This window comes from Geothermobacter hydrogeniphilus (genome assembly GCF_002898515.1).
Classification (GTDB): Bacteria; Desulfobacterota; Desulfuromonadia; order Desulfuromonadales; family Geothermobacteraceae; genus Geothermobacter_A.
In genome coordinates, this window is sequence record NZ_PPFX01000001.1 from 112,208 (window position 1) to 214,846 (window position 102,639).

General features: G+C 60.4%; 97 protein-coding genes and 1 riboswitch (1 of these 98 running past the window's edge). Of the genes, 60 read left to right on the forward strand and 37 right to left on the reverse strand.

All coding sequences use genetic code 11. The features are described from left to right. The 4 genes from serA to C2E25_RS00555 all read right to left on the reverse strand — a co-directional run. On the reverse strand, positions 1–586 hold the 5' end (the start) of the coding sequence (gene serA / locus C2E25_RS00545; RefSeq protein ID WP_103113864.1) for a phosphoglycerate dehydrogenase. 989 nt of this gene lie to the left of the window's left edge; 586 of the gene's 1,575 nt are visible here — the first part of the coding sequence; its start codon is at positions 584–586; its stop codon lies beyond the left edge, outside the window. Between the two features lie 167 nt (positions 587–753). Beyond that, complete coding sequence (locus tag C2E25_RS00550) at positions 754–957, reverse strand: cold-shock protein (RefSeq protein ID WP_103113865.1); 204 nt, start codon at positions 955–957, stop codon at positions 754–756. A gap of 407 nt (positions 958–1,364) precedes the next feature. Next, positions 1,365–1,526, reverse strand: a complete 162-nt coding sequence (locus C2E25_RS17415; RefSeq protein ID WP_158247071.1) for a hypothetical protein — start codon at positions 1,524–1,526, stop codon at positions 1,365–1,367. Between the two features lie 70 nt (positions 1,527–1,596). Continuing rightward, on the reverse strand, positions 1,597–3,105 hold the full coding sequence (locus C2E25_RS00555; protein ID WP_103113866.1) for a leucyl aminopeptidase: 1,509 nt from the start codon (positions 3,103–3,105) through the stop codon (positions 1,597–1,599). A 300-nt stretch (positions 3,106–3,405) separates the two neighbouring features. Between C2E25_RS00555 and C2E25_RS00560 the strand changes: the two genes are divergently transcribed. Further along, positions 3,406–4,275, forward strand: a complete 870-nt coding sequence (locus C2E25_RS00560; RefSeq protein WP_146032868.1) for an MSCRAMM family protein — start codon at positions 3,406–3,408, stop codon at positions 4,273–4,275. 364 nt (positions 4,276–4,639) lie between these two features. Here C2E25_RS00560 and C2E25_RS00565 read toward each other — a convergent pair whose 3' ends face one another. From C2E25_RS00565 to C2E25_RS00575, 3 genes are all read right to left on the reverse strand, one after another. Further along, positions 4,640–5,083, reverse strand: a complete 444-nt coding sequence (locus tag C2E25_RS00565; protein WP_103113868.1) for a tetratricopeptide repeat protein — start codon at positions 5,081–5,083, stop codon at positions 4,640–4,642. Positions 5,084–5,310: 227 nt separating this feature from the next. Then, positions 5,311–5,928 (reverse strand): hydroxyacylglutathione hydrolase family protein, encoded by a 618-nt coding sequence (locus tag C2E25_RS00570; protein WP_103113869.1) that lies wholly within the window; start codon positions 5,926–5,928, stop codon positions 5,311–5,313. A 2-nt stretch (positions 5,929–5,930) separates the two neighbouring features. Beyond that, on the reverse strand, positions 5,931–6,152 hold the full coding sequence (locus tag C2E25_RS00575) for a hypothetical protein (RefSeq protein WP_103113870.1): 222 nt from the start codon (positions 6,150–6,152) through the stop codon (positions 5,931–5,933). A gap of 352 nt (positions 6,153–6,504) precedes the next feature. On the opposite strand from C2E25_RS00575, the gene dapF reads away from it, so the two are divergent. The 7 genes from dapF to C2E25_RS00610 all read left to right on the forward strand — a co-directional run bounded on the left by dapF (position 6,505) and on the right by C2E25_RS00610 (position 10,842). Then, entirely contained in the window at positions 6,505–7,341 is an 837-nt protein-coding gene (gene dapF / locus C2E25_RS00580) for a diaminopimelate epimerase (protein ID WP_103113871.1), read from the forward strand. After that, positions 7,338–7,754 carry an HIT family protein gene (locus tag C2E25_RS00585; protein ID WP_103113872.1) on the forward strand — a complete coding sequence of 139 codons (417 nt, stop codon included), beginning with the start codon at positions 7,338–7,340 and terminating at the stop codon, positions 7,752–7,754. Before dapF ends, C2E25_RS00585 begins: the two co-directional genes overlap by 4 nt. Before the next feature lie 3 nt (positions 7,755–7,757). Then, the gene (locus C2E25_RS00590; RefSeq protein WP_103113873.1) at positions 7,758–8,399 is read left to right on the forward strand and encodes a pyrimidine 5'-nucleotidase; all 642 of its coding nucleotides are present in this window, start codon (positions 7,758–7,760) and stop codon (positions 8,397–8,399) included. A gap of 18 nt (positions 8,400–8,417) precedes the next feature. After that, positions 8,418–9,272: a deoxyribonuclease IV gene (locus C2E25_RS00595; RefSeq protein WP_332882120.1), complete on the forward strand. Its 855-nt coding sequence runs from the start codon at positions 8,418–8,420 to the stop codon at positions 9,270–9,272. 85 nt (positions 9,273–9,357) lie between these two features. Then, positions 9,358–9,807 carry a D-aminoacyl-tRNA deacylase gene (dtd, locus tag C2E25_RS00600; RefSeq protein WP_103113875.1) on the forward strand — a complete coding sequence of 150 codons (450 nt, stop codon included), beginning with the start codon at positions 9,358–9,360 and terminating at the stop codon, positions 9,805–9,807. After that, positions 9,807–10,310 carry a ribosome biogenesis factor YjgA gene (gene yjgA / locus C2E25_RS00605; RefSeq protein WP_103113876.1) on the forward strand — a complete coding sequence of 168 codons (504 nt, stop codon included), beginning with the start codon at positions 9,807–9,809 and terminating at the stop codon, positions 10,308–10,310. The genes dtd and yjgA overlap by 1 nt, the downstream gene beginning before the upstream one ends. Before the next feature lie 43 nt (positions 10,311–10,353). Then, complete coding sequence (locus C2E25_RS00610) at positions 10,354–10,842, forward strand: hypothetical protein (RefSeq protein ID WP_103113877.1); 489 nt, start codon at positions 10,354–10,356, stop codon at positions 10,840–10,842. Between the two features lie 71 nt (positions 10,843–10,913). Here the strand turns inward: C2E25_RS00610 and trxA are convergent, their stop codons facing one another. After that, on the reverse strand, positions 10,914–11,243 hold the full coding sequence (trxA, locus tag C2E25_RS00615; protein WP_103113878.1) for a thioredoxin TrxA: 330 nt from the start codon (positions 11,241–11,243) through the stop codon (positions 10,914–10,916). 282 nt (positions 11,244–11,525) lie between these two features. Between trxA and C2E25_RS00620 the strand changes: the two genes are divergently transcribed. The 9 genes from C2E25_RS00620 to C2E25_RS00660 all read left to right on the forward strand — a co-directional run bounded on the left by C2E25_RS00620 (position 11,526) and on the right by C2E25_RS00660 (position 20,696). Next, the gene (locus C2E25_RS00620; protein ID WP_158247072.1) at positions 11,526–12,101 is read left to right on the forward strand and encodes an SIS domain-containing protein; all 576 of its coding nucleotides are present in this window, start codon (positions 11,526–11,528) and stop codon (positions 12,099–12,101) included. Positions 12,102–12,105: 4 nt separating this feature from the next. Continuing rightward, on the forward strand, positions 12,106–12,774 hold the full coding sequence (locus C2E25_RS00625) for a precorrin-2 dehydrogenase/sirohydrochlorin ferrochelatase family protein (RefSeq protein WP_158247073.1): 669 nt from the start codon (positions 12,106–12,108) through the stop codon (positions 12,772–12,774). A 2-nt stretch (positions 12,775–12,776) separates the two neighbouring features. Further along, positions 12,777–13,607, forward strand: coding sequence for a c-type cytochrome biogenesis protein CcsB (ccsB, locus tag C2E25_RS00630; protein WP_199177342.1), 831 nt, complete (start codon positions 12,777–12,779; stop codon positions 13,605–13,607). A gap of 16 nt (positions 13,608–13,623) precedes the next feature. Beyond that, entirely contained in the window at positions 13,624–14,979 is a 1,356-nt protein-coding gene (gene hemA / locus C2E25_RS00635; protein ID WP_103113882.1) for a glutamyl-tRNA reductase, read from the forward strand. Between the two features lie 5 nt (positions 14,980–14,984). Next, a complete protein-coding gene (gene hemC / locus C2E25_RS00640) occupies positions 14,985–15,947 on the forward strand; it encodes a hydroxymethylbilane synthase (RefSeq protein ID WP_103113883.1) in 963 nt (320 codons plus the stop codon). 10 nt (positions 15,948–15,957) lie between these two features. Then, a complete protein-coding gene (cobA, locus tag C2E25_RS00645) occupies positions 15,958–17,499 on the forward strand; it encodes a uroporphyrinogen-III C-methyltransferase (protein WP_103113884.1) in 1,542 nt (513 codons plus the stop codon). Positions 17,500–17,589: 90 nt separating this feature from the next. Beyond that, positions 17,590–18,564, forward strand: a complete 975-nt coding sequence (gene hemB, locus C2E25_RS00650; protein ID WP_103113885.1) for a porphobilinogen synthase — start codon at positions 17,590–17,592, stop codon at positions 18,562–18,564. Between the two features lie 146 nt (positions 18,565–18,710). Next, positions 18,711–19,388, forward strand: coding sequence for a DUF2270 domain-containing protein (locus C2E25_RS00655; RefSeq protein WP_103113886.1), 678 nt, complete (start codon positions 18,711–18,713; stop codon positions 19,386–19,388). A 21-nt stretch (positions 19,389–19,409) separates the two neighbouring features. Then, positions 19,410–20,696 carry a M16 family metallopeptidase gene (locus C2E25_RS00660; RefSeq protein WP_103113887.1) on the forward strand — a complete coding sequence of 429 codons (1,287 nt, stop codon included), beginning with the start codon at positions 19,410–19,412 and terminating at the stop codon, positions 20,694–20,696. An 85-nt stretch (positions 20,697–20,781) separates the two neighbouring features. Here the strand turns inward: C2E25_RS00660 and C2E25_RS00665 are convergent, their stop codons facing one another. Continuing rightward, on the reverse strand, positions 20,782–22,086 hold the full coding sequence (locus tag C2E25_RS00665; protein WP_103113888.1) for a pyridoxal phosphate-dependent aminotransferase: 1,305 nt from the start codon (positions 22,084–22,086) through the stop codon (positions 20,782–20,784). Positions 22,087–22,457: 371 nt separating this feature from the next. Here C2E25_RS00665 and C2E25_RS00670 point away from each other — a divergent pair, with 371 nt between their 5' ends. Beyond that, positions 22,458–23,126, forward strand: a complete 669-nt coding sequence (locus C2E25_RS00670; protein WP_103113889.1) for a hypothetical protein — start codon at positions 22,458–22,460, stop codon at positions 23,124–23,126. 37 nt (positions 23,127–23,163) lie between these two features. On the opposite strand, the gene C2E25_RS00675 is transcribed toward C2E25_RS00670, so the two are convergent. The 5 genes from C2E25_RS00675 to C2E25_RS00700 all read right to left on the reverse strand — a co-directional run bounded on the left by C2E25_RS00675 (position 23,164) and on the right by C2E25_RS00700 (position 29,134). Next, complete coding sequence (locus C2E25_RS00675) at positions 23,164–23,835, reverse strand: TIGR04211 family SH3 domain-containing protein (protein WP_146032869.1); 672 nt, start codon at positions 23,833–23,835, stop codon at positions 23,164–23,166. A gap of 215 nt (positions 23,836–24,050) precedes the next feature. Next, the gene (locus tag C2E25_RS00680) at positions 24,051–26,255 is read right to left on the reverse strand and encodes a carboxy terminal-processing peptidase (RefSeq protein ID WP_103113891.1); all 2,205 of its coding nucleotides are present in this window, start codon (positions 26,253–26,255) and stop codon (positions 24,051–24,053) included. 167 nt (positions 26,256–26,422) lie between these two features. After that, positions 26,423–27,481 (reverse strand): hypothetical protein, encoded by a 1,059-nt coding sequence (locus C2E25_RS00685; RefSeq protein ID WP_103113892.1) that lies wholly within the window; start codon positions 27,479–27,481, stop codon positions 26,423–26,425. Between the two features lie 754 nt (positions 27,482–28,235). Beyond that, positions 28,236–28,850 carry a PolC-type DNA polymerase III gene (locus C2E25_RS00695; protein ID WP_103113894.1) on the reverse strand — a complete coding sequence of 205 codons (615 nt, stop codon included), beginning with the start codon at positions 28,848–28,850 and terminating at the stop codon, positions 28,236–28,238. Beyond that, on the reverse strand, positions 28,844–29,134 hold the full coding sequence (locus C2E25_RS00700; protein ID WP_158247074.1) for a Dabb family protein: 291 nt from the start codon (positions 29,132–29,134) through the stop codon (positions 28,844–28,846). The genes C2E25_RS00695 and C2E25_RS00700 overlap by 7 nt, the downstream gene beginning before the upstream one ends. Positions 29,135–29,372: 238 nt before the next feature. Here C2E25_RS00700 and C2E25_RS00705 point away from each other — a divergent pair, with 238 nt between their 5' ends. The 3 genes from C2E25_RS00705 to C2E25_RS00715 are packed head-to-tail and all read left to right on the forward strand — an operon-like array spanning position 29,373 to position 33,057. Then, positions 29,373–30,479: a DUF1611 domain-containing protein gene (locus tag C2E25_RS00705; protein WP_103113896.1), complete on the forward strand. Its 1,107-nt coding sequence runs from the start codon at positions 29,373–29,375 to the stop codon at positions 30,477–30,479. Further along, entirely contained in the window at positions 30,476–32,197 is a 1,722-nt protein-coding gene (locus tag C2E25_RS00710; RefSeq protein WP_103113897.1) for an ABC transporter ATP-binding protein, read from the forward strand. The genes C2E25_RS00705 and C2E25_RS00710 overlap by 4 nt, the downstream gene beginning before the upstream one ends. A 56-nt stretch (positions 32,198–32,253) precedes the next feature. Next, positions 32,254–33,057, forward strand: a complete 804-nt coding sequence (locus C2E25_RS00715; RefSeq protein WP_146032871.1) for a hypothetical protein — start codon at positions 32,254–32,256, stop codon at positions 33,055–33,057. A gap of 6 nt (positions 33,058–33,063) precedes the next feature. On the opposite strand, the gene C2E25_RS00720 is transcribed toward C2E25_RS00715, so the two are convergent. The 8 genes from C2E25_RS00720 to C2E25_RS00755 all read right to left on the reverse strand — a co-directional run bounded on the left by C2E25_RS00720 (position 33,064) and on the right by C2E25_RS00755 (position 43,254). Next, positions 33,064–33,483, reverse strand: a complete 420-nt coding sequence (locus C2E25_RS00720) for a hypothetical protein (RefSeq protein WP_103113899.1) — start codon at positions 33,481–33,483, stop codon at positions 33,064–33,066. Between the two features lie 157 nt (positions 33,484–33,640). Next, complete coding sequence (locus C2E25_RS00725; RefSeq protein WP_103113900.1) at positions 33,641–34,084, reverse strand: hypothetical protein; 444 nt, start codon at positions 34,082–34,084, stop codon at positions 33,641–33,643. A 141-nt stretch (positions 34,085–34,225) separates the two neighbouring features. Further along, complete coding sequence (locus tag C2E25_RS00730) at positions 34,226–36,748, reverse strand: helicase C-terminal domain-containing protein (RefSeq protein ID WP_103113901.1); 2,523 nt, start codon at positions 36,746–36,748, stop codon at positions 34,226–34,228. A 677-nt stretch (positions 36,749–37,425) separates the two neighbouring features. Then, positions 37,426–38,883, reverse strand: coding sequence for a DegQ family serine endoprotease (locus C2E25_RS00735; RefSeq protein ID WP_103113902.1), 1,458 nt, complete (start codon positions 38,881–38,883; stop codon positions 37,426–37,428). A gap of 20 nt (positions 38,884–38,903) precedes the next feature. Beyond that, entirely contained in the window at positions 38,904–39,314 is a 411-nt protein-coding gene (locus tag C2E25_RS00740; protein ID WP_158247075.1) for a response regulator, read from the reverse strand. A 141-nt stretch (positions 39,315–39,455) separates the two neighbouring features. Then, on the reverse strand, positions 39,456–40,817 hold the full coding sequence (locus C2E25_RS00745; RefSeq protein ID WP_199177338.1) for a sigma-54-dependent transcriptional regulator: 1,362 nt from the start codon (positions 40,815–40,817) through the stop codon (positions 39,456–39,458). Beyond that, positions 40,814–42,271, reverse strand: a complete 1,458-nt coding sequence (locus C2E25_RS00750) for a sensor histidine kinase (RefSeq protein ID WP_103113904.1) — start codon at positions 42,269–42,271, stop codon at positions 40,814–40,816. The genes C2E25_RS00745 and C2E25_RS00750 overlap by 4 nt, the downstream gene beginning before the upstream one ends. Positions 42,272–42,357: 86 nt before the next feature. Then, positions 42,358–43,254: a complex I NDUFA9 subunit family protein gene (locus C2E25_RS00755; protein ID WP_103113905.1), complete on the reverse strand. Its 897-nt coding sequence runs from the start codon at positions 43,252–43,254 to the stop codon at positions 42,358–42,360. Between the two features lie 338 nt (positions 43,255–43,592). Here C2E25_RS00755 and C2E25_RS00760 point away from each other — a divergent pair, with 338 nt between their 5' ends. From C2E25_RS00760 to C2E25_RS00865, 22 genes are all read left to right on the forward strand, one after another. Continuing rightward, positions 43,593–44,711 carry a hydrogenase small subunit gene (locus C2E25_RS00760; RefSeq protein WP_103113906.1) on the forward strand — a complete coding sequence of 373 codons (1,119 nt, stop codon included), beginning with the start codon at positions 43,593–43,595 and terminating at the stop codon, positions 44,709–44,711. A 4-nt stretch (positions 44,712–44,715) separates the two neighbouring features. Then, positions 44,716–46,428: a nickel-dependent hydrogenase large subunit gene (locus tag C2E25_RS00765; protein WP_103113907.1), complete on the forward strand. Its 1,713-nt coding sequence runs from the start codon at positions 44,716–44,718 to the stop codon at positions 46,426–46,428. Between the two features lie 15 nt (positions 46,429–46,443). Then, positions 46,444–47,097, forward strand: a complete 654-nt coding sequence (gene cybH / locus C2E25_RS00770; RefSeq protein WP_103113908.1) for a Ni/Fe-hydrogenase, b-type cytochrome subunit — start codon at positions 46,444–46,446, stop codon at positions 47,095–47,097. After that, positions 47,097–47,573: a HyaD/HybD family hydrogenase maturation endopeptidase gene (locus C2E25_RS00775; protein WP_103113909.1), complete on the forward strand. Its 477-nt coding sequence runs from the start codon at positions 47,097–47,099 to the stop codon at positions 47,571–47,573. The genes cybH and C2E25_RS00775 overlap by 1 nt, the downstream gene beginning before the upstream one ends. An 89-nt stretch (positions 47,574–47,662) precedes the next feature. After that, positions 47,663–48,094, forward strand: coding sequence for a c-type cytochrome (locus C2E25_RS00780; RefSeq protein WP_103113910.1), 432 nt, complete (start codon positions 47,663–47,665; stop codon positions 48,092–48,094). Positions 48,095–48,392: 298 nt separating this feature from the next. Continuing rightward, positions 48,393–49,982, forward strand: coding sequence for a phosphoenolpyruvate carboxykinase (ATP) (gene pckA, locus C2E25_RS00785; RefSeq protein WP_103113911.1), 1,590 nt, complete (start codon positions 48,393–48,395; stop codon positions 49,980–49,982). 293 nt (positions 49,983–50,275) lie between these two features. Then, positions 50,276–52,612, forward strand: a complete 2,337-nt coding sequence (gene lon / locus C2E25_RS00790) for an endopeptidase La (RefSeq protein WP_103113912.1) — start codon at positions 50,276–50,278, stop codon at positions 52,610–52,612. Continuing rightward, positions 52,602–53,579, forward strand: coding sequence for a thiamine-phosphate kinase (gene thiL, locus C2E25_RS00795; RefSeq protein WP_103113913.1), 978 nt, complete (start codon positions 52,602–52,604; stop codon positions 53,577–53,579). The genes lon and thiL overlap by 11 nt, the downstream gene beginning before the upstream one ends. 126 nt (positions 53,580–53,705) lie before the next feature. Then, positions 53,706–54,557 (forward strand): CheR family methyltransferase, encoded by an 852-nt coding sequence (locus tag C2E25_RS00800; RefSeq protein WP_103113914.1) that lies wholly within the window; start codon positions 53,706–53,708, stop codon positions 54,555–54,557. Between the two features lie 56 nt (positions 54,558–54,613). Further along, the gene (locus tag C2E25_RS00805; protein WP_103113915.1) at positions 54,614–55,885 is read left to right on the forward strand and encodes a methyl-accepting chemotaxis protein; all 1,272 of its coding nucleotides are present in this window, start codon (positions 54,614–54,616) and stop codon (positions 55,883–55,885) included. 6 nt (positions 55,886–55,891) lie between these two features. Continuing rightward, positions 55,892–56,308: a chemotaxis protein CheW gene (locus C2E25_RS00810; protein WP_103113916.1), complete on the forward strand. Its 417-nt coding sequence runs from the start codon at positions 55,892–55,894 to the stop codon at positions 56,306–56,308. A 19-nt stretch (positions 56,309–56,327) separates the two neighbouring features. Further along, positions 56,328–56,696, forward strand: a complete 369-nt coding sequence (locus C2E25_RS00815) for a response regulator (RefSeq protein WP_103113917.1) — start codon at positions 56,328–56,330, stop codon at positions 56,694–56,696. A 45-nt stretch (positions 56,697–56,741) separates the two neighbouring features. Beyond that, positions 56,742–58,613 (forward strand): chemotaxis protein CheA, encoded by a 1,872-nt coding sequence (locus C2E25_RS00820; RefSeq protein WP_103113918.1) that lies wholly within the window; start codon positions 56,742–56,744, stop codon positions 58,611–58,613. A 20-nt stretch (positions 58,614–58,633) separates the two neighbouring features. Next, positions 58,634–59,248: a chemotaxis protein CheC gene (locus C2E25_RS00825; protein WP_103113919.1), complete on the forward strand. Its 615-nt coding sequence runs from the start codon at positions 58,634–58,636 to the stop codon at positions 59,246–59,248. After that, positions 59,245–59,730 (forward strand): chemotaxis protein CheD, encoded by a 486-nt coding sequence (locus tag C2E25_RS00830; RefSeq protein WP_103113920.1) that lies wholly within the window; start codon positions 59,245–59,247, stop codon positions 59,728–59,730. Before C2E25_RS00825 ends, C2E25_RS00830 begins: the two co-directional genes overlap by 4 nt. A gap of 42 nt (positions 59,731–59,772) precedes the next feature. Next, positions 59,773–60,543, forward strand: coding sequence for a LolA family protein (locus C2E25_RS00835; RefSeq protein ID WP_103113921.1), 771 nt, complete (start codon positions 59,773–59,775; stop codon positions 60,541–60,543). 847 nt (positions 60,544–61,390) lie between these two features. After that, positions 61,391–61,876 (forward strand): YajQ family cyclic di-GMP-binding protein, encoded by a 486-nt coding sequence (locus C2E25_RS00840; RefSeq protein WP_103113958.1) that lies wholly within the window; start codon positions 61,391–61,393, stop codon positions 61,874–61,876. A 90-nt stretch (positions 61,877–61,966) separates the two neighbouring features. Continuing rightward, positions 61,967–63,307, forward strand: a complete 1,341-nt coding sequence (gene rimO, locus C2E25_RS00845) for a 30S ribosomal protein S12 methylthiotransferase RimO (RefSeq protein WP_103113922.1) — start codon at positions 61,967–61,969, stop codon at positions 63,305–63,307. After that, positions 63,285–64,316 carry an FAD:protein FMN transferase gene (locus C2E25_RS00850; protein WP_103113923.1) on the forward strand — a complete coding sequence of 344 codons (1,032 nt, stop codon included), beginning with the start codon at positions 63,285–63,287 and terminating at the stop codon, positions 64,314–64,316. The genes rimO and C2E25_RS00850 overlap by 23 nt, the downstream gene beginning before the upstream one ends. Beyond that, a complete protein-coding gene (locus C2E25_RS00855) occupies positions 64,307–64,702 on the forward strand; it encodes a NusG domain II-containing protein (protein ID WP_103113924.1) in 396 nt (131 codons plus the stop codon). The genes C2E25_RS00850 and C2E25_RS00855 overlap by 10 nt, the downstream gene beginning before the upstream one ends. After that, positions 64,683–65,273 (forward strand): Gx transporter family protein, encoded by a 591-nt coding sequence (locus tag C2E25_RS00860; protein ID WP_103113925.1) that lies wholly within the window; start codon positions 64,683–64,685, stop codon positions 65,271–65,273. Before C2E25_RS00855 ends, C2E25_RS00860 begins: the two co-directional genes overlap by 20 nt. Before the next feature lie 58 nt (positions 65,274–65,331). Continuing rightward, positions 65,332–65,826 carry a hypothetical protein gene (locus C2E25_RS00865; RefSeq protein ID WP_103113926.1) on the forward strand — a complete coding sequence of 165 codons (495 nt, stop codon included), beginning with the start codon at positions 65,332–65,334 and terminating at the stop codon, positions 65,824–65,826. Here C2E25_RS00865 and hslO read toward each other — a convergent pair. Continuing rightward, positions 65,784–66,656, reverse strand: coding sequence for an Hsp33 family molecular chaperone HslO (hslO, locus tag C2E25_RS00870; protein ID WP_103113927.1), 873 nt, complete (start codon positions 66,654–66,656; stop codon positions 65,784–65,786). The genes C2E25_RS00865 and hslO overlap by 43 nt on opposite strands. Positions 66,657–66,738: 82 nt before the next feature. Between hslO and C2E25_RS00875 the strand changes: the two genes are divergently transcribed. The 4 genes from C2E25_RS00875 to C2E25_RS00890 all read left to right on the forward strand — a co-directional run bounded on the left by C2E25_RS00875 (position 66,739) and on the right by C2E25_RS00890 (position 72,028). Beyond that, a complete protein-coding gene (locus tag C2E25_RS00875) occupies positions 66,739–68,334 on the forward strand; it encodes a DUF445 family protein (RefSeq protein WP_103113928.1) in 1,596 nt (531 codons plus the stop codon). A gap of 205 nt (positions 68,335–68,539) precedes the next feature. Further along, the gene (locus C2E25_RS00880) at positions 68,540–69,565 is read left to right on the forward strand and encodes an AI-2E family transporter (RefSeq protein WP_103113929.1); all 1,026 of its coding nucleotides are present in this window, start codon (positions 68,540–68,542) and stop codon (positions 69,563–69,565) included. A gap of 671 nt (positions 69,566–70,236) precedes the next feature. After that, positions 70,237–71,031, forward strand: coding sequence for a hypothetical protein (locus C2E25_RS00885; RefSeq protein WP_146032872.1), 795 nt, complete (start codon positions 70,237–70,239; stop codon positions 71,029–71,031). Beyond that, positions 71,024–72,028 (forward strand): c-type cytochrome, encoded by a 1,005-nt coding sequence (locus C2E25_RS00890; protein ID WP_103113931.1) that lies wholly within the window; start codon positions 71,024–71,026, stop codon positions 72,026–72,028. The genes C2E25_RS00885 and C2E25_RS00890 overlap by 8 nt, the downstream gene beginning before the upstream one ends. 590 nt (positions 72,029–72,618) lie before the next feature. Here the strand turns inward: C2E25_RS00890 and C2E25_RS00895 are convergent. Beyond that, on the reverse strand, positions 72,619–73,524 hold the full coding sequence (locus C2E25_RS00895; RefSeq protein WP_103113932.1) for an ATP-binding protein: 906 nt from the start codon (positions 73,522–73,524) through the stop codon (positions 72,619–72,621). A 264-nt stretch (positions 73,525–73,788) separates the two neighbouring features. Here C2E25_RS00895 and C2E25_RS00900 point away from each other — a divergent pair, with 264 nt between their 5' ends. Beyond that, positions 73,789–74,496 (forward strand): response regulator, encoded by a 708-nt coding sequence (locus tag C2E25_RS00900; RefSeq protein ID WP_103113933.1) that lies wholly within the window; start codon positions 73,789–73,791, stop codon positions 74,494–74,496. Positions 74,497–74,854: 358 nt separating this feature from the next. On the opposite strand, the gene C2E25_RS00905 is transcribed toward C2E25_RS00900, so the two are convergent. Next, positions 74,855–75,985 (reverse strand): IS630 family transposase, encoded by a 1,131-nt coding sequence (locus tag C2E25_RS00905; RefSeq protein WP_103113934.1) that lies wholly within the window; start codon positions 75,983–75,985, stop codon positions 74,855–74,857. A gap of 236 nt (positions 75,986–76,221) precedes the next feature. Here C2E25_RS00905 and C2E25_RS17230 point away from each other — a divergent pair, with 236 nt between their 5' ends. Together C2E25_RS17230 and C2E25_RS00910 are read left to right on the forward strand one after the other, a co-directional pair. Beyond that, entirely contained in the window at positions 76,222–76,638 is a 417-nt protein-coding gene (locus tag C2E25_RS17230; RefSeq protein ID WP_146032873.1) for a hypothetical protein, read from the forward strand. Between the two features lie 152 nt (positions 76,639–76,790). Further along, on the forward strand, positions 76,791–77,432 hold the full coding sequence (locus C2E25_RS00910; protein ID WP_199177339.1) for a DUF4136 domain-containing protein: 642 nt from the start codon (positions 76,791–76,793) through the stop codon (positions 77,430–77,432). A 114-nt stretch (positions 77,433–77,546) separates the two neighbouring features. Here C2E25_RS00910 and C2E25_RS00915 read toward each other — a convergent pair whose 3' ends face one another. Continuing rightward, positions 77,547–78,788, reverse strand: a complete 1,242-nt coding sequence (locus C2E25_RS00915; RefSeq protein WP_103113935.1) for an ATP-binding protein — start codon at positions 78,786–78,788, stop codon at positions 77,547–77,549. Positions 78,789–79,339: 551 nt separating this feature from the next. On the opposite strand from C2E25_RS00915, the gene C2E25_RS00920 reads away from it, so the two are divergent. Together C2E25_RS00920 and C2E25_RS00925 are read left to right on the forward strand one after the other, a co-directional pair. Next, a complete protein-coding gene (locus C2E25_RS00920) occupies positions 79,340–79,759 on the forward strand; it encodes a hypothetical protein (protein ID WP_103113936.1) in 420 nt (139 codons plus the stop codon). A 221-nt stretch (positions 79,760–79,980) separates the two neighbouring features. Further along, positions 79,981–80,649: a transposase gene (locus C2E25_RS00925; RefSeq protein ID WP_103113937.1), complete on the forward strand. Its 669-nt coding sequence runs from the start codon at positions 79,981–79,983 to the stop codon at positions 80,647–80,649. 127 nt (positions 80,650–80,776) lie between these two features. On the opposite strand, the gene C2E25_RS00930 is transcribed toward C2E25_RS00925, so the two are convergent. The 3 genes from C2E25_RS00930 to C2E25_RS00940 all read right to left on the reverse strand — a co-directional run bounded on the left by C2E25_RS00930 (position 80,777) and on the right by C2E25_RS00940 (position 86,040). After that, positions 80,777–81,898: an RtcB family protein gene (locus C2E25_RS00930; RefSeq protein ID WP_103113938.1), complete on the reverse strand. Its 1,122-nt coding sequence runs from the start codon at positions 81,896–81,898 to the stop codon at positions 80,777–80,779. 496 nt (positions 81,899–82,394) lie between these two features. Then, positions 82,395–84,380, reverse strand: a complete 1,986-nt coding sequence (tkt, locus tag C2E25_RS00935; protein WP_103113939.1) for a transketolase — start codon at positions 84,378–84,380, stop codon at positions 82,395–82,397. Between the two features lie 295 nt (positions 84,381–84,675). Next, positions 84,676–86,040: a glutamate--cysteine ligase gene (locus C2E25_RS00940; protein WP_103113940.1), complete on the reverse strand. Its 1,365-nt coding sequence runs from the start codon at positions 86,038–86,040 to the stop codon at positions 84,676–84,678. A gap of 134 nt (positions 86,041–86,174) precedes the next feature. Here C2E25_RS00940 and C2E25_RS00945 point away from each other — a divergent pair, with 134 nt between their 5' ends. Then, entirely contained in the window at positions 86,175–86,840 is a 666-nt protein-coding gene (locus tag C2E25_RS00945) for a type 1 glutamine amidotransferase domain-containing protein (protein WP_103113960.1), read from the forward strand. Between the two features lie 55 nt (positions 86,841–86,895). Here C2E25_RS00945 and C2E25_RS00950 read toward each other — a convergent pair whose 3' ends face one another. Continuing rightward, entirely contained in the window at positions 86,896–87,804 is a 909-nt protein-coding gene (locus C2E25_RS00950; protein ID WP_103113941.1) for a LysR family transcriptional regulator ArgP, read from the reverse strand. A gap of 99 nt (positions 87,805–87,903) precedes the next feature. On the opposite strand from C2E25_RS00950, the gene C2E25_RS00955 reads away from it, so the two are divergent. From C2E25_RS00955 to C2E25_RS00980, 6 genes are all read left to right on the forward strand, one after another. Next, entirely contained in the window at positions 87,904–88,521 is a 618-nt protein-coding gene (locus C2E25_RS00955; protein ID WP_103113942.1) for a LysE/ArgO family amino acid transporter, read from the forward strand. Positions 88,522–88,769: 248 nt separating this feature from the next. Then, the gene (locus C2E25_RS00960) at positions 88,770–88,949 is read left to right on the forward strand and encodes a hypothetical protein (protein WP_085011748.1); all 180 of its coding nucleotides are present in this window, start codon (positions 88,770–88,772) and stop codon (positions 88,947–88,949) included. A gap of 392 nt (positions 88,950–89,341) precedes the next feature. Further along, on the forward strand, positions 89,342–90,736 hold the full coding sequence (locus C2E25_RS00965; RefSeq protein WP_103113943.1) for a PAS domain-containing protein: 1,395 nt from the start codon (positions 89,342–89,344) through the stop codon (positions 90,734–90,736). After that, positions 90,715–91,383, forward strand: a complete 669-nt coding sequence (locus tag C2E25_RS00970; RefSeq protein WP_103113944.1) for a response regulator transcription factor — start codon at positions 90,715–90,717, stop codon at positions 91,381–91,383. Before C2E25_RS00965 ends, C2E25_RS00970 begins: the two co-directional genes overlap by 22 nt. A 290-nt stretch (positions 91,384–91,673) precedes the next feature. Next, positions 91,674–91,752, forward strand: a riboswitch (cyclic di-GMP riboswitch). Positions 91,753–91,924: 172 nt separating this feature from the next. Continuing rightward, a complete protein-coding gene (locus C2E25_RS00975; RefSeq protein WP_233189291.1) occupies positions 91,925–94,297 on the forward strand; it encodes a multicopper oxidase domain-containing protein in 2,373 nt (790 codons plus the stop codon). A gap of 145 nt (positions 94,298–94,442) precedes the next feature. Continuing rightward, positions 94,443–95,159, forward strand: a complete 717-nt coding sequence (locus C2E25_RS00980) for an FKBP-type peptidyl-prolyl cis-trans isomerase N-terminal domain-containing protein (RefSeq protein WP_103113945.1) — start codon at positions 94,443–94,445, stop codon at positions 95,157–95,159. A gap of 24 nt (positions 95,160–95,183) precedes the next feature. On the opposite strand, the gene C2E25_RS00985 is transcribed toward C2E25_RS00980, so the two are convergent. The 7 genes from C2E25_RS00985 to C2E25_RS01015 all read right to left on the reverse strand — a co-directional run bounded on the left by C2E25_RS00985 (position 95,184) and on the right by C2E25_RS01015 (position 101,112). Beyond that, positions 95,184–95,681: a nitrous oxide reductase accessory protein NosL gene (locus C2E25_RS00985; protein WP_158247076.1), complete on the reverse strand. Its 498-nt coding sequence runs from the start codon at positions 95,679–95,681 to the stop codon at positions 95,184–95,186. A 173-nt stretch (positions 95,682–95,854) separates the two neighbouring features. Continuing rightward, positions 95,855–96,508 carry a potassium channel family protein gene (locus C2E25_RS00990; RefSeq protein WP_103113947.1) on the reverse strand — a complete coding sequence of 218 codons (654 nt, stop codon included), beginning with the start codon at positions 96,506–96,508 and terminating at the stop codon, positions 95,855–95,857. A 255-nt stretch (positions 96,509–96,763) separates the two neighbouring features. Next, positions 96,764–98,140, reverse strand: a complete 1,377-nt coding sequence (locus C2E25_RS00995) for a TrkH family potassium uptake protein (protein WP_103113948.1) — start codon at positions 98,138–98,140, stop codon at positions 96,764–96,766. Positions 98,141–98,363: 223 nt separating this feature from the next. Next, the gene (locus tag C2E25_RS01000) at positions 98,364–99,185 is read right to left on the reverse strand and encodes an SDR family oxidoreductase (RefSeq protein WP_103113949.1); all 822 of its coding nucleotides are present in this window, start codon (positions 99,183–99,185) and stop codon (positions 98,364–98,366) included. Positions 99,186–99,348: 163 nt separating this feature from the next. Continuing rightward, positions 99,349–99,945 (reverse strand): hypothetical protein, encoded by a 597-nt coding sequence (locus C2E25_RS01005; protein ID WP_103113950.1) that lies wholly within the window; start codon positions 99,943–99,945, stop codon positions 99,349–99,351. After that, positions 99,942–100,454: a Pycsar system effector family protein gene (locus C2E25_RS01010; RefSeq protein WP_103113951.1), complete on the reverse strand. Its 513-nt coding sequence runs from the start codon at positions 100,452–100,454 to the stop codon at positions 99,942–99,944. Before C2E25_RS01010 ends, C2E25_RS01005 begins: the two co-directional genes overlap by 4 nt. A gap of 238 nt (positions 100,455–100,692) precedes the next feature. Then, a complete protein-coding gene (locus C2E25_RS01015; protein ID WP_103113952.1) occupies positions 100,693–101,112 on the reverse strand; it encodes a hypothetical protein in 420 nt (139 codons plus the stop codon). Positions 101,113–101,601: 489 nt separating this feature from the next. Here C2E25_RS01015 and C2E25_RS01020 point away from each other — a divergent pair, with 489 nt between their 5' ends. Next, a complete protein-coding gene (locus C2E25_RS01020; protein ID WP_158247077.1) occupies positions 101,602–102,462 on the forward strand; it encodes a GerMN domain-containing protein in 861 nt (286 codons plus the stop codon). Positions 102,463–102,639 lie beyond the last annotated feature (177 nt).

The window sequence follows — 102,639 nt, forward strand, 5'->3', positions numbered from 1 at the left end:
CGGCCTCCGCCAGCAGCCGGTCCAGGTCGAGCTGGCTGGCGCCGAGCTGCCGGACCATCTCCTGCGGCAGATAGGGGTCGTGGACCACCACGTTCATCTTCAGGGCGCGGGCACGTTCAACCACCAGTCGGCCGATCTTTCCGGCCCCAATCACGCCGAGAGTTTTTCCCGCCAGTTCAATGCCGAGAAACTGTTCCTTGTCCCAGTTGCCGGCGCTGGTGGAGATATGCGCCCGGGGGATGTTTCGGGCGAGGGAGAAGAGCATCGCCAGGGTGTGCTCGGCGGTGGTTGTGGTGCTGCCGAACGGGGTGTTCATGACCACCACCCCCTTGCGGTTGGCGGCCGCGAGATCCATGTTTTCGATCCCGATGCCGGCCCGGCCGATGACCTTCAGGCACGCGGCGCTCTCCAGCAGTTCGGCGCTGACCCTTGTGCCGCCACGCACCACCAGTGCTTCGGCGTCACGGATCGCGACCTGCAGGTCGTCGCTGGAGATGCCTGGTTGATAATCGAGGGTGATGCCTTCGGCGGATTCGAAGACCTGCAGCCCCTCCTGGGAGAATGTGTCTGAAATAAGGACTTTCATTGGGTCGGGTTGGTGCTTCCGTGCCGTTTTTTCGACGCTGCGAACCAACACAACAAATTAGCAACCGAACCCTGCGATGTCAAGGTAAAAAAGCCAGACTGGACGGGGGGTTGCATAAAAAAGCCCGGCATCGGTGCCGGGCTGAAAGACAGGCTGGAAAGGGGCGGTCAGCTGATGGTGACATTCTGAGCCTGCAGGCCCTTGGGTCCATCGATCATTTCAAAGGAGACGATATCTCCTTCGCTGAGCGTTCGGTATCCATCCATCTGGATAGCGGAGAAATGGACGAAAATGTCCGGGCCTCCCTCCTGTTCAATGAAACCGAATCCCTTGGTGTTGTTGAACCATTTGACCGTACCTTGCATCGTCATACCGCATCTCCTGTGCAACTGGCCGCAGCCGAGAGGACTGGCAGGCCGTTCTCGAAAAGGCGCCCTCCTGTTGGCGCAAAACAATGATCCCGGGTCAGTGAGTTCGTGCTTGATGAAGAGGGTAAGCGCTTGGCCTGATTGCCGTTTTCAAAAATCTTAGGCGCACCCGCAGGTTCGCCGGTGATTGTTGGGAATGGCAGGCAGGGCAATGGCTTGCGCTCTTCGCAGGTAATGGACCCTCTGATTCAGGATTTTAACTTTAGCGCTTCGCCGAGAAAAATCAAGTGGAGTTCGTTAAATTTTACAAATACCCCATATTCGTCCCGGGTCCGGGAGGCAAAAAAGGGGAAAGCCGCCTGTCGGCGGCCTTCCCCGCATTGGATATTGTCGAAGATATTTGTGTCCTGTCAGTGCAGTTTCAATTTTCTGCGCAACTGACGGAGCATCTTGTCGTGGCAGGGTTCGCAGATGGTTGACGTGTCGATTTCACAGACGTTGCGGCGGATCTGGTACCCTTCGGCCTCGATGGCGCCCTGGTAGTTTCCGCACCAGGCACAATACTTGAGCATGACGCTCTCCCTTGTGGTTTGCATTATCTGATACCACAAGATCTTGTAGTGTCAATGGCCCGTGCAGAGATTATTTCTTTTCTCCGGAAGCCTGTCGGCGCAGGTATTCGATCAGCAGGCGAACCCCGACCCCGGTTCCGCCGGGACTGAGGTAGTCACGTTCCTTCTCCTGCCAGGCCGTACCGGCAATATCGAGGTGAGCCCAGGTATAGTCGCGGGCGAAGGTCTGCAGAAAGGCCGCGGCGGTGATGGTTCCGGCCGGTCGACCACCGACATTCTTGACGTCTGCCACTTCGCTCTTGATCTGGCGGTCGTAGTCATCCCACAGCGGCAGTTGCCAGAGGCGTTCGCCGCTGTGCCGGCCGGCGGCCAGCAGCTGTTTAATCAGGCCGTCATGGTTACCGAGCACGGCACTGGCATGGTGGCCGAGAGCGATGATGCAGGCGCCGGTCAGGGTCGCCAGGTCGATGACTACCCGCGGTTTGAAACGGGCGGCGTAACTGAGGGCGTCGGCCAGGATCAGCCGCCCTTCAGCATCGGTGTTGAGGACTTCAATGGTCTTGCCGCTGAGCGAGGTGAGGATATCGCCGGGGCGATAAGCCGTGCCGGAGGGGAGGTTTTCCACCGCCGGAACAATGCCGACCAGGTTGACCGGCAACCGCAGGGCGGCGGCGGCCTTGATCGTGCCGAGTACCGCCGCGCCACCGGCCATGTCCATCTTCATTTCATCCATTTTATCGGCCGGTTTCAGGGAAATGCCGCCGGCATCGAAAACCACCCCTTTGCCGATCAGGGTGATCGGTTGCTGGGCCGGGTCGCCGCCGTTGTATTCAAGAAGAATCAGGCGCGGGTCACGGGTGCTGCCCTGGGCGACGCCCAATAGAGCTCCAAACCCTTCTTTTTCAAGCTGTCGGCGTTCCAGTACGGTGCATTTCAGCCCCGCTTCTTCGGCCATTGCCTGCGCCTGTTCAGCCAGGAAGGCGGGTGATTTGACGTTGCCGGGCTGGTTGACCAAGGTGCGGGCAAAGCAGGCACCGGCGCAGATCGCAGCGGCGTCCTCCACCACGGCTGCGGCCAGATCGCGTTGGGCCCGCGTGTCGACCAGCAACAGCCCTTTGTCGACAGGGGCCGCTTTTCGTTCATCGTCGCTCAGGTAGCGATCAAAGCTGTAGCCGGCCAGCAGCAGCCCCTCGGCGGTTGCCTGCACCGCCAGGTCCGCCGTCCGGGCGGTGGAGAAGCTTGCCAGATCCAGGCAGAACTGGCCGAGTCGGCGTTCGCGCAGTTGCCTTACGGCCCGGCCGGCGCCCTGCCGCAGGGTCTCGCAGCTGATCTCGGCCGTTTTGCCGAGGCCGATCAACAGGACTCTGGTCGGTCTGATCATCGCGCCGCTGTGCAGCAGCATGGTTTCGCCGCAACGCCCTCTGAACTCGCCGTCGCGGCGGGCGCGCTGCAGGATTCCGTCAAGGGCGCTGTCGAGTTCTTTCAGGAGGGGGGTGGTCATCCTGCCCTCCTGGACCCCCAGGATCAGGCAGGGGGTTTTCTGTTTCAGGGGGGCGGCTTTTTTGACCTGCAGTTTCATGAGGACTCCTCGTTTCTTTCAGGAACAACTCGATTCAGGAATTTCGCAGGGACCGGGTGTTTTGACTTTCGGCTCCGGCCCGCTAGAATGCTAGGAGGCTGTCGGACTATCCATAAACTGGCTGCAAATCCGCGCGTTCGGCCCATATCCCAGCTCCATTTTGCCCCATAGCCACTGCTATGAGGCTGCAATTGAGCCGAAATCTGTGCTCAAACGCTCGAATTTTCGCTTCAGCCTGTATAGTCCGACAGTCTCCTAGGATAGACAATAACTGCAGGTTTTTCCAGCGGGGAGGGAACGATGAGCAAAAGAGGATGGTGGTTGTTGCCGGTGGCGGCGGTGTTTTTCCTGGCGGGTTGCGCGTCATCCCGGCCCGCCGCGAGTGTCGATAAAACAACCGTTGCAGCGCAGGAGGAACAGGCGGTCGATGGTGTCTCAGGCTATGAGCAGCAGGATGGTCGAACCGGTCTGGTCGGTCGGGTGTTTCTCAAGGATGGCGGTCAGCCGCTGGCCGGTGCCTATGTCAATATCTACCCCGACGCCACCTCCAACCTGCTCGGTCCATCGCAGTTCATTTCCAGCCCGACCGATGAGGACGGATATTACCGGATTGATGTTCCGGCCGGGACCTACTACATCGTGGCGCGCAAACGGACCACGGGAGAACCGAGCGGACCGCTGGCACCGGGTGACTACTATTCCGAGCACCGGCGCATCAGGGCCGAGGTCAAGTCGGGCCGCCTGGCGCGAGTCGATCTGGAAGTGGTACCGATGAAGGCGCCGATGTTCTTCAAGAAAAACCTGGCCGATCGCCGGACCGACACCGGGATTCGCGGTCGCCTGGTCGATGCCTCCGGCAAACCGGTACCCGGCAGTTTCGCCATCGCCTATGTCGACGACAATCTGAAGCGCCTGCCGGACTATGCGTCGACCCTCTCCGACAGCCAGGGGCGGTTCACCATCTACCTGCCCAAGGGCGGGATCTACTACCTGGCGGCGCGGGTGCATGCCTGGGACATGCCGCATCCCGGCGAACTTTACGGCAAACTCGGGGGTGATCAGCCGCGACCGCTGGCGGTGAAAAAAGGGTCCTTTGTCGAGGATGTGACGCTGGTGCTGACGCCGTTTACGGGGACGTACAAGCCCGGCAAAAGCCGCCGTCCTTATTAGCGAGGCGGCCGATACGCACGCATCTGCTGCGTTGCTCGCGTCTTCAGTCGCTACGGAGTAGCTGCCGCTACACCTCACTCCCTCAGCCGTGAGACGCCTTGCATCTACGCACGTCTCGACCGCCTTGAAGCAGTGGTGCTGTGATTTCAACCGCCTTGTGGCGGTAGTGCTGGGGGTAAGACAAAAGCCACAACCCAATTTTGTATCGGGTGTGGCCTTTGTGTAGTTTATCGTTTGCCCCAGGCTGAGCAAAAATGCTCAGATGCAAGGCGTCCGTAACCCTGCGGAATAAGGCGTACCGGAAGGTACGTCGTTGACGCAGGGGGAAGGACAACGCCGCAGATGGGCGTTTTTGCTCAGCCGGTCAGCGCATGCCGACCCTGCTCAGCAACACGCCGAGCTTGCGGTTGAGAAAATGTTCCCGCGGCAGACTGGCGACCGGCGGTGGCTTGCGCTGTCCGAGTCGCTTCAACTGGTCGATGATTTCCTGGTTGCGCTCCATCTTCAGCCCCTGCCGAAAGGCGCGGATGGCGCGCCCCTTCTGGCCGGCTTCGAGGTAGACTTTTCCCAGGTTGAGATAATGCAGGCTTTTCCCGGGGTCGCTCTGCTGAGCCGCGAGGCACATGGCGATGGCCTTCTGAAACTGCTTTTTTTCCCGTGCCAGGCAATAGGCCAGATGCGATTTGACCAGCGGGGTGGCGGACAGCCTGGCGGCATCCTCGAACAGGACCAGAGCCAGCAGGGTGTCGTCTTCTGCGATCGCCTGTTTCCCTCGCTTGACCAGGACGTTGAATCGTTCTCTGCTCATCGGCCCTCTCCTTGGTGACGGTCAGAATCCGTTGTCTGAATCAGGTCTGGCGAAGGTTTTGTCCAGCAATCCCTGTTCCAGTCAGCAGTTTATCGCCCCACAGGCGGGGTGCAAGCCGGTCGGCACTCTGCCGGAAGCGAATGTCCGGTTCTTTCACACCTATAATTACCGGCTTATCACCGGGAGATGAGGGGGCCGGGGCTCACCTGAACGCACTGAGTCAGATTTCAGCCCATCCGCAACTCGATGAAACTGTACAGGTCGGGGCAGTTGAGAAAGGCATTGTTTTCCAGTTCCCAGGCAAGGGTCGAGGTCGGGGTCGGTCCGTAGTCGTGTCCGGGGTAAACCAGGGTTTCGGGAGGCAGCTGTTTTATCCTCTGCAGACTGTGATAGAGACGTTTCACATCACCGCCCGGCAGGTCGGCACGACCGCAACGGCTGACGAACAGGGTATCGCCGGTGATGATCGCGTCGCCGACTCTGAAAATGACCGAGCCGGGGGTGTGACCCGGGGTGTGCAGGGATTCAATCCGGCCGTTGCCGAGGATGATCAGGCTGCCGTTGCCGAGCGGCTGCTGGGCGTGGGGGATGTCGCTGGGATGGGCGGTGAGAACCGCGCCGGTGGCGGAATGGATGGCGTTGTTGCCGGCGATATGATCGCGATGGCCATGCGTGTTGGCCAGGATGCGGATGTCCAGTCCGCGTTCGGCAGCGGCTTCGAGCAGCAGTTCCGGTGCGAAACCGGGGTCGACAACCATAGCCTCACGGGTTTCCGGACACCAGACGAGGTAGGTGAAATTATCCGACCGGCCGACCGGCAGCTGCAGGATTTCAAAGTTCATCATGATCAGAGCCAGTCCGGGGTTTCCGGCTCGGTCCGGCCGATTTTACGGATCTCCCCCCCGGTGATTTTGAACTGCAGGCCGGTTGCCTTAACGGTCCATTCATCTCCCTCGGCCGGTGGTTGCGGGAATTCGCGGCTGCCGAGGTAGACGTCTTCATTGTCGATCATGCCATACCATTCGAGCTGGCCGGTCTGCCAGATTTTGGTTTTAAGTCCGTAAGCCATAGAACGTGATTCTCCTGGTTTCGTGGATTAAGGGCTGATGTGCGCACCCGTTTAATCATAGCCGCAGATGTCGTCGGGACGCAATCGCTTCCGACGGTCCCAGATCCACCGGCTGTTTTGCGGACCGAGGGTGGCGGGATGGGTGGAGATGCGAGGCGCCGTGCCGATTCGGGCGGAAACGTAGTCGAGCTACGTTGAGCACCGAATCGGTAAAGGCAACGAAGTAGATTCATCCGTAACGACAGCCGAATCCCGAAATTGCCGGTGGATCTGGGACGCTGGTTGTGAAGCCATCGGCTTTACGGCTATAATGCTCTCTGTCTGCGAAGGTGAAGCGGCGACGGGAGGTTGGATGAAGTTTACCAAGATGCATGGAGCCGGCAACGATTATGTCTACGTCAACGGTTTCGAGGAACAGTTGGCGGACCCGGAAGGGCTGGCGCGGCGGGTCAGTGACCGTCACTTCGGCATCGGTTCCGACGGTCTGATCCTGATTCTGCCGTCGGAACGGGCCGATCTGCGGATGCGGATTTTCAATGCCGACGGCAGTGAAGCGCAGATGTGCGGTAACGGTGTCCGTTGCGTGGCCAAGTACGCCTGGGACCATGGCCTGGTCCGTCGTCGGGAGCTGACCGTGGAGACCGGAGCCGGCATTTTGACCCTGCAGCTCTTTCCCGGTGCCGATGAGAGAATCGAGCGGGTGCGGGTCAATATGGGGTCACCGCGCCTGACCCGGGCTGAACTGCCGATGACCGGAGCGGCCGACCGCCGGGCGGTGGACGTGGAACTGGCGGTGAATGGTGAGGTTTTTCGGGCGACCTGCGTGTCGATGGGCAACCCTCACTGTGTCATCTATGTTGATGATGTCGAGCGCTTTCCGGTGGCGGACGTCGGTCCGTTGATCGAGCATCATCCCTGGTTTCCCGAGCGGATCAATGTTCATTTCGTGCAGGTGCTTTCCGCCACCGAAGTCCGGCAGCGGACCTGGGAGCGGGGTGCCGGGGAGACCCTTGCCTGCGGGACCGGGGCCTCGGCGGTCTGCGTGGCCGGGGTGCTGACCGGTCGCGGCGACCGTTCGCTGCTGGTCCATCTGCCCGGTGGTGAGCTGCGGCTGGAATGGGCCGCGGACGGCGATGTCTACATGACCGGACCGGCGACCGAGGTCTTCAGCGGGGAGTGGCGGGGATGAACGACTGTCCGATGTGTCGGCGCTGGCGGCAGGAGCCTGACCTGCGTATCGCCGAATTCGAGTATTGCTATGTGACCCTCAATCGTGACCAGTTTTTCCGGGGCTACACCCTGGTGTTCAGCAAAGATCATGTCACGGAGCTGTTTCATCTCGATGCCGCGGCCCGGGGGGCGGTGCTGGAGGAGGTCAATCGCGTGGCAGAGGCCTTGGCCCGAATCTTCAACCCGGCCAAGATGAACTACGAACTGCTCGGCAATATGGTACCGCACATGCACTGGCACCTGGTGCCGCGCTTTGTCGATGACCCGCTCTGGCCGCGTCCGATCTGGAGCGAACCCCATGACGAGCAACCGCTTGCAGCGGAGGCCTGCCGCGAGCGGATCAGGCAGATCCGCGAAGCGTTGGAGATCTGATAAGTGGATGCCATTCTGTTCGACCTCGACAATACCCTCTATTCACCGGATCGTGACCTTTTTTCCCTGATTGACGTGCGCATCAACCGTTACATGGAAGAGGTGGTCTGTATTGCCCCGGGCGAGGTCGACGGCCTGCGGCGGCGCTATTGGCAGGACTACGGCGCCACCCTGCAGGGGCTGGTGCGTCATTGGCAGGTCGATCCGGAGGATTATCTCGATTATGTGCATGACGTCGATGTCGCCGGTCGGCTTTCGCCCGACCCCGAGCTGCGTTATGCCATCGAACAGCTGCCGATGGACTGCTATGTTTTTACCAACGGTTCCTGCGGCCATGCCGAACGGGTGGTCGATGTTCTTGGCCTGCAGGGGGTTTTTGCCGGCATCTTCGATATCCGCATCGCCAACTACCAACCGAAGCCGAACCCTGATCCCTACCGGGGTGTGCTGCAACGACTGGGAACGGATGCCGGTCGCTGTGTGATGATCGAGGATTCTCTTGACAACCTGCAGACCGCCAAGCAACTTGGCATGACCACCGTGCTGGTCGGGCGCGGACCGGCCGCAGGCCATGTCGATCATCATGTCGCCGATGCCCGGGGTGCCGCTGAAGCGGTCGGCACCCTGATTTCTTCCTCCTGCTGACGGGGAAGGTGGGCAATCGTGACCCGGCATCCCCTCGGTGTTCATGCCTCGATCGCCGGCGGTATCGAAAAAGCGATCCTGCGTGGCGAGCGGATCGGTTGTACCGCGCTGCAGATTTTCACCGGCAACGCCAGCCGTTGGGTCGTGAAACCCCTTTCGCCGACCGGTGTCGAGGCGTTTCATGCTGCCCGGTTGAACAGTCCCATCGGCAAGGTGTTCGCCCATGACAGTTACCTGATCAATCTTGCCGCACCCGACGACGGGAAGTGGGAAAAATCGAAAGCCGCCTTCATCGATGAACTGCGGCGTTGCCGGCAGCTCGGACTCGACGGGCTGGTGATGCATCCCGGCGCCCATCTTGAGTGTGGAGAAGAGGTCGGGCTGCAACGTGTCGCCGTCGCCTTCCACGAGATTTTTACCGCCGTGCCGGATGCGCCGCAGGTGCTGCTTGAGACCACTGCCGGCATGGGCAGTCATCTCGGCTGGCGCTTCGAACAGCTGGCGCGTATTATCGAACGGGTCCCCGAACATGACTTCGGCATCTGCTTCGATACCTGTCATGTCTTTGCCGCCGGCTACGATATCTCCCGTGAAGCCGGTTACGAGGCGGTCATGGCCGAGTTCGACCGTCTTGTCGGTTGCGGGTGCATCCGCCTGTTCCACATCAATGACAGCAAAAAGGACTGTGGTTCGCGGGTCGATCGTCATCAGCATGTCGGGCGAGGCTGTATCGGTGAGACCGGCTTCGCCTGCCTGATGCGGGATGCGCGCTTTACAGATGTGCCCAAGATCCTGGAAACACCGCCGGGGGAGGACCATGTTGACGACCTGCGCAACCTGGAGCTGTTGCGACGACTCGCGGGAGAGGGCTGAGGTCTGCAAACACGTCCCCTCGCCCCCTTTTGGAAAAGGGGGATGGAGAACGATCTCGGTGACGTTACGAACAGAGGTTTGGATTATGCGTGCAGTGTTGCAGCGGGTCAGTGAAGCTCGCGTCAGGGTGGACAACGAAATCGTCGGGGAGATCGGGCCGGGGCTGCTGGTGCTGCTCGGAGTCGGTCGGGGTGATGATGAGCGGGATGTCGTTTATCTGGCGGAAAAGACGGCCGGTCTGCGTATTTTTGAAGACGACGGGGGCAAGATGAACCTTTCGGTCAGTGATATCGGTGGTGCCGTGCTGGCGGTTTCGCAATTCACCCTGTTCGGGGACTGCCGCAAGGGACGGCGGCCGGGATTTGCGGCGGCGGCTCCTCCTGACGAGGCGAAACGTCTTTACCAGCTGTTCGTCGACCGGTTGCGGCAGCGGGGGCTGCCGGTCGCCACAGGTGTTTTCCAGGCCGATATGAAAGTCGAGCTGGCCAACGACGGGCCGGTGACCATGCTGCTCGACAGCAACAGGGAGTTCTGATGGACGGAGATGTTCAGGAAGGGCGTGGCCGCAGCGCCAGGAAACGAGCCGCGCAGCAGGTGGAAAAGCTGGCGCAGCGACTGGTTGACCTGCCGGAGAAGCAGCTGCCGGATTTGCCTTTGCCGGTTGAGCTGGCAAAGGAGCTGGAGCAGGTGCGCAGCACCCGTGGACATTCTTCGCGGCGCCGGGCGGTTAAGCACCTGGCCGGGATGCTGCGTCGTGACGAGGAGCTGATCGGTCGGATCGAAGACCATCTGGCAGGTGTGAGTGAAGCCCACTGGCGGCAGCAGGCCCGTTTTCACCGGCTGGAAGAACTGCGTGACCGCCTCTGCGATCCGCAGACGGTCGATACTGTGATCCAGGAGTTGTCCGGTTGTCTGCCCGGGCCAGAAATCAAGGAGCTAAGACGGCTTTCCCGGGTTGCCGGCAATGGTGACCGTGGTGCGGCGCGGAAGGTCTTTCGGCTGTTGCGTGACCTTGAGGGAGAACTCTGTCGTGATTGAATCCGGGGTGGGGGATGTTAAGCTGAAACAGGGAGGATAGTAAATGCTGCGCCTGATAATCGTACTTGTCGTGAGCCTGACGGTTGCCGCCCCGGTTTTTGCCGTGGAGCTTTATCCCTGTCGAGATCAGGAGGGGCGCCTGTTCGTGACCGACGACCCGGGTCACCTGCCGGCAGGATGTGCCCTGCTCGGGGCACCTTCGGGCAAGGGGAGTTTCAGTGTCGTGACCTCTCCCCATTCGGGCGACAGTCCCGCCGCCCGTGGTGCCATGACGGCTCCGTCTCGTACCGGCCAGTTGGAACGGGCCCGGACACGGATATGGCAACATCGCGCTGAAACCCTGCTGGCTGATTATCGTCGGATTGTTGGTGAGATGTCCCGCACCCGCCGCAGCCGTGACCGGCGCGTGGTACGCCAGCGGCTGGAACTGGTCAAAGAGAAAAAGGTGCTGCTGCTGGCCGAGGTGCAGCGTTCGAACCGTCTTATCCTGCGGCAGGAACTGGCCGAACTGCTGGCCGTGATCCCCGATTGAAACGAGAAAAAACCCGACCAGATGGTCGGGTTTTTTTGCCAACCTGATTCAGGGTTAATGCAGAGGAAAACTCAGAGAGCTTTCTTGATCAGGCCTTCAAGCTGGTTTTTCGGTACCGCCCCGACTACCTGGTCAACGACCTTGCCGTCCTTGAACAGGATCAGGGTCGGGATGCCGCGAACACCGTACTGGCCCGGAGTGGCCGGGTTGTCATCAACATTGAGCTTGCCGATCTTGACCTGGCCGTCAAATTCGTCCGCCAGGCTGTCGACCACCGGGGCAATCGCTTTGCAGGGGGCGCACCAGGATGCCCAGAAATCCACCAGAACCGGAGTGGAGGATTGCAGAACATCACTGTCGAAACTGTCGTCGGTCAACTCTACAACTTTATCGCTTGCCATCGTCTGTATCTCCTTTGGAATGAAATCCTGAAAACGGTCAATCGGTAACCGGAGTCGAACAGGGCCGACGCGCCTGCCGGGGGTCGCGAATTCAGGGATGCTTCAATGGGAAGAAATCACGTCGTACAATGATAATCAACGCTTCAGAAAAATCAAGGGCATGTTCGCGGGAGAGGCCGGCTGCGCTTGACAGTTTCCCCCCGGGTTCCTATGCTCTGCCCTGACTTGGTCTGCCCTGACCCGGTCTGCCACTTGAGAGAAAGCCTTGAACGGAGGTGGGTCATGTCCCAATCCAGGATCATGACTGCGGTTGCGCAGCATGTCGAACGAGTGACAAAAAGCTTTGAGCTGCAGTCCGAGGAGTTGGCCGGACTGGTCGAGCAGGTTGTCAACGGCTTCTACCATGAACAGAAGCTGTTGCTGGCCGCTTCGGGCGCGCTTGGTGACGTGGCCAACCTGATTGCCAACCAGTTTCTTCATCGGCTCCATTTTGAACGGCCGCAGTTGCCGGCTGTTTCCCTCTGCCATGACCTGACCCTGGCGGCGTCCCTGGCCCGTCACAACCTGGATGACCAGTATTATGCCCGCCAGCTGCAGATGCTGGCCGCTTCCGGTGATTTGCTGTTGATCCTTGCCGACGGTCAGCACGACGCGGCCATCGATGCCGCGATTCAGGTGGCGCGTGACAAGGAGTGCGCGATCGCCGTTCTCTGTCCGGCCCGGCCCGGCTGGAACGGCCCCGCGATTGATTTCAAGCTTGAACTGGAAGCCGACAATACCGGTGAACTGGCAGAAACCGCTCTGCTTTTTGGCCGACTGTTGTGCGAACTGGTTGAACACGAACTGTTTGGAATCTGATCTCATGTCCCTCTTCCCGGCAATGCTCGACCTGCAGGACCGGCTCTGCCTGGTGTTCGGTGGCGGTACGGTTGCCTGCCGCAAGCTGCAGTCGCTGCTGGCGGCCGGAGCCCGGGTTCGCCTGGTGGCCCCCGACTGCCGGCGGCCGCCCGCGCGGGGAGAGTTTGAATGGTTGCGCCGCTGCTGGCGGCCGGAGGACCTGAGTCCGGATATTCTGCTGGTGGTCGTGGCGACCGACAACCCGCGGGTCAACAGGGAGATTGCCGAGACGGCGAGGCGGATGAATATCCTGGTCAATGCCGCCGCGGTCGGCGCTCGTGGCGACCTGCAGTTTCCGGCGGTGCGGCGCCGGGGGCGGCTGACCCTGGCGGTCGGTACCGAGGGGGGCAGTCCGGCTTTGGCCGGGCTGGTTGCCGATCTGGCGCTGCAGCGCTTCGGTTCCGAATGGGAGTTTGTGGCTGAACTGGCCGCGGCGCTGCGGCGCTCCGCGTTGACAGCCGCTTCGGGGCAGGAATATAATCAATCTTTTTTGCGCCTTTTGCTTGACGGCGGGTTGGCCGAGCTGGTTGCCCGGGGGCGTTGGAACGATGTGGACCAGTTGTTGCAAACGGTCTGCGGTGGCAATTGCAGCCTGGCGGCATTGGGGCTGGAACGACCGGACGGGAACCCATGAGCATCAATATTCTCCTCTACAAAATCACCCTGCTGGTTTATCTCGCGGCGACCATACTGTTCCTGGTCGATGTGATCACCCGTCGTGTCAAACTGGGTACAATCGCCCGCTGGATCCTGGGGGGAGGATTCCTTCTGCACTGCATCACCCTGGGGGCTCGCTACTTTGCCACCGGCCATGTCCCGGTAGTCAATCTGCATGAATCGCTCTCCTTTTTTGCCTGGGCGGTGATCGGCATCTTCTTCCTGTTTGATTTCAAATACCGACTTGATATTCTCGGCGCCTTCAGTTGTCCGCTGGCCCTGGCACTGATGATCCTCGGCGCGGCGACCACCGCACCGACGCCGACCGTCAACCCGGCCCTTGACAGCTGGTGGTTCCCGGTCCATGTCGCCCTGGCGTTTCTCGGTTATGCCGTCTTTGCCCTCTCCTTTGTCGCCGCGGTCATGTACCTGCTGCAGGAGAGGATGCTCAAAAGTAAGAGTTTCTCAGGGCTCTATTACCGCCTTCCGTCTCTGGAGATCCTTGACAATATCAACTACCGGTGTCTGACCATCGGCTTTCCGCTGATGACCATGGGGATTATTTCCGGGGCCGTGTGGGCCAACTCGGCCTGGGGCGGCTACTGGCGCTGGGATCCCAAGGAGACCTGGGCGCTGATCACCTGGTTCCTCTACGCGGCCCTGCTGCACGGTCGCCTGACCATCGGCTGGCGCGGACGACGGGCGGCCATCTTCGCCATCATCGGATTTCTCTGCCTGATGTTTACCTTCTTCGGGGTGAACATGATGCTTTCGGATCTGCACAGTTTCAACGCCCTGGAAGGACGCTAGGGGAGTTACGCGCTGTATGAATATTATTGTTGTTGGTCTCAGCCACCATTCCGCGCCGGTGGAAATTCGGGAGAAAGTCGCCTTCTCGCCGAATGACATGAAGCGTCCGTTGCGGCAGGTGCTCGATCTGCCGGATATCGGTGAGGCGATGATCGTTTCCACCTGCAACCGGGTGGAGATCTATGCCACAAGTCGCAACCCCGACGCCGGCATCGCCGGTTTGCGCCGTTTTATGGCGGATTTTCACCAGCTTCCCCAGGATGATCTGCAGCCGCATCTCTACGATTACCAGGGCGAGGAGGCGATCCGTCATGTCTTCCGGGTTTCGGCCAGCCTCGATTCGATGGTGATCGGTGAACCGCAGATCCTCGGTCAGATCAAGACCGCCTATGGCTACGCTGCCGAATTCAAGACCGTCGGCCTGATCCTCAACCGTTTTCTGCACAAGGCCTTCTCGGTCGCCAAGCGGGTGCGGACAGAAACCAATATCGCCGGCAACGCGGTCTCGGTGTCCTTTGCCGCGGTGGAACTGGCGCGCAAAATTTTCGGTTCGCTCGACAACAAGACGGTGCTGCTGATCGGTGCCGGGGAGATGTGCGAACTGGCGGCCAAGCATTTTATCAACAACGGTGTCGGCCGGGTGCTGGTCACCAACCGGACGTTCTCCCGGGCGGAGAGGCTCGCCGCCGAGTTCGCCGGGCGGGCGATTCCCTTCGAGGAGTTCCCTGAGCATTTGCACCTCGCCGACATCGTCCTCACTTCGACCGGCGCGCCGACCTGTATCCTCGATCGTCCCCGGGTTGAGAAGGTACTCAAGATCCGCAAGAACAAACCGATGTTCTTTATCGATATCGCCGTCCCGCGGGATATCGAACCGCAGGTCAACGGAGTGCCCAACGTCTATCTCTACGACGTCGACGATCTGCAGGGGGTGGTTCAGGCCAATCTCAAGGAACGGCATAAAGAGGCGAAGAAGGCCGAAGAGATCATCGATCTGGAAATCGGCCAGTTCCATGCCTGGATGGCGACGCTCCAGGTCAAGCCGACCATTGTCTCCCTGCGGCGCAAGTTCGAGGAGATCCGCCGCGGCGAGGTGGAAAAGACCCTGCGTAACCTCAAGCATGTCGACCAGAAGCAGGAGAAGGCCATCGAAGCCTTGACCTCCGCGATCATCAACAAGATCCTGCATCCGGCGATCAGCGCCCTGAAAGAGAAGCAGAATGGCGAGGGGGACAACTTCGTCGATGCCGTACGAACCCTGTTTGCCCTCGAAGGGACCGCGGGAGAAACGCAATTCAAGCCGTTGGCGGTGGATGACGAAGGCCTCGAAACAGATCAACCGACACCCGATCAGAGTCAAGGAGCGAAATAATTATCATGGCGAAGAAAACCCTGCGCATCGGCACCCGTGCCAGTCAACTGGCCCTCTGGCAGGCCAACTGGGTCAAGTCCGAACTGGAAAAACGTTACCCGGATCTCGACGTCACTCTGACCAAAATCAAGACCCAGGGTGACAAGATTCTCGATGTGCCGCTGGCGATGGTCGGCGGCAAGGGCTTGTTCGTCAAGGAAATCGAAGAGGCGATGCTGCGCGGCGAGGTCGATATCGCCGTGCATTCGATGAAGGATGTGCCGACCATCTTTCCTGCCGGTCTTGCCCTGCGCTGCATCACCGCCCGTGAGGATGTCCGCGATATCTGCATCCTCAAGCCCGGGTTCAAGAGTTTTCGGGATCTGCCGCAGGGGGCGCGCATCGGCACCTCGTCTCTGCGCCGCAAGGCCTGTCTGCTGCAGGTGCGTCCCGATTTTCAGATGGTCGATATCCGCGGCAATGTTGAAACCCGCATCCGCAAGCTGACCGAAGAGGACCTCGATGCCGTGGTGCTGGCCGCCGCCGGCATGAAGCGGCTCGGTTTCGGCAACCAGATCTCTGAATATCTGCCGGTCGATGTCTCCCTGCCGGCTATCGGTCAGGGCGCGCTCGGCCTGGAAAGCCGTATCGATGACGCCGAGACCAACGAGCTGATTGATTTCTTCAATGAACCCGAGACCGCCGCCGCGGTCACCGCGGAGCGGGCTCTGCTGGCCCGGCTCGAAGGTGGCTGCCAGGTGCCGATTGCCGCCTATGGTACGGTTGAGGAAGAACGGTTGACCCTCAGCGGCCTGGTGGCCAGCGTCGACGGCAAGGAGATCATCCAGGGACAGGTCGAAGGGCCCGCCGCCGAGGCCGGACAGCTTGGCGTCTCGCTGGCTGATGATCTGCTGATTCGTGGGGCCGGTCGGATTCTCAACGAGGTTTACGGCATCGAAACCTTCCATCCGAACAAGGAAGACGTTTAACCCGCAGCCGATGGCAGAGCAGCTTTTATTTTCCGGTATGGTTTACCTGGTCGGCGCCGGGCCCGGTGATCCCGGGTTGATGACGACCCGGGGCCTGGCCTGCCTGCGGCGTGCCGAGGTGGTGATCTACGACTACCTGGCCAACCCGGTGTTTCTCGACGAGGCTCCGGCGGCGGAGAAAATCTATGTCGGCAAGACCCGCGGGTGCCACCATACTTCCCAGGCGGACATCAACCAACTGCTGATCGACAAGGCGCGTACCGGCAAACAGGTGGTCCGACTGAAAGGGGGCGATCCCTTTATTTTCGGTCGCGGTGGTGAAGAGGCCCTGGCGCTGCATGAGGCCGGCATTCCCTTTGAAGTGGTCCCCGGGGTCACGGCCGGGTTCGCCGCCGCCGCCTATGCGGGCATTCCTCTTACTCATCGGGATTTCACCACCAGCCTGGCGCTCTTTACCGGTCATGAGAAGCCGGAGAAGAAACTTTCCAGCCTCGAATGGAGCAAGCTGGCAACCGGAGTCGGGACCCAGGTGTTCTACATGGGGATGGCCAACCTGGCGGTGATCAGCGAGCAACTGGTCCGCCACGGGCGGTCCCCTGAAACGCCGGTGGCGGTGATCCGCTGGGCGACCACGCCGCGCCAGCAGGTGGTGGAAGGGACTCTGGCCGATATCGTTGACCGGGTCGCGGCCGCCGGCCTCAAGCCGCCGGCGGTGATCGTGGTCGGCGAGGTGGTCAGCCTGCGCCGGCAGTTGCGCTGGTTCGAAGATCGTCCGCTGCTCGGAAAGCGGGTGCTGGTGACCCGGGCCGCCGGTCAGGCCGGGGACTTTGTCCGCCAGCTTGAACAGCAGGGGGCCGAGGCGCTTCCCTGCCCGGTCATCGAACTGGTCGACCCGGAGGATTTTGCTCCACTCGATGCCCAGATTGAGCATCTGGCCGATTTTGACAGCCTGATTCTGACCTCAGCCAATGCCGTGGAGCGTTTTTTCGCCCGCCTTCGCGGCAAGGGGCTTGATTTGCGTGCGCTGGCCGGTTTGCGGGTGGTGGCGGTGGGGCCGAAGACGGCACGTTGCATTGCCGCGCAGGGCATCAATCCCGACCTGGTTCCGGTAGACAGCCGTGCCGAGGGGGTGGTTGCCGAACTGCTGCTGGCCGAAGGCGTCAGAAACCAGCGGATTCTCTACCCACGGGCGGCGCTTGCCCGTCCGGTGATTCCCGAGCAGCTGACCGCCGCCGGGGCCGAGGTCGAGGCGCCGGTGCTCTACCGCACCCTGCCGGCCGGCGAGGGTGCCGGCCGTCTGCAGCAGGCCCTGCTCGGCGGACTGGATGCCGTGACATTTACGTCGTCATCGACCGTGACCAACCTGTTTGCTCTGGCCGATGAGGAGCAGCGCGCTCAACTGAGTCGTCTGCCGCTCTTCTCCATCGGCCCCGAAACCAGTAAAACCTTGCGGCGACATGGATTGCCGGTCGCCGCAGAGGCTTCTTTTTCGACCCTTGAGGGGCTGGTCGCCAGCCTGATCGAATATTATCGAAAACCGGCCAAAGGCTAAGGGCAAAAGGCCAAGGGGAAGACCCTCTTCCCTGATTGTTGCCGTCAGCCTTTAGCCCTGGGCCCTTAGCCGACCCTGAGGAGTGCCCCCATGTTTTTCCCCGAATACCGCGGCCGGCGTCTTCGCCGCAATCACAATCTGCGCCGCATGGTGCGTGAAACCCACCTGCGTGTCGATGACCTGATCTACCCGATGTTTTCCGCCTTCGGAGAGCGGATCAAAAAGGAAATCCCGTCGATGCCCGGTATCTACCAGCAGTCGATCGACAACATCGTTGCTGAAGCGCAGGAGGTGCATGCTCTCGGCATCCCGGCGGTGATCCTGTTCGGCATTCCGGAATGCAAGGATCCTCTCGGTCAGGACGCCTATGATGACGAGGGCATCATTCAACGCACGGTACGCGCCATCAAGGAGGCGGTGCCGGAGCTGACGGTGATCACCGATGTCTGCATGTGTGAATACACTGATCACGGTCATTGCGGGGTGATCCGGGAGGGGGATGTCGACAACGACGAGACCCTCAATCTGCTGGCAGCCGAGGCCCTTTCCCATGCCCGGGCCGGGGCCGATATCGTCGCTCCCTCGGATATGATGGACGGCCGGGTGGCGGCGATCCGCGAAATTCTCGATGCCAATGGTTTCACCGACATCCCGGTGATGAGCTACGCGGTCAAGTACGCCAGTGCCTATTACGGACCGTTTCGGGACGCGGCCGATTCGACGCCGCAGTTCGGCGACCGGCGTTCCTACCAGATGGACCCGGCAAACCGTATCGAGGCCTTCCGTGAGGCGGCACTCGATGTTCAGGAGTGTGCCGATTTCCTGATGGTCAAGCCGGCCCTGGCCTATCTCGACATTATTCGCGATATCAAGGAACGTTTTGACCTGCCGCTGGTCTGCTACAATGTCTCCGGTGAGTACTCGATGATCAAGGCGGCGGCCGAGAAGGGCTGGATCGATGAGGAGCGGGTGGTGATGGAAACCCTGGTCGGCATGAAACGGGCCGGGGCCGACCTGATCATCACCTACCATGCCAAGCAGGCGGCGAAGCTGCTGGGGGCCTGAGGCTTCACGGCCTCGTCGGGTGAAATAAGCGGGGGCATCCACTGTGGATGCCCCCGCTTCGTCTGGACTGATTCAGGTTCGAGCGTCCGCCCTTTTCATCCGGCAGAAACCTGCGGAGCCGGGTATAATGAAGGGCAGGAGTCCCCATGACCGAGATCCCTTCACCACAGCCGTTGAGCCGTTCCGAACAGATTACGGCCATTTCACACTATTATCGGGCCGAGGTGCAGCGTAGCCTCGCCTGGCGTGAGCGTCTCGACCGGACCACCAACTGGGCCGGAGTGACCTCGACCGCTTTTCTTGGCTTCGGTTTTGCCCACCCGGAGATCCATCATTCGATTTTTATCTTCGGTTTCGCCATTCTGCATATCCTGCTGTTTATCGAAGCGCGGCGCTTTCGTTTTTACGATGCCTACGAATATCGTGTCCGGCTGTTGAATCAGCACTTCATTTACGATATCTTGGCACACGGCACCCTGCCGACCGATTTCGATGCCGCCGATGAAAGCTACTGGCGCGCCGAGCTCGCCTCGGATCTGCGTTATCCGCAGTACAAGATGAGCCTGCGGGCGGCCCTGGCCAGGCGGTTGCGGTCCAATTACATTTATCTTTTCACGCTGCTGGTGCTGGCCTGGCTGGTGAAGATCTGGATTCATCCGGTGGTTGCCACCTCCTGGTCCGGTTTTGTCCGCCAGGGGGCCATCGGCATGCTGCCCGGTAGTTTCACCTTCGGTCTGATGGGACTCTTTTTCGCCTACCTGTGGTTGCTCAGTCGCCTCGGACGCAAACCGAGCGGCGGGCGGGACCTGCTGCATACCAAATAACCAGTCGAGACGATCACATCCATGCCTATTCACGAAGAAGTTCTGCCCAATGGTCTGCGCCTGGTGCTGGCTGACATGCCGTACCTGCACAGCCTGGAAATGGTCTGCTATGTCGGAGCCGGAGGCCGCAACGAGACGGTCGAACTTTCCGGGATTTCCCATTTTGTCGAGCACATGCTGTTTCGCGGTTGTGAAGGCTATGACGACAGTATTTCCCTGGAGCGGGCATTCGAGGCGCTGGGGGGGGGCGTCAATGCCACCACCGATGCCGATACCACCTGTTTTTTCAGCCGTCTCCATCCCGAACGTCTTGCCGAGGGTGCTGACCTGTTTGCCCGTTTGCTTTGCAAGCCACAGTGGAACGCGATTGAGACCGAGCGGCGGATCATCCTGGAGGAAGCCCGGGAAGATTTGAACGAGGCGGGGGAGATTATCAATAGCGATACCCTGACCAATGCCCTGCTGTGGCCCGACCATCCCCTCGGCCGACCGCTGATCGGCAGCGAATCGACCCTGCGGAAGATCGCTCTGCCGCAGCTGCAGCAGTACCATCGCAGTTATTACAGCCCGCGGAATGTCCTGGTAGCCGTGGCGGGTAAACTGCCGGGGCCGCGGTCGCACGAGGCGCTCCGCGAAGCCTTCACCTCCTGGAGAGGGGCGGAGGTCGCTGCTCCGTTGCCGGCTTCGTCCCTGCCGGAACAGGGCCGTCCGCAAAGTTGTTGGGTGCATGACTCCAGCTCCCAGTTGAATCTGCAGTTTGCCCTGCAGATCCCCTGGGGCAGGTCTCATCCCGATTCCTTTGCGCTGCGTATCTGGCGGCGTATTCTTTCCTGGGGCGGGACCTCACGCCTGATGCTTCGACTGCGCGAGGAACTCGGTCTGACCTACCATGTCGAGGCCGGACTGAACATGTTGAGCGATACCGGCTGCCTGACCGTGGATCTGGCCGTCCCTCCGGAGCGATTGCTGCAGGCGGTGGAGGAGGTCCTGTCGCTGCTGCTGGAGATGGGGACCCGTCCTGTTGCCGAGGAGGAACTGCAACGCACCCTGCGCAACTTTCGCTATGATCTCGATTACAGCCGCGACCTGCCTGAAGAATTGGCGGTACGTTATGGTTGGGGCACCCTGGTCGGTTACCGGCGCAGTTTCGAGCGGGACCTGGCCGATGCCGAGGCCCTGACCGGAGAGACCCTGCAGCGGGTGGCCCGTGAGTTGCTGGTTCCCGGGAGATTGGCCCTGGCGGTCGTCGGGCCCTGGCGATCGGCTGATCGTCCGAAGGTGGAGGCGCTGCTGGAGCGTTGGAGTTGAGGTGAGGTGCCGGTTGTCGGGAACCGACGAATTCAGGGGCCCTGTCCGGAGAGATTCCGGGCAGGGCCCTTTTTATTCGGTTGAATCAGAGCCCGAGGTACTGAGGTACGACTTCGGCAAGGGTGCGGAAGATTTTGCGGAACTCGTCCTCGTTGCGTTCCAGCAGGGTGATACGGAAACCGCGTTCGGGGGTCGAGAAGGAGGAGAGCGGAACCACGCAGATGCCGGTGGAGGCGAGCAGGTAGTAGACGAAGCGCTTGTCGAGGGCGATGTCCGGTTCGGTGACCAGCTGTTCGACCAGTTCTTTGACTTCCGGAGTTTCGATCGGCAGACTCTGGCGGTCGTTGAGGCTTCCCCGTTCGAAGACCACGCTCATGTAGAAGGCGCCATTGGTGCGGTTGACTTCCAGCCCGGGAACGTCCTTGAGCAGCTCGTAGGCGATGTTGGAATACTTTTCGTAACGGGCCGTGCGCTCCTTGAGCCAACCGGGATATTCGGGATGGCTGAGAATCTTCGGGATCGCTTTCTGCGGCAGGGTGGTGGAACAGACCTCGACCATTTTCGAATCAAGGATGCTCTGGATATAGCGGGCGAACACCGGATCTTTGTCGGCATTGTAGACCTCGATCCAGCCGCAGCGGGCGCCCGGCCAGGGTGCTTCCTTGCTGATGCCCTTCATCGAGATGCCCGGCACGTCGCCGATCAGGTCGGAGAGCGGCCGGGTCATCTGGCCATTGTAGACAATGTTCTGGTAGACTTCGTCGATGATCACGAACAGGTCATATTCCCCGGCAACGGCAATCATTTCGCGCAGGATGCGTTCCGGGTAGACGGCGCCGGTCGGGTTGTCGGGATTGATGATCAGCAGACCGGCGATGGAGGGATTGTACTTGATCGACAGCCGCAGGTCGTCGAGGTCTGGATACCAGTGATTGTGAGGGTCAAGCCGGTAGGTGACCGGGGCCTGTCCGGAGTGGGCGCCTTCCGCCGAGGAGTGGGTCGAGTAGGTCGGCGAGGGGCCGATGACCCGCGCTTCGCGGCGCAGCAGACCGTAGACTTTCTGAATGGCGTCGCCGAGGCCATTGAAAAAGATGACATCTTCAGCCGTGATCTGCGCCCCGCCGCGGGCGTTGGTCTGTTCGGCAATGAACTGGCGGGTTTCCAGCACACCCTTGGTCGCGCAGTAGCTGTAGCTGCAGTCCTGCATAGCCAGATCGGCGACGATTTTTTTCATCCAGACCGGAATTTTCTCACCCTTGGCGATCGGATCACCGATGTTTTCCATGTTGGTCTTGATGCCGAGCTGTTGCAGTTTTTCGGCGATCTCAACGATCGCGCGAATTTCGTAAACCCATTCCCCTGCGCCGATGTGGACGATATTCTTGCGCATTTCCAGCTCCCCTGGCCCGTCATGGTCGGGCGTTGACTCTGATTCAGGTGCGAATCAGCTGATCCAATAAAAAAGGCCATGGCAGATGCCATGGCCCGTCGTTATCAAGTTGAATGCGTCAGCATTCTCCGCCATGGACATTTCCGAAGCCGTCGGTCCCTGCGGCCGCGGCGAAAATAGCTCGTGCTGCCGCGGCAGCCGGAAAATCTGCAGAAAAACGATGCATGTCCATGGTCTTTTCCAATGGTCAACTTCTCTAGCATATCGGCGACGGCAAAGTCAACAGGTTCTCCCGGTTTCGGGGGGTATTTACGCGTCCTGTCGGTCGGATGAAGGGCAGGGGTGATAGAATGATGGCAAGGGAGCCTGCCATGATCCGTTTCACGTTTCTACCCCTGTTGATCGTTCTGCTGCTGTCGAGTTGTACTGAACCGCCGCTGGTGAGGCGAACGCGGGAGCCTGCGGCTTCGGTCCCCTATCGTCTTGAACTGGATTTCAGTTCCGCTCTGCCCGATCCCTTCTATCTGTTTGCTGGGCCGATGGAAACCTACAATCGCTATCCCGTGAATGGCGCGTTGAAGAGGCTGCTGACCGAGACCCTGGACCGACAGCAGGGGGCTGCCGGCTCTTTACAGGCGGTCGTTGCATTTCGGTTGCTGGCATTGATTCCACGTTTTGATCAATATGGCCTGCTGAATTTTCCGGTTTCGAGGACTGTCATGGTTTTCGAAGAAAAAGCCTTTTTCCTGCAACGGGCGGAAATGGATGGCGGGGGCGACGGCGGAATCGATTTACCCCTGGAAGTTCACCGCGGAGCGACTCTGATCGGCGAGTTGCGAATTCGCGTTGAAGGCCGGGAGATCCATCGACAAACCCTGGAGATTGTTGTCCGGGAGGTGATTTACCGGGATGATGACGATCGGTCGAAATATCTCTATTCCGACCGGTTCGATTTCGGCCCGGTGCTGGAGAGGGTGCTGCTGAAGAGTGCGGCCGAGGTGAGCCGGATCGTTGCCCTGACACTGGGCACGAGAAGTTGACGGGTTGTGCTGACGGTTGCCGGACCGGAAGGTTCGCTCAGAAGGCCCGACGTTTCTTGCGTGAGATTTTGCCAAGGATCCAGCCGAAAAAGAGAACCCCGGCACCCGCCAGGAACCACTTGATACTGCCGGTGGTGAGCAGGGTGGCGTTTTCTTTTTCCAGCCGTGCGGCTTCTACGGCCAGGCGGTCGTTTTCTTCCTTGAGCTGATCTTTTTCCCGGGTGATCTGCAGCAGGTTGCCCGAGGCATCAAGCAGCTGCTGGTGTGCTTCAGTCAGTTGTTGCAGCTGTCGGCGGGTCTGCTGCAGGTCCCTGGTCAGTTTGTCGCGCTGCTTCTGCAGGTCGGCCAGGGTCTGCTGCTGTTGACTGCTGCCGGTGGTGAGTTGCTGCAGTTTTTGGCGTAACTGCCGCAATTCCTTGTTCTGACGGTCGATGATCAGTTGCTTGGGAAGGTCCGCAGTGATGTACTGCTTGAGGACATACCCTTCTGTACCGTCGGCTGAACGGACATGAAGAAATTTTCCTTCCTCTCCGAGAATCTCAACCTTGCTGGCGGTCTTGAGATGGCCGAGTGTCTGGTACTGGTTGCCGGCTGTGGAACGCAGGGTCAGAACCAGCTGATCGGTCACATAGCCGGTCGCGGCAACGGCGGACATCGCGGGAAGGGTCAGTCCGAGGATCAACAGCAAGCTGAGCATGGGGTGACGCATGACGGCCTCCGAACCGGATTCCAATGTCACGGAACCGGTATGAACTCACTGATTCAGGAATAATCAACGGCTTCAAAAAACCCAAGAATATCCCGTCTTTGCACCAGAATCAAGTAACAATCGACAGCCGCGTCGTCACACTGTGCCCAGTCAGGGGTGAGAGGTTGTTTGCTGGCCGCCCGTTGACCGGCGGCCGGATTCTTGCGAGCAGGTTGTCAGTCGGTATTGGCCGTCGTGGTTTCAGCACCGGTTTTTCCCACGGAGAGGGTGCCTGCCAGCAGGTCATCAAGGATCGCGACCCCTTCCCGGGTATAGGGATCTTTACGAACCTGCTCTTCCCATCGCTTGTGCTTGGCGGCTTCATCAAGGGGCTTGTCGGTATCGTTTTCCACCCCGAAACCGTCATGAAAGGCACTCGGGTCATCGTTGCTGTCATCCATCTCGGCACGTTCCTTTCGCGCCTTGGCGATGTTGAGGGTGAGCCGAGTTTTGTTGCGGCGTTCCTTGACTTTTTCGGCGTCGCTGACGATTTCCTGGAACTCCTTATTATTTTCCAGCCGCTTTTTGCTGTTTTCAATCAGCATCTTGAGAGATTGTTTCGGTCGGGGCCAGGGGGTGTAACGGGCCGCCGGCACGGTGTCCCAGGGAAGGGCGTAATCCATGTATTTTTCGCCGCTTTTGACATACTGCATACGATCCGGCAGGATCAGGTCCGCTTCGACTCCCTTGTCCTGGGTTGAGCCGCCGCTGACACGATAGAACTTCTGGGTGGTGATTTTCAGGGCCCCGAGTGGTTTGTATTTTTCCATGTTGCGAAAGGGAATGGCCCGATCGAGATCGAGAATGGTCTGCACCGTCCCTTTGCCGTAAGTGTGTTCGCTGCCGACGATCAGGGCGCGGTGATAGTCCTGGAGCGCGGCAGCGAAAATTTCCGAAGCCGAGGCGCTGAAGCGGTTGACCAGAACCAGCATCGGGCCGTCGTAGGCGACGTCGGGGTCGCGGTCATCAAGGACCCGAACCTGACCATTGCTGCTTTTGACCTGAACCACCGGGCCCGATTTGATGAACAGCCCGGAAATCTTGACGGCGTCGGTCAGGGCACCACCGCCGTTGTTGCGCAGGTCGATCAGCAGGCCGTCAATATTATTTTTTTTCAGATCCAGCAACGCTTTTTCGACGTCATCGGTCACGTTGCGCCCGGTGCCTCCCTGGAAAGGGCCCTTGAAGTCGCGGTAAAAGCTGGGGATGCGGATATAGCCGAAGAGTTTTCCGGTTTTCGGATCGGGGATAGTGGTCCATTTGACGAACGTTTCTTCAATTTCCACCACATCCCGGACGATGGGGATGACACGGGTTTTGCCGTCGGCCTTCTTGACCGTCAGGCGGACCTCGGTTCCCTTCGGTCCGCGGATCAGTTCCACGGCGTCTCGCAACCGCGTGTCGGTGACATCGACCGGCTCTTCGTCACCCTGGGCGACGGCCAGGATGGTGTCTTCGGCCGCCAGTTCGCCCTGGCGTGCGGCGGCACTTCCGGGGATGACGCGGACGACCTTGATAAAACCGTCCTCCTCGCGCAGAGTGGCGCCGATACCCTCCAGCGAACCGCGCATGCCGATTTCGAAATCCTCCTTCTGCTTGGGAGCGAAATAGGAGGTATGGGGGTCGAAGGCGCGGGTGGCGGCGTTGAAAAAACGATCGTAATGGTCCCGGAGGGTGTCCTTGAGCAGACGGTCGAAAAAGTGGTCGAAGCGTTTGGCAATCTTTTTCCTCGCTTCGGCCTGGGTTTCCGGTTTGGCGGAAGGATCCTTTTTGCCTTTCCCGGCCCCCTTCTTGTCGCCCTCGGGGTTTTCTTCCAGGGTCAGCATCCTCACCATCACCTGGTATTTGAGGATCTTGCGCCAGCGCTCTTTCAGGGCTGCGCTGTCGGCAACCCATGCCAGTTTTTCCGGGTCGGATTCAAGTTCTTCCTCACGACGGAAGTCGAATTTTCGGGTCAGCAGTTCGGCAACGATTTTTCTGACCTGGCGGATGCGCTTATCGAGCAGCTGCCCGGCGATGGCCGGCAGTTCAATCTGGCCGAGCCTGAATTCATCATCGATGCGATCGGCATAGGCGCGCAGCTGAGCAACGTCGCTGGCGAGCAGAAATCGTTTTTGAAAGTCGAGCTGTTTCAGGTAAAGATCGAAGGTTGCTTCCGAGAACGTGTTGTCGATAGCCTTATGGCTGAAGTGGTGCTGGGTCAACTGCTGACGCAGCACGTAGCTGAGCAATTTTGCACGGTTGGCGATGTCGGCATCATCCGTGGCCGGACGGGCGTGGGCGAGGCTTGCAGTCAGCGGATTGAGCAACAGCAGCAACAGGTAGAAGAGCAGGGAACGACGTAACAGGTACATGGCGAAGTGTTTCCAGTTTCTGACCATCCGGCAGGTGGTCGTTCAAGGGTTGAGACGGTGATTCCCGGGGCCGGTCCGCCGGGGTATCATCCGGTGGGAAAGGGTTGTGCGGAACCGCGGGCTGAAATTTTTCTCGATACAAATTACCACAGTGAGCCCTTCCCCGGCAAACAGGGGTACGAAAAAGGTCGACATTATTTCTTTGGCGGTTCGTTGACCTCTCTTTGCGGTGATTGCAGGCGCAGGGTTTTCAGCAGGTTTTCAAAGACCCCGATCTGCTCACCATAGGCGGCGGCAGGGCCGGAATAGCTGACCCAGCAATAATCATCGGCGAAGGGAACAATGACCTGCATATGTGCCGTTTCCCCGCCGGAGTTATCGGAGGGTCGGAGTACGGCAACCAGGTAGGGTGCCGGATGCCCGGCGGCAGAGACGGTCCCCCGTTTGCGTATCTCGGCGCCGCGGGCGGTCAGATCTCGTTCCGCCAGGTTGCGTTGACGCTCGGCGGAACTGCCCGGGAAGTCGCTGCGGCGCCGCAGTTCGAGATCAATGCGCATTCCCCCGGTTGACGGGTCGACGGCGCTCAGGCTCCAGTGGCGGCGCCGCGGTTCGGACGAGACACGCCAGTCGGGCGGGTACTCGAAAGTGAGGCCGCCGGCGGCATCGTAGAAATGACGATAACCGGGAATATCGGTTGTTTTGCGGGCCGCGGCGTCTTCGTTTTTAAATGGTCCCGGCGGAAAGATTCGCAACCGGTAGGTGGCCGCGTCGTGAACCGGTGCTCCCTGCCATTCGGCCGGTGCCAGGGGGGAAGGTCTGGTCGTGTACCAGGGACCGTTGTCCGCCAGCCTGGCGGCACACCATTGTTCCCGGCAGACGCTGTCGGCGAACGTGAATCTCACCCAGATCAGACCGACCCGTTCGCGGGCGTTGAAGCGCAGTTGCAGGCGTGAACCGCCGCCACCCCGTTTCTTGATCAGCGGAGTGCTGTCGTTCTCCTGGAAACCGTTGATGCCGAGGGTGATGTCGGCACCGCGTGGGTAGTTGTCAAGCCGCACCAGGACAGTGCCGGTCGCGGTCAGGACAATCTTGTAGTAATCGATCTGATCTTCGACGGTTCCGGTGATCGGCTGTGCGGGATCAACCAGGGTCGCCTGCTCGGGACTGTTGTTCGGTTCGAGTTCTCTCGCCGCGTGCAACGGTTGTGACAGACCGATAACCAGCAGCAGAGCGATGATGGGGGGGCGGACCATGCCTGCTCCTCCTCGGACAGCTATCAAATCATAGGTAACAGTAAGTTTATCTTAACACCTGAACAGTAGGTTCCTGTTGGATGGAGAGTGCAAGTGCTTGGCCTGAACGGGATTTCCAAAAATCTGAAGCGTACCCATAGGTTCGCTGGTGATTTTTGGGAAGTTCAGGCAGGTCAATGACTTTGTGCTGTCCGCCGACAAGGGACTCTCTGATTCAGGTTAACATAGATTGCCCGGATGTCCGTAAGGCAGGGGCCGCTCCGGTCAGATCCGGATATTGAGCCGGGGCCGCGGTTTTTGATCGGTTTCGACGGGTTTCCGGTTGTTGCTGAGCTGCGGTCCGGTTGCTTTCGGCATGGGGGCAGGAGATGTGATGGCGGTATGAGCGGTCGGTGGCGGGGAAAGGGATGGTTGATGCGCGGATGCGCTCATTTCGGCTTCCGGCATCGGTTTTCCCGGCGATTGTCGAGCGGCCAGTTCCCTGGCTTCCCGGCTGATGGAAACCCGGTCCGGTCCGGAGTTTTTTCTATCGATGGAGGAAGGTTGGACAAGAGTCTTCTCGGGAGTCCCGACACCTTGCGGCGACCGGTTTGAAATGGTGACTGTGTAGGCGTTTGTGGCGGAAGCAAGCTGCATATCGGACGGGTCCTCAGGGAGACGATACGGCTGTAAGATACTCTTCGGTTGCCGGTGGCGTGGTCTTTAAGATTTTTCGTCCTTCGGCTGAAAAGAAAACTGTACGGATGCCTTTCTTTCAGTGGGCGGAAGATGAAGAGTCCGCACCGGGCTGGGTCTCGATGGCGCGGTTGAGGTCGACGGTGTTGACGATCCGCCGCAGATGGGTCAGGAATTCAGCAAGAACCAGGGCGTCGCCGAGAGCCCTGTGACGCGCCGAGCAGTTCAGGTCGTGACGGGCTATGACCGCATCGAGGCTGTGGCGCCTTTCTTTGGGGAAAAGCTTGCGGGAAAGACGCACGGTGCAGAGGACCGGCGCCTGGAAACGCTGTCCGCAGCGATCGAACTCCTGCTGCAGGAAGCCGTAATCGAAACGGGCGTTGTGCGCCACCAGCAGCCGGCCTTCGAGCAGCCGGGCAAGTTCCGGCGCGATGTCCGCGAAGAGTGGCGCCGTTTCCAGCATGGCGTTGCTGATGCCGGTATAGTCGGCGATAAAGTCCGAGACCGGGGTTTGCGGATTGACCAGGGACGACCACTGTTGCTCCTGCCGTCCCCGGTTGCAGAGAACCAGGCCGATTTCGATGATTCGGTCGCGGGTCGGTCCGGTGCCGGTTGTTTCCAGATCAAGCAGTGCCAGAGGCTGGTCGAGCAGGGAGGGTTCCGGGGGATCGAAGAGCCCGGGCTGCTTCAGCATTCGAAATCGACGGCGATCACCGAGGAGCAGATTTCCTTGACGTGCGCCACCACCCGCTGGTGGTCGGGGTGCACCTGGTAGGCCTGCATCGCTTCCAGATCGTCGAACATCGAAACCAGGGCGAAATCGTAGGAACGGTCGGAGTGGATGATGTCACGGCCGAAGACAAACTCGCGGATCAATTCGATCCTGGCCGGCAGCTTGCCGAGGCCTTCGGTCAGGCGTTCGATGTCGGCCGGGCCGGTGGTTTCCTTGAATTTGAAAAAAACCAGGTGCTTGAGCATGGGGAGAACTCCTTGTTGATTCAGGTCAACCCGTAGCATAGTCGAAGGTCATTGTTGTTGTCTACTTCAGTCCGGCATGGTTTGATCGCACAAATCGCCGGCCGGGGGTTGCATCCCGCTGTCGGTCGGATAGAGTCGTAAGATCCTGAAATCTGTATTCTCCCAAGCCGTCCTGTTTGCCTGCGGTCGGTGGTTGCAGATGCCTGGAGAAGGTTTTTGCTCGATGAAGGATAATGTCATGCAGATGCAGAAAATCAACCGGGACAACCTGTTCCGACTCAAATGGGCCTACACGACCCGCAATGTCGATCGCAGTCACGTCGGGTTGTTGTTGTCTGGTGATGTGCACCCGGCCGCTGGAGATCTGACCCTGGCGCGGGTTGATGAAATCGGCCAGCATCGCCGCCTGGAACTGACGACCAGTCGTCGGGCCGATCTTTTTGAAGGTGACCATATTGTCGTTGCGTTCGGCAATCGGTATGCTCCCGATCAGTTCGAGGGTGTGGTCCCCGAGCATCTCGGGCCCTGTCGGCTGGTAGCTGCCGGTGGTGTCGCAGCGCGGTTGCTCAACAGTCATGACCGGATGAAGCAGGCGACCCGGATTACCACACTGGGCCTGCTGGCCGATGCTGAGGGGAACCGACTCAACTTACGTTCCTATCGTTTGCCGCAGACGGTTGCCATCGATTCTGAACCGTTGATGCTGGCGGTGGCCGGAACTTCGATGAACGCCGGCAAGACCACCGCCTGTGCCAATCTGGTCAAGGGGTTGGTGCGGCGCAGACTGAAAGTGGCCGCCGCCAAACTGACCGGCACCGGGGCGGGCGCCGACTATCGACTGCTGGTCGATGCCGGAGCGGATCCGGTTTACGATTTCGTTGATGCCGGCTATGTCTCGACCTACCGGATCAGTCGGGACGCGCTTTGTGATGTCGTGCTGACCCTTTGTGGTCGGTTGACGGCGACGCGGCCCGAGGTCATCGTTCTTGAAATCGCCGACGGTATTCTGCAGCAGGAGACAGCACAGGTGTTCGGTATGGCGGAGTTCGCCGGTCGTCTTGACGGGGTGATGTTCGCCGCCAACGACGCTCTCGGCGCCCAGGCCGGGGTCGCCTGGCTGGCGGCCCGTCAACTGCCGGTCATCGGGGTGACCGGGGTGCTGACGTCTTCACCACTGGCGACCCGTGAAGCCGAGGCGGCAACCGGTCTGCCGGTGTTTCACACCAGCGCGCTGCAGCATTCCAATGTTGCGGCGTTGATTTACAATTGCCTGCGCAGTCGGCGGCGGATTCTGGCTCAGGACCCCGCCGCGGCTGCTCAGCAGGCGGCAGCGGGTGGTTCGTGAATGCCCCCGAACTGCCACCGATTTTCGCCCGTCACCGGCGGCTGCTCTTTATCCGCCTGGTGATCAACGGCATTCTGCAGGCACTGGCGATTATCGGTTCCATGCTGCTGGTTCGGCATGCCTTCAACGTGCTGCTCAATCCGGCTTATGATGATCCCGAGGTTAATCTTTACGAATTGACCGATGTCTGGCAGATCGTCTGGCTGGCCGTGGGGTTGCTGGTCTGCACCGGGTTCGCGGCCTGGCTGCGCTGGCTGGAAAGAGTCGATGCCGAAAAGCTGGGGCAGGATTATGTTCATCGGGTACGGCTGCTGCTTTTTGACCGCATGCGTCGTTTCGCCCCCCGGGCCATGAGCCGCCGCACCACCGGTGCCGCGATGCTGCGTTTCGTCGGCGACCTCAATTCCCTGCGCCGCTGGGTCAGCCTCGGGCTGGCGCGCATCGTCGTCTCTGCGGTGGTCACTGTTATCGCCCTCGGTTTCCTCTCCTGGCTTGATCCGTCTCTGGCGGGGGTTTCATTGCTGCTGCTGGCCCTGGGGCTGCTCTGGAACATCCGTCTCGGCCCACGTCTGCACGGAGTTATCTCCGAAGCGCGCCGACGGCGGGGGCGACTGGCGGGCAATATCAACGAGAAGATCCGCTCATTTGCCGTTATTCAGGCGTTCGATCAGGGGGCGCGGGAACGACGGCGATTCGGTCGCCACAGCCTGCGGCTCCGTGAGGCGATGATTGACCGGGCACGGGCGTCGGGACGGATGCGGGTGGTGACCGAAGGTGCGACCGCGGCCTGCATGGGGCTGGTCCTTTCCCTCGGCGCCTATCAGGTTTTTCGCGGCATGACCACGTCGGGCAATGTCGTTGCGGCGATGACGGTGGTCGGTTTTCTCTCTTCGGCCTTCCGCGATCTGGGGCGGGTCAACGAGTATCATCAGAGCGCCCGGGTGTCGACGGAGAAGATTCTCAGTTTCATGCGGACCCGTACCCTGAGGGGGCGCTCCTCGCGGTTGCCGCCGCTGCGTCTTGAGGCCGGGCGCATCGAGCTGCGCGACCTGGTCCTCGGTGACCAGCTGCGCGGCATCAGCGCGGTCGCTGAGGGTGGTTCGCGGGTGGCGCTGGTCGGCGACAATGGCGCCGGCAAGTCGACGCTGCTGCATGTCGTCGCGCGGCTGATCGACCCGGACAGCGGTACGGTGTTGATTGACGGTCAGGATATCGCCAACTGCCTGCTTTCTTCGGTACGACAGGTCTTCGGCCTGATCAGTCCCGACCTGCCGCTGATGCGCGGTTCGGTTCGTTACAATCTTCGTTATCGCTGCCCGGATGCTCCTGCCGAGGAGGTCGCGCGGGTTTCAAAGTTGTGCGGACTGGATGAACTGCTGCAGTCGTTGCCGGGGGGGGGGAATTACCGGGTGCAGGAAGGCGGCCACAACCTTTCTCTCGGTCAACGCCATCGACTTGCCATTGCCCGGGCCCTGCTCGGTCGGCCGGGGATTCTGATCGTCGACGAAATTGACGCCAGCCTTGATCCGGACGCCGCTGCGGTGCTGGACCGGGTGCTGGAGGATTTCGCCGGGACGGTCATGATGGTGACCCGCAACCCGGCCCGCCTGGCCCGCGCCGATCAGCGCTGGTATCTGCAGCAGGGGCGCCTGGTGCGGGTTGAAAAACAGGACCGCGGCAGCAGTAGTTCGCTGATCAGTCTGAACCAGAACCAGTGAGGCCATTCGAAGGGACAATCGGGGCGTTCGCGTTCGCAGGACAGAGGGACTTGAAGATGTCAAAGGGATTGGAAACCGGGAAGGTTATGCGGCGCACGGTGGCTGCCACCCTGCCGCTCGATTATTATCTCTATCTGCCAGAATCCGGGATCAAAGAACAACGGGTTTTCGTGACCATCCATGGCATATCCCGCAATGCCAGGGAACATGCCGAGGGGTTTGCCGTCCAGGCGGAACGCTATGGCGCGGCAATCGTTGCTCCCCTTTTTCCCGAGGATGATTTCCCTCGTTACCAGCGACTCGGCAATTCAGTCCACGAGGGGCGGGCGGATTCCGCCTTCGATCGCATCATGCATGATGCCGCTGAACTGATCGGCTGTGATCCCCTTCCGCTTCGTGGCTTCGGGTTTTCCGGCGGCGGTCAGTTTCTGCATCGTTACGCCCTGTTCTATCCTCGCCGGGTTGAGCGAATGGTGGTCGGCGCTCCGGGCTGGTACACGTTCCCTGATCCCAGCCAACGCTATCCCCTTGGCCTGCGCTCCTCGAAGGAGTGGCCCCGCCTGCGGTTCAACCCGGTCCGCTTTCTCAGTATTCCGACCGTGGTTCTGGTCGGGGAGGAGGATGATATTCGTGATGAGGATCTCAACAAGTCCCGGCGTATCGACGCCGTGCAGGGTCTCAACCGGGTGGAGCGGGGCCGTCGCTGGGTTCATGCGATGAATGCCCTGGCCCGCGCCTACCAGGTTCCGGCACAGTTTCGCTGCGAGATCATTCCCAATGCCAGCCACGCTTACGAGAGCTACCATGCCCATCCGGCCTTCACCGAACGGGTCTTTACGCACCTTTTCGGCGTTGTCTGAATCGGGTTACAGTCCGAGTGGATTTCCCGGTTTGAAGGAGCGGTAGGTCACCGTATGCTGGTGCCGACCGTTCTTTTTGACGATGTATTTTTTGTAGGTGCCGTTTTCTTTGACGATGATACGGCACTTCTCCCGCAGCCCTTCCATCTGCAGACACATCCGGCCATTCTTGGTGACCCGCCAGTGTCCGAACCTTTTGATGCCCTTGCGCAGCTGGCGGACATCGCCGTTGGGGGCGTAATAGGTGAGGCTGACGCGGTGTTTGACGGCGGTTATGGATTCGACGGTTTTGTCGGCGAACAGGAGTCGGATCTGCTCACCGTTGAGGGTCCCGACCGGCAGATGCGGACGGTTTTTGTGCTTGCCGAAAGCGGGAGCGACCAGCAGGATCGACAGCAACAGCAGAGTGAGGATTGTTCGGCGCATGGGGTATCTCCTCAGAGTGTCAGCCACCTTTTCGAGGCTGATCAAAAATATCCGGATGCAAGGCGTCCGCAGCCTGGCGGAATAAGGCGTACCGGAAGGTACGTCGTTGACGCGGGGGAAAGGACAACGCAGCAGATGGATGTTTTTTATCAGCTTGTTAGAGGCCGAGCAGGTTGCCGTCGCGGAAGGCGATGTAGCGGACCACCGGCTGGTGTCGGCCATTTTGCTTGATGATGAACTTCACGTAATGACCGTTCTGCTTGGCGACCGCCCGGCATTTTTCCTTTTTGCCCTTGATCTGCAGACAGATGCGCCCTTTTTTGGTGATGCGCCAGTGGCCGACCCGCAACTTCCCGTTGCGGCGCTGGCGCAGTTCACCGTTGGGGTTGTAGTAGCTGACGGTGGACCGGCTGCGGGCGATGGTGATGGAATCGACCGTACGGTTGGAAAAGAGTTCCCGCAGCTGATCGCTGTTCAAAATACCGGCCGGCAACGGATACTGCGGCCGGGAATGTCCGGTTTTGTTGTGTGTGGCGGAGGGGGTGCAGGCGGTGACGAGCAACAGCAACAGGGCAAACAGCAGGGGGTGAAGTCGGAACATGATCTGGACCCTTTCCTCTTGCAGGGAAGTATAGCATCCGTTTCGGTTTTGTCCGTTGCGGGGCATGAATTCGCCACAAAGGTTCAACCGGATGGCAGTCGGCTGGTCATGGCTCGGGAAACCGGCACCCGGGCGTGGAAATCAGTCTCCCGAGCGCAGGAAAAGGCCGATCTGATGTGGAATCTTGTCGCACGGCAGTGAGACCACCGGAACCTCGGGGAGCGAGCGCAGGAAGATGCGTCCGTAGCCGCGGCGTCGCACCCGGGTATCGAGAATCAGTACCACGCCACGGTCTTCGCGATGGCGAATCAGGCGACCGAAGCCCTGCTTGAACTTCAGGACCGCCTGCGGCACGGTGTAGTCCATGAAGGGATCGCCTCCGGCGCGGCTGATCGCCTCGGCGCGGGCTTCGAGAACCGGTTCGGTCGGCACCTTGAACGGCAGCCGAACGATAATGACCTGTTCCAGGGCGCGACCGGGGACATCGACCCCTTCCCAGAAGGAGTCGGTGGCGAACAAGACGCTGGCAGCGTCTTCGCGAAACTGTTTGAGCAGCAGGTGACGGTTGATCTCGCCCTGACGCAGGCAGCGGTAGCCGCGGGCTTCAAGCCCCGGGGCCAGTTCGGCGTGAACCCGCCGCAGCAGGCTGTAGGCGGTAAAGAGGACGAAGGTCCGACCGTCGGCGGCCAGTATCGCCTGTTCGATGAGCGGCATGATACGGTCGGCGAAATCCCGCGCGTTCGGATCCGGCAGGTCGGTCGGCACCAGCAGCCGTGCCTGCCGCGGGTAGTCGAAGGGCGAAGCCAGTTGCAGATCACGCAATCGCCCCGGTTCGGCCAGGCTGAGGCCGATGCGCTGGTGCAGGTAGCCGAAACTGTCGCCGACGGCCAGGGTCGCGCTGGTCATGATGACCGTCTTGAAGGGATCGTAGAGTGCCTTCTGCAGGCTCCGGGCGATTTCAACCGGTGCGGTCTGCAGGCGGGTGATCAGTCCTTCGCCGCGGCCGATGCGTCCCCGACGCGTCTCCAGCCAGGTGCAGTTGTCGTCAGCGGCTGCGGCGAACGCAATCAGGTCGGCGGCGAGTTTTTCCAGCCGCCCGACCATGCCGGCCAGGTCGGTCAGCGTCGAGGCGGTTTCCTTGATCGCCCGGGGCGGCAGTTCGTCGCAGTTTTCGAGCAGGCGCCGCAGGTCGCCGGCCAGTCGCGCCGTTGCTTCCGCCAGAGATCTCACCTGCCGTTCAGTTTCGCTCCAGAAGGGGCCCTGTCGTGCGGCGGCGGCAATCCGCAGTTTCACCTCCAGTGCCCCGGTCCCCTTCTCTTGCCCCTGCTGCAGTCGCATTCCGATCTGTTCGAGGTCGGCGATGGCCCGGTCGAGGAGCTGCCGGCGGTTCTCCAGCAGGTCCTCGATGCAGTCCGCCAGACCGCGGTAGAGTTGATCGGCGCTGTCAGGGAGACTGCGGGCGAGCTGGGATTGCAGCCGCGGCAGCAGTCCCTTTTCAAATTTGCGCGGATGGCGCAGACGATTCAGGGCTCTGGCGTAGGAAAAACGCGTGACATTGGTGGCGAAGTAGCGGGTCGCCACATCTTCGAGATGGTGAGCTTCGTCGATGACCACCCGGGCAAAGGGGGGCAGCACCGCGGCGCTGGAATAGTTGTCGGTCTGTTGCCGAACCGCCAGGTCGGACAGGAGCAGGGCGTGGTTGACCACCAGCAGGTCCGCCCGGGCCGCCTGGCGGCGGGCGCGGTGCAGGAAACAGTGTTGAAAATGCCGACAGCGGGCCCGTCCGCACTGGTCAGGTTCACAGCAGACCTCTTCCCAGAGCTGGTCACGGGGTGGTACCGGCAGCTCATCCTTTGATCCCTCCGAGCTGTTCTCGGCCCACTCGACCAAGGTGTTCAGCTCCTCCGCCTGTTCCTGGTCGAACAGTCCGGGGTCACGGCGGGCCGCTTCCAGTCTGCGGCGGCAGAGGTAGTTGGCGCGGCCCTTGACCAGCACCGCATGGAACTGCAGTCCACCGGCGCGGGCCAGGAAGGGGAGATCCTTGCGGATTAGCTGCTCCTGCAGGTTGATGGTGTTGGTCGAGATCACCACCCGCTCCTCGTTGCGCAGGGACCAGAGCAGAACGGGCAGCAGGTAGGCAAGACTCTTGCCGGTGCCGGTGCCGGCTTCGATCACCGCCAGTTGGTCGCGGTTGAGGGCCTCGGCGACGGCAAAGGCCATGCGCAGCTGCTCCGGACGGTTTTCGTAGCCGGGCAGGTTGCGGGCGATGACTCCTTCGGGGCCGAGCATCCGACCGATTTCGGCGGCATCAAGCAGTGTCGTCTTTCGGGGGGCGAAGGACTCGACCACCACGTAGCAATGTTCGGCACGGTTGTCGATGATCTGAAAACCGACACCCATCTCGCCGAGCCGCGAAGCGATCTCCAGGTCGGCGTCTGAGGGCTGCAGATGACCGGAAGGATGGTTGTGCAGCACCAGATCGCCCGGGCGGCAGGTCTGCAGGATGGCCGGGACGGCTTCCCGGTTGCCCCGTGCCAGCACCTCGACCGAAATCAGCTCGCCGTGCTCATCGGTGTGTCCGAGAAAGAAGACTTCGTTGCCGTCGGCTTCGCTGATGGCGGTACGCAGCTGCTGACGGACCAGGTCGGAATAGGCTGAGGACAAAGGGAACTCCGGAAGGTGAGAAGGATGACCCGATTATAGTCGATGTCGCGCCAAAATATCCACGTCTGAAAGTCCGGGTCAACCGCAACGCCGAGCTGGAGCAAAAAGACCGTCGTTTTGCCGATGGAAGGGTTGTCAGGTTTTGTCGCGAATGTTGCAGGGCGAGGATTTTTGGTTCAGATCAAGGCGCATCGTGAAGAGCGCGGAGACGTAGCGGCAGCTACGTCGCACAAGCGATGAGCGATGCAACGCCGAGCTGGAGCAAAAGACCGCCCCACTTGCAACGAAGCTTGGTCGTGCCGTGATTCTCCACCGTTGCAGGGCGAGGATTTTTGGTTCAGATCAAGGCGCATCGTGAAGAGCGCGGAGACGTAGCGGCAGCTACGTCGCACAAGCGATGAGCGATGCAACGCCGAGCTGGAGCAAAAAGACCGCCCCACTTGCAACGAAGCTTGGTCGTGCCGTGATTCTCCACCGTTGCAGGGCGAGGATTTTTGGTTCAGATCAAGGCGCATCGTGAAGAGCGCGGAGACGTAGCGGCAGCTACGTCGCACAAGCGATGAGCGATGCAACGCCGAGCTGGAGCAAAAAGACCGCCCCTGATAAAAAAAGGGCGCCCTTTGGGGGCGCCCGATGAGCAACGAGAGGTTCAGGAGGCGTCTCGCTGACTGTAACTTTTATTCTTTCCCTTTCAGGGCCAGGTAGCGGGTGGCTTCGCCGTGTCGGACCAGCAGCAGCGCCGCGCCGCCCTTGCGGGTTTTCTTCAGGGCCGCTTTGACTTCGGCCGGAGAATTGACCGGAATGCGGTTGACTTCCTGGATCAGGTCGCCTTTCTGGATGCCGGCCTCTTCAGCCGCCGAGCCGTCTTCGACTCCGGCTACCAGCACACCCTGCTCGCCCTGGTAGCCCAATTGTTCGGCCAGCGGTTCGGTCAGCTGCTGCAGTTGCAGGCCGTAGCGCTTGATGGTGCTGGCCGGCGTCGGACGTCCTTTGGCGTCGGTTTCCAGTTCGCCGATAACGACCTTGATCTTCTGCTCATCACCGCCCCGCACAATGGTCAGGGTGAGACTGGTCCCGGGGGTGGTGAGGGCGATCTTGTTGCGGAATTCGGCCACCTTGCCGACCGGATGACCTTCAAACTCGGTGATCACGTCGCCGCGCTTGAGACCGGCTTTCTCGGCCGGGGAATCCTTGATCACCTGGGCGACCAGGATCCCCTTGTTCTTGTCGAGGCCGAAGGAGTCAGCCAGTTCCCGGGTCAGGTCCTGGATATAAACACCGAGGCGGCCACGGGTGACCTTGCCGTGTTTGACCAGCTGGTCGCGGATCTGCTTGGCCATATTGATCGGAATGGCGAAGCCGATGCCCATGTAACCGCCGCTGCGGCTGAAGATGGCGGTGTTCATGCCGACCACCCGGCCGTCGAGGTCGACCAGCGGACCGCCGCTGTTGCCGGGATTGATGGCGGCATCAGTCTGGATGAAGTTTTCGTAGTCATTGAGGCCCATGCCGCTGCGTCCTTTGGCGCTGACGATGCCGGCGGTCAGGGTGTGGGAGAGACCGAAGGGATTGCCGACGGCCAGCACCCAGTCTCCGACTTCCAGTTTGTCTGAATCGCCGAGGCGCAGGAAGGGCAGGTCGCTGGCATCAATCTTGATGATGGCGACATCTGTGGCGGGGTCGGTGCCGATGGTTTCAGCCTTGAATTCACGTCCGTCAAGCAGGCGGACGACCACTTCATCGGCATCTCCGACAACATGATTGTTGGTCATGATCAGCCCGTCGGGCGAAATGATGAAACCGGACCCCTGGCCCACCGCGCGGTGTTTGCGGGGCGCCTGACGTCTCTGGTGCGGCATGTTGGGGGGCGCACCGAAAAAACGACGGAAGAATTCGTCGCCGAAGGGCAGCTCCTGGGCGGAAACCTCGGCTTCTTTTTCCACTTTGATGAAGACCACGGCCGGAGAAACCTTCTTGGCGACATTGCGGAAGGCGCGGCCGGTCTGCCTCAGGCTTTCAATCCCCTGCTGCTGTGCCAGGGCGTTGCCGCCGCCCGGCGGCAGGATGAGAACCAGGGCCAACAGAACCAGTCCGGTGAACAGAAAAGAGCGTAAGGTGCGTGCGAGTGGTTGCATGAGGATCGTCTCCCAGTGGTTCAGGCGTTCCCCGACAGCGGGCAGAGATTCCTTACCCGATCGAGAAACTGATCAATATCAAAAGGTTTATCCAGAACTTCAACCGCTCCCAGCTGCCGTGCCGCGGCGTGTGTCCGGCTGTCGCCGAAGGCGGTCATGCAGATGGTCGGCAGTTTGCGGGGGGAGTCGCCGTTTGCTTCCAGGGCTTCCAGCCCGGTCAGTGCCGGCATGCGGATGTCAGTGACCAGCAGGTCGATGCTGTTCGTCGTCCCCTGATTCCCCTCCAGGCACTCCAGCAGGCTCAGGCCGTCGGCGCAGCTGGTGACCCGGTAGCCGGCCTGGTAGAGGCAGAAGGAAAGCAGTTCACGCATCGCCGCATCATCTTCGGCGAGCAGGACATGCGGTGCGTTGCGGCGGTCATCGCGGGACATTGTGAGGCTCCTTGGTTGATCCATGCCTCTCTGGGTGAGCATAGTTCGTGCCAAGATGATGCCAGTTATTACAGGAGGTTGGCGCCGTATGGTGTGGGGCAGAATGTCCCCTTGGGGCAAAATGCCCCGGTTCGGCGGGGGTCAGTCGTTCTGGAGCTTGCGGTAGAGGGTTTTGCGATCGATGCCGAGAATCCGGGCCGCCACCGATCGATTGCCGGCAACTTCTCCCAGCACCCGTTCAATGTAACGGCGCTCGACTTCCGCCAGGGTCAGCAGCGGGGCATCGCTGTCGAGTTCGGGGACCTGGGCGGATTTCCCGGCCCGGGTGATCTGGGGAGGGAGGTCCTCCAGGGTCAGGTGGTCGTGGCGGGTCAGGGCCACCGCCCGTTCCATGACGTTGCGCAGTTCCCGGACATTGCCGGGCCAGGCGTAACCGAGCAGTTGAGCGGCGACCGGAGCGCTGAGTCCCTGAACCGGTTTGTTCAGCCGGGCGGCAAATTCGTGCAGAAAGCTTTCCGCCAGCAGCAGGATGTCGTTGCCGCGGTTGCGCAGCGGCGGCATCTCGATACTGATGACATTCAGTCGGTAGAAGAGATCCTCGCGGAAACGTCCCTCCCTGACCGCCCGTTCGAGATCCTGGTGGGTGGCGGTGACCAGCCGGACGTCGATGGGGATCTCCCGGCTGCCGCCCAGCGGGCGGATCCGGCGTTCTTCGAGAGCGCGCAGCAGTTTCGGTTGCAGGGTCAGCGGCATCTCGCCGATTTCATCCAGCAGCAGGGTGCCGCCGTGGGCTTCGAGAAAGAGGCCGCGGCGGTCGTTGCGGGCGTCGGTAAAGGCACCCTGCAGGTGACCGAAGAGCTCGCTTTCGAGCAGCTGTTCCGGCAGGGCGGCGCAGTTGACGGCAACAAAGGGGCCGCTGCCGCGTCCACTGAGCCGATGCAGGGCGCGGGCAGCCAGTTCCTTGCCGGTTCCGCTTTCCCCGGTCAGCAGGACCGAGCTGTCAATTCCCGCGACCCGGGTGATGAGTTCCCGGACCGTGCGCATCGGCCGGCTTTCCCCGCTCAGTTCCCCGCTCGGTCGGCTGCGTGCCACCTCGGCGTCAAGCAGGCGGATCTGTTGCTGCAGCCGGCGGTTTTCGAGCGCCCGGCGCAGGGCGTGGGCGAGCAGGTCGAGGTCGACCGGCTTGGTGACGAAGTCGTAGGCCCCGGCGCGCAACGCCTCGATAGCGGTTTCCAGGGAACCGAAGGCAGTGATGATCAGCACCGGCAGGTCGGGACGGGCGGCGTGCAGTTCGCGACAGAAACTGATGCCGTCGATGCCGGGCAGGTTGAGATCGGTCAAGACCAGGTCAATCTCGGTGTCCTGCAGCGCCCGGCGACCGGCGGCAGCGTTTTCGGCCGGAATCACCCGGTGGCCGCGGGCGCCGAGGTCCTCCTCCAGCAGTTCCCGCATGGAACGGTCATCATCGATGATCAGCAGGGTGCCGGTCACTTCGTCCTTCATGCCGCTTGCTCCTGGTATTCCGGAAGGTAAAGAGTGAAGCAGCTGCCCTTTCCGAGCGTGCTTTCGACACCGATCCAGCCGCCGTGGTCACGGGCGATTCCCCAGGCGATAGAGAGCCCGAGGCCGGTTCCCTGGCCGATTTCCTTGGTCGTAAAGAAAGGATCGAAAAGCTGCTGCAGGTTTTTCTCGTCAATACCGGTCCCCTGGTCCCTGACCGCAAGACTGACCCAGGGACCGGGGTGGTCGACTTCCGCCGGGAGGGAAACCTCCCGCGGGCGGTCGACGCGCAGCACCAGAACGCCGCCTTCCGGCATCGCCTGGATGCCGTTCATGCTCAGGTTGATCAGCACCTGCTGCAGTTGGCCGGCATCGGCCGCGGCCCGGATATCGGGCTGCCGTATGTCGAGCTGCAGTTCGACGCCCTGTTTTTCCGCCGCCGGATGAACCAGGTTGATGACCGTGGTCGCCAGCCCGGACAACTCCAGTGGGTGCTTGCGCAATTCGCTGCGGCGGGCAAAATCGAGCAGCTGACGCATGATCAGGGTCATGCGCTGTGTCTGGTCGCCGATGATCCGGGCGTTGCGCTGGACCTCCTCGGCTGTCAGACCGTCGCGGCTCAACAGCTTGGCGCGCCCGGCGATGACGTTGAGCGGGGTTCCGAGTTCGTGTGCCATGCCGGCCGAGAGTCGACCGAGGGTCGCCAGTCGTTCGGTATGACGCAGTTTCTCCAGGGCGTCGAGACGGGCCTGGTCGGCGGTGCGGGCGCTGGCCAGCTGGCCGCGCATTTTCTCCAGGGCTCCGGCCAGCAGGCCGAACTCATCCCTGCTGTCGCTTTCCACCGGCCCGGAAAAATCGCCGTCGGCGATGCGTTCGGCGTGGGCGGCCAGTTTCTTGACCGGTCGATCGACCCAGATGCTGCCGATGACGGTGATCAGCAGCAGACTGCAGGCCACCGCCGTGGCCAGCATAAAGGCCGATCGGCGCATGCTTTCGCGCACGTAGCCGTGCATTTCGGCCAGTGATTCGCTGACTTCAACGGCGCCGAGACGACCGCCGGGGGTGATCAGCGGCAGGTAGGTGAAGAGGTAGTCCTTGCCTTCGTCGGTTTCGGCCAGCAGGGTGACGATTTCGCCCTGCCGGGTCGCTTCCAGCTTGGGGTCCTTGAGCGGGGTGAAGCGATCGCTGGTCTCCCCTTCCAGCCAGACCCAGCGGACTCGCTGACCGCCTTCAAGCCGGCGGTTGCGCTTGAGAAAGATCATGGCCCCCCGTTCGCCCCGGGTCTGCCAGATTTCCGCCGTCATCTGGCGCAGAACGATGCCGACCTGGCGCGCTTCACGGCTCAGGTTGGCCTTGATTTGAACCCGCTCCCGCTTGACCGTCTGCCAGCTGTAGATGGCGAACAACAGGGCGACGGTCAGCAGCAGGGCGACGGCTATTTTAAGGGTCAGGCGCATGGCGGAATCCTCGCGGCCGGGATCGGCCGGAGGTCATTATGCGTGGCGGCGCCGGGATTGTCCAGCGCCGCGGGCGGGTTACCGGATCAGTCCTTCAGGTAGCTGCTGATGGTGGCAAAGAAATTTTTCGGCTCAATCTCAAAAGCCTTGGCCCATTCGCTCGGATCGACTTCATTGCCTTCGACCAGCATCGCCAGCTGGCCGCGGGTGATAGGGAAGGCGGGGACCCGGTCCATCATCGCCACCACCGGTTTCATCAGCGACAGCGGCTGGTGCAGCTTGACCACCCGCCCCCTGCCGAGGGCGCGGCCCACCAGGTCGAGGATTTCGTCGTAGCTCAGGATCTGTGGCCCGCCGCAATGGTAGACCTGGCCGATGCTCTGTGGTTGCTGCAGGGCGCGCACGAAGCCGGCGGCGACATCTTCGACCGCCACCGGGCTCATGCGATAACGGCCGTTGCCGATCACCGGCACCAGCGGCAGTTTGCGGATCAGCCCGGCCAGCATGTTGACGAACTGGTCTCCCGGTCCGTAAATCAGCGAGGGCCGGAAAATGGTCCAGTCGAGGTCAGAGCCGCGCAGCGCCTGCTCGGCGGCCCATTTGGTGCGATGGTAGGCGGTTTCGGCCTGCTCACGGGCGCCGTTGGCACTCATGTGAATGAAGCGCCGGATGCCCGCTTTCCGGGTCGCGGCAATGATATTGTCCGTCGCCTCGGTGTGCAGGCGGGTGAAAGTGATCCCGCGTCGGGGGAACTCCCGGATGATGCCGACCAGGTGGATGACCGCCTCACAGCCGTTCAGACCGTTGCCGAGGCTGTCGGGGTCGGTGATATCACCCAGGTGAAAGCGCAGGTTTTCGTGCCGATCAAGCTTGCGGTCCGAACCGCTGCGTGCCAGGCAGGTCACCCGGTGTCCAGCCGCCAGCAGTTGCCCGACAACTTCGCGTCCGACAAACCCGGTGCCGCCGGTTACAAAAACGTTCATCCTCACCTCTCCTTTCGTGCGGCCAGGAACTCTGGTCGCGGACAGCTTACAATCATGTTCTCCATTCTACCAGCTGCAGGGTCTCGGTGTGCTGCTCGCTAATGTATACGGTAGCGGATTTCGATATTTAGTATAACGTATACACGATCGTGGTAGAAACTCCTTGACAGGGTTTGTCAGCGGGCGATATTAACACTGTTATATTCAGGCTGTCGTGCGTCCTGTCGACCGCTTTTCATTAAAAATAATATCAGCCAACTTCACAGACATTAGAGAAAAATAAGAATATAATAATGTTCTGACGGATTTTGTTTTCACAGCGAAAGGAGGACGTTGCCATGAAAACCGAACATACTCCGAATGAGGTTTCCATTCCGGAGGCAACCCTGCGGAAGTGGGAAGCGCGAGGGGTCAGCCGGCGTGACTTCATCAAGTTCTGTACGGCGACCACGGCAGCCATGGCCCTGCCGATGACCTTTGTGCCCAGGGTCGCACAGGCCATGGAGGATAATCGGCTGCCGGTGATCTGGGTTGAATACCAGAGTTGCTCGGGAGACTCGGAGGCGTTTCTGCGCGCCAACCAGCCCGCCGCCGGGGATATCATCCTCGACGTGATTTCCCTGGAATACTCCGAAGTGATCATGGCCGCCGCCGGTCATCTCGCCGAAGAGGCCAAACAGCAGGCGATGGAGAAATACAAGGGCAAGTATGTGCTGATCGTCGAGGGCGCGATTCCCAAAGGGGACGGCGGCGTCTACTGCACCGTCGGCGGCCGGAGCGCGGTCGACAGCTGTACCGAGCTGGTCAGAAACGCCGCGGCCACCATTTGTGTCGGGTCCTGCGCCAGTTTCGGCGGCATCCCGGCGGCCGCGCCCAATCCGACCGGCGCGGTGTCGGTGATGGACCTGGTGCCCGGCGCGCCGGTGATCAACCTGCCCGGTTGTCCGGTCAATGCCGAGAACCTGACCGCGACCATCGTTCATTTCCTCACCTTCGGCAAACTGCCGGCCACCGATCGGCTCGGCCGGCCGAAGTTCGCCTACGGCAAGCGGATTCATGACAACTGCGAGCGCCGCGCCCATTTCGACGCCGGTCAGTACGCCGAGGTCTTTGGTGACGCCGGTCACCGTCAGGGGCACTGCCTCTACAAGCTCGGCTGCAAGGGACCGGAGACCTTCCATAACTGCCCGACCATCCGCTACAACGAAGGGACCAGTTGGCCGGTCATGGCCGGTCATGGTTGCGTCGGTTGCTCCGAGCCGCAGTTCTGGGACACCATGAGCCCCTTCTATCGGCGGCTGCCGAACGTTCCCGGTTTCGATGTCGAGATGACCGCCGACAAGATCGGCATCGGCCTGGCGGCGGCCACCGCGGTGGCCTTCGGCGCCCATGGCGTGGCGAGCTGTTTCCGGCGTGGCGACAATATGGAACAAGATAAGGTGATCGAGGAGGAATAAGACGATGGCCAAGAAGATAGCAGTTGATCCGATTACCCGCATCGAGGGACACCTGCGCATTGAAGCGCAGCTGGAGGGCGGCAAGATCGCCAATGCCTGGAGTTCTTCGACCGCCTTCCGCGGGATTGAAACCATTCTTAAAGGACGCGACCCGCGCGACGCCCATCATTTCACCCAACGTTTCTGCGGGGTCTGCACCACCGTTCATTCGATGGCCAGCATCCGCGCCGTCGAGGACGCGCTGAAGATCCAGATTCCCGACAATGCCCGGTTGATCCGCAACATCATCATGGGCATCCAGAACGTGCAGGATCACGTCATCCATTTCTATCACCTGCACGCCCTCGACTGGGTCGACATCACCAGCGCCCTTAAGGCCGATCCAAAGAAGACCGCCCAGCTGGCGCAGTCGATTTCGGACTGGCCGAACTCCAGCGTCAAACACTTCAAGGCCGTCAAGGAGCGGATCGCCGCCTTTGTCAGCACCGGCCGCCTCGGCCCCTTTCAGAACGCCTACTGGGGACACAGCGCCTACCGGCTGCCGCCCGAGGCCAACCTGATGGCCGTGGCTCACTACCTGGAAGCCCTCGAATGGCAGAAGGAAGTGATCAAGGTTCACGCCATTCTCGGTTCGAAGAACCCGCATCCGCAGACCTTCCTCGTCGGCGGCATGGCGATTCCGGTTGACCCGGACAGCCAGAACGCCATCAATGCGGACAAGATCGCCTACATGCAGAAGCTGCTGAAGAAGGCCCGGCTGTTCGTCGAGCAGGTCTACATTCCCGACCTGCTGGCGGTGGCATCCTTCTACAAGGACTGGGCGGCCATCGGCGGCGGGGTCGGCAACTACCTGGCCTACGGCGATTTCCATATGGATAATGCCGGCGGTACCGACAACCTCTATTTCCCGCGCGGCGTCATCATGGGCAGGGACCTGGCCAACGTGCTGCCGATGGATGAAAAGAAGATCACCGAGTATGTCACCCACAGCTGGTACGACTACAGCGGCGGCAATGACAAGGGACTGCATCCCTACCAGGGGGAAACCAGCCACAACTACACCGGGCCGAAGCCGCCCTATGATTTTCTTGACACCGACGGCAAGTATTCCTGGGTCAAGTCACCGCGCTACAACGATCAGCCGATGGAGGTCGGTCCGCTGGCGCGGGTGCTGGTCGCCTACGCCTCCGGCAACAAGGACGCGCAGACGATCGTCAATTATGTTCTCGGTCAGCTCGGGGTCGGACCCGAGGCGCTGTTCTCGACCCTCGGCCGGACCGCGGCGCGCGGCGTCGACTGTCTGATGATGGCGCGCATGAACGAGAAGTGGGTCGCTGACCTTGTCAACAACATGGGTCGCGGCATCTATGAGACCCACAATGCCGAAAAGTGGGATCCGTCGACCTGGCCGAAGGAAGCGCAGGGCTTCGGTTACCACGAGGCGCCGCGCGGCGCCCTCGGCCACTGGATACGCATCGAAAACGGCCAGATCGCCAATTTTCAAGCGGTCGTGCCCTCGACCTGGAACGCCGGTCCGCGTGATGCCGCCGGGCAGATGGGCCCCTATGAGTCCGCTCTGGTGGGGACGCCGATCGCGGACGAGAACAAGCCGCTGGAGATCCTGCGCACCATCCATTCCTTCGACCCCTGTCTCGCCTGCGCGGTGCATGTCATGGATGGCAAGGGCAATGAGCTGATCAAGGTCAAGGCACTGTAAGTAAGGAGATACGCCATGCTGCAGATAAGATACGTCTGGGAGTGGCCGGTTCGCATCACCCACTGGGTCAATGCGCTCAGTATCGTGGTCCTTTCGGTGACCGGGTTCTATATCGGCAACCCGTTTGTGACCGTTCACAGCACCAACCAGTTTGTCATGGGGACCATGCGGGTTGTCCATTACGGTTTCGCCTATGCTTTCGCGCTGTCGGTGCTGGCCCGGGTGGTCTGGAGCCTGGTGGGCAACCACCACGCGTCCTGGCGGGAATTCTTCCCCTGGCTGACGCCGAGCGGCTGGAAACGGATCATCGGGACCTTCAAGTATTATGCTTTCATGGCAAAAAAGCCTCCCTACGAGGTCGGTCACAACGCCCTGGCGGCGATGGCCTACTCGGCGGTCTTCATTCTCTACCTGGTGCAGATCGTCAGCGGCTTCGCCCTCTACGGCCAGTTCAGCCCGGGGGTCGGCTGGTACAGCTTTTTTGCCCCGGTGCTGACTGCCTTCGGCAACCAGGGACTGCGCCTGACCCACCACCTGGTGATGTGGCTGCTGATCGGCTTTGCCATCCATCACGTCTACAGCGCCTGGCTGATGGATGTGAAGGAGAAGAACGGGACGCTCAGCTCGATTTTCGGTGGCTACAAGTTTGTTGAACCCGAGGATCTTTGATGAAAATACTGGTTCTCGGGCTCGGCAACAGCCTGATGAGTGATGACGGCTTCGGGGTATTCGCGGTTCGGAAGCTGCAGCAGGATTTTCGTTTTCCTGAACAGGTTGCGCTGCTTGATGGTGGCACCTTGGGACTCGATCTGCTTCCCCGTCTCGAAGGGGTGGAGAAACTGTTGATTCTCGACGCCATCAATATGGACGCTGCCCCCGGCGAGATCTTCCGTCTCGAAGGGGAGGAGGTGCCGCGCGCTTTTGCCAACAAGCTCTCGGTACACCAGATGGGCGTACAGGATCTGCTGGCGGTGGCCGAACTACAGGGTTACTGTCCGCCGGAACTGGTGGTCTGGGGGGTGCAGCCCGAATCGATTGAGATGCGCATCGGTCTCACCGAACCCGTCAAACCGGCCCTGGAGAAGGTGGTGCAAGGGGTGGTCGATGAACTGACCGCCTGGGGAGCTGCACCAGAAGCGGCTTGAGAAGGAAAAAGTTTGCTGGATTCAATCACGAGGGCTGCCCCGAAGGCAGCCCTCGCTTCGTTCCGGCGCCTGCCCGGTCGGGGGAGAGGATGATCAAAGGCCTGCTGTATATTGTCTTGTTGACACTTCCGGTCGCCTGCCGCGAGGTTCCGCCGGACTACCCGCCGCGCGCCGTGCCTGCCGGCCTGCTCGATTCTCACGCGGCGCTCAATGCGGGCGCCCGGATGTTTCGACGCAAATGCGCTTCCTGCCATGGGCATCCCTCGGAGGGGCGTTCGGAGCGGGCTGATTTCTTCGATCCGCCGGCGCCAGATTTTTCCGAGCCCCGTTATCTGGCGGTCGACCCGGCCTACCTCTACTGGCGCATTGAACACGGCAAGACAATCGAGCCTTTTCGTTCCCGCGGGTCGGTGATGCCGACCTGGGGTCCGCATCTTTCCGAAACCGAGATCTGGAACCTGGTGGTTTATCTCCTTTCCCGCAGTCGTCCGTCGTCCGCAAACGGATTCAGGTTTTACTGAAACTTTTGCTTTTTTATTTTGGCTGAATTTGCTAAGGTGCGGTGCCGTAAATCATATATTCGAGGATATTGGGTGTTGACCGGCGAGGTGACTGCCATTATCCTTCTAAACCTTGCTGGCTGAGAGCGCCTTCCGCAACCAGTCGCAGCGACAGCGACCGGCCTGATCTCCCAGAGGATTTCGAGCAGCAGCCCGAAATCCGGCCCTGACCGGAGTCGGGCCTTTTCCTTTTTCAAGTTTTTCAACCGTAGTCTGCGGTCGACGGCGGCCGCAACACCAAACTCTATAGGGGGCAGCAATGCAGACAGCAAGCGAACTTGACGCCGCGCAGCTTGGACTCAAGAGCGTCGGCAAGCTCTACCACAATCTCTCTTACGAAGAACTCTTCGAGCATGAGCAGGCCAACAGGGAAGGTGCTGTTTCCGACAACGGCACCATGATGGTCGACACCGGCAAGTTCACCGGTCGCTCGCCGAAGGATAAATATTTCGTCCAGCAGGACCCCTCCGCGGACAATATCGCCTGGGGCAGTATCAACCAGCCGATCGCCGCCGAGATCTTCGATGAACTCTACGAAGACACGATCGACTACCTGGCCGGCAAGGACCTCTACGTCACCGACGGTTTCTGCGGTTCGAACCCGGCGACCCGCAAGAATGTCCGCTTCATTACCGAGTTCGCCTGGCAGTCGCATTTCGTCAAGAACATGTTCATCCGCCCCGGTGCCGACGAACTGACCGGATTCTCCCCCGACTTCACCATCTTCAACGCCAGCAACTACCTCAACGAGAAATGGCGGAAGCATGGCCTGAATTCCGAGGTCTTCATCGTCTTCAACATCGAGAAGAACATCGCCATCATCGGCGGCACCTGGTACGGCGGGGAGATGAAGAAGGGCATGTTCACGATGATGAACTACTGGCTGCCGTTGCAGGGGATCCTTTCCATGCACTGCAGCGCCAACGTCGGCAAAAAAGGCGACGTCGCCCTCTTCTTCGGTCTCTCCGGGACCGGCAAGACTACCCTCTCGACCGATCCGGAGCGCAAGCTGATCGGCGATGATGAACACGGTTGGGACAACGATGGCGTCTTCAACTTCGAAGGCGGCTGCTACGCCAAGTGCATCAACCTCTCGGCCGAGAACGAGCCGGAGATCTATGGTGCCATCAAGCGCAACGCTCTGCTCGAGAATGTCGTTGCCAATGCCAACGGGGTGGTCGATTACGCCGACGGTTCGAAGACCGAGAACACCCGCGTCTCCTATCCGATCGACCATATCGACAATCATGAGCCGAGCCTCAAGGCCGGCCATCCGCAGAACATCATCTTCCTCACCTGTGATGCTTTCGGGGTGCTGCCCCCGGTCTCCAAGCTGACCAAAGAGCAGGCGATGTATTACTTCCTCTCCGGCTACACCGCCAAGGTGGCGGGCACCGAGCGCGGCGTCACCGAGCCCCAGGCGACCTTCTCCGCCTGCTTCGGCGAGGCTTTCCTGCCGCTGCATCCGACCGTTTACGGCAAACTGCTCGGCAAGAAGATGGAAGAGCACGGCGTCAATGCCTACCTGGTCAACACCGGCTGGGCCGGCGGCGGCTACGGGGTTGGCGAGCGGATGAGCATCAAGGCCACCCGTGCCTGCATCAACGCCATTCTTGACGGTTCGATCAATGATGCCGAGTTTGAGCAGACCCGGTTCTTCAAGCTGAATATTCCCAAGGCTCTGCCGGGAGTCGATACCAGGCTGCTCAATCCGCGCAACGCCTGGGCCGACAAGGAGGCTTTCGACGCCACGGCAAACAAGCTGGCCGGGATGTTCATCGACAACTTCAAAAAATACCTGATCGAGGGTGATATCGATTTTACCCAGTACGGTCCGAAGCTCGACTGAGGTGAACAGATTTTGAACAGGGGCGGTCCCGGATGAGACCGCATTCCTTCCTTTCGGCGGCCCGGGGCATTGCACCGGGCCGTTCTTTTTTGCCTGGAATGATTTTTCATGCAAGACTGTAGGTATCGGTCTGACCCGTTCGTCCTTAAGATCTTCGCTGTTGACGGTTCTTGACAGCATCGTGGTGCAGAATAGAATAACTCGGTACCATCGGCCGGTTGCCGGCAAAGCCATGGACTCTGGTATCTCCGGAAGGGAGCAACAAGGTGGCAAATCCCGCTCATCCGAGTGACATGCATATTCCGCAGCAACTTCCGTTGCTGCCGGTGCGTGACGTGGTGATCTTCCCCTACATGATCATTCCGTTGTTCGTCGGCCGTGAAAAATCGATTGCCGCCGTCGAACAGGCCCTGAGTCAGGACCGGATCATCTTCCTGGCCAGCCAGAAGGACCTGGTGGATGAAGACCCCGCGCCGGAGAATATCTACTCTTTCGGGACCGCGGCGATGATCATGCGCATGCTCAAGCTGCCGGACGGACGGATCAAGATCCTGGTCCAGGGATTGGCGCGCGCCCGCATCGAGGCCGTGCTGGCCGACATGCCCTGTTACGAGGTTCGGATCGAACTGCTTGACGATCCGCCGCTGACGGTCGGAGCCCTTGAAGTCGAGGCGTTGATGCGCACCGTTCGTGACCAGCTGGCACAGCTGGTCAACCTCGGCAAAGCGCTTCAGCCGGAGGTGATGGTGGCGTTGGAGAACGTCGAGGATCCGGGCAGCCTGGCCGACCTGGTGGCGAGCAATATCGGGCTGAGAGTGCCCGAGGCCCAGGTTCTGTTCGAGGCGATTGATCCTTTTGAACGCCTCGGCCTGGTCAAAGATACTCTGGCCAAGGAACTCGAAGTGGCGGCGGTGCAGAATCGCATCCAGAGCCAGGCCAAGGAGGAGATGACCCGGTCGCAGCGGGAATATTTCCTGCGTGAACAGTTGCGGGCGATTCAGGCCGAATTGGGAGAGGGGGACGCGCGCGCCGAGGAGATGGCCGAGCTGCGTGAACAGCTGCTGGAGGCGAAACTGCCCGAAGAGGCAAGCAAGGAGGCGGAGAAACAGCTTAGGCGGCTGGAGGCGATGCATCCCGAAGCGGCTGAATATTCGATGCTGCGCACCTATCTGGACTGGCTGGTCGAGCTGCCCTGGAGCGTCACGACGCGCGACAATCTCAATCTGAAAAAGGCCCGCCAGGTACTCGATGAAGATCACTTCGACCTGGAGAAGATCAAGGAGCGGATCCTCGAATACCTGGCGGTGCGCAAACTGAAAAAGGACATGAAGGGGCCGGTCCTCTGTTTCGTCGGCCCCCCCGGGGTCGGCAAGACCAGCCTCGGAAAATCGATCGCCCGGGCGCTGGGGCGCAAGTTCGTGCGCATCTCCCTCGGCGGGGTGCGCGACGAGGCGGAGATCCGCGGTCACCGGCGCACCTATGTCGGTGCCCTGCCGGGCCGGGTGATGCAGAGTATGAAGCAGGCCGGCAGCTGCAATCCGGTGTTCATGCTCGATGAGTTGGACAAGGTCGGCGGTGTCGATTTTCGCGGTGATCCGTCGGCGGCGTTGCTTGAACTGCTTGACCCCGAACAGAATCACGCCTTCTCCGATCATTACATCAACCTTCCCTTCGATCTGTCGAAGGTGCTGTTCATCGCCACCGCCAATATTCTCGATCCGATTCCCCGGGCCCTGCAGGACCGGCTGGAAGTGATCGAGCTGTCCGGTTACACCAGCGAGGACAAGCTGGCCATCGCCCGGCGTTACCTGGTGCCGCGGCAGCGGGAGGCCAACGGCCTCAAGGAGAAGGATCTGCGGATTTCTGACAAGGCGCTGCTGAAGCTGATTTCCGAGTACACTGCCGAAGCCGGGCTGCGCAACCTGGAGCGGCAGATCGGCAGTATCTGCCGCAAGGTCGCGCGGCGCTTTGCCGAGGGGAAGCGCAAGCCGGTGCTGGTCAATGAAGCCTCAGTTGCCAGGCTGCTCGGCCCGCCCCTGTTTCTCGCCGAGGAGGAGCGTCGGGAGCATGAAGTCGGGGTGGCGACCGGCCTGGCCTGGACCGAGGCCGGCGGCGAGGTACTCTACGTCGAGGTCTCGGTGATGAAGGGGAAGGGGGACCTGGCCCTGACCGGGCATCTCGGCGAGGTGATGAAGGAGTCGGCCCACGCCGCGCTGAGTTACGCCCGGGCCAATGCCGAACAGCTCGGCATCGACCCGCTGCGCTTCGAAGAGAGCGACATTCATATTCACGTACCGGCCGGAGCGATTCCCAAGGATGGTCCGAGTGCCGGGATCACCATGGCCACCGCCCTGATTTCGGCCCTCACCGGGCGGCCGGTGAGCAAGGATGTCGCCATGACCGGCGAATTGACCCTGCGCGGCAAGGTGCTGCCGATCGGTGGCCTCAAGGACAAGGCGCTGGCGGCGGTGCGGGCCCACATCGATACCCTGATCATTCCCTATCGCAATGATAAGGACCTGGTTGATATCCCCGCTCCGTTGCGTAAGAAGCTGCGGTTCATCAAGGTCCGCAGTGTTGCCGAGGTGCTCGACGCGGCCCTCGCGGAGCCGGCCGCCGATGACGCTTGACGAGTTTTCCTTCATCGCGCAGATCCGCCGGACAGCGGCGGTCACGCCGGAGGTGGCCATCGGCATCGGGGATGACTGTGCCGCTCTCGACCTGCCGCCCGGGGAACAACTGCTGGTGACCAGCGACCTGTTGCTTGAAGGGGTGCATTTCCGTTGTGACTGGACCGGTTATTTCGACCTCGGCGCCAAGGCGGCGGCCGTTAATCTTTCCGACCTGGCGGCGATGGGCGCCCGGCCGGTCGGGCTGGTGCTCGGCCTCGGTCTGCCTGATCGGTTGGATGATACTGATCGGCGGGAGCTGGTCGCGGGCTTCATCGCTGAAGCGGAGGCCTTTGAAACGGCTCTGGTCGGCGGCGATACCTGTCGGGCACAACAATTTTTGACCCTTTCGGTGACTGCCTTCGGCACTGCCGCCCCCCGGCAGGTCGTCCGTCGCGGCGGGGCCCGTCCCGGTGACAGGATCTTTGTTTCCGGCACCCTGGGTGACAGCGCCCTGGCGCTGAAATACCTGCGGGAAGGTGTGTGTCCGGAGGGGCCTCTGGCGCAGCGACATCATCGACCGACGGCGCGGGTGACCCTCGGTCGACGGTTGGCCGCGGCCGGGGTGAGCGCCATGATCGACATCTCTGACGGGCTGCTGGCCGATCTCGGGCATATTCTTGAGGCCTCCGCCGTTGGCGCTGAGATCATCACCGGGGCGTTGCCGCTTTCCGCCCCGTTCAGGCGGGATTTGGCGGGAAATCCGGACCTGCTGCAACTGGCCCTGACCGGCGGTGAAGACTACGAACTGCTTTTCACCCTGCCGCCTGAACAGCAAACCGCGGCCAGGCGGGCGGCCGCTGACTGTGGCGTGCCGATCCGCGAAATCGGTCGGATCCTGCCCGACCGGGAAGCCTTCCGGCTGGTTGCCGCCGACGGTACCCGGTCACTTCCGAAACAGCGGGGGTTCGATCATTTTCGCGCCTGATTCCGTTTATCGATCGGAGCGGAGGTCGCCTCGCGGGTTGAAGAGCGCGGCCGAGCGGATCATCTTGCGGGATATTTCGGAACTTGGATCGATGTTTGCTTGTCTGACAGGCGGAGTTGCGTTCTGATGACCCGGCAATCGACCTATAAATCCGCCGCGCCCTTCGTTGGCAGCGATTTCGATGATGGCGAGTTCGAACAGATCCGGCTGCTGTTGCTGGAACGGCGCGGTTTCGATCTCGGTATGTACAAGGACCAGTGTATCCGGCGGCGGATTGCCAGCCGGGTGCGGGCCAGCGGCATGCTGAGCGCCGCGGATTACCTGCAGCTGCTTCAGCAGCGCGAGGATGAGATCGATGCCCTGCTGGCCGCCGTTTCGATCCACGTGTCGCAATTTTTCCGCAATCCCCGGATCTTTGCCCTGCTTGAAGCCGAGGTGCTGCCGGGATTGATCCGCCGGGCCGAAACGCGGCCGGACAGGACCCTGAAAGTGTGGAGTGTCGGTTGCGCCGGTGGTGAGGAGCCCTATTCGCTGGCGCTGCTGCTCGATGAGCTGGCACCGGCCGGACTCAGGGTCGATATTCTCGGCACCGATATCAGTGCCCCGGTCCTGCGACAGGCCGCCGGCGGTTACTTTGACGCGTTGCGGGTCAGCGAGGTGCCGGAGGATGTTCTGCAGCGCTACTTCGCGTCCGAGGGCCGCGGTTTCAGGGTCTGCGAACGGATTCGGCGCCAGGTCCGTTTTGCCGAGCACAATATTCTCAGCGATGAGTCACAGCTATCCGCGGACCTGATTCTCTGCCGCAATGTCATGATCTATTTTTCCCGCGCCGACCAGGACCGGATACTGGAGCGTTTCGCTGCCACCCTCACGCCACAGGGTGTGCTGGTGCTCGGCAATGCCGAAAGTCTGATTGGAAAGGCGCGGGAGGCGTTTTCACCGCTGTTTGCCGCCGAGCGAATATATCGGCGCCGCTGAATCTGTGGCCGTAGATTCCGTTTTAGTGACCGCGGTTTTTTTCAAGGAGTGGACCAATGCGTGTCGAAATCAGTTACAAGTTCATCATGGGGTTCATCATCGTGGTGGCCTCGATTGTGGTGCTCAACCTGCTGGTGCCGAAGGTCGGAATCCCTGAGCAATGGCAGCAGCTGGTGAGCGTGGGCGTCGCTCTGCTGGTCGGGCTGTTGCTCGGCTGGCTCTTTTCCAAGGTCTTTACCGCCAATATCCGCAGTTTGCGCGAAGGCGCCGAACGGTTGCGCAACGGTGATCTGTCGCGCTACGTGCGCCTGCGCCAGAGCCTGTTCGAGGATGAAACGGCCGATCTCGCCAACTCGCTCAATACCGTCGTCGACAGTCTGCGGGAGCTGGTCGGTTATATCCGCAGTACCTCGGTGAAGACCGCCGAATCGGCCCAGTCCCTGTCGGCGACCTCGCAGGAGATGACCGCCTCGGCTCACGAGGTGGCCAACACTGTTGAGCAGATCAGCAAGGGAGCCGAGACCCAGTCCGAAATGGTTGACCGCTCCTCGACCCTGATCAAGGAGATGGCGATGTCCATCGACCTGGTCGCCGCCTCGGCGAAAAAGGTCAAAACCGCCGCCGCTGAAACCGCCCGCACCGCCGAGCAGGGCGGCGGGGTGGCACGTGAAACCCTGGGCAAGATGCGCCAGGTTTTTCAGACCGTCGAGCAGAGCGGCCAGCAGATGGTTTCCTTCAGCGGCCAGGTGCAGCAGGTCGGCCAGATTGTCGAGGTCATCACCGGCATCGCGCAGAAGACCAACCTGCTGGCCCTCAACGCCACCATCGAGGCGGCCCGGGCCGGCGAGTACGGGCGCGGCTTTGCCGTGGTGGCCGATGAAATTCGCAAGCTGGCCGACTCGACCAGCCAGTCGGCGGGCGAAATCACCGCCCTGATCGAGGTGATCCGCGAAGAGAGCCAGAAGGTCCTCGATGCGATTCAGCGCAGCATGACCCAGGTCGAGGAAGGGCACCGGGCCGTTGATCAGACCGGCAGCAGCTTCGAGGCGATCATCGAAACCGCCGCCGTGACCCAGACCAAGGCCGATGCCATTGCCGATCTCGCCACCCAGCAGACCGAAGGGGCGCGCAAGGTGGTCTCCGCCATCGATGAGATTGCCAACGTCATCACCGACAACGCCGCGGCGGTGCAGGAGGTTTCGGCGGCCAGTGAAGAACAGTCGGCTTCGATGGAGGAGATGGCTCACCAGGCGCAGGAGCTTTCGAATCTGGCCGAGGAACTGCTGGCCATGGTCAGCCGTTTTCATCTTGGCGCCGACCGGGGCTGAGCCGTCGTGCGGCAGGTACTGACATTCACGCTCGGAGAGGAACTGTATGGACTGGAGATCAGTGCCATTCAGGAGATCGTCGAGGCGCCGGCGCTGTTCTACATTCCCGGTGCCGATGACCGCTACCTGGGCGCGATCAATTTTCACGGCAGCATCGTTCCGGTTCTGAATCTCGCCCGACTGCTCGGATTTTCCGAAACCGAACCTGAGCCCAGAATCATCGTCACCTGCAGTGAGATTGCCGTGCTTGGTCTGGCGGTCGGTCGGCTCGGTGAAATCGTGGTTCTGGATGAAGCCGAAACTCTGCCCGGAGATGCCGATCAACGTCGTGCCAACTGCATCGGCGAGGTTGTCGCCCTGGCCGGGCGGATGATCAATCTGTTCGACATGCCGGCCTTTTTAAGTCGTCTTGAAATGCTGTGAGGGGGCAGGAGAAGATTTTATGAGTTGTCGGGTACTGATTGTTGATGATGCCCTGTTCATGCGCAATATGCTGAAGGATATTTTTACCCGCGCCGACGATTTCGAGGTGGTGGGCGAGGCGCAGAACGGGGATGAGGCGGTGGAACGCTACCGGGAACTGCGCCCCGATCTGGTGACCATGGACATTGTCATGCCGCTGAAAAGCGGTATCGAGGCGCTTGTTGAAATCATCGCCGAGGACGCTTCGGCCCGGGTGGTGATGTGCAGCGCCCTGGGGCAGGAGAGCTTGATCGTCGAGGCGGTCGGCGCCGGTGCCAGGGAATTTATCGTCAAACCCTTCCAGGAAGCGAAGGTTCTCGAAGTCGCCCGCCGGGTGACCGTCCGCTGATCCGGACGGACCTGCGCGGTTCGATCGGGATAGGTTGCAACGTCTATGGATATGTCCAAATATCGCGAGATGTTTCTCAGCGAAACCCGCGAGCATCTTGCCGTCATGGCGCGTCGGCTGGTTGACCTGGAGAAGGCACCGGATGACCGCGAGGTGATTGACACCCTGTTTCGCGAAGCCCACTCGGTCAAGGGGATGGCGGCGTCAATGGGTTATCAGCGGATGGCCGGCCTGGCCCACGCGCTGGAAGATCTGCTCGACGGCTTTCGCGGTGATGGCGAAGTCCCTGCGACGGCCATCGATCGGCTGTTGGCCGGTTGCGACCTGCTCGAAGGACTGCTGGAGGATATCGCTGCCGAACGTCCGGAACGTTCCATCGACGCTTTTTTGCAGAACACGGCTGGAGAGGAGGAGATCCCGCTGGCCGAGGCGATTCCGGCCGGAGAGGAGATCGAGGTTCTTGAACTGGAACCGGTTGCCGAGACGATCCCGCTGGAGCTGACGGTCGAGATCGCCGACCACGCCCCGGCGCCCGCCGCCAGGGCGCTGCTGGTGCTGCGTGAGCTGGAGCGGTTCGGGGAGTTGCTGGAACAATGGCCGAGCCAGGAGGAGCTGTTCAAGGGCGGCGTGGTCCGTCACCTGCGGGTGCGGCTCGAATCCTCCTGCGAAAGATCCGAAATCGAAGCGGCACTGCTGGCCATGAGTGACCTGGCCGGGGTGCGTTGGGGAGAGGACAGTGAGGATGACGGTCTCCCCCGCCGCCGTCGTGAAGACAGTGAGCGGACGGTGCGTATCCGTACCGAGCTGCTGGATCGTTTTATCAACCTCACCGGAGAATTGATGACCACCCGCTCGATGCTGCAGTCGGCGCAGACGAGGCGGTCCTGGCAGGATCTGGGTGAGGGACTTGACCAGCTTTCGCTGCTGGTCAACAACCTGCATCACAAGGTTCTTGAGGTCCGCATGATGCCGGTTTCCAGCATCACCGGCCGCCTGCCGCGGCTGGTGCGCGACCTGGCCCGCAAGACCGGCAAACAGGTTGATCTGCAGATCCACGGCGATGAGGTTGAACTCGATCGCGCGATTCTCGAAGAACTGGCCGATCCCCTGGTTCACCTGCTGCGCAACGCCGTTGACCACGGTATCGAAGGGGAGGGCGTGATCGCGGTAAGGGCCTGGCGCGAGCGCGACCTGGTTCTGGTCGAGGTGGCCGACAACGGTCGCGGCATTGACCCGCGGCAGATTCGCGACAAGGCCCTGGCGAAGGGCTTGATCAATGCCGCCCAGGCCCGCGCCATGGGGGATCGCGACCTGCTCGGGCTGATCTGTCTGCCGGGGTTTTCCACGGCCGATCAGGTCACCGAAACCTCCGGACGCGGGGTCGGGATGGATGTGGTCAAGGCCGCGGTTGAGAATCTCGGCGGCGTGCTGGATATCCTCTCTGCTCCCGGTGAAGGAACCCGTATGCTGCTCAAACTGCCGGTGTCGGTGGCCATTATCCAGATTCTGCTGGTCGCGTGCGCCGGACAGACCGTCGCCCTGCCGATCACCCGTGTTCATCGAACCCTCGAAGTGTCCCGCGAGCAGTTGCAGTCCTCCGGCAGGCAGCTGGTGTTGCCGCTTGATGATGAGATCATTCCCCTGTTGTCGCTGCGCAAGCTTCTGAAGCTGCCGAACCGGCCCTTTGCCGGCAGCGTGCCACTGGTGATCACCGAACTCCGCGGTCGCCGTGTCGGCCTGGTAGTCGACCGCCTGGTCGGCCAGAGTCAGGTCTTTGTCAAGAGTCTCAGCTTTCCGCTCGATCACCTTCCCGGGGTGACCGGGGCTTCAGTGCTCGGTGACGGTCAGGTGGTTTTTCTTATTGACCCCCAGGGCCTGCTGGATGCCGTCAATCCGGTGGCCGGCCGAGCCGCCTGACAGCTCCAGGTGAGGATGCGATGAATTTCAGTCAACTCGACCATCTGCAGCAGGATACCCTGTGCGAGCTGAGTAATATCGGTATGGGGCAAGCTGCTACGGCGCTTTCCCAGATGGTCGGACGGACGATTATGGTGCATGTCCCCAGTGTCACGACCGCCGATATTGCCGAGGTCCCCGATCTGCTCGGCGGCCCCGAACGGCTGGTCGCCGGGGTCATCCTGCGACTTGAAGGCACCGCCTGCGGCAACATGCTGCTGGTCCTGCCCGAGGCCAGTGCCGAACAGTTGCTGCAGGTTTTGCTGGGCCCGGACGGCAGTCTGGAGAGCGAGCTGGGCGTTTCAACCCTGCAGGAAATCGGCAATATCCTGGCCTCATCCTATCTCAATGCGCTGGGAAACATGCTCGGCATGCCCCTCTACCCGTCGATACCGCAGCTGGCCTATGATATGGCTGGTGCCGTGGTCGACCAGGTGCTGGGAGAAATCGGCGCTTCGAGCGATCTGGCCCTGGTGCTGGAAACGGAATTTGCCGGCAACGATGGTCCGGGTGAGCCGATTCGGGGGCATTTTTTTCTCCTTCCGGATGCTGAAACTCTCGAAATTATTCTTGCGGCTGCCGGGGGCGCGGCGTGAATCCGAAACTGCGGGTCGGGATCGCCGAGATCCGCATTGCCGGCGCGCCGGAACGGCTTGTCAGCTACGGTCTCGGTTCCTGCCTGGGAGTGATGCTGTATGCTCCCGAGTTGTGTTGCGGCGGACTGGCTCACACCCTGCTGCCGGAGCCGGGGCAGAAGGGGGCGGGCAACAGGCCGGGCAAGTTCGTCAGGACCGCGATTCCGGCGTTGATCGCGGGGCTGGAGCAGTTCGGCGCAGAGCGTCGGCAGCTGGTGGCGAAGCTCTGCGGTGGTGCCCATATGTTTCAGAATCTGAACGGTCGCATGACCATCGGAGAACGAAATATCCGAGTCGCCAGGATGCTGCTGGAGGAATTGCGGATTCCGCTGCTGGCCGAGGATGTCGGCGGCTGCCAGGGGCGGACCTGCGAGTTCCGCCTGGAGGACGGCAAAGTTTTGGTGCGCCTCGCCCGCGGCCGTGATAAACTCAGGGAACTTTGATTTCGCCCGTTGTCGGCTGGACCACGGTAAAGGAGAAGATTGATGAAAGCTTCGATCCTGTTGCTGGTTTCGTTGTTGCTGCTGCCCCTCGCCGGCACTGCCGACGCCGCGAGTATCGGTCTGCGTGACGTCATCCAGACTCTGGAGCGCCCCTTCCAGGACACCACCCCCGCGGCGGAGAGAATCCAGGATTTTCAGGGTGAATTTTTCCAGGAATCGCGTATCGCCTCACTGGAACAGATGCAGCGCGGCCGGGGGGATGTCGCGGTGCGTTTTGACCGCAGCCGGACCCGCAGGGTGCCGCTGACCATGTTCCGTTGGGAATACCGTCAGCCGACCACCCAGGAGATTGTCTCCGACGGCAAGACCATGTACGTCTATCTGCCGGAGAATCGCCAGGTGATCCAGTCGAATATCGAGTTCTCGAGCCAGGCCGGAGTCGATGACCCGATGACCTTTCTGACCGGTCTCGGCAACCTGTCCCGTGATTTTCGGATCAGTTGGGGGACGCCCAACCGTGATATCGACGGCAATTACATCCTCAAGCTGCGGCCGCGGCGGGTCTCGTCGCTGATCCGCGAGATGCTGCTGGTGGTCGACCGGCGGGCGGTCACCGAGTTTGTCCAGGAGGGCAGGACCGGACGTCGTTTCCCGATTTTGTCTTCGACCGTGACCGATCCCAACGACAATACCACCACCATTGAATTTCGTCAGCTGCAGGTCAACCGCGGCATCTCCGCGGCCCGTTTCCATTTCATTCTCCCGGCGGGGGTGGAGGTGGTGAGGCCGACAGGCAAAGAAATGGGCTTTTAAGTACGAGGGCGGCCGATACGCACCCGTCTGCGGCGTTGCGCTCAGCCTTCAATCCTCGATGTAGCTGCCGCTACACCTGCGGTTTCAGTCTTCGCGCGCCTTGCATGCGGGCACGTCTCGACCGCCTTCAACGGTAGTGCTGGGGGCGGCCGATACGCACCCGCCTGCTGCGTTGCACTCAGCCTTCAATCCTCGACGTAGCTGCCGCTACGCCTGTGGTTTCAGTCTTCGCGCGCCTTGCATCCAGGCACGTCTCGGCCGCCTTGTGACGGTAGTGCTGGGGAGGCGTCTTTAAGGTCCTATCTATCCTTGACGGGGTTTTTTCAGGCTCCCCTGTGTACCCCGTTTGTTTGCCCCCTGCGTAGCTAGGTTCACGTACCATCACTGCCGGGCGTGGCTACGGGAGCGCCGCGGGTTTCGCAAACTGCAAAGCTGGCAAAGGGTAGTGTCCATGCCCGCCGCAGGCGAAAGCTCTTTCTGCTTACTCTTGCGAGCAGGCAAGAGTAAGGCGGAGAGCGGGGCCGCGACCCCGCGGTTTTTACTGCGAGGGCGGCCGATATCCGCACATCTGCTGCGTTATCCTCGGTCTTCAATCCTCGACGTAGCTGCCGCTACGCCTGTGGTTTCAGCCCTCGGGTGCCTTGCATCTGTACGAATCTCGGCCGCCTCGAAGCGGTGGTGTTGGGGGCGGGTGTCTTCCCGCCTTCAATGGTGCCGGAGGGGCTGAAGGTCGTTTCAAAACAGCCCGATAACTCAATCCGCGTCCCGGAGCTTTCATCCGGGGCGTTTTTGTGTTATAAGGCACCGATTCAGGGAGCTTTTTGCTTCCGTAACCGGAGGGATGAACGTGCCGAGTTTCGATATTGTTTCCAAGGTCGACCTGCAGGAGGTCGACAACGCCGTCAACCAGACCCGTAAAGAAATCGCTCAGCGCTACGATTTCAAGGGGACGGTCAACGAAATCGACCTGAACGAGGGTCAGATCACCATCCTTGCCGCCGACGATTACAAGTTGCAGGCGGTCAGCGACATCCTCAAGGGCAAACTGGCTCGCCGCCAGGTTTCGGCCAAGAGCCTCGACTTCGGCAAAAAGGAGCCGGCCTCGGGCGGTGCGGTGCGCCAGCATGTCAGCATCATCCAGGGGGTTTCCAAGGAGAAGGGCAAGGAACTGGTCAAGGCGATCAAGGCCACCAAGCTCAAGGTCCAGGCGCAGATCATGGAGGACCAGGTGCGGGTGAGCGGCAAGAAGATCGACGACCTGCAGGACGTCATCCAGGCTCTGAAGTCGCAGGATTTCGGTCTCGACCTGCAGTTTGTCAACATGCGTTCGTAACCGAACGGGTCAGGAGGCTGCGGCTGGTGGCAAGAGGATTTTCCTCGTGCCTCGTGCTTCGCGCCTCGTGCCTGTTCACCTAAGGTGCACATGACATATAAAGTTTCCCTGGTCAGCCTTGGCTGCCCGAAAAACCTGGTCGATGCCGAAGTGATGCTCGGCCATCTGCCCGCCGAGCGTTTCCAGATCGTGACCGATGAGGCCAAGGCCGACATCATCATCGTCAATACCTGCTCGTTCATCCAGGATGCCAAGGAAGAGTCGATCCAGACCATTCTCGAGGTGGCCGATTACAAGCAGACCGGCAACTGCAGGCTGCTGGCGGTGACCGGTTGTCTGCCGCAGCGTTACCGCGACGAGCTGGCCGCGGAGCTGCCTGAGGTCGATCTGTTCATGGGCACCGGTGACGCGCCGCGGATTGTCGAGCTGCTCGACAGGGCCCTTGGTGACGGGGAGCGGGTCGAGGCTGTCGGCCTGCCGGACTTTCTCTATGACCATGCCACCCCGCGGGTCAAGTCATCCCCGCACTATTCAGCTTACGTCAAGATCGCCGAGGGTTGCGCCAACCACTGCTCCTATTGCGTGATCCCCCGCCTGCGCGGCACCCTGCGTTCACGGGCCGTCCCTTCGGTGGTCGAGGAGGTCCGGCGCCTGGTTTCCCAGGGGGTCAAGGAGATCAACCTGATCGCCCAGGATGTGACCGCCTTCGGCGCCGAGCGCGAGGATGGCGTCCGGTTGGTCGACCTGCTGCGGGAACTGGTCGCCATCGAGGATCTGCAATGGCTGCGGCTGCTCTACGCCTATCCCGACGGCATCGATGACGAACTGCTCGATCTGATCGCCGGCGAAGAGAAAATCTGCAAGTACATCGATATCCCCCTGCAGCACATCGATGACGCCATTCTCGCTCACATGAACCGCCGCATAGACGAGCAGGGAACCCGGGCCCTGATCGAGCGTATCCGGCAGCGGGTTCCCGGGGTGACGCTGCGCACATCGTTCATCGTCGGTTTCCCCGGGGAAACCCAGGAGCAGTTCGACAAGCTGCTGGCCTACGTGCGGGAGGGGCATTTCGAGCGGGTCGGGGTGTTCCGCTATTCACGTGAAGAGGGGACGCCGGCGGCGGCATTGCCGGATCAGGTTCCCGAGCGGACCAAGAAATCGCGCTACAGCAAGCTGATGAAGGCCCAGGCGCGGGTCTCCTTCCGTCGCAACCGGGAGCTGGTCGGCCGGATTGAGCCGGTGCTGATCGAGGGCTACAGCGAGGAAACCGACCTGCTGCTGCAGGGGCGCAGTGTGCGCCAGGCCCCCGATGTCGACGGCATGGTCTATATCACCGACGGCCAGGCCAATGTCGGCGATATCGTCCCGTTGCGCATAACCGACTCCTCCGAATACGATCTGATCGGTGAAATCGTCGACGCTGAGTGACAGCATCCTGTTGCGTGTTCCGACCTTGTTGAGGTCGGGCTGCGTTCTTCTTTGCCTCCTGCTGTTCCTGCTGCCGGCGGCCTGCCGGCAAAGCGACCCGCCGCCCCTGCAGCGGACCGAACTGCTGATGGGCACGGTGGTGGAAATCACCCTGCTGCAGTCGGGTCCGAAGGCCGAGGCGGCGCTGCGCGATGCTTTTGCCGAAATGCGCCGCATCGAACAGCTGATGTCGCCGCAGCTGCCGACCAGCGATCTGGCACGCCTCGCCGCCGTTCCGCGGGGGGCCGAAGTCAGCGCCGAGACTCTGGCGTTGCTGCGTCGTTCCATCGAACTGAACCATCTCAGCGGCGGTGCCTTTGATCCCACCCTGGGGCGCGTCAAGCGGCTCTGGGACATCGAGGGGGACAAGCCGCACGTTGCCACGGCTGCCGAGCTGCGCAAGGCCCTGCGGCAGTGCGGTGTCGACAAGCTGCGGATCGAGGGGAACCGGGTGATCAAGCTGGCGCCGAAGCTGGAGATCGATTTCGGCGGTATCGCCAAGGGTTACGCGGTCGATCGGGCCGGGGCGGTGCTGCGCCGGGCCGGTATCCGCCATGCCTCGATCAATGCCGGTGGCGACCTGCTGCTGATCGGTGATCGCCGGGGGCGACCCTGGCGGATCGGCGTCCAGGACCCGCGGAAACCGGGTGCGGTGCTGGCGGTGATTGCCGCGGCCGACGAAGCGGTGGTCACCTCGGGGGACTATGAGCGATTCTTCGAGGTTGACGGGGTGCGCTACCATCACCTGTTTGATCCGGCGACCGGGCGACCGTCACGGCGCAGCCGCAGCGTGACGGTGGTGGCGTCCGATGCCGCCACCGCCGACGCCCTGGCCACGGCCGCCTTTATTCTTGGTCCCGAGGCCGGCAGTCGCCTGTTGCGGCAACAGGGTGTCGAGGGCATCCTCATTGGCGCGGACGGCACCCCGCTGGTGACGCCGGGGCTGAAGGACCGGGTGACATGGCGCTGAAGGCGCTCTGGCGGCGGATGACACCGCTTGACCGGATGCTGTTGTGCGGTCTGCTCGGGTTTGCGCTGCTGCTCTGCGTGCTGGTTTTCCGGCTGCCGGGCGGCAGCCGGCTGGTGGTGGAGCGGGACGACCGCATCATCTACCGCGCGCCCCTGGACCGGGACCGGCGGATGCGGCTCGCCGGGCCGCTGGGAGAGACCCTGGCGGTGATCGAAAACGGGACCGTGCGGGTGCTTGCATCCCCCTGTCGCCACAAGGTCTGTATCGGTATGGGAAGGATCAGCCGCAGCGGCGAGTGGCTGGCCTGCGTGCCCAACCATCTGCTGCTGCGCATCGAGGGCGGCAGGTCGTCGGCGGAGGATGGCTATGACCTCATCAGTCGTTGATCCGCGGGAACTGGCCCGTTGCCGGCGGCAGATTTTCCTTTCTCTCTTCATCGCCCTGGCGGTCGCGCTCAACACCCTGGAGTTCATGCTGCCGTCGCCGGCCCCCTGGTTCCGGCTCGGTTTCGCCAATATCCTCACCCTGGTCGCGCTCTACCTGTTCGGCGGCCGTGCCGCCTGGACGGTTGCCCTGGCCCGGATCCTGGTGGGAGCGCTGCTGCTCGGCCGGTTGTTCTCGCCGGGATTCTTTCTCTCTTTCGGTGGCGGGATCCTGGCGACGGCGATGATGACCGGGGCGCGTCGCCTGGCCGGAGAACGGCTCGGGCCGATCGGCGCCTCCCTGCTCGGCGCCGCCGGGCACGCGACCGGTCAGCTGCTGGTCGCCTGGCTGCTGCTGGTGCGTCATGCCGGGCTCTGGACGCTCTACCCGCCGCTGCTGCTGTTTGCTCTCGGCGCGGGTTTGCTGAACGGCATTGTCGCCGATGTGCTGCTCGGCACGCTGCGGCGTCACCCGGCGTTTGCGCGCGGAACGACGGATCAGGTCGGCGGGGACGTCTCGCCGTCCGGGGAATGATCTGCTATGATGCTGAAGACCGTCTGATCAACCCGAACCGTCCGTTGGGATTTTGCTGATGAAACGTCTTGCCTCTTTGCTGTTGCTGCTGCTGAGTGCCTGCGCGCCCTCCGGGCCGGCGCCGGAGCGCACCGGTACGTCGTTGCCGCCGCCCGAACTGACTCAACAGTTGCGGACCCTGCCCGGGGCGATAGTCAGTGACGGATCGTTGCCGACCATCAGTTATCCGGAGCAGAGCCTGTTCGCACCGGCGGCGGTGATGCCGCAGGTCGGCAGCGAGGCGCTGCTCGATCCGCTGGTCGAGATGCTGCGCAGCCGCAATGACCGGCATTGGCAGGCGACGGTGAGGGCGGTCAGCGCCTACGGGGGGGAGTATGACCAGCGCCTGGCCGCAGGCCGGGCGCGGTTGCTGGAGCGTTATTTCATCGCCCGCGGACTGGCGCCGGGACAGGTGACTTTCACCGCTGTCGGCGAGGCGGGAACTCCCTTTGAACTGCGCCTGCTGCCGGTTCAGTCGCCGAGTCCGGCCAGCTCTTCCGGCGAGAAGGAGTAGGTTTTCCGGCAATATTCGCAGGTGATGGTGGTCGGCTCGTCCCGGGCGGCCAGTTCCCGCCGGTCCTCTTCCGGCAGCCCCCGCAGCATGGTGGTCACCCGCGGCAGGCTGCAGTTGCAGCGGAAACGCAGTTCGCAGCGGCCGAGGGTGTGATAGGGGATATCCCGCAGCGCCTGGTCGAGAACCTGTTCCGGGGTTCGGCCGGACTGCAGCAGCGCGGTGATCGGCGGCAGGGCGTTCAGGGTTTGTTCCAGTTTTTCCAGGGTCGCGTCCGGACAGCCGGGCAGGGCCTGGATGAGAAAGCCGCCGGCGGCCTCGACCCGGCCTTCGGCATCAAGCAGCACGCCGACCGCGACTGCCGAGGGAACCTGCTCGGAGCTGGTCAGGTAGAAGGCGATATCCTCACCGACCTCGCTGGTCTGCAACTGCACCATGCTGCGATAGGGTTCCTTGAGGCCGAGATCCTTGATCACGTGCAGGAATCCGGCCTTGCCGATGGCCCGGGCCACGGCTGAACTGCCATCCTCCGGGGGAGGGCCGGAAAGCGGATTGGCGATCGAGGCGCGCAGGCTGCCGTCGGCATCGGTCTCGGCGTGCAGTTTGCGCAGCGGACCGTTTCCCTCCATCATCAGCGCCAGTCGTTCCCGGTTCTTGAGCAGGGCGCCCATCAGGGCGGTGCCGGTGGCCAGGCGGCCGAGGGCGATGGTGGCGACCGGGTCGGTCTGCTGCAGGACGCGGATCTCCTCGATGATGCCGGTGGTTTCAGCGGCCATGCCGCGCAGGGTGCCGTCATCACTGAGAATTCGTATCAGCTGGTTTTTTTCGGGCATGGTCGAAGGTCCTTTGGTGAATTGGACCCCGATTAAAGCATAAATTCGCGAGGATGAAAATGGATCGGAGTGGTTTGCAACTGTGAACGACTGGACTCAATTCCTTCCCTGGCTGGCGCCGCCGCTGCTCGGGGCGCTGATCGGCTACGTCACCAACTATGTCGCCATCCGCATGCTCTTCCGCCCCCTGCGTCCCTGGCGGGTGTTCGGTCTGCGGGTGCCGCTGACGCCGGGGATTATCCCCGCCAAGCGGGCGGAACTGGCGGTCCGTATGGGCGAAACGGTCGGCAGTCACCTGTTGACCGCCGATGATGTCGGCGCGGTCCTCGGGCGCGATTCCTTCCGCCGTGAACTGCGCGGCGCGGTGGCGGAGAAGCTCGGTTCCTTTCTCGATCGTGAACTCGGTCCGTTGGAGAGCCTGGTGCCGGAGGAATTTCGCGGCCGCTTCCGCGAACTGATCGATCTGCTGCGCTGGAAACTGCTCAACCTGATTTTCGCCTACCTGAAGTCGGAAGACTGCCGCCGGCGGCTGGAAGTCTATCTGCGGGACAGGGGGGAGGAACTGCTCGCCCGCGATCTGCAGAGCTGTCTCTCCGAAGATGGTTACCGGACGCTCTGTGAACAGCTGCGGCAGCGGATCGACCAGCTGCTGCGCGATCCGGGGATTGAACAGGCCCTGGGACGTTTTGTTGAAGAACGCCTTGACCGGCTCTTCAGCAGCGAGCAGAGCCTGGCGGAACTGCTGCCGGAGGACCTGGTCGAGCTGCTGCTGCAGCAGCTGGAAAAGGAAGTGCCGGGACTGCTGGAAAAATTCGGCGGTCTGCTCTACGATCCCGACTTCCGGCAACGGCTGGTGAAGAAGGCCTGTGAAGGGATCGATACCTTTCTCGACTCGCTGCAGGGTCTGGCCGGGCTGCTCTCCGGCTTCATCAACCTCGATAAGATTTACGACAGGCTGCCCGAATTTCTCGATCGGACCGGGGATGAAATCGCCCGCTGGCTGAAGGAGGAGAAGACCCAGCAACAGGTGGCGCAAATGCTGCGTGAGCGGGTCGCGGCGATGCTGCAGCGGCCGGTGGCGAGCTATCTGGAAAACCTGCCCTACGAGAAGGTCGCCGGGGTGCGGCGCTTCGCTCGTGAACAGGCGATCGGGATGCTGCACAGTCCGAAGACCGCGGCCGCGCTCGGGCGCCTGGCCGAGAACGGTCTCGACCGGATCAAGGATCGCCCCTTCGGCGAGCTGCTGGAGCAGAACCTGCCCGCGGGTCTGCTCGATGACTGGCGGCGTGATCTGCCGCAGCGGCTGCTGAAGTGGCTCAGGTCTCCGGCGGTGCATCGGGCCATGGATGAAATCCTTCGTCGGCAGAGTGAAGAGCTGCTGCTGCAGCGACCGCTGGGCAGACTCTCGGCCCGGGTGCCGGGGGACGTGCGGGAAGAGTTGATCGACGGACTCTGCCGGCAGCTCGGTGAACTGCTGCAGCGCGAGGTGCCGCCGCTGGTCGAGACGCTCAATATCTCCCGCATGGTCGAGGAGAAGGTCAACCGGCTCGATATCCTGCAGGTCGAGGGTCTGCTGCTGTCGATCATGCAGGAGCAGTTCAAGTACATCAACCTGTTCGGCGGGCTGCTCGGGTTCCTGATCGGGCTGGCCAACCTGCTGCTGTTGCAACTCCGATAAAAAAGGACAAATAGGAATGGGGGCCGCCAAGGGTTCCAGAAAAACCTTTAACGGAGAGGCGCAGAGAGGCGGAGACGCAGAGAAACCAGAATCAGTCAGACAAAATTGCTCTCCATCTCTGCTCCTCTTCACCTCTGCGTTAAAAGGCCTTTGAGTTTCTTGGCGGAATACTTTTGAGTTTCAGTTTCAGTCGGAGGGATTTGTGATGCCGGATACAAAACAGGATGGCCGCCCGGTTCTGGTGCTGGTCGGGCTGGCCGCTTTTATCGTCGTCATTGCCGGGATGCGGGAGGCAAGCGCGCTGGTGATCCCCTTTCTGCTGGCGATCTTCGTCGCCGTTGTCTGCGCGCCGCCGGTTTTCTGGCTGCAGCGGCACAAGATCCCGACGCCGCTGGCGGTGCTGCTGGTGGTGCTGCTGATCTGGCTGGTCGGCGGCAGTCTGGCGGCCCTGTTCGGTTCTTCACTGAACAGCTTCACCAATGAACTTCCCGTCTACCAGCAGAGTCTGCAAGGGGAATTCGCCAACCTGCTCACCTGGCTGGAGGGACATGGCATCCGGACCCCGACAGCCTCCCTGCGTGAACAGATCGACCCCGGCGCGGCGATGCGCCTGGCCAGTCGGATGCTGACCAGTTTCGGCGGTATCCTGACCAACACCTTCCTGATCATGGTGACGGTTATTTTTATCCTGCTTGAAGCGGCGAGTTTTACCGGCAAGGTCCGGCGGGCTTTTGGAAATGCCGACAAGACCCTGGACGCCTTTTCCAAGTTCGCCGTCGGCCTGAACAAGTACATGGCGATCAAGTCGCTGCTCAGCCTGCTGACCGGCATCGCGGTCTGGATCCTCCTGTCGGTCGTCGGCGTCGATTTCCCGCTTCTCTGGGGGCTGCTGGCCTTCATGCTCAACTACATTCCGACCATCGGTTCGATCATTGCCGCGGTGCCGGCGGTGCTGCTGGCGCTGGTGCAGTTCGGCGGCAGCAAGGCGCTGGTAGTGGCGATCGGCTACCTGTTTTTCAATGCCTCCATCGGCAGCATCCTGGAGCCGAAACTGATGGGTCGCGGGGTCGGGTTGTCGACCCTGGTCGTCTTTCTCTCCCTGGTTTTCTGGGGCTGGGTCTTCGGTCCGATCGGCATGCTGCTCTCGGTGCCATTGACCATGACGCTGAAAATAGCCCTTGAAAGCGGGGAGCAGACGCGGTGGATGGCCGTACTCCTCGGCCCTGAGTAGCTGCGAGGGCGGCCGATACGCACGCATCTGCTGCGTTGCTCGCACCTTCAGTCGCTGCGGAGTAGCTGCCGCTACACCTCACTCCTTCAGTTGCGAGACGCCTTGCATCTGCACACGTCTCGACCGCCTTGTGACGTTCGTGTTGGGGTGTTTTGACTGGTTTTGGTGTCCCTTCCCGTGTTGTCGCCGCCGGAGAGAGGTGGATGTTTCGGGAAAAAGCCGGACGAATGTCTGAGGCGCAGCCGAGTTTTCGTCCCGGCCCCGAAACGTCTGCCGAACGGAGGGGACCCGCGCCAGCGGGCAAGACATTCGGGTGCCCTTCTTTTGCTTCCTTTTCTTGGGCAAGCAAGAAAAGGAAGGCGCTGGCGGGCGCTCACGCCTTTAGTGCGAGGGCGGCGATACGCGCGTATCTGCTACGTTGCTCACGCCTTCAGTCGCTGCGGAGTAGCTGCCGCTACACCTCACTGGTACGAGGGCGGCTGAAATGCCGTCATCTGCTGCGTTACACTCAGTCTTCAATCCTCGACGTAGCTGCCGCTACACCTCTCTCCCTCGATCGTGGGAAGCCTCATGCTTGACTAATCCCCAGACAGGGTTAGCTTTTTATTGTCGGGAAGGGCCAACACCTGTCGCCCGGGCAGGGCGATGGTGGTTTCCCGGGATGGGAAAGAATGAGGCTACTATTCTGCACCCTCGTCATGCTGCTGGTCATGGGGTGGCCGGCCCGGCTTCCCGCCGGGGCCGTCTCCTCCGTCACCGGCGAACCCACGCCACTGACCAAACTGGAGCCGCACTACCGGGCGAGTGTTTTGCGCGGCTGGCAATCTTTCCAGACCAGCTTTGCCGTGGACGGGGTCGCCTGTGTCGATTGTCACCTGCGTCTTGAGTCCCTGGGACGGTGGGCTGCCGCCTATCCCAAGGTTGAGGTCTTTGACGGCAGTTCCTACCGGGTCAAGAGTCTGCGACAGGTGGTGCTGGAAGCGCTGGAGCGCCACACCGATCTGCCCCGGGCGAGGCGGATCGGGCTGGTGGAGGACCTGGTGGCGTTCCTGTCCTGGTGGGGCGAAGGACGGGTCATGCAGCCGGGTCGCTCCCGTCTGTTACCGCCGCCGGCCGCGGATCTCGCCCTGTTGCGGGTGGCCGTGCGGCGGGGGGAAGACTTCGTCCGGGAACACTGGATTGACGGTTGCGGGGCCTGTCACCGGCTGGGGGACGGGCGGGACCCGACCCGCGCCCCGCTCGATCGGGCTGCCAGCCGGTTTCCCCGGTTTGTCCCGGCTGCCGGAGGGGTCGTCTCGCTTGAGACCTTCCTGGCCGGGCATCTACGGCACTCGGGCAATGAAGAGTGGTCGCCCGAGTGCGAGACGGTGATTTCGCTGTCGGCTTACCTGGCCAGTCTCGCCGAGGCTACGACCTATCTTCCCGGTCATCCCGGGGACCGATCCCTGGAGCAGGCGGATGAGTGAGTTTTTTTTCCGCGCCATGCTGCCGGTCATGATCCTGTTGCTGCAGGTCTGTCCGGCCGGGAGGGCCACGGCGGCCGAGACGCGCATCAATGGTCGCGTCAGTTCTGGAACCGGGGGGCCGCTGCAGGGGGTGGTGGCAATTGAAACCGGCCGCCTCTACAGCAAAAGCTATCGCTACGGGGGCAGGATTGATGAACAGGGGCGTTTTTCGGTGCGGGTCCCCCGGGGGGGCGATTATGCCGTGCATATCTATGCGACCGGCTATGTTTATCATCCCATCGGCTTGAAAATCGAGGATGGCCGGACCAACCGGTTCTCTTTCACCGTGCCGCCCAATCCGGCGATCGCGGAAGCCCCGGTCATCTCCAGGGTGCTCTTCGAGACCCGGGATGGCGATCCGGGGCAGCGACGGATCCGTCTGGAGGTCAATGATCCCAACGGCAACCTCTCCCACCAGGTGCTGGGGATCAACACGGCCACCGAGGAGGCCTTCATCTTCGAACCTTCCGGGTTTGTCTTCCCCTGGGCCAGGAACTATCCCAACGGAACTTATACCCTCTCCTACGACACCGGCGGTCGCCCGTTTAAGCCCGCGGAATGGCTGTTCGTGGCCGCCGACAACCGCTGCTACAGCTCGGCGGTGCTGCGGTCTCCGTTCAACCTGGAAGAGGGGGTGGTTCCCGCACAGGTCGAGGGCGCGGCGCGGCCCGAAGCGGTTCCGCAATTGGCGCAGGAGCGCAAGCCGACAGTGGCGTTCGGTCGTCGGGTTTTTGCCGATAACTGTGCCGTCTGCCATTATCCGGACAAGACCGCAACCAAGGTTGGGCCGGGATTGAAGGGATTGTTCAGGCGGGAGCTGACGCCGGTCGAAAAGATTCCGGTCACCGAGGGCAACATTCGGCGCCGGATCGAGAATGGTGGTGAAAACATGCCTCCCTATGCCCACATCAGGGAATCCGCACGCAGCGCACTGCTGCTGTATCTGAAAACACTTTAAAAGGTTGCGAGGGCGGCCGATACGCACGCATCTGCTGCGTTGCTCACGTGCCTCGTCATTCCGACGTAGCTACCGCTACGCCTCATTCCTCGGCGCGTGAGGCGCCTTGCATCTACGCACGTCTCCGCCGCCTTGTGACGTTAGTGTTGGGGGTGTTTTGACTGGTTTTGGTGCCCCCTCCCGTGTTGTCGCAGCCGGAGAGAGGTGGACGTTTCGGGAAAAAGCCGGACGAATGTCTGAGGCGCAGCCGAGTTTTCGTCCCGGCCCCGAAACGTCTGCCGAACGGAGGGCACCCGCGCCAGCGGGCAAGACATTCGGGTGCCCTTCTTTTGCTTCCTTTTCTTGGGCGAGCAAGAAAAGGAAGGCGCTGGCGGGCGCTCCCGCCTTTAGTGCGAGGGCGGCCGATACGCGCGCATCTGCTGCGTTGCTCCCATCCTCGGTCGCTGCGACGTAGCTGCCGCTACGCCTCATTCCTCGGCGCGTGAGACGCCTTGCATCTACACACGTCTCGATCGCCTCGGACCTTTCCTGTTGGTTCGGGGTGGTTTCATTCTTTTTGACTATTGTTTTTTCCGCGTTGTCGGTTTCGATCAATCGGCGTTCGCCGCCGGGCGGGTGCGCTGCCGGGCCAGCATCTGCCGGCCGACCCAGTACTTGGAGAACTGGTAGGCGGTGCGGCCGCAGCGCTTGCTCTTTTCGTGCGACCAGGCGATGGCGGCGTTTTCGGTTTCGGCGGTCCAGGCGATGTCGACCTGGTGGCGGGCGGCCTGCAGGGCGATGCACTGGCGCACCACGGTCAGGTAGTGATCCTGGGAGAAGGCGTGGAAGGCGACCCAGAGGCCGAAGCGGTCGGAGAGGGAGATCTTCTCCTCGACGCCTTCGCCGTGGTGAATCTCGTTGTTGACCATCTTGGCGCCGAGGTTGTCGGTTTCATATTCCGGCAACAGGTGCCGGCGGTTGGAGGTGACATAGATCAGCACGTTGTCCGGGGCCGCATAGACGGAACCGTCAAGGGCGCTCTTGAGCATCTTGTAGGTCTTCTCACCCGGTTCGAAGGAGAGGTCGTCGCAGAAGATGATGAACCGGTAGGGGAGGTCGCGAATCTGCTGGAAGATGTCCGGCAGGCTCAGCAGGTCGTCCTTGTCGATCTGGATGATGCGCAGCCCCTGGTCGGCGTAGGCGTTGAGGATGGCGCGGATCAGCGATGACTTGCCGGTGCCGCGGGTGCCCCAGAGCAGGATGTTGTTGGCCGGCATGCCGGCGAGAAACTGCTGGGTGTTCTCCTCGACGATACGTTTTTCCGTTTCGATGCCGAGCAGATGGTCGAGCTGGATCGGATCGAGGTCGTCACGCGCTTCAAGGTAGCCGGCCAGGGAATGACGGCGCCAGTTGGCGGCGTAGGTTCTCTGCCAGTCGATCGGCGGCACCGGTTTCGGCAGAATTTGTTCGACGGCGCTGAGGACGCGCTGCAGTTGTTCTTTCAGGTCCTGATCCATGGTCTTGCTCCTTGAGGCGAAATTCATCAATACGCCATTTTATCGCCGCTGCCGGGCGGAAACCAAGAAAATTATCCCCTTGCGTTGCGCCGGCCGGTCAGGGGCGGTTAAATCCCCCGTGTCGCGGCGCTTTCTTGTCAGCTGATTGACAGCCCGTTTCCGTCGGCGAGCGCCGGTGGCGGCAAAGTGGTTGATTCTGCATCCAGTTGTCGTCTGGCGTGGAATTTGCTCCCTTTCTCGTCCCGATGACCCCGGAGGCGTAACGTGAAACGAAAAAAAGTTCTGCTGGTCGATGATGTCAGGCTGTTCCTGGAGATGGCGAAGAGCTTTCTCAGCCGGGAAAACCTGCAACTGACGGTCTCCGCCAACGGTTGTGAGGCCCTCAAGGTGATGCGCGCGGTGCGCCCGGACCTGGTGATCATGGACCTGCACATGCCGGAGATGGATGGTGCCGCCGCCTGCCGGGAGATCAAGACCGACCCGCTGCTCGGCAATGTGCCGGTGGTCCTGCTGGCCGGACGGGGCCGGGCCGACGAGGAACAGCGCTGCCGGGCGGCCGGTTGCGACGCCCTGCTGCACAAGCCGTTTCGGCGGAATGATCTGCTGGCGGTGGCGCGCCGCTTTCTGGCCATCACCGACCGCGTCACGCCGCGGGTCGAAACCCGGATGCTGGTGCGCTATGGACCGGGCAAGACCCGCCGGCTGCATGACTACACCCTCAACCTGAGTGTCGGCGGGCTGTTCCTGGAGACGGAACAGGTGCTGCCGGTCGCATCACCGCTCAGCCTGGAGTTCCTGGTGCCGGGCGCCGCCGAACCGGTGGTCTGCCAGGGACAGGTGGCCTGGGTCAACGCCGCCGGCAGTCGCATCAAGAGAAACCTGCCCGCCGGTCTGGGGGTGCAGTTTTCAGACCTGAGCAGCGGGGACCAGAATCAGCTGCGTGAGTTCATCCGCCGCGAGTGCGGGGCGTGAGGGGGGGGGCTGTGGTGACGGGTTGGTCACCTGGAGGCCTTTTCATGTCACATTGCATTGTAAAAACACCATGATTCCGGACAAATGGAAGATTGACAGTCTCTGAGATTTTTTCTACTCTGACAAACAGCTTTCTACGCTAACCGAGGTATCCAGGGAGGGGGATATCCACGCACCATCCGGACCGATCCGCCAACCGGCGTCTCCTTTCCTTTGTTTTCCGATAGTTACACCTGTTGTTGTAGGTTTATTTGTAGGACATTCCCAAGATCGATTCGGGATGATTGAGACCATAAAAGGGGGAGATGAAGTCAAATCAGCCAATAAACTAGTAGCTCGTTCTGAAAATAACGTTCAATCATGCGTCAACTACAACCATTTCGTCCATTTTGTATTTCCATCGAAAAATAACGGGCTCCTGATTGAACTCTTCGATTCCACGATAAATGCGCTCGACTAGCTCTTCCTTGGATTGAACGCGAATATGCCGTAATAGCGAGCGAGCTATCTTGCTGAAAAAGACCTCGATCAGGTTGAGCCATGACCCGTGCTTAGGGGTGAAGACAAATTCAAAACGTTCCGGCTTTGACCGCAGATGGGCTTGAGTCTCCTTGGAAAGATGGGAAGAGTGATTGTCCAGTACCAGCCGAATCTTCCAGTTCTTCGGATAGCTTCCATCCAAAAGATCAAGAAATTCGATGAACTCCCTACTGCGGTGCCGATCTCTGACCAAGGGGATAACCTGTCCGTTATGCAGGTCTATGCCGGCAAGAAGAGATACGGTTCCCAAACGTTTGTATTCATAATCTCTGGCCCTCGTAGCGTACCTCTCCGGAACCGGCATGAGTTCGGCAGCGATATTCTTAATGGCCTGAATGCCGGGTTTTTCATCATAGGAGACTGTGACGCTGGTGCGTTCATCTTTAGAGGCATTGAGTATTTCGACTTCCTTATAGACACACAGCACATTGGCCATTTTAGCATCGAAATCTGGATCCTTGCGTTCCAGATAGTAGCTGATTTTGTGGGGCTTAATGTTGCTCTTGGACAAAATGTCATGCAACCGGCCCTTGCCAATTTTGGCCAGACAGGGATAGCCCTGCTCTTGGCAATGTTTCCGAAGGTGCTTGATTAGTAGACTATAAGTCCACGTTTCGTGAGCATAATCCAAATCGGTTGGTTTCTGGCAGGCAACCGATAGAACCCAGGCCTTAGCGTCATCAGTAATAAGAGTAGGATGACCTGGACGCGGCAAATCTTTAAGTGCTGGCAAAGGACCGAAGCTCAATGCCTTATCAATACAGCGTTCGATTAAAGGGCGGGTCGCACCCATTTCGCGGACAATGTCGGCAATCCTCATGCCGCCGCTGTAGTGTAGAAGAATTTTGGCGCGCCGGACAGCTGCCGCTGCTTCAGTCCGACTATTGCTAATGCGTGAAAGCTCTTCTCGATCTTCGGATGAAAGACTCAGCGCAGCTCGTTTGGCCATAACTACCTCCCTCGTAATGGACACTATTACGGGAAGGATAACATGAATCTGTCAAAATTATACGTTATTTACAGAACGAACTACTAGAACTCCCAACAAATCGCGCTGAGGAGACGACTATCGCCTGGACATGCCATACCTGACAGGCGGGTTATGGAAAGAAAAATATCAACAAGGCTCGGGGATTGCTCTTGTGGGAGGGTTTTTCTACGGGCTCGTTATAAGCCTAAATAGATATGACTGAAGAAATTAAAGAACCGTGGAAACATGACACAAATAATAAATACTCAGAAGTAGTGAAAACTATTATGGGGCTTTCTACTGCCTCGTTATTGTTGCCTGTTTTCATGGCAAGAGAGTTTCTCGGTATAGAAACAAAAAAACCACTAGTTGATGTTCTTGGTTGTTCTGTCTACTGGGCTTGGGGATTATTGGCTTTATCTATTTTGGCAAGTATTTTCTTCTTATATTTGTCTGCAAAATGGATAAGAATTGCTTGGGGTAAGGAAGCTGGTATTTTTTGGTCAAAAAACACCAGTGAATCAACAGTCGAAAGACTAATGGAAATCAGCTTTTGGTCCTGTGTTTTGTTGTTTGGCATTGGCTTGTTTTTAACAATTATGTTTTTTGTTAACTATGCAAACGGCTTATAACTAAATCAAGCGGATGGAAAATACATGTGTGCTTGGACAGGTCACACCTGACAGGCGGTTCACGGGAAAAAATTCAACCAGGCTCGGGGATTGCTCTTGTGGGAGGGTTTTTCTACAGACTCGTTGTTTGACAGAAATAAAATGGAGGGAAAATGAAAGTTAACAATATCTTCGTGGCGGTTTGTTTGGTTTTAAGCCTTTCTGGCTGCAAATACGTTCAATCAAATATTGTAGTTTTTCACGACCTTCACCTTGACAAACAACAAATGAAATACAGCTTCCTTCCTCTGGCTGGACAAAAGGGAAATCTTGAATATAAATCTTATAAAAAGATCGTAGCTGATAAATTAGCTGCATATGGTTTTGTAGAAGACCAAGAAAACCCCGAATACTTTATTGCCTTTGCATACGGAATCGATAACGGAAAAGAAGAAATTAGTTCTGTTCCAATTTTTGGCCAAACAGGAGTTTCGTCTTCAACGACCTACGGCAGCATAAATACATATGGTAGCTATGGTTCATATTCTGGGACAACCACTTATCAGCCAACCTACGGAGTTGTCGGTTCCGCACCAGTTTCAAGTACCGTATATACCAGAAAGCTAGAACTGAGCATTATTGATATACAAAATTCAAAACCAGATGAACCATCGGTCGTATATCAAGCAGATGTTGTAAGTTCTGGCTCCTCATCACAGATTGCCGCGGTCATGCCATATATGCTTGAAGCGTTGTTCAAAAAATTCCCAGATGAATCTGGAAAAACTCGCCGCGAAACTATACCTATGAAATAAGCCACACAACGAGAAAATGATGCGGAGCGAAAATGAAAACCTATGGTGTCGGGATTGCAAGATGGCAAGTTTGCCATAAGCGCCTGTAATCCACCATGGCTTGCCCTTATAATCCTATCCGCCCCATAACGATGACAGCGGGGCCGCCCAGAGACGGTCACCAAGGGGCAGGGTTTCGGTGCCATCATACAGGATGACCCCCAGGCGAAACTGTTTTCCGGCAACATTGGCCAGACGTTTCAGTCCACGCAGATCCCGACCCTGGACGGTAGCGGCGGCTTTCACTTCTACTCCGATCAGTTCTCCCATGGCATTCTCGATAACGAAATCCACCTCGTATTGATCGTGGTCCCGGTAATACAGCAGGCGATATGTGCTGTTCGCGGTCATGGAGTGTTTCAGCAGTTCGCTGAAAACAAAAGTTTCCAGAACGGTGCCGAAACAAGCACGGTCCTGGTGGATTCGTCCGGGAGTTATGTCCGCCAGTGCAGCCAGCAGGCCGGAATCGAGGAACTGCACTTTGGGCGTTTTGACCATGCGTTTCAGACGGTTATGTGCCCAGGGTTCGATCCGGCGAAGCAGGAACAGTTGTTCCAGGGTCCCAAGATAGCGGGCGGCCGTCTTGTGATCCAGTCCCACCTGTCCGGCCACCTGGGAATAATTGCATAGTTGTCCGGAAACCTGGGCCAATGCCTGCACAAACTTGGGAAGCAGGTCCAGCTTGTCGATATCCGCCACCTCCCGCACGTCGCGCTGGATAATGGCATCGATATATTGGCGGTGCCATGCCACTCGGCGGCGCGGTGTGGCGCGGGAAATCGCTTCCGGATAGCCTCCCTGAAGGACAATTTGATCCAGCTTCTCGCCCAGAAAAACCTGTTTTACGTCTGGAATCCGTCCCTCATAGGCACGCTCGATCCAGTTTGTGCTGCCGCCGTGAATTTCATTTTGCGACAATGGCAACAGGGTCAGGGTCTCCATGCGGCCAGCAAGCGAATCGGCAACGGTCGGCAAGGTCATCAGATTGGTCGAACCCGTCAGCAGAAAGCGACCGGGGCGTCGGTCTTCGTCAACCGCTTTTTTTATGGCGAGCAGCAATTGCGGGGCGCGTTGGATTTCATCGATGATCGCGCGGTCCAAGTTTCTGACAAGACCTGTTGGATCTTCCTGTGCGGCCAGCAAGGTCAGCTGGTCATCCAGCGTCAGGTAGCGCATCTCCCTTGAAGCCAGTTGCCGCACCAGTGTCGTTTTTCCCGCCTGACGCGGTCCGGCTACCAGAACCACCGGGGTATCTGCCAATGCGTCGTCAATTTGTTTTTCAAGAAGGCGAGGGTAGAGAGACTTTGTTTGAATCATAGCCGGAATTTTAGCGTGCGATTGGGATTATGTCAACCGGCATTCGGGAGTACATGTTCGTGTGATTAGGATTTATGTGTCGTGTATTTGGGATTTGCCAGAGCGCAATGTCTTAAAATTTCGGGGACATAATACCATTTAATTGACAACCGAAATGCTAAATTGGCTTCACAGGCAAGCGGGGTATAACCAGCTAATGTCAACCGGACAAAAAATACAGGTGTGCTTCCCGGATAGGTCTCTACTGAATTGTTCCGGCACATCGGCGCCGGTTATCGCGAACCGTTGAGGCTGTAGAAAAACCCTAAAACATGCTATATTGGTGGCGATTTTAGTGAAAATTTCCAGGAGGGGAGCAATGCCACGCTTCAAAGAATACGATCAGGGCCAAAAGAACATCCAGGGAAGGTCATGATCGAGGGCCAAAGGCCAAGGGGGCCAGGCCGAATACAAATGTCACCTGAAAAATCTTCAGTGCCGAGGGCCCGACGTTCTCGGAGAGGGTTTTTCTACAGACTCGTTATGTGTAAAACAAAACAGAGGTTACAAATATGTTTATGATTGAGTTTAAAGATATCGGCTGGTGGTACTGGCTGGTAACGGCAAGTCTACTTACATTTGGTGTATCCGGAGAGCCAATCGGCTTTATGCTTGCTATCGGTCTTACTGTATTTCAGTTAATTCACTTTGTGATTCGTGAACGTAGCATCAAGGCATTTCCAATACAAGTCCGGTTTTGTTATCTAATTCTGCTTATTATCGCATTACCAGAACCGCTTCAATTGATATATTGGGTACCCACCATTGGAACGTGGGCACAGATAATTTTTGGTTACTGCACTATGGCGCGCTGTGTTTCTTTACTACCATGGAATCGCAGTGAGCAATTCTCACTTAGTTTACTAAAGAAAACGTTTTTCTCCCGCCCTGTTCGGGGGAGTGTACAACAAGGCTTTGCCACTATTAAGTAGTCTTTGACAAGCGACTGATCTTCGAGAACCGTCGGCTTCTGGCTTGGGATTCTCCACGCAGCCAATTCCGGGGACATAATACCATTTAATTAGCCAATTCCGGGGACATAATACCATTTAATTAGCCAATTCCGGGGACATAATACCATTTAATTAGCCAATTCCGGGGACATAATACCATTTAATTGACAACCACCCACCAATCCATCTAATTTGCCGACATGGCCCGTTTTGCCCGACTCGTCGTTCCCGAATATCCTCATCACATCACCCAGCGCGGAGTGCGCTCGATCGATATCTTCGATCATGACGACGACCGCCTGGCCTATCTCGATTTCATGCGTGAAGAGGCGCAACGGTTCGGCGTCACTTTTCTGGCCTGGTGCCTGATGAGCAACCATGTCCACCTGATCGCCGTGCCCTCCCGTGCCGATTCCCTGGCCCGAGCCATTGGTGAAGCCCATCGTCGCTACACCCGGATGAAGAACTTCGCGGCCGGGGTGCGCGGCTATCTTTTTCAGGGGCGTTTCGGCTCCTGTGTCCTTGACCAGCAGCATCTGCTTGCCGCCGGTCGCTACATCGAAAACAATCCGGTCAAAGCCGGAATCACGGCCCGGGCAACCGATTACCCCTGGTCAAGCGCGCGTTATCAATGCGGATTGACCGAGACCGATCCTCTGCTGCGGAAACGGACCCTGGCGCAGATGGTCGGCGACTGGTCGCTTTTCCTGCAAGATGAAGATTCCCGTCTTGAGGCCGACCTGTTGCAGAAGACCCGTACCGGGCGCCCGGCCGGCAGCAAAGAGTTCATTGCCACCCTGGAAAAGCAGGTGAAGAGGAAGCTGCTGCCGCAAAAGCCGGGAAGACCGCGCAGGAAAAAGGGAAAATAGGCATTATGTCCCCGGATTCATGACCGTCTGGTCGCGGGAGTTTTTTCTCGATGTGGTCAGGTGGATCCGGTTTGTTTGAAGGGGGTATTTATGAGAAGGAAAGTCAATAGGGTCGCCCCGTCTTTTTCTATGCCCCCTTGATGTTCACCAGTGGTCGCAGGTGGTTGATCACCTCAATCACAATGCCCTCCTGGGCCGCCAGGACAGAGCTGATCTCCTTGTAGACAAATGGCGATTCGTCCAGAGTCGCCTTGTCCACCTTGGCGATGATCCCCTTCATTGTCTCACGAAAGTTATCCAGTTTGACCCGACGTTTGCCTTCCGAACGGCTCATGACCCGACCGGCACCGTGCGAGGCCGACTGGAGATAGTCCCGGTTGCCAAGCCCTACCGTGACATAGATGCCGTCACGCATATTGGCGGGTATGATGCCTTTCTGTCCGTCAGTTGCCGGGGTAGCCCCCTTGCGATGCAGAACCAGATTGCCGTCCTGCAATTCAGCATGGTTGTGATTTTCATTGATCAGGTTTTCGGTTGTCAGGCGGTCGATGTCGGCACCGGAAAATCCCAGGATCCGCAACACGCCTTCGACAATCTTCAACCGGTTGGCCAGGGCGAAGTTCTGGCAATAAATCATGTCTTGCAAGTAGGCTTGTCCAATCTCCGAATGGAGCGAAAGAAAGCGATCCCCCAGACGCTTGGCCTGAGCCATGTAGTAGCTTGCAACCGAATGCCCTGCATTGCGCGATCCGGAATGGACCGTGATCCAGCACAGCCCCTGCCGGTCCGCGGAGATTTCGATAAAATGATTGCCGCTGCCGAGGCTCCCCAACTGACCCTTGACGCTGCGGTTCACTTTAGTGGTCAGGGCTTTGTCTTCGCTGGCTGAAACAAACGTCGGGTATGGATCAGACCGGTGATGGCCACCCAGTCCCGTCGGGATCTGTTTCATGATCCGGGCGAAAAGTTCTTGTCGGGCAACACGATCCGGCAGCAGGTTCGTTGCCGGTACGCCGGTGTTGACCGCACACATGCCGCAGCCGATATCGTAGCCGACATAGCCGGGTGAAACATGCTCCTGTACCAGGACAACACCGCCTATCGGCAGACCATAGCCGGTATGGACATCCGGCATCACGGCCATGTGCAGAACGCGGTCATCCCTGAGACAGTCAAAAATCTGCTGTCGGGCTCCCGGGTCAATCTGCTCCAGGGGGAGCAGGCTCCAGAGTTTTCTGTTAATTCGCATCTGGACACCACATCAAGGGAGGGGTTTGCAGGATGGTGCCAGCGGGCGATTCTATATCGCCCTTTTTTATGACGGCAAACAGCAACCAGGCGGGCACCACGTCAGTTTTTCCGACCAACACCACAGCTGGAAATAAATATTGCCAGTTGCGGGAATAATTAGCAAAGAATTATTCTGGTTTCTGGTCTGGCTGCCGCGTCACGGTTGCGGTTGACGGTGTCTGGACAAGTCATCCCGCAGCCATGATGAACACCTCGGCAAAACAGAACGGGCAGCCGATCATGGCTGCCCGTTTGTATTTGACCTGAATCAGTGAGCTTGTCACCGGCGAATAGCGTAACTTATTGACCTGCCTGCGCTTCCCAAAAATCACCGGCGAACCTATGGGTGCGCCTCAGATTTTTGAAAAGCGCATTCAGGCCAAGCAATTGCACTCTTCATCCGGCACAAGCTCACTAATTCAGGTTTGAGGCCAGGTGGCGAATTTGGCTGACGGTCAGAGCTGTTCCCTGACCGCTTCGGCGACCTTTTCGGCGGTGATGTCGAAATGCTTGAACAACTCGCCGGCCGGGCCGCTGGCGCCGAAGCCGGTCATGCCGACGACCTTGCCGTCGCGACCGACGTAACGCTCCCAGCCGAAGGTGGAGCCGGCTTCGACCGCCACCCGGCAGGCGCATGCGGGCGGCAGCACCTGGTCGATGTAGTCCTGTCCATGCTGTTCGAACAGCTCCCAGCTCGGCAGCGAGACCACCCGCACGCCGATCCCTTCGGCCTGCAGTTCGGCCTGGGCCTGCATGGCGAGGGGCAGCTCGGACCCGGTGGCGATAATGATGGCCTTCAGTTCACCCTGTTCGGCGGAGAGGACATAACCTCCCCGGTGCAGTTCGGCTGCCGGGGCGAGCTTGTCGCGGTCGAAGGTCTCCCATCCCTGGCGGGAGAGGATCAGCGCCGTCGGGCCCTTGGTATTGGCGATGGCCGCCTTCCAGGCTTCGACGGTTTCGTTGGCGTCGCCAGGGCGGATCACCGTCAGGTTGGGCACCGCGCGCAGGTTGGCGAGCTGCTCGATCGGTTGATGGGTCGGGCCGTCTTCGCCGAGACCGATGGAATCGTGGGTCAGCACGTAGATGGTCCGCAGGCCCATCATCGCCGCCAGACGCATCGGCGGGCGCATGTAGTCGGCGAAGATGGCGAAGGTGCCGCCGAAGGGGATCAGCCCGGGGGTGTGGGCCAGGCCGTTGAGGATCGAACCCATGGCGTGCTCGCGGACTCCGAAGTGGATGTTGCGGCCGACGGTGCAGGCGGTGAAGGAGTCCTCGCCCTGCAGGGTGGTGTTGTTCGAGGGACCGAGGTCGGCCGAACCGCCGAGCAGGAAGGGGAGTTTCTGCGCCAGGGCGTTGAGGGCCTTGCCGCTCGCCTGGCGGGTGGCGAGTTTCTCCCCGGCGGCGAAGACCGGCAGCTCGTCCCAGCCTTCGGGCAGTTCCCCGGCGGCGGCCCGCTGCCAGACCTGCAGGGCCTCGTTGTTCTTCAACTCGGTCTCGAAGGAGGTCTGCCAGGCGGCTTCCTGTTCGGCGCCGCGGGCGACGGCCTCCTCCATGTGTTTCTTGACCTCGGACGGGATGACGAAGCTCTCCTCAGGTTTGCGGCCGAAGAAGGTCTTGGCGCCGGCCAGTTCCTCGCTGCCCAGCGGGGCGCCATGGGCGCCGGCGGTGTCCTGCTTGGTCGGCGCGCCGAAGCCGATGTGGCTGCGGGCGATGATCAGCGACGGCCGCGGCGAGTGCTTCGCCCGGGCGATCGCCTGGTCAAGGTCCTTGAGGTTTTCTCCCTCGACATGCTGCACCTGCCAGCCGTAGCTGAGGTAGCGGGTGGCGACCTCCTCGGTGAAGGCGAGCTGGGTGTCTCCCTCGATGGTGATCTTGTTGTCGAGGTAGAGATAGACCAGGTTTCCGAGCCTGAGGGTGCCGGCCAGGGAGGCGGCCTCGGAGGCGACCCCTTCCATCAGGTCGCCGTCGGAGCAGAGCCCGTAGATGGTGGAATCGAACAGCTCGGAGCTGACCTTTTTCGCCAGGAATCGCTGGCCCATGGCCATGCCGACGCCGACCGAAATCCCCTGGCCCAGCGGCCCGGTGGTGGTTTCGATGCCGGGCGCGTGGCCGAATTCGGGATGCCCGGCGGTCGGGCTGCCGAGCTGGCGGAAGTTTTTCAGATCCTCCAGGCTCAGCTCGTAGCCGGTCAGATGGAGCATCGAATAGAGCAGGGCCGAGGCGTGACCGCAGGAAAGGATGAAGCGGTCGCGGCCGGCCCAATCGGGATTTTTCGGGTTGTAGCGCATGTGCCGGGCGAACAGCAGGTAAGCGATGGGAGCAGCTTCCATCGGCGTTCCGGGATGTCCGGAATTGGCCTTCTCGACCATGTCGGCGGCGAGCAGGCGGATGGTATCGACGGCCGGGCGGGCCAGGTCAAGGTTCAGGGGGGGTGACGTCATTATCTCCTCCAGGCTGGGAATTGGCGCCATTCAAACAGGAACGGAAAAATATTTCAAGGCTCAAAGCGCAGTTTTTCGCGGGTTTTCGGGGGATCAACAGGTGAGCTTATGCAAGTGTCCGGAATCATGTATCGGTCAGAGATGATGTTTTTGCAAAAAAGCATCACGCGTGTTGGCTAAGCAAAGAGCGCCAGCAGCAAGGCGCCCGTTTGTCGAGCAATGAGGCGTACTTACGTACGTCGAAGCAGCGAGGCAAGCGCAGCAACGCTGCTGCTGGTGAGTTTTTGCGACGCCATCAGAGATGGAAGGCGCAGTGTTCCTTGAGCAGCGCCAGATCCCTGGTCCGGTCACCGCTCCAGCGGGCCAGCAGCTGGTCGGCCAGGGTTTCACCGCTCGCAACCAGCGGCTCGAGGTCGTCGAGGTAGCAGGTTTCGTCGCAGCCGCGATGGTTGAGGCACTGCTGCTGTCGCAGTCCCTCGCGTGCCGCGGCAAGCGCCTCCCGGGCGATGTCATGCAGGCTGCGGCGGCCGTGGCGGGTTTTCAACCCCAGGCGCCAGGAATCACGATAACTCTGCTGCAGGCGTTCCAGGTCGCCCCCCCACATCAGGTTCAGCACGGCCTCGCCGGCGTCGCGGTGGTAGAACAACCCCTTGAGCAGGGCGGTGACGCTGAGCGTCAGGTGCTGCGGCAGGCTGTCGGCGCTGCGGACCTCGACCTGCGGTCTCAGTCGCGCTTCGGGGAAGAGGGTCGAGAGGTGCAGGTCCCAGTCGCCGAGGGTCGCTGTCTCGCCACTGAAGCCCTCGGCCAGAAAACGGCGGAAGCTGAAACGTTCGCCGGTCAGGTCGATGTAGCTGCCGTCGCGGACGATGAAGTACATCGGCACGTCGAGGGCGTATTCGGTGTAGGTCTGCAGGTCGGCACCCGGTTCAAACAGGCTCGGAATCAGGCCGCAGCGGTCCGGGTCGGTGCGCCGCCAGATCTCACCGCGGGTGGAGAGAAAACCGCTCGGCCTGCCGTCAAGCAGCGGCGAGTTGGCGAACAGGGCGTAGAGCAGCGGCGCGAGGGCCTGGCCGAGCCGCAGCTTGAAGAGCGCGTCCTCCTCGTCCTTGAAGTCGAGGTTGACCTGCAGCCCGGCGCTCTGCTTCATCATCCGCTGTCCCATGTCCCCGGTTTTTGCCATGTAGGGCCCCATGATGCCGTAGCGGGCCTTGGGCAGCCAGTCGATCTTTTCCAGCGGCGTGAAGGGCTGGACGCCGAGACCGAGAAAGGTCAGGCCGAGCGGTGCGGCGACACGGACGATGTTGTTGATGTGGGCGATGAAATCGCCTTCACAGCAGTGGATGTCGGGACAGAAACGACCCGAAAGTTCAATCTGTCCGCCCGGTTCCAGGGTGACGGAGGAATATTCCCCCAGCAGCGCGATCAGGTGGCCGTTGTCATGGACCCGGTGCCAGTCACCCTCCGCAGCGAGGACTTCCAGCAGCTTCCCAACCCTGGACCAGGAAGCGGCTTCACCGGTCGTCGTTTCGATAACCAGTTTCTCCGTTTCGGCGCCGACCCCCCATTCCTCGGGGGGGCGGGCCCCGCGGCGCAGGAAGTCGGTCAGCAGGCCGGGGTCGGTCAGGGGGTGCTGCAGGTCGGGTTTGATCAGGGTACTCATAGCCCTAACCATATCAATTTAAGTCAGGAATGCACAGCCTGAATCGGCAGGAGAAAACTGGTATCCCGGCGAGGAAGCGATATGCTTTACAGAGACCCCAGGGGTATGAGGAAAGGAGTCAGATTATGCCAGCTCTGAACAAAACCGTTCTGATGGTTGTCACCAGTCACGATGAACTCGCCCCCGGCAAACCGACCGGGCTCTGGCTGGAGGAATTCGCTCTCCCCTGGCAGCTTTTTAGCGAGGCGGGCTTGAAGGTGTCCATTGCCAGTCCGTTAGGCGGCAGCGTGCCGATTGATCCCCGCAGCATCGAGGACGAGGACAAGATCGTCGCCTGGCGGGAGGCTGAGAGCGCTCTGCTGCAGACCGCTTCCCTAGATGAACTGCAACTGCACAAGTTTGATGCCATCTTCCTGCCCGGGGGGCATGGTGCCATGTTCGACCTGCCGGAGAATCCGGTGCTCAAGGCCCTGCTGCACAGTCAGATCGAGGCCGGGCGCATTGTTGCCGCCGTCTGTCACGGGCCGGCCGCGCTGGTCGATGTCAGTCTCAGCGACGGCAGGCCACTGGCCGCCGGACGGACCCTGACCGCCTTTACCGATGCCGAAGAGCGGGCGGTCGGACTCGAGGACGCGGTACCCTTCCTGCTGGAATCCGAATTGCGCGCCAAAGGCGCTGATTTTGTCGCGGGTGAGCTCTGGGCGCGTCATGTCGAGGTCGACGACAACCTGGTGACCGGACAGAATCCGGCGTCCAGTGCGGCGACGGCCGAAGCAGTGATCCGCCTGCTGCGGGGCTGAGTGATTCGAGGTTGGCGGTTATCCCCCAGGAAAACCGATCCGCCGGGAAGGTCTTTCAACCCTCAGGATGTTCTTCCTGCAACAACAGTTTTTTGGCTCCGCGTTGCAAGGTCTGTTCGAGTTCCCGCAGCAGCGAGGATCTGAGATTCCAGCTATGCCAGTAGAGCCGCACCGGTTCGGGGTCGTGGGGTGCCAGATCGACCAGTGTACCGTTGTCGAGCAACGGGCGACACTGTTGTTCGGGGATGCAACCGTAGGCGTATCCAGCCAGAATCAAGGTGTTATAAGCTTCCTGCGAGGGGATGTAATGGGCCTGCCAGCGGCGCGGGGCGCGGCCGCAGCTGCGTTCCAGCAGCCGACGGTGTAGTGCGTCCTGTCGGTTGTAGATGGCAACGGGAGCGCGTGCCGCTGCTGACAGGGTCAAACCTGTCGGAAACCAGTGTTGCTGAAAGGAAGGCGCGGCACAGAGCCGGTAGACCATGGTGCCGAGATAACCGGCCCGGCAGCCTTGTGGTGGTTTGGAGGTGGCGCTGATGCAGCCGACCACTTCTCCCTGGCGCAGTAACCGCTCGGTTACGTCCTGGTCCGCGACACGCAGATCGAACAACAGTTCATGCTCGTCCAGCAGAGGCAGTACTGCCTTCCAGAACCAGGTTGCCAGAGAATCGGCGTTGATGCCGATCGGCAGGCTGGTCGTTACCTCGGTGTCCTCTGCGAGCAGGGAGGCGGGCAGCTCGTTTTCAAGCAGGCGCACCTGGCGAAAATGCGTCAGCAGCCGGCGTCCGGCATGGGTTGGACGAGGGGGATTGTCGCGAATCAACAGCACCTGTCCGAGGCGCTCCTCAAGCTGTTTGATGCGTTGCGAGACGGCCGACTGGGTGATCAGCAATTGCCGGGCGGCGAGGTCAAAGCGGCCGGTTTCAACGACCGCGGCAAGCGCCGCCAGAAGACGATAATCAAGCATGGTTGGATATTAGCACTGCTTATATTGTTTTAGGGCAATTAATTTTACATGATGATTGCCCTTCGTTATGCTCCCTCTCGAATTGAGCGGGAGGTCCACATGCAGAGTCTGTTTTTTCAGGGGTTCGGTCTCAGTGCCGGGTTGATCATTGCGATCGGGGCGCAGAATGCCTTTGTGCTGTCGCAAAGCGTGCGGCGCAATCGTCCGTTGCTGATCGCCCTGATCTGCGCTTCGGCCGATGTTCTGCTGATTGCTCTCGGCCTGACCGGGGTCGGCAGCGTCGTGGCTTCCAGCCCGCGACTGGCCGCTTGGGCCGCCTGGGGCGGGGCGTTGTTTCTGATTGTTTATGGTGCCGCGGCCCTGCGCTCGGCCTTGCGGGGCGCCGCCCTGGAGCCTGACCATGACGCCCTGCCGGGATTGCGCGAATTGCTTCTGGGAACGCTGGCGGTGACCTTCCTCAATCCCCATGCTTATCTCGATACCCTGGTCCTGATTGGCAGCATCGGCGGTCAATATCCTCTCGAACAACGATGGATTTTCGGTAGCGGTGCAGTCGCGGCATCACTGGCCTGGTTCCTGTTGCTGGCCCTGGGAGGACCGTTGCTCGCGCCGCTGTTTCGTCGGCCGATTTCCTGGCGTTTGCTCGATGCCGGTGTCTGCGTGGTGATGTGGCGCATCGCCTTCGGTCTGCTGCGTGATCGCTGGCCGCTGATGTGAAGACGCGCCCGAGACCGGGTTTCCTGTTTTCAGGTATACCTGAATCAGTGAGCCCCTTGTCGGCGGATAGCACAAGTCATTGATCTGCCTGAGCTTCCCAAAAATCACCAGCGAACCTAATGGGTGCGCTTCAGATTTTTGGAAATCCCATTCAGACCAAGCACCTGCACTCTTCATCCAACAGAAACTCACTGATTCAGGTATAATAAAAAGGTCAACAGCAGGTTACCTGGTGAAAGGAGTGGAGAATGAAAAACAAGGAAACGCGCCGACTCTGTCAGGCTGTCCACGAAGGCAAGGTTCGCAAAGTCGAACACATGGTGACCCACCAGCAAGGTGAGGTGATCGACTGTGACGGCACCGGCTTCGAAGTGAAAACCGGTGATAAGTATCAGCACTGGGAAGGTTCGAACTGCGAACCTTCCTGAACTGGAACCTCCGGCAATGAGACCTGGATCCATGTCCTCATTGCCGGCGTAGAGAACAAGCCATTGCCCCTCTGATTCAGATGAGAGAAAAGGCGAGTCTTTCGGCTCGCCTTTTTCCTTGGCGGCTCCGTTGCTGCCGACCCCGTGGGAGGATCATCCGTGGAGTCCGACATCGTTGACGGGGGTGACGTTGATCCCGGTCGGAAACCTGCCGGTGTTGCGAATTCCGGTTCTGTTGAGACGTCGAAAGCGGGTCGCGTTCAGGAACCTCACTCCCCTCCTCAAGAAAAAGCAATGAGGGCTAGAGTTTCGTCTAAGTGTCGATATAATAACCAGAACTGCCACTGCTTCCATTGCCGGTCCGGTTCTGTTTTCTTGTCGAAGGGTCCATCATGACGAAACTCCGTTCTTTGTTTGACGGGGAGCCATTTCAAGGCCGCGATCTGTTTGCCGGACCTCTCCCCTGGCTTGAGCCGAAGCGCCTGCTGCTGATGATGGTGCTGGCGGTTTTCGCCGTTGAAACCCTGGTCATGTTCACCCTGCACCTGATCCCGGGTTTGCCTGTCGTGACCGAAGCCGTGGTGGATTCGTGCCTGTTGCTGCTGGTTCTTTCCCCGATTCTTTATTATTTTCACTATTGCCCCCTGCAGCTCCATTACCGTGCCGGCCTGCAGACGACGAACAGGTTGCTGCGGAGTGAAGAACGTCTGCGTCTGGTGCAGGGAGCCACCAACGATGGTCTCTGGGACTGGGATATCGCGACCGAATCGGTTTATTACAATCCCCGGTTCGCGGCGATGCTCGGTTACCGGCGCGATGATCTCAAGCCGTTTTTGCAAACCTGGCGAAAACTTCTGCATCCCGAGGAGAAGACGCAGGTTCTGGAGACCCTCGATGAGCATCTGGCCGGGAAAAATGAACACTACCGCGCGGAGTACAGGGTGAAAACAGCCGGCGGAGAGTGGCTCTGGGTTCTGGCCCGCGGCCGGGTGGTGAGTCGGGATGAAGCGGGCGGGGCGCTGCGCATGGTTGGAACCCTGACCGATATCAGTGATCGCAAGCGGGCTGAACAGGCTCTGCTGGCCCGCAAGCAGGAAGTCGGCCAGCTCTCCCGACAGTTGATGTTGCGCAGTGAAGAAGAGAAACGTCACCTGGCGCAGGATCTTCATGATGAATTCGGCCAGGTGCTGAGCGCCTTTCAGCTCGGGGTCGAGGTTCTGCAAAAACATCGTTCTCCGGGAGGGAAGGGTTATCAGGAACAATGCAATCGTCTGCTCGGGCTGGTCAGTCGCTTGGAAAGGGATATCCGTCATATTTCCAGGCATCTGCGTCCGGTTATGCTTGATGACCTGGGCCTGGTACCGACCTTGCGGTCACTGGCCGCCGAACTGGAGAGCCAGGTTCCCGGGTTGACGGTAGAATTTTCCATCGAGGAGATATCGGGCAGGCTCGAAACGGATCTTGAGATGGTCTGTTACCGTATTTGTCAGGAGGCGCTGCATAATTGCCTCAAGCATTCCGCCGCCTCCCGGGTCCGTATCACCCTGAGAAGTGGCGTCGAATGGGTCGAAATGATTGTCCGGGACAACGGCCGGGGGTTCGAGGTGCGACAACAGCCTGAACGGGACAGCCATTGGGGCATGGGCCTGCTCGGGATGCGCGAACGGGCACATGCCGTTGCCGGCAGTTGCGACATTTGTTCAACTCCGGGAGGGGGAACCAGCGTGGTCTGCCAGGTCCCGGCCCGTTTTGTCGAGGAGGGGCTATGTCGGACGTCCGCATCCTGATCGTCGATGATCACGTCATTCTGCGCGAGGGCATCCGCCTGCTGCTGGAAACCCAGGCCGATTTCCAGGTGGTCGGGGAGGCCGGCAACGGGGTCGAAACGATCGCCATGGCGCGGAAATACGGCCCCGATATCATTCTGCTCGACATTTCGATGCCGAAGATGGATGGCCTGCAGGCGGTCGGCTTGCTGGCCAATGCCTGCCCGCAGGCGCGCGTCATTGTCCTTTCCCGCTATGAGAAGGAAGCCTATGCCTGCCAGGCGCTGAAGAATGGCGCGCACGGCTACCTGGTCAAGGGGGCGCCGAGTGAAGAACTGCTGGAGGCGATCCGCGCCGTCGCCAGGGGGCGCTATTATTTCAGCGCGGCTGTGCAGGCGGCGGTGGTCGAAGGTTATGTCATCCACCGCCCGGACCACCAGCCCCATCCCGAGACCACCCGGCTTTCCGAGCGGGAACTCGACGTGTTGAAGCTTCTCGTCGAGGGCAACAGCAGCGTCGAGATCGGCGAGGTTCTGTGCATCAGTTCCAAGACGGTCGACAAGCACCGCGCCAGCATCGCCCGCAAGACCGGCGCCGACAACCCGGTGAAGATGGTCCAGTTCGCCCTGCGGACCGGAATCCTGGCGCCCGACTATTATGACAAGTGATTTGTAATCGCGGATGAGACGGATATCCACGTGATCCGTTGTTGCAGGAAAAGCTCTGTTTTTCCATCGGGTTGCGCCAGTTAACAAAACTGGATAACCTGCCTGAACAATCCCTTTTGCCCCTTTTGAACAAAATACGCAAATTGCTCCCCGTCTTTGCGCAATCGGCTCATTGTGACTTGAACAGTGATAGATTACTGTTCAAGTCACAATTCAACCGGTGAACTGCACAGATGCCGCAGCAGACTCAACACAGGCGCCGGTTGATGATTTTTTCCAAGCCAATGCGTCACTGACAAAGCCAAACCTTCCGCGAGGGGGGGACGGAAAGTCACGGATCTTCCCCGAGAAGATGGCCGGGCCGCCAGGGATTACCAGAGGACCGGTCATGCCTCTTGCGTCAACACCTCCAGAAAACGACCGGTTCCTCTCCCCGGCAGCAGCATGGAGGAGGTGCCCTTATGAATGCCCACGATTGAAGAGGCCGGAAGAAAAGACGAAACGAGCTGGATCAACCGCAATTCCCGGAAGGGGGATACTCATGAAAGAAAAAACCTGTAGTGTCAGTTGGTGGCAGGTGGCGATGATGACCATGAGTCTGCTGATTTTTGGTGCCACCACCGGGCATACCGCGCCGGTTCCGGGCGGCACTCTCGACCCGACCACGATTCCCAAGTATGTTCAGCCGCTGGTTATTCCACCGGTGATGCCGCCCTCTTCGGTGCAGCCGACCGATCCGACGACCGGACAGCCGACCAGTGTCAATGCCCGGTACAATATTTCCGTGCGCCAGTTCAGGCAGCAGATCCTGCCCGGCGGGATCTGGAACACGGTCAACGACCGCAACGATCAATTTGGAGCCACCACGCTCTGGAGTTACGGGCCGGATGAGGACAAGCCGGCCCCGGGCTATGTTGCCCCCGCTCCCCTTGGAACCCCCGGTGCCACCTTCAACTATCCGGCGTTCACCGTTGAGAACAATTCCAACGCACCGACGACCGTGCGCTGGATCAACGGCCTGGTCGATGAGCAGGGCAATTACCTGCCGCACCTGTTCAAAGTTGACCAGACCCTGCACTGGGCCAATCCGACCAACGCCGGTTGCGCCAATGCCGCCAAGATCCCGCAGACCGACTGTCGTACCAGCAATCCGGCTCCCTACACCGGTCCGGTGCCGATCGTCACTCACGTGCATGGTGCCCATGTCAATGCCGAGTCGGACGGCTATCCCGAGGCCTGGTGGCTGCCGGCCGCCAACAACATTCCCGTCGGTTATGCCTCGCGCGGAACCATCTACACCCAGAATGACATCACCACTGCCGGCAATATCAGTACGGTGATGACGCCCAACGAATTCAACCCGATTCCCGGTTCGGCCTTCTACAGTTACGAGAACACCCAGCCGGCGACCACCCTCTGGTACCATGACCACAGCCTCGGCATGACCCGACTCAACGTCTATGCCGGGCCGGCCGGGTTCTGGCTGATCCGTGGCGGCGCCTATGACAGCGCCAAGGCCCGGCGCGGCCCGGCGGTCCTGCCCGGTCCCGCCCCGGTGCTCGGTGCCGGCGACCCGAACTTCGATCCCGCCTATCGAAAAACCATCCGTGAGATCCCGATCGTTATCCAGGACCGCTCCTTCAACGCCGACGGATCACTCTTTTATCCTGAATCCCGCCAGTTTTTCGACGGGTTTGCCGGTCCTTACGTCGGCGATCCCCAGGGACAGGGCAGCGACATCGCCCCGATCTGGAATCCGGAAGCCTTCTTCAACACCATGGTGGTTAACGGCACCACCTGGCCGGAGATGTCAACCGCCCCGGCCAAGTACCGTTTCCGCCTGTTGAACGGCTGCAATTCCCGTTTCATCAATCTGGCGATGTTTGTGGCCAACCCCGACGGCACCCTCGGCGCCGAAATTCCCTTCTACCAGATCGGCGGCGACCAGGGCTTCCTGCCGCGCGTGGTCCAGGTGAAGACCGGTTTCGCCACGGCACTGAAGGGCAAGGGGAAGCTTCCCGGGCGTCTGACCCCGTTGCCTGACCCGTCTCAGGCTCTGCTGATGGCTCCCGCCGAGCGTGCCGACGTCATCGTCGATTTCAGCGGTCTGCCAGACGGCACCGTGGTTCGGATGATCAACACCGCTCCGGATGCCCCCTTCGGCGGCTTCCCGGATATCCCGGCCGATCCCGGCACCACCGGCCAGGTGATGCAGTTCCGCGTCAACAGCGCCAACCTGGTGGCGGCCGATGCCCTCACCACCTCACCGTTGGCTCTGCGGCTCAAGGCCGAACCCAAGAACCGGGCCAAGGTGGTGCGCAAACGTCGCCTGACCCTCAACGAAGAGGAATCGGCCCAGGTCTGCGTGCGGATTCTGCCCGACGGCACCCCGGTCACCGTGCAAACCTTCCCGACCCCGAATCCGAATATCGCCGCTGACTGCGCCGCGATCAATGCGGTTCCGCAGGCCCCCAAGGCGGCCCTGCTCGGTGGTATCGGCAAGAACCGGCTGCTGCCCGGAAAGCCTTATGTCGGTATCCCGATGCTCTGGTCCGATCCGATTACCGAGAACCCGCAGGTCGGTGATACCGAACTCTGGGATTTCTACAACCTGACCGTCGACGGGCATCCGATCCATATGCACCTGGTCCGGTTCCAGGTCAAGGGGCGCCAGTTGTTCAACCAGGCCCATCCCCGGTTCCGTAAAATCGGCCGGAAGATGAAGCCGCTGCCGACCGAGAGGGGCTACAAGGATACCGTGCTGGCCTATCCCGGCGAGATCACCCAGGTCAAGGCGACCTTCGACCTTCCCGGTCTCTACGTCTGGCACTGCCATATCGTCGAACATGAGGACAACGAGATGATGCGGCCCTATTACGTCGGTGCCAAACCGGTCGGGTTCCCGGTCCCTTAACCCTTTAGCGGGTTTTGCCCGCAACCGCGGTGAGCCGCCCCTGACCCGGGGGCGGCTTCCTTTTGTCGCGGCCGATGTGGATATCATCGGCTTTCTGATTTGACACTCTGCTGAAACCACCGGTTCTAAGGGAAGGGGGATTCCCATGAAACGCACGCTGCTGTTCTGCCTGGTGATGATGTTGTCGGTCCTGCCGGCCTTGGCCGGGAACCGGGCCGATCTGCTGTCGGACGACAAGCCGGTCATCAATGACAAGATGGATGAGATCAACTATGCCGTGGGACACCAGGTCGGGCGCGACCTGAAACGCCAGCATGTCGAGGTTCGACCGGAGGTTCTCTGGCAGGGAATCGTCGATGGCGCCACCGGTGACGAGGCACTGATGAGCATGGAGGATATGCTCGACATCCTGATCGCCTTTCGGGCCGATATTGTCAGGAAACACGAGGAACAGAAAAAGGGATACCGGCTGCGCGGTCAGGAATACCTGGCGGAAAATGGGAAAAAACCGGGTGTTATCGTTCTGCCGAGCGGTCTGCAGTACCAGGTGCTGCAGCAGGGGCGGCCGGAGGGGAAAACGCCGACCGGTGGCGACACGTTGCTGGTGAAGTATATTTCTCATGATATCGAAGGCCGGCAATTCGGCAGCAGTATCAAGGAGGGTGTCGATGAGCCGGTTGAGGTCCGTGTTGACAAGATGATCCCGGGATGGCAGGAGGCGCTGAAGCTGATGAGGGAAGGGGCCCGCTGGAAGCTGTTTGTCCCGAGCCGTCTCGGTTTCCGGGATTCCGGTCCCATGGCCGGGCAGACCACTGTTTTCGAACTGGAACTGGTTGAGGTGCTGCCGCGGGTCTACCCGTGATATCCCTTCCCCGGTTTCAGGCTGTCAGCGTTGGCCGGCCGGGATAAAGGTATCCAGCACGTCGTTGTTGATCTGGCGCAACACCAGGACCTGGCCGCTTTTACTCCGGATGAACTGGCGGCTGGTTTCCAGCAGGGCAAAGGGGATGAAGTCTTCGCCCATCGGTCCTTTTTCGACACTCCCGGCGACGAAATGGGCTTTGCGGGCATCGATCCAGGCGCCTGTGGCAAAGTCCTTGACAAAAATGGAACGGATGTCCTTGCGATCGTGTCCGGGATCGTATTCGGACATGTTGTTGATGAACAGCAGCATGTCGCGGGGGCACTCGAAGCTGCGGTGTTCGCCATCGACAAACAGGACCAGGCTCTGCCATGCGGGATAGTTTGCCGGGGCCATGCCGCATACCGGGCAGGTTTCGTCAGCTGTTATGGCGGCCGGGGATGCGCTGTTTCCGCCGGCTGCGGCGGGCCTGGATGAACAGCCGGACGTCGTTCCCATCAGGCAGGCAACCACAAGGGGCATCAGCCATCGTCGCTTGTTGCTGATCGAACAAGGTACCATCAGTTCTTCTCCGGGGCAGACTTGTGAATGCGTTCCCACGTTAACTATCCCCCGAACTATACCAGAACAGAGCCCCCTGGCCAGTTGGAGGACGAGCGGGACATCACCGCTATCGACGCACCCGGTAAGCCGGTTCAGCAGCGCGACGCCTTGTCCACATCCGTCGCCTTGCCGAAGATCAGCAGCATGTCGCTGTCGCGGATCTGGCGGTCCGGCGGCGGCATGAGCAGGAATTCGTCGGTCAGCACATCCTTGATGCCGAGCACGTAGACACCGAATTTGCGCCGCAGGTCGAGTTCGATCAGGGTCTTGCCGATGAACCCGGCCGGCGGGGCGATCTCGTTGAGGCTGTAACCCTCGGCCATGGTCAGCATGTCAAGGATGTTGGGACTGGCGAGGTTGCGGGCGGTCTTGATCGCCATGTCCTTTTCCGGGTAGACAACCTCGTCGGCGCCGACCTTGCGCAGGATGCGGCCGTGATCCTCGTTGACCGACTTGACCACCAGCCGTTTTACCCCCAGTTCCTTGAGAAACAGCGTCGCCAGGGTCGCCGCGTGGGAACGTTCGCCGATGGCAACCACCACTGCGTCCATCTCCGCTACCCCCTGGGCGGCGAGAAACTCCTTGTCGGCGGCATCGGCGACCATCGCCACCGAACAATGGTCGCTGACCTGCTGGATGTGGCTGCGGTTGTTGTCGATCACCAGCACCTCGTGGCCGTCTTCATAGAGGGTGCGGGCGATGTTAAAGCCGAAGTTGCCGGCGCCGATAACGCAGAATTTTTTCATTATCCAACTCCTTGAAATTTATTAGACCGCGGATGGAGCGGACGCAATCGGATAAAATCTGTTATTGGCCGCTAAGAAGGACAAAACTCTTTCAACGGAGAGGCGGGGAGGAGCAGAGCCGGAGAGAGAGTCTTATGGGTTTAAAACCAAAAACTGCTTTTGGTTTTCTCTGCGGCTCTCCGTTAAAAAAGGTTTTCTTGGCGCCCTTGGCGTCTTGAGCGAGCCATGCGAGCGGGCGGCCCTATGATTTTTCTACTAGCCGATCATCACCTGCTCTTCGGCATAGCGAATCTCCCGCCCGCCCGAGCGGCGGATGATGGCGAAGGCGAGGGTGAGGATGCCGACCCGGCCGATGAACATCATGACAATCACGATCAGTTTGCCCAGCGGCACCAGTTTCGCGGTCACGCCGAGCGAGAGGCCGACGGTGGCGAAGGCCGAAACCGCCTCGAAAGTGTAGTCGAGCAGCGCGTTGCGGCTTTCGGCCGCCGGCAGTCCATGGACCTGGACGGCCAGCAGCAGGAAGATGGCCGCCCCGCAGGCGACCACCGAAAGCAGCACCAGGGTCATGGCGCGGGTGGTCAGCTCTTCCGGCACCGTGCGACGGAAGATATTGGTGTGCCTGTCGCCTTTCAGGCGGCTGTGGATGATGGCGAACAGCAGGGCGAAACTGGTGGTTTTGATGCCGCCGCCGCAGGAGCCGGGCGAGGCGCCGATGAACATCAGGAACATGATCAGTACCAGGCTCGGAACTTCGAGCAGGTTCAGATCGATACTGTTGAAGCCGGCGGTGCGGGCGGTCACCGACTGGAACAGGACCATCCAGAAACCGTTGCCGACGCTCATCTTATGCAGTTCCCCGGGGAATTCCAGCAGCGCCAGCAGCAGGGCGCCGCCAAGGGTCAGTACCAGGCTGGTCACCAGCACCAGGCGGCTGTGGAGGGACAGTCGGCGGCGAACATGCTCCCGTTTCCGGGTCATCCCCAGCAGTTCCTGCAGCACCAGGAAGCCGAGACCGCCGCTGGTGATCAGCCCCATGATGGTGAGGTTGACCAGCGGGTCGGACTGAAAGCCGATCATGCTGTCGGAAAAGAGGCTGAACCCGGCATTGCAGAAGGCCGAAATCGAGTGAAACAGAGCGCTCCAGAGCCCCTGTGCCAGTCCGAGTTGAGGCACCAGGCGGATCGCCAGCAGGGCCGCGCCGATACCTTCGATGGCAATCGTCAGCAGGAAAATTTTGCTGATCAGCTCCTGCACCGAGGCATAGGGCTGCGGCAGCAGGGTCTGTTCGATCTGTTGCCGGCCGCGAAGGCTCATCCCGCCGCCGAGATAGGAGAGCAGGTAGACCGAGAAGGTGGTGATGCCGAGACCGCCGGTCTGGATCAGCAGCAGCACGACGCACTGTCCGAACCAGCTCAGGTGACTGCCGGTATCGACCACCACCAGCCCGGTGACGCACTGGGCGCTGGTGGCGGTGAAGACGGCATCGAGGAAGGAGAGCGGTTGGCCGTTGCTGGCCAGCGGCAGCTGCAGCAGCGCCCCGCCGAGCAGGATGGCGAGGCCGTAATAGAGCAGCAGCACCTGCCCGGGAGAGAGGTGCCAGGTCTGTCGACGTTGTGGCAGGGCGCACATGGGGACGAATATTACTCTTAATCGTGGTTTTTGGGAAGAATAAGTAGGACGGATGGGGCGCCAGCGCGCCAAAGGCTCCAGGAAAACCGATTATTAACGGAGAGACGCAGAGAGGCGGAGACGCAGGGAAACAAGATCAGACAAAGGATTTCTCTCCGCCTCTGCTGCTCCCCGCCTCTGCGTTAAGTCGGGTTTTTGAATTTCTTGACGGCGGCAACGAATGTCATTCCAGAAACAGGTCGGTCATCAGCTCTGCCCCCGGTTGGACCGCGTAACGTTCCAGGTTGTCGATCCCCTCTTCGGCCAGCACCTGCTCGTCGATGAAGAAGTTGCCGCTGCAGTCGCGGCTGTCGCGGCAGAGGATGGCGTGGGCGGCGTCGGCGAGGATCTCCGGGGTGCGGCACTGCTCAGGCTTGACCACGCCGCCGAGCATGGCCAGGGCGGCGGTGGCGATCACCGTGCGCGGCCAGAGGGCGTTGACGGCAACGCCGGCTTCGCGGAATTCTTCCGCCATCCCCAGGACGCACATGCTCATGCCGTACTTGGCCATGGTGTAGGCGACATGCGGACCGAACCAGCGCGGGTTCATGTTCAGCGGCGGGGAGAGGTTGAGAATGTGCGGGTTGTCGGCCCGCTGCAGATATGGCAGGCAGGCCTGCGAGCAGAGGAAGGTGCCGCGGGTGTTGACCTGGTGCATCAGGTCGTAGCGTTTGGCCGGTGTATCAAGCGTGCCGGCGAGGTAGATGGCGCTGGCGTTGTTGATCAGGATATCGATACCGGCGAAACGCTCGACGGCGGCGCTGACCGCTGCGGCGATATCCTCAGGTTGGCGGATGTCGCATTTGACCGCCAGCGCCTGTCCGCCGGCCGCCTCGATTTCGGCGGCGGCACTGTGAATGGTGCCGGGCAGCTTCGGGTTGGGAACGTTCGACTTGGCGGCGATGACGATATTCGCGCCGTCGGCCGCGGCCCGCCTGGCAATCGCCAGCCCGATACCGCGGCTGGCGCCGGTGATGAAGAGGGTTTTGTTTTTGAGTGTTTTCATGGAGACCCCGTTTTTTTTAACGCTGAGGCGCGGAGAAGGAGAGATGCTGAGAAAATCTGCAAGAGGCCTGGATCAATATCAGATCAGAAAAGACTTTTGTCCATTCTCTCCGTCTCTGCGTTGAGAGTTTTATATTAAAGCATAACCGCAACCTTGTCTGCTGTCAGAAAAAGCGGAAAATCATCACCCAGAGGCCGTGATTGGCGATCAGTGACAGCAGCGCGATCAGCAGCAGTCCCTTGCCCCAACGGCTCGCCAGCCGTGGTCGAAGCCAGAAGCCGGCGATGGTGACGACGATGATTTCGGCCAGGGCGGCGGGGATGCCGTGGTAGGCCGGGTTCCAGTAGGAGACCGGGGAGATGAAACGCCAGTGGCTGAAGGGCCAGAAGTGCATGTGGGCGTCATTGTGGTGAAGGAAGAAATCCTCGGCCGCGCCCAGCAGGCCCGCCAGGAAGAAAAGGGCGGCACGCGGGCGTTTCCGCCACCAGAAAAGGGCCAGGGCGGCGCCCCATAGCGGAAAGGAATGAAAGGCTCCGACCAGGGCGCTCCAGCCGGGCTGAAAGTAGACTTCGTTCCAGAGCTGCTGCTGGGGGATTCCGGCGATCAGGCTTCCCCAGGCGAGGAAGATATAGATGGGGATGTCGGGTGTCAGGGCGCCGCAGCAGAGTACCAGGTTGACGCGCGGCAGCCGGGCGACGCGCTCGCCGCCGAAGAATCGCAGCAGGGCGCAGGTGAGAATGGCATGGCTCTGGGTGTTCATCCGCCTCCGCCGAGAGGAAGGAAAACCGAGATCACCGCCAGCACCAGGCCGGCGAGCAGGCTGCAGAGACCGTTGCGTACCAGCAGGTACTTGCGGGTCAGGCGGTGTTTGCCGAGATAGTAGAGTTCATGCAGGTAGGCGTCGTAGAGTTTTTCCTTGTCGGTCAGCAGTTGCTTGAAGCCGGCAATGAACTCTTCTTCCTCGAGTTCGACGAAGGATCGGAAATAGAAGAAATTGGTTTGTCCGGTGGCATGCAGTGGGGGGATGATGGCGAGAATCGAAAAGATCACCGCCAGGATGCCGGCCACTGCCAGGATCAGTACTGTCGTCAGTGGCAGATCCTGCATCCGGGTCAGGGCGATGGTGGTGACCAGGGAGGCCGCGGTGAGGATCATCGCCGCCTTTGAATCAGCCATTTTGTTCAGGGTCATGTGCTTGCTGAGATTGGCGCGCAGGGCATTGCTCGCCAGCAGCCGCGGCAGCAGTTCATTGGCGTCGGGAGTGCTCATGAATGGCTCCGGTTGTCTAGGAGGCTGTCGGACTATCCATGAACTGGCTGCAAATCCGCGCGTTCGGCCCATATCCCAGCTCCATTTTGCCCCATAGCCACTGCTATGAGGCTGCAATCGAGCAGAAATCTGGCCCCAAACGCTCGAATTTTCGCTTCAGCCTGTATAGTCCGACAGCCTCCTGGGGATGGAATCGATGACGAATTTTACCACGACAGTGGGCACCGCGGAAGATATCTTAAGCCGGCAGGCGGGCTTCCCGGTCAACGAGCAGTTCCGTAAGCGGTACCAGTTTTCGGTCGGCCGGGAGGTTTTCGGCGATCGTGGCCAGCCAGGAGCGCAATTCTCCGAGGTCGAGCGGGGTTTCGAGCCAGCGGCAGCCGAGTTTTTCGGCCCGTTGCTGATCGCCGATCGACCAGGGGAGGCAGATGAGGGTTATGTTTTTTACCAGTCCGCGGCAGGGGCCGGCGAGGCGTTGGGCAATGAAGTCGAGGCCGGCCTGCTGGGGCAGATGCTGGCCGACGATCAACGCGTCGCCGCAGACCTGCCGGCCTGTTTCGCAATGACTGCTGTCAATGCACGGGAAGACTGCCGGAGAGGAGCAGGCAATGGCCTCGTAGCCGAGATTGCGTACGAACAGGGCGAGGGATTCTCGCATACTATCGGCGGGTTCTATGATAAAGACGCGTAGTGGTTCCATATTCCCCCCATGATCGAAACAAAAACGATACTACTCTTTCAAAATGCCGGTAACTGTCCAAAAAAACAAGTGTAAAATTATAAATAACCGTTTTCACAGACAATTTGAAACACCCTAAGAAATGATAGGATAATTGACGTGAAGCGGAGCCTTGTTCAGGGCTTTCCGGAGGGCAACGGACATTGTGCCGGGAAGAGGAGTGCGAACAAAGATTCGATATCCCGGCGCGGTGATTGCTTTGTCGCGTGATAAAATAAACCTGAATTCGTGAATTCCTGTTGGATGGAGAGTGCAAGTGCTTGGTCTGGATGAGATTTTCAAAAATCTGAAGCGCACCCATAGGTTCGTTGGTGATTTTTGGGAAGCTCAGGCAGATCAATGACTTGTGCTGTCCGCCGACAAGGGACTCACGGATTCAGGATAAACAGAAACTCGAAAGGATACCCGATGAGATCTCTGATCCTGCTGTTGCTGCTTCTCCCCCTGATCGCCGGCTGCGACCGGAAAGAGGAAAAAACCGCTGATCAACATCCCCCCGGGAAAGTGATCGCCGATGATGCCTACCGGCAGTATTTTGGTTCCCCGCCGACCCCGAGGGCCGGGACCGCCTGGGTGCGGGTCGGGTTTCTGCCCCGTAACGACGGTTCCGGCAGCCTGGCACCGTTCCCCCTGTTCTTTTATCGCGAGGATGGTCAACTGCAGCTGCTGCTCGACCAGCTGACCGGTGAGAACCTGCGGCTGCCGAAGCAGAGCGGGCTCTTCAACCCGTTTCCTTCGGGCAGCCGCGCGGTCACGGCCAACCGGGTGGCCGGCAAGCGGGAAATCAACCTGACGTTGCCGGCTGGCGCGGATGCCGACCCGGAGATCATGGCCGCGGTCCTGGTCGAGACCGCCGGGCGTTTCCCCGGGGTCAAACAGGTCGTGCTGACGTTGAACGGTACTCCCTGGCCGGGGATGCCGGCCGGTGGTTTTGACGTTCCGACCGGGCGCGCCATCGTGCCCGGGCCTCCTCGTCCGCTGGTGGTGCTGGCCGATTTTTCCCGCGGGGGCGATCATCCCGCGGAGCTGCTGGTCAACTTCGATCGGCCGATGAAGCTTGAGAGTTTTCGCCTGGCAACCGAAGATGGTCGCGAAGTGGCGGGAGACTACTTTCAGTCGGTTTTCGGCATGGCAGTGGTGATCCATCCGAAAAATCCCGAACTGCTGACCATTGGTCAACCGGTCAGGATCAGCTGGAAGGCAACCGACGCCAAGGGCCGGAAGGGAAACGGCGAGGTGCTGATGCCGGTGCGGGGAAGGGATCATTGATCGCCGGAAGATAATAAGGGCAGAGGTCGGGACGCTGGATTCCATGGTAATAAATCAATCGACGCTGGTCCGGTGTCAGTAAAAAAGGTTGGTATCTATCCGCTCTGTTTGTTATTAAGGTTCATCCTTTTGCAAAAGTCTTAGCTTGAAGCGTTCAAGACTTTACCAGTAAGGCTG

Coding starts and splice junctions, on each gene's coding strand:
- C2E25_RS00725 (WP_103113900.1), bottom strand. CDS start 34,084: ATGTTCCGACTTCACCCCCTGCTGTTTGCCCTGTTGCTGTTGCTCGTC.
- hemB (WP_103113885.1), top strand. CDS start 17,590: ATGTTTTTCCCCGAATACCGCGGCCGGCGTCTTCGCCGCAATCACAAT.
- C2E25_RS00570 (WP_103113869.1), bottom strand. CDS start 5,928: ATGATGAACTTTGAAATCCTGCAGCTGCCGGTCGGCCGGTCGGATAAT.
- C2E25_RS00930 (WP_103113938.1), bottom strand. CDS start 81,898: ATGCGAATTAACAGAAAACTCTGGAGCCTGCTCCCCCTGGAGCAGATT.
- C2E25_RS00565 (WP_103113868.1), bottom strand. CDS start 5,083: ATGAGCAGAGAACGATTCAACGTCCTGGTCAAGCGAGGGAAACAGGCG.
- C2E25_RS00885 (WP_146032872.1), top strand. CDS start 70,237: ATGAGGCTACTATTCTGCACCCTCGTCATGCTGCTGGTCATGGGGTGG.
- C2E25_RS00685 (WP_103113892.1), bottom strand. CDS start 27,481: ATGGTCCGCCCCCCCATCATCGCTCTGCTGCTGGTTATCGGTCTGTCA.
- C2E25_RS00665 (WP_103113888.1), bottom strand. CDS start 22,086: ATGCGCAAGAATATCGTCCACATCGGCGCAGGGGAATGGGTTTACGAA.
- yjgA (WP_103113876.1), top strand. CDS start 9,807: ATGGACGGAGATGTTCAGGAAGGGCGTGGCCGCAGCGCCAGGAAACGA.
- C2E25_RS17230 (WP_146032873.1), top strand. CDS start 76,222: ATGACTGAAGAAATTAAAGAACCGTGGAAACATGACACAAATAATAAA.
- C2E25_RS17415 (WP_158247071.1), bottom strand. CDS start 1,526: ATGCTCAAGTATTGTGCCTGGTGCGGAAACTACCAGGGCGCCATCGAG.
- C2E25_RS00560 (WP_146032868.1), top strand. CDS start 3,406: ATGAGCAAAAGAGGATGGTGGTTGTTGCCGGTGGCGGCGGTGTTTTTC.
- C2E25_RS00750 (WP_103113904.1), bottom strand. CDS start 42,271: ATGCGCCTGACCCTTAAAATAGCCGTCGCCCTGCTGCTGACCGTCGCC.
- cobA (WP_103113884.1), top strand. CDS start 15,958: ATGGCAGAGCAGCTTTTATTTTCCGGTATGGTTTACCTGGTCGGCGCC.
- C2E25_RS00800 (WP_103113914.1), top strand. CDS start 53,706: ATGACCCGGCAATCGACCTATAAATCCGCCGCGCCCTTCGTTGGCAGC.
- C2E25_RS00705 (WP_103113896.1), top strand. CDS start 29,373: ATGCAGATGCAGAAAATCAACCGGGACAACCTGTTCCGACTCAAATGG.
- C2E25_RS00910 (WP_199177339.1), top strand. CDS start 76,791: ATGAAAGTTAACAATATCTTCGTGGCGGTTTGTTTGGTTTTAAGCCTT.
- C2E25_RS00855 (WP_103113924.1), top strand. CDS start 64,307: ATGGCGCTGAAGGCGCTCTGGCGGCGGATGACACCGCTTGACCGGATG.
- C2E25_RS00915 (WP_103113935.1), bottom strand. CDS start 78,788: ATGATTCAAACAAAGTCTCTCTACCCTCGCCTTCTTGAAAAACAAATT.
- C2E25_RS00995 (WP_103113948.1), bottom strand. CDS start 98,140: ATGTGCGCCCTGCCACAACGTCGACAGACCTGGCACCTCTCTCCCGGG.
- trxA (WP_103113878.1), bottom strand. CDS start 11,243: ATGGCAAGCGATAAAGTTGTAGAGTTGACCGACGACAGTTTCGACAGT.
- C2E25_RS00985 (WP_158247076.1), bottom strand. CDS start 95,681: ATGCCCCTTGTGGTTGCCTGCCTGATGGGAACGACGTCCGGCTGTTCA.
- C2E25_RS00990 (WP_103113947.1), bottom strand. CDS start 96,508: ATGAAAAAATTCTGCGTTATCGGCGCCGGCAACTTCGGCTTTAACATC.
- C2E25_RS00950 (WP_103113941.1), bottom strand. CDS start 87,804: ATGCTTGATTATCGTCTTCTGGCGGCGCTTGCCGCGGTCGTTGAAACC.
- C2E25_RS00620 (WP_158247072.1), top strand. CDS start 11,526: ATGTCCCAATCCAGGATCATGACTGCGGTTGCGCAGCATGTCGAACGA.
- C2E25_RS00695 (WP_103113894.1), bottom strand. CDS start 28,850: ATGCTGAAGCAGCCCGGGCTCTTCGATCCCCCGGAACCCTCCCTGCTC.
- C2E25_RS00720 (WP_103113899.1), bottom strand. CDS start 33,483: ATGCGCCGAACAATCCTCACTCTGCTGTTGCTGTCGATCCTGCTGGTC.
- C2E25_RS00670 (WP_103113889.1), top strand. CDS start 22,458: ATGATCCGTTTCACGTTTCTACCCCTGTTGATCGTTCTGCTGCTGTCG.
- C2E25_RS01000 (WP_103113949.1), bottom strand. CDS start 99,185: ATGAAAACACTCAAAAACAAAACCCTCTTCATCACCGGCGCCAGCCGC.
- C2E25_RS00940 (WP_103113940.1), bottom strand. CDS start 86,040: ATGAGTACCCTGATCAAACCCGACCTGCAGCACCCCCTGACCGACCCC.
- C2E25_RS00550 (WP_103113865.1), bottom strand. CDS start 957: ATGACGATGCAAGGTACGGTCAAATGGTTCAACAACACCAAGGGATTC.
- C2E25_RS00880 (WP_103113929.1), top strand. CDS start 68,540: ATGCCGGATACAAAACAGGATGGCCGCCCGGTTCTGGTGCTGGTCGGG.
- C2E25_RS01010 (WP_103113951.1), bottom strand. CDS start 100,454: ATGAGCACTCCCGACGCCAATGAACTGCTGCCGCGGCTGCTGGCGAGC.
- C2E25_RS00775 (WP_103113909.1), top strand. CDS start 47,097: ATGAAAATACTGGTTCTCGGGCTCGGCAACAGCCTGATGAGTGATGAC.
- C2E25_RS00925 (WP_103113937.1), top strand. CDS start 79,981: ATGGCCCGTTTTGCCCGACTCGTCGTTCCCGAATATCCTCATCACATC.
- C2E25_RS00585 (WP_103113872.1), top strand. CDS start 7,338: ATGAACGACTGTCCGATGTGTCGGCGCTGGCGGCAGGAGCCTGACCTG.
- C2E25_RS00895 (WP_103113932.1), bottom strand. CDS start 73,524: ATGGATCAGGACCTGAAAGAACAACTGCAGCGCGTCCTCAGCGCCGTC.
- cybH (WP_103113908.1), top strand. CDS start 46,444: ATGCTGCAGATAAGATACGTCTGGGAGTGGCCGGTTCGCATCACCCAC.
- dapF (WP_103113871.1), top strand. CDS start 6,505: ATGAAGTTTACCAAGATGCATGGAGCCGGCAACGATTATGTCTACGTC.
- C2E25_RS00805 (WP_103113915.1), top strand. CDS start 54,614: ATGCGTGTCGAAATCAGTTACAAGTTCATCATGGGGTTCATCATCGTG.
- thiL (WP_103113913.1), top strand. CDS start 52,602: ATGACGCTTGACGAGTTTTCCTTCATCGCGCAGATCCGCCGGACAGCG.
- C2E25_RS00680 (WP_103113891.1), bottom strand. CDS start 26,255: ATGGTCAGAAACTGGAAACACTTCGCCATGTACCTGTTACGTCGTTCC.
- C2E25_RS00980 (WP_103113945.1), top strand. CDS start 94,443: ATGAAACGCACGCTGCTGTTCTGCCTGGTGATGATGTTGTCGGTCCTG.
- rimO (WP_103113922.1), top strand. CDS start 61,967: ATGACATATAAAGTTTCCCTGGTCAGCCTTGGCTGCCCGAAAAACCTG.
- C2E25_RS00865 (WP_103113926.1), top strand. CDS start 65,332: ATGAAACGTCTTGCCTCTTTGCTGTTGCTGCTGCTGAGTGCCTGCGCG.
- C2E25_RS00960 (WP_085011748.1), top strand. CDS start 88,770: ATGAAAAACAAGGAAACGCGCCGACTCTGTCAGGCTGTCCACGAAGGC.
- hslO (WP_103113927.1), bottom strand. CDS start 66,656: ATGCCCGAAAAAAACCAGCTGATACGAATTCTCAGTGATGACGGCACC.
- C2E25_RS00765 (WP_103113907.1), top strand. CDS start 44,716: ATGGCCAAGAAGATAGCAGTTGATCCGATTACCCGCATCGAGGGACAC.
- C2E25_RS00755 (WP_103113905.1), bottom strand. CDS start 43,254: ATGAACGTTTTTGTAACCGGCGGCACCGGGTTTGTCGGACGCGAAGTT.
- C2E25_RS00655 (WP_103113886.1), top strand. CDS start 18,711: ATGACCGAGATCCCTTCACCACAGCCGTTGAGCCGTTCCGAACAGATT.
- C2E25_RS00890 (WP_103113931.1), top strand. CDS start 71,024: ATGAGTGAGTTTTTTTTCCGCGCCATGCTGCCGGTCATGATCCTGTTG.
- C2E25_RS00700 (WP_158247074.1), bottom strand. CDS start 29,134: ATGCTCAAGCACCTGGTTTTTTTCAAATTCAAGGAAACCACCGGCCCG.
- pckA (WP_103113911.1), top strand. CDS start 48,393: ATGCAGACAGCAAGCGAACTTGACGCCGCGCAGCTTGGACTCAAGAGC.
- C2E25_RS00780 (WP_103113910.1), top strand. CDS start 47,663: ATGATCAAAGGCCTGCTGTATATTGTCTTGTTGACACTTCCGGTCGCC.
- C2E25_RS00675 (WP_146032869.1), bottom strand. CDS start 23,835: ATGCGTCACCCCATGCTCAGCTTGCTGTTGATCCTCGGACTGACCCTT.
- tkt (WP_103113939.1), bottom strand. CDS start 84,380: ATGACGTCACCCCCCCTGAACCTTGACCTGGCCCGCCCGGCCGTCGAT.
- C2E25_RS00660 (WP_103113887.1), top strand. CDS start 19,410: ATGCCTATTCACGAAGAAGTTCTGCCCAATGGTCTGCGCCTGGTGCTG.
- dtd (WP_103113875.1), top strand. CDS start 9,358: ATGCGTGCAGTGTTGCAGCGGGTCAGTGAAGCTCGCGTCAGGGTGGAC.
- C2E25_RS00575 (WP_103113870.1), bottom strand. CDS start 6,152: ATGGCTTACGGACTTAAAACCAAAATCTGGCAGACCGGCCAGCTCGAA.
- C2E25_RS00815 (WP_103113917.1), top strand. CDS start 56,328: ATGAGTTGTCGGGTACTGATTGTTGATGATGCCCTGTTCATGCGCAAT.
- C2E25_RS00760 (WP_103113906.1), top strand. CDS start 43,593: ATGAAAACCGAACATACTCCGAATGAGGTTTCCATTCCGGAGGCAACC.
- C2E25_RS00860 (WP_103113925.1), top strand. CDS start 64,683: ATGACCTCATCAGTCGTTGATCCGCGGGAACTGGCCCGTTGCCGGCGG.
- C2E25_RS00905 (WP_103113934.1), bottom strand. CDS start 75,985: ATGGCCAAACGAGCTGCGCTGAGTCTTTCATCCGAAGATCGAGAAGAG.
- C2E25_RS01020 (WP_158247077.1), top strand. CDS start 101,602: ATGAGATCTCTGATCCTGCTGTTGCTGCTTCTCCCCCTGATCGCCGGC.
- C2E25_RS00825 (WP_103113919.1), top strand. CDS start 58,634: ATGAATTTCAGTCAACTCGACCATCTGCAGCAGGATACCCTGTGCGAG.
- C2E25_RS01015 (WP_103113952.1), bottom strand. CDS start 101,112: ATGCGAGAATCCCTCGCCCTGTTCGTACGCAATCTCGGCTACGAGGCC.
- C2E25_RS00740 (WP_158247075.1), bottom strand. CDS start 39,314: ATGTCCCGCGATGACCGCCGCAACGCACCGCATGTCCTGCTCGCCGAA.
- C2E25_RS00970 (WP_103113944.1), top strand. CDS start 90,715: ATGTCGGACGTCCGCATCCTGATCGTCGATGATCACGTCATTCTGCGC.
- C2E25_RS01005 (WP_103113950.1), bottom strand. CDS start 99,945: ATGAACACCCAGAGCCATGCCATTCTCACCTGCGCCCTGCTGCGATTC.
- C2E25_RS00920 (WP_103113936.1), top strand. CDS start 79,340: ATGTTTATGATTGAGTTTAAAGATATCGGCTGGTGGTACTGGCTGGTA.
- C2E25_RS00555 (WP_103113866.1), bottom strand. CDS start 3,105: ATGAAACTGCAGGTCAAAAAAGCCGCCCCCCTGAAACAGAAAACCCCC.
- lon (WP_103113912.1), top strand. CDS start 50,276: ATGCATATTCCGCAGCAACTTCCGTTGCTGCCGGTGCGTGACGTGGTG.
- C2E25_RS00975 (WP_233189291.1), top strand. CDS start 91,925: ATGAAAGAAAAAACCTGTAGTGTCAGTTGGTGGCAGGTGGCGATGATG.
- C2E25_RS00820 (WP_103113918.1), top strand. CDS start 56,742: ATGGATATGTCCAAATATCGCGAGATGTTTCTCAGCGAAACCCGCGAG.
- C2E25_RS00625 (WP_158247073.1), top strand. CDS start 12,106: ATGTCCCTCTTCCCGGCAATGCTCGACCTGCAGGACCGGCTCTGCCTG.
- C2E25_RS00715 (WP_146032871.1), top strand. CDS start 32,254: ATGTCAAAGGGATTGGAAACCGGGAAGGTTATGCGGCGCACGGTGGCT.
- C2E25_RS00835 (WP_103113921.1), top strand. CDS start 59,773: ATGAAAGCTTCGATCCTGTTGCTGGTTTCGTTGTTGCTGCTGCCCCTC.
- C2E25_RS00610 (WP_103113877.1), top strand. CDS start 10,354: ATGCTGCGCCTGATAATCGTACTTGTCGTGAGCCTGACGGTTGCCGCC.
- C2E25_RS00745 (WP_199177338.1), bottom strand. CDS start 40,817: ATGAAGGACGAAGTGACCGGCACCCTGCTGATCATCGATGATGACCGT.
- C2E25_RS00735 (WP_103113902.1), bottom strand. CDS start 38,883: ATGCAACCACTCGCACGCACCTTACGCTCTTTTCTGTTCACCGGACTG.
- C2E25_RS00965 (WP_103113943.1), top strand. CDS start 89,342: ATGACGAAACTCCGTTCTTTGTTTGACGGGGAGCCATTTCAAGGCCGC.
- C2E25_RS00955 (WP_103113942.1), top strand. CDS start 87,904: ATGCAGAGTCTGTTTTTTCAGGGGTTCGGTCTCAGTGCCGGGTTGATC.
- hemA (WP_103113882.1), top strand. CDS start 13,624: ATGAATATTATTGTTGTTGGTCTCAGCCACCATTCCGCGCCGGTGGAA.
- hemC (WP_103113883.1), top strand. CDS start 14,985: ATGGCGAAGAAAACCCTGCGCATCGGCACCCGTGCCAGTCAACTGGCC.